116 protein-coding genes, 1 pseudogene and 1 other annotated feature (2 of these 118 only partly in view) are annotated in these 115,343 nt (G+C 39.4%); of the genes and pseudogenes, 77 read left to right on the top strand and 40 right to left on the bottom strand.

The features are described 5' to 3' along the window. Positions 1–270 carry the 5' portion of an ammonia-dependent NAD(+) synthetase gene (gene nadE / locus E2H97_RS07630; RefSeq protein WP_133406601.1) on the bottom strand. 579 nt of this gene lie to the left of the window's left edge, so only the first 270 of its 849 coding nucleotides appear in the window; it begins with the start codon at positions 268–270; its stop codon lies off the left edge, out of view. Between the two features lie 198 nt (positions 271–468). Here nadE and E2H97_RS07625 point away from each other — a divergent pair, with 198 nt between their 5' ends. Continuing rightward, complete coding sequence (locus E2H97_RS07625; protein ID WP_133406600.1) at positions 469–1,143, top strand: response regulator; 675 nt, start codon at positions 469–471, stop codon at positions 1,141–1,143. Beyond that, complete coding sequence (locus E2H97_RS07620; protein WP_133406599.1) at positions 1,134–2,474, top strand: ATP-binding protein; 1,341 nt, start codon at positions 1,134–1,136, stop codon at positions 2,472–2,474. Before E2H97_RS07625 ends, E2H97_RS07620 begins: the two co-directional genes overlap by 10 nt. 10 nt (positions 2,475–2,484) lie before the next feature. Here E2H97_RS07620 and E2H97_RS07615 read toward each other — a convergent pair whose 3' ends face one another. The 10 genes from E2H97_RS07615 to sdhC all read right to left on the bottom strand — a co-directional run bounded on the left by E2H97_RS07615 (position 2,485) and on the right by sdhC (position 14,275). Then, the gene (locus E2H97_RS07615; RefSeq protein WP_133406598.1) at positions 2,485–3,180 is read right to left on the bottom strand and encodes a 2OG-Fe(II) oxygenase; all 696 of its coding nucleotides are present in this window, start codon (positions 3,178–3,180) and stop codon (positions 2,485–2,487) included. A 328-nt stretch (positions 3,181–3,508) separates the two neighbouring features. Next, positions 3,509–4,456, bottom strand: coding sequence for a magnesium/cobalt transporter CorA (gene corA, locus E2H97_RS07610; RefSeq protein ID WP_133406597.1), 948 nt, complete (start codon positions 4,454–4,456; stop codon positions 3,509–3,511). 249 nt (positions 4,457–4,705) lie between these two features. Beyond that, positions 4,706–5,578, bottom strand: coding sequence for a succinate--CoA ligase subunit alpha (gene sucD / locus E2H97_RS07605; RefSeq protein ID WP_121838966.1), 873 nt, complete (start codon positions 5,576–5,578; stop codon positions 4,706–4,708). Then, a complete protein-coding gene (gene sucC, locus E2H97_RS07600; RefSeq protein ID WP_133406596.1) occupies positions 5,578–6,744 on the bottom strand; it encodes an ADP-forming succinate--CoA ligase subunit beta in 1,167 nt (388 codons plus the stop codon). Before sucC ends, sucD begins: the two co-directional genes overlap by 1 nt. Positions 6,745–6,839: 95 nt before the next feature. Continuing rightward, positions 6,840–8,024, bottom strand: coding sequence for a 2-oxoglutarate dehydrogenase complex dihydrolipoyllysine-residue succinyltransferase (odhB, locus tag E2H97_RS07595; RefSeq protein WP_133406595.1), 1,185 nt, complete (start codon positions 8,022–8,024; stop codon positions 6,840–6,842). 27 nt (positions 8,025–8,051) lie between these two features. Further along, positions 8,052–10,871, bottom strand: a complete 2,820-nt coding sequence (gene sucA, locus E2H97_RS07590) for a 2-oxoglutarate dehydrogenase E1 component (RefSeq protein ID WP_133406594.1) — start codon at positions 10,869–10,871, stop codon at positions 8,052–8,054. Positions 10,872–11,051: 180 nt separating this feature from the next. Continuing rightward, positions 11,052–11,759 (bottom strand): succinate dehydrogenase iron-sulfur subunit, encoded by a 708-nt coding sequence (locus E2H97_RS07585; RefSeq protein ID WP_133406593.1) that lies wholly within the window; start codon positions 11,757–11,759, stop codon positions 11,052–11,054. A gap of 12 nt (positions 11,760–11,771) precedes the next feature. Next, positions 11,772–13,538 (bottom strand): succinate dehydrogenase flavoprotein subunit, encoded by a 1,767-nt coding sequence (gene sdhA, locus E2H97_RS07580; RefSeq protein WP_133406592.1) that lies wholly within the window; start codon positions 13,536–13,538, stop codon positions 11,772–11,774. Next, positions 13,539–13,886, bottom strand: a complete 348-nt coding sequence (gene sdhD / locus E2H97_RS07575; RefSeq protein WP_133406591.1) for a succinate dehydrogenase, hydrophobic membrane anchor protein — start codon at positions 13,884–13,886, stop codon at positions 13,539–13,541. It lies immediately after the preceding gene. After that, entirely contained in the window at positions 13,880–14,275 is a 396-nt protein-coding gene (gene sdhC / locus E2H97_RS07570) for a succinate dehydrogenase, cytochrome b556 subunit (protein ID WP_133406590.1), read from the bottom strand. The genes sdhD and sdhC overlap by 7 nt, the downstream gene beginning before the upstream one ends. 447 nt (positions 14,276–14,722) lie before the next feature. On the opposite strand from sdhC, the gene E2H97_RS07565 reads away from it, so the two are divergent. Continuing rightward, a complete protein-coding gene (locus E2H97_RS07565) occupies positions 14,723–16,009 on the top strand; it encodes a citrate synthase (RefSeq protein ID WP_133406589.1) in 1,287 nt (428 codons plus the stop codon). A 429-nt stretch (positions 16,010–16,438) separates the two neighbouring features. Further along, on the top strand, positions 16,439–19,159 hold the full coding sequence (locus E2H97_RS07560; RefSeq protein ID WP_133406588.1) for a M16 family metallopeptidase: 2,721 nt from the start codon (positions 16,439–16,441) through the stop codon (positions 19,157–19,159). A gap of 39 nt (positions 19,160–19,198) precedes the next feature. Here the strand turns inward: E2H97_RS07560 and E2H97_RS07555 are convergent, their stop codons facing one another. Then, positions 19,199–21,658 (bottom strand): hypothetical protein, encoded by a 2,460-nt coding sequence (locus tag E2H97_RS07555; protein WP_133406587.1) that lies wholly within the window; start codon positions 21,656–21,658, stop codon positions 19,199–19,201. A 618-nt stretch (positions 21,659–22,276) separates the two neighbouring features. Here E2H97_RS07555 and E2H97_RS07550 point away from each other — a divergent pair. After that, positions 22,277–22,873, top strand: a complete 597-nt coding sequence (locus E2H97_RS07550) for a hypothetical protein (protein ID WP_133406586.1) — start codon at positions 22,277–22,279, stop codon at positions 22,871–22,873. A gap of 2 nt (positions 22,874–22,875) precedes the next feature. Here the strand turns inward: E2H97_RS07550 and E2H97_RS07545 are convergent, their stop codons facing one another. The 5 genes from E2H97_RS07545 to E2H97_RS07525 all read right to left on the bottom strand — a co-directional run bounded on the left by E2H97_RS07545 (position 22,876) and on the right by E2H97_RS07525 (position 29,666). Continuing rightward, positions 22,876–24,066 (bottom strand): hypothetical protein, encoded by a 1,191-nt coding sequence (locus tag E2H97_RS07545; RefSeq protein ID WP_133406585.1) that lies wholly within the window; start codon positions 24,064–24,066, stop codon positions 22,876–22,878. Positions 24,067–24,290: 224 nt separating this feature from the next. Then, complete coding sequence (locus E2H97_RS07540; RefSeq protein WP_133406584.1) at positions 24,291–24,464, bottom strand: Trm112 family protein; 174 nt, start codon at positions 24,462–24,464, stop codon at positions 24,291–24,293. A gap of 1 nt (position 24,465) precedes the next feature. Then, positions 24,466–25,452 carry a tetraacyldisaccharide 4'-kinase gene (lpxK, locus tag E2H97_RS07535; protein WP_133406583.1) on the bottom strand — a complete coding sequence of 329 codons (987 nt, stop codon included), beginning with the start codon at positions 25,450–25,452 and terminating at the stop codon, positions 24,466–24,468. 13 nt (positions 25,453–25,465) lie between these two features. Beyond that, positions 25,466–27,274, bottom strand: coding sequence for a lipid A export permease/ATP-binding protein MsbA (gene msbA, locus E2H97_RS07530; protein ID WP_133406582.1), 1,809 nt, complete (start codon positions 27,272–27,274; stop codon positions 25,466–25,468). Between the two features lie 115 nt (positions 27,275–27,389). Continuing rightward, on the bottom strand, positions 27,390–29,666 hold the full coding sequence (locus E2H97_RS07525; protein WP_133406581.1) for a DNA internalization-related competence protein ComEC/Rec2: 2,277 nt from the start codon (positions 29,664–29,666) through the stop codon (positions 27,390–27,392). Between the two features lie 28 nt (positions 29,667–29,694). Here E2H97_RS07525 and E2H97_RS07520 point away from each other — a divergent pair, with 28 nt between their 5' ends. Next, a complete protein-coding gene (locus tag E2H97_RS07520) occupies positions 29,695–30,201 on the top strand; it encodes a DUF2062 domain-containing protein (protein WP_133406580.1) in 507 nt (168 codons plus the stop codon). A gap of 78 nt (positions 30,202–30,279) precedes the next feature. On the opposite strand, the gene E2H97_RS07515 is transcribed toward E2H97_RS07520, so the two are convergent. The 7 genes from E2H97_RS07515 to E2H97_RS07485 all read right to left on the bottom strand — a co-directional run bounded on the left by E2H97_RS07515 (position 30,280) and on the right by E2H97_RS07485 (position 37,247). Further along, complete coding sequence (locus tag E2H97_RS07515; RefSeq protein ID WP_133406579.1) at positions 30,280–31,041, bottom strand: hypothetical protein; 762 nt, start codon at positions 31,039–31,041, stop codon at positions 30,280–30,282. Between the two features lie 62 nt (positions 31,042–31,103). Then, positions 31,104–32,570, bottom strand: coding sequence for a coiled-coil domain-containing protein (locus E2H97_RS07510; RefSeq protein ID WP_133406578.1), 1,467 nt, complete (start codon positions 32,568–32,570; stop codon positions 31,104–31,106). Between the two features lie 454 nt (positions 32,571–33,024). Then, positions 33,025–33,507: a GNAT family N-acetyltransferase gene (locus E2H97_RS07505; RefSeq protein ID WP_133406577.1), complete on the bottom strand. Its 483-nt coding sequence runs from the start codon at positions 33,505–33,507 to the stop codon at positions 33,025–33,027. Positions 33,508–33,534: 27 nt separating this feature from the next. Then, the gene (locus E2H97_RS07500) at positions 33,535–34,014 is read right to left on the bottom strand and encodes a hypothetical protein (RefSeq protein ID WP_133406576.1); all 480 of its coding nucleotides are present in this window, start codon (positions 34,012–34,014) and stop codon (positions 33,535–33,537) included. A 51-nt stretch (positions 34,015–34,065) separates the two neighbouring features. Next, positions 34,066–35,310 (bottom strand): lipoprotein-releasing ABC transporter permease subunit LolE, encoded by a 1,245-nt coding sequence (gene lolE / locus E2H97_RS07495; RefSeq protein ID WP_133406575.1) that lies wholly within the window; start codon positions 35,308–35,310, stop codon positions 34,066–34,068. Next, positions 35,307–36,005, bottom strand: coding sequence for a lipoprotein-releasing ABC transporter ATP-binding protein LolD (lolD, locus tag E2H97_RS07490; RefSeq protein WP_133406574.1), 699 nt, complete (start codon positions 36,003–36,005; stop codon positions 35,307–35,309). The genes lolE and lolD overlap by 4 nt, the downstream gene beginning before the upstream one ends. A gap of 15 nt (positions 36,006–36,020) precedes the next feature. Beyond that, the gene (locus tag E2H97_RS07485) at positions 36,021–37,247 is read right to left on the bottom strand and encodes a lipoprotein-releasing ABC transporter permease subunit (RefSeq protein ID WP_133406573.1); all 1,227 of its coding nucleotides are present in this window, start codon (positions 37,245–37,247) and stop codon (positions 36,021–36,023) included. An 81-nt stretch (positions 37,248–37,328) separates the two neighbouring features. Between E2H97_RS07485 and E2H97_RS07480 the strand changes: the two genes are divergently transcribed. Beyond that, positions 37,329–37,901, top strand: a complete 573-nt coding sequence (locus E2H97_RS07480) for a hypothetical protein (RefSeq protein ID WP_133406572.1) — start codon at positions 37,329–37,331, stop codon at positions 37,899–37,901. Positions 37,902–37,909: 8 nt separating this feature from the next. On the opposite strand, the gene E2H97_RS07475 is transcribed toward E2H97_RS07480, so the two are convergent. Then, positions 37,910–38,353, bottom strand: a complete 444-nt coding sequence (locus tag E2H97_RS07475; RefSeq protein WP_133406571.1) for a hypothetical protein — start codon at positions 38,351–38,353, stop codon at positions 37,910–37,912. 120 nt (positions 38,354–38,473) lie between these two features. Here E2H97_RS07475 and mfd point away from each other — a divergent pair, with 120 nt between their 5' ends. The 3 genes from mfd to E2H97_RS07460 all read left to right on the top strand — a co-directional run bounded on the left by mfd (position 38,474) and on the right by E2H97_RS07460 (position 43,536). Then, on the top strand, positions 38,474–41,950 hold the full coding sequence (gene mfd, locus E2H97_RS07470) for a transcription-repair coupling factor (protein ID WP_133406570.1): 3,477 nt from the start codon (positions 38,474–38,476) through the stop codon (positions 41,948–41,950). 3 nt (positions 41,951–41,953) lie between these two features. Next, positions 41,954–43,042 (top strand): peptidoglycan binding protein CsiV, encoded by a 1,089-nt coding sequence (locus E2H97_RS07465; RefSeq protein ID WP_133406569.1) that lies wholly within the window; start codon positions 41,954–41,956, stop codon positions 43,040–43,042. 308 nt (positions 43,043–43,350) lie between these two features. Then, entirely contained in the window at positions 43,351–43,536 is a 186-nt protein-coding gene (locus E2H97_RS07460; RefSeq protein ID WP_133406568.1) for a hypothetical protein, read from the top strand. A 6-nt stretch (positions 43,537–43,542) separates the two neighbouring features. Here the strand turns inward: E2H97_RS07460 and ycfP are convergent, their stop codons facing one another. Beyond that, the gene (gene ycfP, locus E2H97_RS07455; protein ID WP_133406567.1) at positions 43,543–44,082 is read right to left on the bottom strand and encodes an alpha/beta hydrolase YcfP; all 540 of its coding nucleotides are present in this window, start codon (positions 44,080–44,082) and stop codon (positions 43,543–43,545) included. Between the two features lie 127 nt (positions 44,083–44,209). On the opposite strand from ycfP, the gene E2H97_RS07450 reads away from it, so the two are divergent. Genes E2H97_RS07450 through E2H97_RS07440 form a run of 3 tightly spaced genes read left to right on the top strand, consistent with a single transcriptional unit; the run spans position 44,210 to position 46,472 of the window. After that, complete coding sequence (locus E2H97_RS07450; protein WP_133406566.1) at positions 44,210–44,716, top strand: 6-pyruvoyl trahydropterin synthase family protein; 507 nt, start codon at positions 44,210–44,212, stop codon at positions 44,714–44,716. Continuing rightward, a complete protein-coding gene (locus E2H97_RS07445) occupies positions 44,716–45,420 on the top strand; it encodes an SDR family oxidoreductase (RefSeq protein WP_133406565.1) in 705 nt (234 codons plus the stop codon). The genes E2H97_RS07450 and E2H97_RS07445 overlap by 1 nt, the downstream gene beginning before the upstream one ends. Next, entirely contained in the window at positions 45,420–46,472 is a 1,053-nt protein-coding gene (locus E2H97_RS07440) for a glycosyltransferase family 4 protein (protein WP_133406564.1), read from the top strand. The genes E2H97_RS07445 and E2H97_RS07440 overlap by 1 nt, the downstream gene beginning before the upstream one ends. Here E2H97_RS07440 and nagZ read toward each other — a convergent pair. Then, a complete protein-coding gene (gene nagZ / locus E2H97_RS07435) occupies positions 46,459–47,472 on the bottom strand; it encodes a beta-N-acetylhexosaminidase (protein WP_133406563.1) in 1,014 nt (337 codons plus the stop codon). The genes E2H97_RS07440 and nagZ overlap by 14 nt on opposite strands. 209 nt (positions 47,473–47,681) lie before the next feature. Here nagZ and E2H97_RS07430 point away from each other — a divergent pair, with 209 nt between their 5' ends. Next, on the top strand, positions 47,682–49,058 hold the full coding sequence (locus E2H97_RS07430; protein WP_133406562.1) for an L-serine ammonia-lyase: 1,377 nt from the start codon (positions 47,682–47,684) through the stop codon (positions 49,056–49,058). Between the two features lie 57 nt (positions 49,059–49,115). Here E2H97_RS07430 and cysB read toward each other — a convergent pair whose 3' ends face one another. Continuing rightward, positions 49,116–50,090 (bottom strand): HTH-type transcriptional regulator CysB, encoded by a 975-nt coding sequence (cysB, locus tag E2H97_RS07425; RefSeq protein WP_133406561.1) that lies wholly within the window; start codon positions 50,088–50,090, stop codon positions 49,116–49,118. Positions 50,091–50,415: 325 nt separating this feature from the next. Here cysB and E2H97_RS07420 point away from each other — a divergent pair, with 325 nt between their 5' ends. Then, positions 50,416–51,204, top strand: a complete 789-nt coding sequence (locus E2H97_RS07420) for a hypothetical protein (RefSeq protein WP_133406560.1) — start codon at positions 50,416–50,418, stop codon at positions 51,202–51,204. An 86-nt stretch (positions 51,205–51,290) separates the two neighbouring features. On the opposite strand, the gene ompW is transcribed toward E2H97_RS07420, so the two are convergent. The 5 genes from ompW to tesB form a co-directional block, all read right to left on the bottom strand. Then, positions 51,291–51,965: an outer membrane protein OmpW gene (ompW, locus tag E2H97_RS07415; protein WP_170308261.1), complete on the bottom strand. Its 675-nt coding sequence runs from the start codon at positions 51,963–51,965 to the stop codon at positions 51,291–51,293. 219 nt (positions 51,966–52,184) lie between these two features. Further along, positions 52,185–52,745, bottom strand: coding sequence for a nucleotidyltransferase family protein (locus E2H97_RS07410; protein WP_133406559.1), 561 nt, complete (start codon positions 52,743–52,745; stop codon positions 52,185–52,187). Next, positions 52,738–56,172, bottom strand: coding sequence for an EAL domain-containing protein (locus tag E2H97_RS07405; RefSeq protein ID WP_170308260.1), 3,435 nt, complete (start codon positions 56,170–56,172; stop codon positions 52,738–52,740). The genes E2H97_RS07410 and E2H97_RS07405 overlap by 8 nt, the downstream gene beginning before the upstream one ends. Positions 56,173–56,586: 414 nt before the next feature. Then, entirely contained in the window at positions 56,587–56,967 is a 381-nt protein-coding gene (locus E2H97_RS07400) for a YbaY family lipoprotein (RefSeq protein WP_133406557.1), read from the bottom strand. Next, a complete protein-coding gene (gene tesB, locus E2H97_RS07395) occupies positions 56,964–57,833 on the bottom strand; it encodes an acyl-CoA thioesterase II (protein WP_133406556.1) in 870 nt (289 codons plus the stop codon). The genes E2H97_RS07400 and tesB overlap by 4 nt, the downstream gene beginning before the upstream one ends. Before the next feature lie 160 nt (positions 57,834–57,993). On the opposite strand from tesB, the gene menA reads away from it, so the two are divergent. Further along, positions 57,994–58,881 carry a 1,4-dihydroxy-2-naphthoate octaprenyltransferase gene (gene menA, locus E2H97_RS07390; RefSeq protein ID WP_133406555.1) on the top strand — a complete coding sequence of 296 codons (888 nt, stop codon included), beginning with the start codon at positions 57,994–57,996 and terminating at the stop codon, positions 58,879–58,881. Between the two features lie 39 nt (positions 58,882–58,920). Here the strand turns inward: menA and gndA are convergent, their stop codons facing one another. Beyond that, positions 58,921–60,453: an NADP-dependent phosphogluconate dehydrogenase gene (gene gndA / locus E2H97_RS07385; RefSeq protein ID WP_133406554.1), complete on the bottom strand. Its 1,533-nt coding sequence runs from the start codon at positions 60,451–60,453 to the stop codon at positions 58,921–58,923. A 273-nt stretch (positions 60,454–60,726) separates the two neighbouring features. Between gndA and E2H97_RS07380 the strand changes: the two genes are divergently transcribed. The 8 genes from E2H97_RS07380 (at position 60,727) to E2H97_RS07345 (ending at position 69,201) form a co-directional block, all read left to right on the top strand. Next, a complete protein-coding gene (locus E2H97_RS07380) occupies positions 60,727–61,128 on the top strand; it encodes a MerR family transcriptional regulator (RefSeq protein WP_133406553.1) in 402 nt (133 codons plus the stop codon). A gap of 50 nt (positions 61,129–61,178) precedes the next feature. Further along, the gene (locus E2H97_RS07375; RefSeq protein ID WP_133406552.1) at positions 61,179–62,348 is read left to right on the top strand and encodes an isovaleryl-CoA dehydrogenase; all 1,170 of its coding nucleotides are present in this window, start codon (positions 61,179–61,181) and stop codon (positions 62,346–62,348) included. A gap of 75 nt (positions 62,349–62,423) precedes the next feature. Further along, entirely contained in the window at positions 62,424–64,031 is a 1,608-nt protein-coding gene (locus tag E2H97_RS07370; RefSeq protein WP_133408586.1) for a carboxyl transferase domain-containing protein, read from the top strand. 16 nt (positions 64,032–64,047) lie between these two features. Next, positions 64,048–64,863 (top strand): enoyl-CoA hydratase-related protein, encoded by an 816-nt coding sequence (locus E2H97_RS07365; protein ID WP_133406551.1) that lies wholly within the window; start codon positions 64,048–64,050, stop codon positions 64,861–64,863. Beyond that, entirely contained in the window at positions 64,856–66,850 is a 1,995-nt protein-coding gene (locus E2H97_RS07360; protein WP_133406550.1) for an acetyl-CoA carboxylase biotin carboxylase subunit, read from the top strand. The genes E2H97_RS07365 and E2H97_RS07360 overlap by 8 nt, the downstream gene beginning before the upstream one ends. Continuing rightward, complete coding sequence (locus E2H97_RS07355) at positions 66,851–67,735, top strand: hydroxymethylglutaryl-CoA lyase (protein WP_133406549.1); 885 nt, start codon at positions 66,851–66,853, stop codon at positions 67,733–67,735. Positions 67,736–67,833: 98 nt separating this feature from the next. After that, on the top strand, positions 67,834–68,532 hold the full coding sequence (locus E2H97_RS07350; RefSeq protein WP_133406548.1) for a CoA transferase subunit A: 699 nt from the start codon (positions 67,834–67,836) through the stop codon (positions 68,530–68,532). A 12-nt stretch (positions 68,533–68,544) separates the two neighbouring features. Beyond that, the gene (locus E2H97_RS07345; protein WP_133406547.1) at positions 68,545–69,201 is read left to right on the top strand and encodes a CoA transferase subunit B; all 657 of its coding nucleotides are present in this window, start codon (positions 68,545–68,547) and stop codon (positions 69,199–69,201) included. Positions 69,202–69,269: 68 nt separating this feature from the next. Here E2H97_RS07345 and E2H97_RS07340 read toward each other — a convergent pair whose 3' ends face one another. Beyond that, on the bottom strand, positions 69,270–70,235 hold the full coding sequence (locus E2H97_RS07340) for an integron integrase (protein WP_133406546.1): 966 nt from the start codon (positions 70,233–70,235) through the stop codon (positions 69,270–69,272). Between the two features lie 982 nt (positions 70,236–71,217). Here E2H97_RS07340 and E2H97_RS07335 point away from each other — a divergent pair. From E2H97_RS07335 to E2H97_RS07100, 49 genes and pseudogenes are all read left to right on the top strand, one after another. After that, entirely contained in the window at positions 71,218–71,586 is a 369-nt protein-coding gene (locus E2H97_RS07335; RefSeq protein WP_133406545.1) for a hypothetical protein, read from the top strand. Between the two features lie 115 nt (positions 71,587–71,701). Further along, a complete protein-coding gene (locus E2H97_RS07330) occupies positions 71,702–72,343 on the top strand; it encodes a DUF3885 domain-containing protein (RefSeq protein ID WP_133406544.1) in 642 nt (213 codons plus the stop codon). Positions 72,344–72,418: 75 nt separating this feature from the next. Further along, positions 72,419–72,736: a hypothetical protein gene (locus E2H97_RS07325; protein WP_133406543.1), complete on the top strand. Its 318-nt coding sequence runs from the start codon at positions 72,419–72,421 to the stop codon at positions 72,734–72,736. Between the two features lie 113 nt (positions 72,737–72,849). Next, on the top strand, positions 72,850–73,179 hold the full coding sequence (locus tag E2H97_RS07320) for a hypothetical protein (protein ID WP_133406542.1): 330 nt from the start codon (positions 72,850–72,852) through the stop codon (positions 73,177–73,179). A 161-nt stretch (positions 73,180–73,340) separates the two neighbouring features. Further along, positions 73,341–73,874, top strand: coding sequence for a hypothetical protein (locus E2H97_RS07315; RefSeq protein ID WP_133406541.1), 534 nt, complete (start codon positions 73,341–73,343; stop codon positions 73,872–73,874). Between the two features lie 477 nt (positions 73,875–74,351). Next, the gene (locus E2H97_RS07310) at positions 74,352–74,816 is read left to right on the top strand and encodes a hypothetical protein (RefSeq protein ID WP_133406540.1); all 465 of its coding nucleotides are present in this window, start codon (positions 74,352–74,354) and stop codon (positions 74,814–74,816) included. A 109-nt stretch (positions 74,817–74,925) separates the two neighbouring features. Beyond that, on the top strand, positions 74,926–75,135 hold the full coding sequence (locus E2H97_RS07305; protein ID WP_133406539.1) for a hypothetical protein: 210 nt from the start codon (positions 74,926–74,928) through the stop codon (positions 75,133–75,135). A 132-nt stretch (positions 75,136–75,267) separates the two neighbouring features. After that, positions 75,268–75,543 (top strand): hypothetical protein, encoded by a 276-nt coding sequence (locus tag E2H97_RS07300; protein WP_133406538.1) that lies wholly within the window; start codon positions 75,268–75,270, stop codon positions 75,541–75,543. Between the two features lie 451 nt (positions 75,544–75,994). Next, on the top strand, positions 75,995–76,231 hold the full coding sequence (locus E2H97_RS07295) for a hypothetical protein (RefSeq protein WP_133406537.1): 237 nt from the start codon (positions 75,995–75,997) through the stop codon (positions 76,229–76,231). Positions 76,232–76,350: 119 nt separating this feature from the next. After that, on the top strand, positions 76,351–76,947 hold the full coding sequence (locus E2H97_RS07290; protein ID WP_133406536.1) for a TrmH family RNA methyltransferase: 597 nt from the start codon (positions 76,351–76,353) through the stop codon (positions 76,945–76,947). A 507-nt stretch (positions 76,948–77,454) separates the two neighbouring features. Beyond that, entirely contained in the window at positions 77,455–77,619 is a 165-nt protein-coding gene (locus E2H97_RS18785; RefSeq protein WP_170308259.1) for a hypothetical protein, read from the top strand. 135 nt (positions 77,620–77,754) lie between these two features. Beyond that, a complete protein-coding gene (locus E2H97_RS07285) occupies positions 77,755–78,024 on the top strand; it encodes a hypothetical protein (protein WP_133406535.1) in 270 nt (89 codons plus the stop codon). A 105-nt stretch (positions 78,025–78,129) separates the two neighbouring features. Continuing rightward, a complete protein-coding gene (locus E2H97_RS07280; RefSeq protein ID WP_133406534.1) occupies positions 78,130–78,426 on the top strand; it encodes a hypothetical protein in 297 nt (98 codons plus the stop codon). Between the two features lie 134 nt (positions 78,427–78,560). Then, entirely contained in the window at positions 78,561–79,208 is a 648-nt protein-coding gene (locus E2H97_RS07275) for a glutathione S-transferase family protein (RefSeq protein WP_133406533.1), read from the top strand. Positions 79,209–79,600: 392 nt separating this feature from the next. Further along, positions 79,601–79,927 (top strand): Imm32 family immunity protein, encoded by a 327-nt coding sequence (locus tag E2H97_RS07270; RefSeq protein WP_148669339.1) that lies wholly within the window; start codon positions 79,601–79,603, stop codon positions 79,925–79,927. Between the two features lie 118 nt (positions 79,928–80,045). Further along, complete coding sequence (locus tag E2H97_RS07265; protein ID WP_148669338.1) at positions 80,046–80,426, top strand: hypothetical protein; 381 nt, start codon at positions 80,046–80,048, stop codon at positions 80,424–80,426. Positions 80,427–80,548: 122 nt separating this feature from the next. Then, positions 80,549–81,172, top strand: coding sequence for a hypothetical protein (locus tag E2H97_RS07260; RefSeq protein ID WP_133406530.1), 624 nt, complete (start codon positions 80,549–80,551; stop codon positions 81,170–81,172). A 119-nt stretch (positions 81,173–81,291) separates the two neighbouring features. Beyond that, positions 81,292–81,537, top strand: a complete 246-nt coding sequence (locus E2H97_RS07255) for a hypothetical protein (RefSeq protein ID WP_133406529.1) — start codon at positions 81,292–81,294, stop codon at positions 81,535–81,537. A 529-nt stretch (positions 81,538–82,066) separates the two neighbouring features. Next, complete coding sequence (locus tag E2H97_RS07250) at positions 82,067–82,453, top strand: DUF2306 domain-containing protein (RefSeq protein WP_133406528.1); 387 nt, start codon at positions 82,067–82,069, stop codon at positions 82,451–82,453. Between the two features lie 135 nt (positions 82,454–82,588). After that, a complete protein-coding gene (locus E2H97_RS07245; RefSeq protein ID WP_133406527.1) occupies positions 82,589–83,113 on the top strand; it encodes a hypothetical protein in 525 nt (174 codons plus the stop codon). A 111-nt stretch (positions 83,114–83,224) separates the two neighbouring features. Beyond that, entirely contained in the window at positions 83,225–83,944 is a 720-nt protein-coding gene (locus tag E2H97_RS07240) for a hypothetical protein (RefSeq protein WP_133406526.1), read from the top strand. Positions 83,945–84,013: 69 nt separating this feature from the next. Beyond that, positions 84,014–84,697 (top strand): DUF4145 domain-containing protein, encoded by a 684-nt coding sequence (locus tag E2H97_RS07235; protein ID WP_133406525.1) that lies wholly within the window; start codon positions 84,014–84,016, stop codon positions 84,695–84,697. A 71-nt stretch (positions 84,698–84,768) separates the two neighbouring features. Then, complete coding sequence (locus E2H97_RS07230) at positions 84,769–85,161, top strand: hypothetical protein (protein WP_133406524.1); 393 nt, start codon at positions 84,769–84,771, stop codon at positions 85,159–85,161. 90 nt (positions 85,162–85,251) lie between these two features. Then, positions 85,252–85,665: a hypothetical protein gene (locus E2H97_RS07225; protein ID WP_133406523.1), complete on the top strand. Its 414-nt coding sequence runs from the start codon at positions 85,252–85,254 to the stop codon at positions 85,663–85,665. Positions 85,666–85,779: 114 nt separating this feature from the next. After that, a complete protein-coding gene (locus E2H97_RS07220; RefSeq protein WP_133406522.1) occupies positions 85,780–86,157 on the top strand; it encodes a hypothetical protein in 378 nt (125 codons plus the stop codon). Between the two features lie 442 nt (positions 86,158–86,599). After that, positions 86,600–86,947, top strand: a complete 348-nt coding sequence (locus E2H97_RS07215; protein WP_133406521.1) for a hypothetical protein — start codon at positions 86,600–86,602, stop codon at positions 86,945–86,947. An 88-nt stretch (positions 86,948–87,035) separates the two neighbouring features. Next, positions 87,036–87,506, top strand: coding sequence for a hypothetical protein (locus E2H97_RS07210; RefSeq protein ID WP_133406520.1), 471 nt, complete (start codon positions 87,036–87,038; stop codon positions 87,504–87,506). An 81-nt stretch (positions 87,507–87,587) separates the two neighbouring features. After that, positions 87,588–88,004, top strand: coding sequence for a hypothetical protein (locus E2H97_RS07205; RefSeq protein WP_133406519.1), 417 nt, complete (start codon positions 87,588–87,590; stop codon positions 88,002–88,004). 109 nt (positions 88,005–88,113) lie between these two features. Then, the gene (locus E2H97_RS07200; RefSeq protein WP_133406518.1) at positions 88,114–88,578 is read left to right on the top strand and encodes a nuclear transport factor 2 family protein; all 465 of its coding nucleotides are present in this window, start codon (positions 88,114–88,116) and stop codon (positions 88,576–88,578) included. Positions 88,579–88,699: 121 nt separating this feature from the next. Beyond that, positions 88,700–88,951 (top strand): hypothetical protein, encoded by a 252-nt coding sequence (locus tag E2H97_RS07195; RefSeq protein ID WP_133406517.1) that lies wholly within the window; start codon positions 88,700–88,702, stop codon positions 88,949–88,951. Positions 88,952–89,074: 123 nt separating this feature from the next. After that, positions 89,075–89,407, top strand: a complete 333-nt coding sequence (locus E2H97_RS07190) for a hypothetical protein (protein ID WP_133406516.1) — start codon at positions 89,075–89,077, stop codon at positions 89,405–89,407. A 145-nt stretch (positions 89,408–89,552) separates the two neighbouring features. After that, positions 89,553–90,683: an ISAs1 family transposase gene (locus tag E2H97_RS07185; protein ID WP_133408585.1), complete on the top strand. Its 1,131-nt coding sequence runs from the start codon at positions 89,553–89,555 to the stop codon at positions 90,681–90,683. A gap of 6 nt (positions 90,684–90,689) precedes the next feature. Then, positions 90,690–91,085, top strand: a pseudogene (locus E2H97_RS07180) (transposase); the annotation flags it as partial. Between the two features lie 125 nt (positions 91,086–91,210). Further along, a complete protein-coding gene (locus E2H97_RS07175; RefSeq protein ID WP_133406515.1) occupies positions 91,211–91,639 on the top strand; it encodes a hypothetical protein in 429 nt (142 codons plus the stop codon). A 179-nt stretch (positions 91,640–91,818) separates the two neighbouring features. Continuing rightward, entirely contained in the window at positions 91,819–92,022 is a 204-nt protein-coding gene (locus tag E2H97_RS07170; protein WP_133406514.1) for a transporter suffix domain-containing protein, read from the top strand. A gap of 76 nt (positions 92,023–92,098) precedes the next feature. After that, entirely contained in the window at positions 92,099–92,563 is a 465-nt protein-coding gene (locus E2H97_RS07165; RefSeq protein WP_133406513.1) for a pyrimidine dimer DNA glycosylase/endonuclease V, read from the top strand. A 71-nt stretch (positions 92,564–92,634) separates the two neighbouring features. Next, complete coding sequence (locus E2H97_RS07160) at positions 92,635–92,874, top strand: hypothetical protein (RefSeq protein ID WP_133406512.1); 240 nt, start codon at positions 92,635–92,637, stop codon at positions 92,872–92,874. Between the two features lie 159 nt (positions 92,875–93,033). Continuing rightward, a complete protein-coding gene (locus E2H97_RS07155; protein WP_133406511.1) occupies positions 93,034–93,885 on the top strand; it encodes an RluA family pseudouridine synthase in 852 nt (283 codons plus the stop codon). Between the two features lie 282 nt (positions 93,886–94,167). Further along, positions 94,168–94,365 (top strand): YHS domain-containing protein, encoded by a 198-nt coding sequence (locus tag E2H97_RS07150; protein WP_133406510.1) that lies wholly within the window; start codon positions 94,168–94,170, stop codon positions 94,363–94,365. 195 nt (positions 94,366–94,560) lie between these two features. Then, positions 94,561–94,673: a sequence feature (Trp leader region), on the top strand. A 28-nt stretch (positions 94,674–94,701) separates the two neighbouring features. After that, the gene (locus tag E2H97_RS07145; protein WP_133406509.1) at positions 94,702–96,243 is read left to right on the top strand and encodes an anthranilate synthase component 1; all 1,542 of its coding nucleotides are present in this window, start codon (positions 94,702–94,704) and stop codon (positions 96,241–96,243) included. Further along, positions 96,240–96,827 carry an aminodeoxychorismate/anthranilate synthase component II gene (locus tag E2H97_RS07140; protein ID WP_133406508.1) on the top strand — a complete coding sequence of 196 codons (588 nt, stop codon included), beginning with the start codon at positions 96,240–96,242 and terminating at the stop codon, positions 96,825–96,827. The genes E2H97_RS07145 and E2H97_RS07140 overlap by 4 nt, the downstream gene beginning before the upstream one ends. 1 nt (position 96,828) lies before the next feature. Next, complete coding sequence (trpD, locus tag E2H97_RS07135; RefSeq protein ID WP_133406507.1) at positions 96,829–97,848, top strand: anthranilate phosphoribosyltransferase; 1,020 nt, start codon at positions 96,829–96,831, stop codon at positions 97,846–97,848. Positions 97,849–97,850: 2 nt separating this feature from the next. Further along, the gene (trpCF, locus tag E2H97_RS07130) at positions 97,851–99,239 is read left to right on the top strand and encodes a bifunctional indole-3-glycerol-phosphate synthase TrpC/phosphoribosylanthranilate isomerase TrpF (protein ID WP_133406506.1); all 1,389 of its coding nucleotides are present in this window, start codon (positions 97,851–97,853) and stop codon (positions 99,237–99,239) included. Between the two features lie 13 nt (positions 99,240–99,252). Beyond that, entirely contained in the window at positions 99,253–100,455 is a 1,203-nt protein-coding gene (trpB, locus tag E2H97_RS07125) for a tryptophan synthase subunit beta (RefSeq protein ID WP_133406505.1), read from the top strand. A 3-nt stretch (positions 100,456–100,458) separates the two neighbouring features. Continuing rightward, a complete protein-coding gene (trpA, locus tag E2H97_RS07120; protein WP_133406504.1) occupies positions 100,459–101,277 on the top strand; it encodes a tryptophan synthase subunit alpha in 819 nt (272 codons plus the stop codon). A 68-nt stretch (positions 101,278–101,345) separates the two neighbouring features. After that, the gene (locus tag E2H97_RS07115) at positions 101,346–102,110 is read left to right on the top strand and encodes a carboxypeptidase-like regulatory domain-containing protein (protein ID WP_133406503.1); all 765 of its coding nucleotides are present in this window, start codon (positions 101,346–101,348) and stop codon (positions 102,108–102,110) included. A gap of 58 nt (positions 102,111–102,168) precedes the next feature. Then, a complete protein-coding gene (locus E2H97_RS07110; RefSeq protein ID WP_133406502.1) occupies positions 102,169–103,182 on the top strand; it encodes a DUF3549 family protein in 1,014 nt (337 codons plus the stop codon). A gap of 10 nt (positions 103,183–103,192) precedes the next feature. Beyond that, on the top strand, positions 103,193–103,555 hold the full coding sequence (locus E2H97_RS07105; protein ID WP_133406501.1) for a DUF3301 domain-containing protein: 363 nt from the start codon (positions 103,193–103,195) through the stop codon (positions 103,553–103,555). A 275-nt stretch (positions 103,556–103,830) separates the two neighbouring features. After that, entirely contained in the window at positions 103,831–105,552 is a 1,722-nt protein-coding gene (locus tag E2H97_RS07100) for a S41 family peptidase (RefSeq protein ID WP_170308258.1), read from the top strand. 781 nt (positions 105,553–106,333) lie between these two features. Here the strand turns inward: E2H97_RS07100 and E2H97_RS07095 are convergent. Further along, complete coding sequence (locus tag E2H97_RS07095; protein ID WP_133406499.1) at positions 106,334–106,963, bottom strand: GNAT family N-acetyltransferase; 630 nt, start codon at positions 106,961–106,963, stop codon at positions 106,334–106,336. A 162-nt stretch (positions 106,964–107,125) separates the two neighbouring features. Between E2H97_RS07095 and E2H97_RS07090 the strand changes: the two genes are divergently transcribed. Next, positions 107,126–110,263: a hypothetical protein gene (locus tag E2H97_RS07090; protein ID WP_133406498.1), complete on the top strand. Its 3,138-nt coding sequence runs from the start codon at positions 107,126–107,128 to the stop codon at positions 110,261–110,263. A 57-nt stretch (positions 110,264–110,320) separates the two neighbouring features. Here E2H97_RS07090 and E2H97_RS07085 read toward each other — a convergent pair whose 3' ends face one another. Next, positions 110,321–110,704 (bottom strand): DUF3192 domain-containing protein, encoded by a 384-nt coding sequence (locus E2H97_RS07085; protein ID WP_133406497.1) that lies wholly within the window; start codon positions 110,702–110,704, stop codon positions 110,321–110,323. Between the two features lie 158 nt (positions 110,705–110,862). Between E2H97_RS07085 and E2H97_RS07080 the strand changes: the two genes are divergently transcribed. Further along, complete coding sequence (locus tag E2H97_RS07080; RefSeq protein ID WP_133406496.1) at positions 110,863–111,183, top strand: hypothetical protein; 321 nt, start codon at positions 110,863–110,865, stop codon at positions 111,181–111,183. Between the two features lie 2 nt (positions 111,184–111,185). Continuing rightward, the gene (locus E2H97_RS07075; protein WP_133406495.1) at positions 111,186–111,959 is read left to right on the top strand and encodes a Zn-ribbon-containing protein; all 774 of its coding nucleotides are present in this window, start codon (positions 111,186–111,188) and stop codon (positions 111,957–111,959) included. A gap of 62 nt (positions 111,960–112,021) precedes the next feature. On the opposite strand, the gene syd is transcribed toward E2H97_RS07075, so the two are convergent. Continuing rightward, a complete protein-coding gene (gene syd / locus E2H97_RS07070) occupies positions 112,022–112,669 on the bottom strand; it encodes a SecY-interacting protein (RefSeq protein WP_133406494.1) in 648 nt (215 codons plus the stop codon). 59 nt (positions 112,670–112,728) lie between these two features. Here syd and queF point away from each other — a divergent pair, with 59 nt between their 5' ends. After that, positions 112,729–113,586 (top strand): NADPH-dependent 7-cyano-7-deazaguanine reductase QueF, encoded by an 858-nt coding sequence (gene queF, locus E2H97_RS07065; RefSeq protein WP_133406493.1) that lies wholly within the window; start codon positions 112,729–112,731, stop codon positions 113,584–113,586. Positions 113,587–113,646: 60 nt separating this feature from the next. On the opposite strand, the gene E2H97_RS07060 is transcribed toward queF, so the two are convergent. Both E2H97_RS07060 and E2H97_RS07055 read right to left on the bottom strand, forming a co-directional pair. Further along, positions 113,647–114,168, bottom strand: coding sequence for a DUF2165 family protein (locus E2H97_RS07060; protein WP_133406492.1), 522 nt, complete (start codon positions 114,166–114,168; stop codon positions 113,647–113,649). Positions 114,169–114,195: 27 nt separating this feature from the next. Further along, positions 114,196–115,343, bottom strand: the 3' portion of a protein-coding gene (locus tag E2H97_RS07055; protein WP_133406491.1) for a hypothetical protein. It continues 247 nt past the right edge of the window; only the last 1,148 of its 1,395 coding nucleotides appear in the window; the start codon falls outside the window, past its right edge — the gene reads right to left on this strand; it ends in the stop codon at positions 114,196–114,198.

Here is a 115,343-nt window from a genome sequence, read left to right as displayed (position 1 = left end):
TTCATCCTCATCTTTTTGAATTTTGTAAGGTAAACGGACTGCGAAAAACTGATATTGATTAAATTTTTGTTCATCATTCAGTTGCTCAACAGCTAACTGACAAAGACGTCCTGCTAGAGATGAATCGACACCGCCACTGATCCCAAGAACGACACTTTTACAGCCAGAATTAAGCAACATTGTCTTAATAAACCCTACTCTACGCTGAACTTCTTGTTCTGAATCGATTTGAGGTTGAACCTTCATTTCCTCAATGATCTGTGCCTTCACACTTGCTCCAAAAATTACGAAACTAAAAAAGAGACCTGAAATCTAACATTTATTTAAGATTAAAAGTAGTCAATTTTTACTTCCAACCGAACCCTATTTTGTATATAAAACATTCTGACGTACAAAAATACATCACTTTTCTTTTGCTTAGGTAAATATCAATTGAATTGATATTTGATTTACTATTGGAAGATAACAATGCGGATATTGGTTGTAGAAGATGATCCACTTTTATCACATCATCTTAAAGTTCAGCTCTCAGAGCTAGGAAATCAGGTTCAAGTTGCCTTAAATGCAAAAGAAGGCCACTACCAAGCGATAAATTACCCGATAGATATCGCAATTATTGATATAGGTTTACCCGATTTCGATGGTATTAATCTCATTAAAAAGCTCAGAGATGATGATTTAAAAGCCCCGATTCTCATCTTAACAGCTCGGATGCATTGGAAAGATAAAGTCGAAGGTCTCAATGCAGGTGCTGATGACTATCTCGTCAAACCATTTCAAAAAGAAGAATTGGTGGCAAGATTAGATGCTTTGGTTCGAAGAAGTGCTGGTTTTGTTAAGCCTTTGATCACCAGTGGAGATTTGGAAATAGATCTCGCTGCAAAACAAGTAAGTTTGAGTGGATCAACCATTGACGTAACCGCTTTTGAATACCTTATTTTAGAGTACTTAATGCGTCATAATCATGAAGTGGTAACCAAACGCCGACTGTTAGATGTTATTTATGCCGATCGTGAAGGTGACCCAAATACCATTGAAGTGATGGTCAGCCGATTAAGAAAAAAACTGGCTTTACATGGATTAGAAAACCCCATCAGTACCATTAGAGGTCAAGGTTATAAGTTTAACCAACCATGCAATTAAAAACCCGAAATAGCCCTAGCTTATTAACCCAATTATTGGTTGGGGCTTTCATTATTATTTCTTTGCTTAGCATCTCTTTGGCTTGGCTCATAAACCAATTACACGTCCAGCAAAGTTTTAATCAACAAACTGAAGCACTAATGGCTGACATTCCGACGGCCATAGAAGCTGTTAAAAAACACATTGATAATCCAAGCCAAGGTGTTTTAGATACGCCTGAAAACCCCATAGATTTCTTGATGGTAAGCTGTGATAAAAACCATAAGCAAATTTGGTCATCTCATTTAGCTAATCGCAGAAATTTAGTTAATACCTGTAATGAATACCGTAAAGTCAAACACAAACAACCACCCTACTACGTAAAGCTAACCGATGGGAAAACCTACCTAATTTACCCACTGGAATTAGAGACACAAAAACAACATGTAACCCTTTTAGTGCTAAAGGATGCAGGCGGCTTTAGTCTTGAATATCAACAATTCAGTCAACAAACTTATATTCAGTTAGGTGTGATTTTGTTACTCACCAGTTTATTTTTAGCGGCAATGGCTTATTGGGGGATTAGACCGTTTCGGCGAATGATCAATGAATTAAACCAGATAAAAAAAGGCAATACCACACATTTAAATCAACACTATCCTAGAGAGTTTAAAGGAACAGTGAACGCCTTAAACCAACTCCTTCTTCAATCTGCTGCTCAGCAAGAGCGCTATAAAAATACTATTAATGATCTTGCCCATAGCTTAAAAACAAGGTTGTCATCAATTCGTGCCTTAATTGAAGATACCGACAATGAAAATAAACAAAACAATATATTAGAGCAAGTGTATCAAATGGACGACATGGTTAAATATCACTTAAAGCGTGCTTTGCTTGGGCGTAAATCGCTAATTGACGAGTCCACTAAAATTTCAGAAGTTATCGACCAGCTCGTTCCTATTTTACATAAGCTTTACCAAGAAAGAGATATTAGCTTCACTTCATATATTGATAAAAAAGTAACCTTTCCTTGCAATAAAGACGATTTAACTGAGCTATGTGGAAACCTATTGGAAAATGCGTTTCGACTCTGTATTAGCAAAGTCCATTTCGAAGCCAAACGAAATAAAAAATCATTCTATTTCAGTGTTGAAGACGATGGCCCGGGCATTCCAGATGAACTCAAAACTAAAATATTACAACGTGGGTTCAGGGCTGACACCCAACACGCAGGAACAGGACTTGGATTAGCAATTTGCAAAGAAATTGTCGATACCTATGGCGGAGAACTGAATATTACTACCTCCAAGTTTGATGGCGCCAAAATTGAAATCAAAATTCCTGTGACTTAATTTAGAATCATCAGGCAATCGGCGCATAAAGCTGTTCGGCTCTCTGGAACATTATCCAAGAAGTAGCGATATATTTATCACCACTCACAGGGATATGTCCTTTATGTGTATGAGTAAATCCAGCAGGGGCGATAACCATAGTGCCCTTTTGGGGTTTAATCTTACGCTGCTGATAGTAAAACTCGGTTTCCCCGCCTTCTTCTACATCATTCAGGTAAAACATATACAAAACCACTCTGTGTAGTGCCTCATTATGATTTAGCTGCGGGAATTGCTCAGAATGCCAATGGTGATAACCACCTTGATTTTGCAGGTAGCGTTGCACATTAATCGTGCCACTTCGATACAGGTATTTTACTAGAGGTTCAGCTCTTGGCTTGCCTAGGCTATCGAAATTTTCAGGGTTAAGGAAAGTAGACTGATTGTTTTCATCCATAACTGAAACAGAAACCGCGCCCATTAACGCCATTGAATACTTGGTAAAATAATCCGTTGCGCCTTTTAGGGTATAGCCTAACAGCTCATTTTTTATGACAGTTAAATCAGGGAAATTATCTAAGGTAAGATCTTGACTAAGCTTTTTGTCTTTATCGATACCATTTCCTGTTTCTCCAGCTCTAACACCAGAATGCTCAGAAAAGGTTTTAATTAAGCGATCACAAAATTCGTCAGATAAGGCGTTAGGATATACTTCTATAAAGTCCATTTGTTTAACTCAAACAGCAATACGGCATTTGCCCCACTATACTGCCTGAGCCAAAACAAATCTAACATTTTAGAAACATAAAGATTTTTGATAAAACCTAAAAACATCGGTTGGCTATGTTCTCTAGCGTAGAAAAAATGACGGTTAGCAAGGCGTAGCTTGCAGCAAGTAGTGAGCCTATTTGCAAAAGTTACAACACAGCTAACTGGTATTTTAGCAAGCTTGTGGACAATAGAGCTTTCACACGTTGGGTAACAGGTGAGGTGAGCTAAACATTTTAAATCTTATAAAGTTGATCATTTTGTAGCGTTCAACTGATATTTTTAGGTTATAGCCAACGCTTTCTTTTAAAGAAGAAATAAGTACCTACAGCACTGGCAAGCATCATGGCTATCGCCATTGGGTAACCAAACTTCCAAGAAAGTTCAGGCATATCATGGAAGTTCATTCCGTAACTGCTTGCAATTAACGTCGGTGGAAGGAATACAACTGCTGCAACCGAGAATATTTTAATAATACGGTTTTGTTGTAACCCCGTAAAACCCATTGCTGCATCCATCAAGAAGTTTAATTTGTCGAAAATAAACTGACTGTGAGGCATCAGAGATTCAATATCCGCTAACATTTCACGAATATCTTTCATCTCTTCATCAGACATTTTTCCACGATAATAGCGCTGCATGTAGCGTAAAGAACGCTGGGTATCGAGCAAACTCAAGCGGATTTTTCCATTTGAATCTTCTTGTAAAGTGATTAACTTAAAGACATCATCAAGCTCTTCACTTTCGAACACTTCCTCAGCCATATTTTCCAATACGGTGTAAACGTCTTCAATTAAATCGGATAAGTAGTCTACTTTCAGCGTGAAAAACTCAAGAAATAATTCTTGAGGAGTAGCAACTTTCAGACGACCTAAACGTAAATAGTTACGTAATAGACGGACTAAGCCTACATCTTCTTCTCTGATGGTTAGTAAGAAGTGTTTACGCAGATTAAAGGAAATGTTGACACCACGAACATCCTGACCAACACGCTGTGGGAATAGCGAGTTGATGTGTAAGCCGTCTTTGTTTTGGTAAAAACGTGCCGAAGCCTCAATTTCATTGATGTCTTCTTCTTCAGGTACTTCTTCTACCGAAAACTTACTTAACCAATCACGTTCATCATCTTCAGGTTTATAAAGATCAAGCCAAAGGGTGCCTTCTGGAATATCGTCCTTAGTACTCAATTCTTGGATAGTTAAGCGACGATTTTCATAGAGATATGCAGTGATCATAAAAGTCCCCCTGTACTTAATCCATTTCATTTCCATGAGATGGCTTGGGTGTAATTTTGCGCTAGTTTACCTGATAAAAGAAGAAGATAAAGGGTTAAGCAAATATTAAGGTCAAATTGAAACCAATTTGCTTGCATAATATCCGGTATAAGCCCAGCCCGTTTATTATTGTAGAAGATTTATGAGCAAGCAGATACAAAAAAGGCTCAAAGTAAAACTTTGAGCCTTTTGTTTTTGAAAACGACTATATTACCAGCCAGTTTTCTCACGAAGTGCTTTACCAATGTCTGCTAAAGAGCGAACAGTAGTTACACCAGCCGCTTCTAGTGCAGCAAACTTCTCGTCAGCTGTACCTTTACCACCAGCGATGATTGCACCAGCGTGACCCATACGTTTACCAGCTGGAGCAGTAACACCAGCAATGTAAGAAACAACAGGCTTAGTTACGTGGTTTTTGATGTATTCAGCAGCTTCTTCTTCTGCCGTACCACCAATCTCACCGATCATAACAATCGCTTCAGTACCTTCATCGTTTTGGAACATTTCTAAAACGTCGATGAAGTTAGTACCAGGGATTGGGTCACCACCGATACCAACACAAGTAGATTGACCGAAACCTTCGTCAGTAGTTTGCTTAACCGCTTCGTAAGTCAAAGTACCAGAACGTGAAACGATGCCTACTTTACCAGGTTTGTGGATGTGACCTGGCATGATACCAATCTTACATTCACCTGGAGTGATAACACCTGGGCAGTTAGGACCGATCATACGAACGCCAGTTTCTTCAAGCTTAACTTTAACTTCAAGCATATCCAAAGTTGGAATACCTTCAGTAATACATACGATAAGCTCGATACCTGCGTCGATAGCTTCTAGGATTGCATCTTTACAGAAAGGTGCAGGAACATAGATAACAGTCGCAGTTGCGCCAGTTTCAGCTACAGCGTCTTTAACAGTGTTAAAAACTGGTAGACCTAGGTGTACTTGACCACCTTTACCTGGAGATACACCACCAACCATCTGAGTACCGTAAGCGATAGCTTGCTCAGAGTGGAAAGTACCTTGACCACCAGTAAAACCTTGGCAGATAACTTTAGTATCTTTATTAATTAAAACAGACATTATTTGCCCTCCGAAGCAGCAACTACTTTAACTGCAGCATCAGTTAGTGACTCAGCAGCGATAATGTCAAGACCAGAGTTAGCTAGAACTTCACGGCCTTTTTCAGCGTTAGTACCTTCTAGACGAACAACTACAGGTACTTCTACGCCCACTTCTTTAACTGCACCGATGATACCTTCTGCGATCATGTCACAACGTACGATACCACCGAAGATGTTAACAAGAACCGCTTTAACATTGTCATCAGAAAGAATGATCTTGAATGCTTCTGCTACACGCTCTTTAGTAGCGCCGCCACCTACGTCTAGGAAGTTGGCTGGCTTGCCACCGTGTAGGTTTACGATGTCCATAGTACCCATTGCTAGGCCTGCACCGTTAACCATACAACCTACGTTACCGTCTAGAGCAACATAGTTAAGCTCGAACTTAGCCGCGTGCGCTTCACGAGCATCTTCTTGTGAAGGATCGTGCATTTCACGGATCTTAGGCTGACGGAACAATGCGTTGCCATCAACACCAATCTTACCGTCTAGGCAGTGGATGTTACCTTCTTCAGTAATAACAAGCGGGTTGATTTCTAGAAGCGCGAAATCATGATCAGTAAACATAGTCGCTAGACCCATGAATACTTTAGTGAACTGCTTCATTTGAGTTGGGTTTAGACCCAATTTGAAGCCAAGATCACGTGCTTGGTACGCTTGAGGACCAACTAGTGGATCGATGATTGCTTTGTGAATCAACTCTGGAGTTTCTTCAGCAACAGTTTCGATTTCAACACCGCCTTCAGTAGAAGCCATAAATACAACTTTACGAGTTGCACGGTCAACTACAGCACCTAGGTACAACTCGTTAGCGATATCTGTGCAGCTTTCTACAAGGATTTTAGCAACGGGTTGACCATTCTCGTCAGTTTGGTAAGTAACCAAGTTTTTGCCTAGCCATTGCTCAGCAAATGCTCTGATTTCTTCTTTGTCGCCAGTTACTTTAACGCCACCAGCTTTACCGCGGCCGCCAGCATGTACTTGACACTTAACGACCCACATGTCACCACCAATACGTCCAGCAGCTTCAACAGCTTCTTGAGCTGTATCACAAGCATAACCTTCAGATACTGGTAAACCATATTCAGCAAAAAGTTCTTTTGCCTGATACTCATGCAAATTCATGATGATCTATCCGTTTACTACAAAATTGAATTAAATAACCGCCCTTTTAACTTCAAGGGCGGTCGCTAGGGTATTGTCTTATTCTCGACTGTAGATTACAGATCTAGTAATAGACGAGTTGGATCTTCTAAGAAGTCTTTAATAGCTACTAGGAAGCCAACTGATTCACGACCATCGATGATACGGTGGTCATAAGATAGTGCTAAGTACATCATAGGTAGAATTTCTACCTGTCCATTCACTGCCATTGGACGATCTTTAATGGCGTGCATGCCTAAAATTGCACTTTGTGGCATGTTAAGAATTGGAGTAGACATTAGCGAGCCGAATACACCACCGTTAGTAACAGTGAAGTTACCGCCAGTCATGTCTTCAACGGTCAGTTTACCGTCACGACCTTTGATCGCTAATTCACGAACTTTCTTTTCGATATCAGCAAGGCTCATCTTGTCAGTATCGCGTAGTACTGGCGTTACCAGACCACGTGGCGTAGATACCGCGATGCTTACGTCAAAGTAGTTGTGATAAACAATGTCATCGCCATCAATTGAAGCGTTAACTTCAGGGAAGCGCTTCAGTGCTTCAGTTACCGCTTTGATGTAGAAAGACATAAAGCCTAAACGTACACCGTGACGCTCTTCAAAGATGTCTTTGTATTGCTTACGGATATCCATGATTGGCTTCATGTTGATTTCGTTAAAGGTCGTCAACATTGCCGTAGAATTCTTAGCTTCTAGAAGACGGTTTGCAATGGTCTTACGAAGACGAGTCATAGGAACACGCTTCTCGCTGCGCTCTGCTGCTACTTGAACTGGAGCCGCTGCAGCAGAAGAACCTTGAGACTTAACGAACTTCTCAACGTCTTCTTTAGTGATACGACCGCCAACACCAGTACCCTTCACTTTGCTTGCATCAACATTGTGCTCTGCAATTAGGCGACGAACTGATGGGCTTAGCGCATCGTTGTTTTCTTCTTGCGCTGGCGCAGCTTCTGCAGCAGGTGCCGCATCTGCTTTTGGCGCTTCAGCTTTCGCTTCAACAGCACCAGGAATTAGAGTAGCAATTACTTGCTCGCCTAAAACGGTTTCTCCTTCGCCAAATTGGATTTCACTAATTTGACCATCAGCTTCAGCAACAACTTCTAAAACGACTTTATCAGTTTCAATATCAACCAAGTTTTGGTCGCGAGTTACTGACTCACCAGGCTGAACGTGCCAAGTCGCAATTGTTGCATCAGCAACAGACTCTGGCAATACGGGTACCTTAATTTCGATACTCATAAAAAACTATCCTTTCTATAAACGATACTAAAGTTTTAACGCGTCTTTGATTAATGCTTCTTGTTGACGCATATGTAAGTCAGCATAACCGCATGCAGGAGCAGCGGACGCTTCACGACCGGCATAAGTCAAATCAGCACCTGCTGGGATAGCAGTTCTGAAATGATGTTGGCTACAGTACCAAGCACCTTGGTTTTGAGGCTCTTCCTGACACCAAACAAAATCGGTAACGTGCTGATAATCCGCAAGCGCTTTCGCCATTTCCTCATGTGGGAATGGGTATAGCTGCTCAATACGAACAATTGCCACGTTCTCAATGTTTTCTTTACGACGCTTATCGACTAAGTCGTAGTAAACCTTACCGCTACACAGTACAACGCGGTCTACTTTCTTAACGTCTAACTCGTCGATCTCACCAATTACATTTTGGAAAGTACCATTTGCTAGCTCATCCATTGATGAAACTGCAAGTGGATGACGAAGCAGAGACTTAGGAGACATAACCACAAGTGGACGACGCATTGGACGAACAACTTGACGGCGTAGCATGTGGTAAACCTGTGCAGGTGTTGATGGAACACACACTTGCATGTTGTGGTTAGCACAAAGCTGTAGGAAACGCTCTAGACGTGCACTTGAGTGCTCTGGTCCTTGCCCTTCATAACCATGTGGAAGAAGCATAGTTAGACCACACAAACGTCCCCACTTCTGCTCACCTGAAGATAAGAATTGGTCAATCACAACCTGAGCACAGTTTGCGAAGTCACCAAATTGGGCTTCCCAAATGGTTAGGCCGCTAGGCTCAGCAGTTGCGTAGCCGTATTCAAAGGCTAGAACTGATGCTTCAGACAATACTGAGTCAGTAATATCAATGGGTCCTTGCTCACCTTCTAAATTGCGAAGAGGCATGAAAGTACTTGCCGTCTTTTGCTCGTGTAAAACAGCGTGACGGTGGAAGAAAGTACCACGACCTGAATCTTGACCAGTAATACGAACACGTTTTTTGTCATCAAGAATGGTTGCATACGCCAAGTTTTCAGCCATACCCCAATCAAGAAGCTTTTCACCGTTCGCCATTGCAACACGATCTTTATAGATCTTAGCAACACGAGACTGAACAACGTGACCTTCTGGAATAAGCGCAACACGATCAGCAAGTTCTTTTAACTTGTCAGCATCAATGGTAGAAGCGTAATCTTCTTCCCACATACGGTTCAGGTATGGGCTCCAATCAACGGCATACTTTTCCATTTGACGCCATTCTTTAACCACACACTCACCAGCATCTAGACCATCACGGTAATTGTTTACCATGGCAACCGCTTCATCTGAAGCAATCACTTGATCAGCGATAAGCTTGTCTGCGTAGATCTTACGTGGCGTTGGATGCTTTTTGATTTTCGCATACATCAACGGCTGAGTTGCACTAGGCTCATCAGCTTCATTGTGACCATGACGACGGTAACAAACCAAATCAATCACAACATCACGTTTAAACTCATTACGGTAATCAACAGCAAGCTGTGCAACAAATGCAACCGCTTCAGGGTCATCAGCATTAACGTGGAAGATTGGCGCCTGTACCATCTTAGCGATGTCAGTACAGTACTCAGTAGAACGCGTATCTTCTTGTTTAGAAGTCGTGAAACCAACTTGGTTATTTACGACAACACGAATACTACCACCAACCTTGAATCCATGTGTTTGAGACATGTTAAAGGTTTCTTGAACAACACCCTGCCCTGCAATTGCAGAGTCACCATGGATAGTGATTGGTAGGACTTGACTACCATCTGCACATCCACGACGATCTTGACGAGCACGTACAGAGCCCATAACTACAGGGTTTACGATTTCAAGGTGCGATGGGTTAAACGCAAGTGCTAGGTGAACTAAGCCCGCTGGCGTTTCAAAATCAGAAGAGAAACCTTGGTGATATTTAACGTCACCAGAGCCACCATTTGCAGCGTGCTTACCCGCAAACTCATCAAATAGTTCACCTGGGCGTTTACCTAAAACGTTAACCAAAACGTTCAAACGACCACGGTGCGCCATGCCGATAACCACTTCTTTAGTCGAAGATTCACCCGCACGATAAATAATTTCACGCAGCATAGGAACTAACGAATCACCACCTTCTAGTGAGAAACGTTTTGCACCTGGGAATTTCGCACCAAGGTATTTTTCCATACCTTCAGCTGCGTTTAGACCTTCAAGAATACGAGTCTGAACGTCTTTTCCATAGTTGCCGTTCCCTAATGATGGCTCAATACGTTGTTGGATCCAACGCTTTTCGTCAGTATCGGTGATGTGCATGTACTCAGCACCGATAGAGCCACAATAGGTTGTTTTAAGCGCGCTAACTAATTCAGAAAGCTTCATGGTTTCGCCACCGAAGGCAAATGAACCAGTGTTAAACTCACTGTTCATATCTTCAGCCGTTAACCCATGAAATGCAGGGTTTAATTCAGCTACTGCTTCACGCTTCCATAATTCCAGTGGATCTAAGTTAGCATTTTGGTGTCCACGGAAACGGTGAGCATTGATAAGTTGGAGAACTTTAACTTGTTTTGCATCAAGCTCAGGATCAGCGGCTCTTGCTGCAGTGCCGCCACGACTTTCAAGTGCCAAACTACGGAAGTAGTCTCGAACTTTAGAGTGTGCAACTTCTGGGGTACCGAATGCTTCACCATTTACGGAAGGAAGGTTATCAAAGACAGTTTTCCAATCTTCGGAAACTGACTGCGGATCTTCTTGATAGGCCTCGTACATCTCCTCAATGTAAGTGGCGTTAGAGCCATACAAGTGAGAGGATTCGAGCCAGGCTTTCATAGTGCCTTGGTGCATTTCCATTCCTTTCAAACTTTATATCAATTAGTGGCAGATACTGTAGGTGGGAAAGCGCGTTTTCTTAATGTACAGTTTTGCTTTTCTAAAAGTACTTTTTACAGATAGAAAAAGCCACCTCTATAGATAGAGGCAGCTTTCTATTTTTTACACCGTTATAAACAACTGGCAATGGTCCATCTATACAGCTCGCTTCAATAGCATTGACTTAATATGACCAATCGCTTTGGTTGGGTTCAATCCTTTAGGACAAACATCAACACAGTTCATGATACCGTGACAACGGAATACGCTGTAAGCATCATCAAGTTCTGCAAGACGCTCTTCCGTTGCTGTATCACGACTATCAATAAGGAAGCGATAAGCATGCAGAAGACCACTTGGACCTACGAACTTGTCTGGGTTCCACCAGAATGATGGACACGCTGTAGAACAACATGCACACATAATACATTCATAGAGACCATCTAAATGAGCACGATCTTCAATTGACTGTAAGTGCTCACGAGCAGGCGTTCTTTCGTCGTTGATCAAATAAGGCTTGATCTTTTCGTACTGCTTGTAGAATTGAGTTAAATCTACAATCAAGTCACGAACCACTGGCATACCTGGCAATGGACGGATTTCAATCTTCTTACCTTTGAAGGTAGAAACAGGCGTGATACACGCTAGACCGTTTTTACCATTCATGTTGATACCGTCAGAACCACATACACCTTCACGACATGAACGACGGAATGCAAGTGTTGAGTCTTGTTCTTTAAGAAGGATAAGTGCGTCCAATACCATCATATCGGAGCCTTCTTTCACTTCTAGCGTGTAATCCTTCATGTAAGGCTTAGTGTCTACATCAGGATTATAACGATAAACTGAAAAATTCAATTTCATCTTGGCAACTCCTTAGTAGGTACGCTTCTTAGGCGGGAATGCTTCACGGAACTTAGGCTCCATGTTTACATCACGCTTGTTCATGGCTTCTGTATTCGGATCGAAGATCGAGTGACATAACCAGTTTTCATCATCACGCTCAAGGAAATCTTCACGTGAGTGCGCACCACGGCTTTCGGTACGGAAGTTAGCTGCATATGCAGTAGCCAGTGCCGTTGCCATTAAGTTATCTAATTCTAAGCACTCAATACGCTGAGTGTTAAACTCTTTTGAGTTATCAGATAGTTTAGCGTTTTCTAGACGCTTACGAATCGCTTTAAGCTCTTCTAGACCTTCAGCCATTGAGTCACCGCTACGGAATACCGAGAAGTTTAACTGCATACATTGCTGTAGATCTTTCTTAATTTGTACTGGGTCTTCACCGTCTTTGTTGTTTTCCCAACGGTTTAGACGCGCAAGACTTGCATCGATTTGCGCTTCAGTCGCCTCTTTAGGATTTGGCGTTTCATCTAACGCTTTACCTAAGTGCTGACCTGCTGCACGACCAAATACTACAAGGTCAAGTAGTGAGTTACCACCTAAGCGGTTGGCACCGTGTACTGATACACAAGCAATTTCACCTACTGCAAATAGACCAGGAATGTCTTGCTCTGTGCCATCTTCGTTCTGGTGAATAACTTGACCAGAAACCTTAGCTGGCAAACCACCCATCATGTAGTGACAAGTTGGAATTACTGGGATTGGACCGTCAGCTGGATCAATGTGTGCGAACGTACGAGACAATTCACATACACCCGGTAGACGCTCTTCAAGCGTTTCTTTACCTAAGTGATCAAGCTTCAAGTAGATGTGGGGGCCGTATGGGCTATCTACACCACGACCTTCACGGATTTCGGTCATCATAGAACGTGCTACAACGTCACGAGACGCAAGGTCTTTTGCATTTGGTGCATAACGCTCCATGAAGCGCTCGCCGTCTTTATTTAGAAGGTAACCACCTTCACCACGACAACCCTCAGTCACAAGTACACCTGCGCCAGCAATACCCGTTGGGTGGAACTGCCACATTTCCATGTCTTGTAGTTGAACACCAGCACGAGCTGCCATACCAACACCATCACCAGTATTGATATGAGCGTTAGTCGTAGATGCGAAGATACGACCTGCACCACCAGTGGCTAAAACGGTAGCTTTAGACTTAAAGTAAACCACTTCACCGGTTTCAATGTCTAGTGCAGTACAACCTACGATTGCACCGTCTTCGTTTTTAACAAGGTCTAGTGCATACCACTCAGAGAAAACTTCAGTCTTGTTTTTAACGTTTTGTTGATACAAGCAGTGAAGCAATGCGTGACCAGTACGGTCAGCTGCCGCCGCAGTTCGAGCTGCTTGCTCGCCACCAAAGTTTTTAGACTGACCACCGAATGGGCGCTGGTAAATTTTTCCGTTCTCAAAACGTGAGAAAGGTAGACCCATGTGCTCAAGCTCAATGATCGCTTCTGGGCCAGTTTGACACATGTATTCGATTGCATCTTGGTCACCGATAAAGTCTGAACCTTTAACGGTGTCATACATGTGGTATTCCCAGTTATCTTCGTGCGCATTACCTAGCGCAACTGTAATACCGCCTTGTGCAGATACAGTATGTGAACGAGTTGGGAATACTTTAGATAAAAGCGCACAGCTCTTACCTTCTTTAGAAATTTGCAATGCGGCGCGCATACCTGCACCGCCAGCACCGATTACTACGGCATCAAATTCGCGAACTGGAATACTCACTTACACACCCCACACTGTAATTGTGCCAACCGCTAGATAAGCAAAAGCGGTGATAACAAAAATAAACTGCAATAAGCCACGAAGTTTTGTGCACTTAATATAGTCAGTCAGAACCTGCCAAGTACCAATCCAAGCGTGGATCAGTAATGCAATCAAGGCAATCAAAGTAAATACTTTCATTCCTATGGTGCTGTATAAACCAGACCACGCCTCATAAGTCATCGGCGCATTGCAGGCAAAAAAGCCAACTAAAAAGAGTGTGTAACAAGCTAGGATGATTCCGCTTGCACGAATAAAAATGAAGTCATGAACACCGCTGCGTCCAAAACTTGCTGCATTGGTTACCATACCCAAATCCCCGCTACGATAGAAACAACAATCGTTAACGCAAAAGAGACTTTTGCCGATGTTGCACCTGAGTTCAATTCTTCCCAACGTCCTGTATCCATGATCAAGTGACGTACGCCACCAATCAAGTGATAAGCCAAGGCGGTCAAGATGCCCCAAACAACGAACTTAGCTAAAGGGTTGGCAAATAAATTTTGCAATTCGGCGAAACTTTCTGCTGATGCTAATGACGAATGTAACATCCACAGCAAGATGCCTGTGGCAAAAATCATAATCACACCGGAGATACGGTGAAGAATGGACGCAATCGCTGTTGCAGGAAAGCGGATTTGTTGTAGATCTAAATGGACAGGTCTTTGCTTTTTCACGTTCTGCTCACTCAGCCTCATTGAGTTTTATTTAATTATACGATGCTTGCCAAAATTCCGATCTTTTTTCTAACAACCGATACTCTGGCAAAAATCGTTATTGAAAGTATATTCTCTCTGAAGCCACTAATTTTACAAATAGAGATCAATCTTATTATTTTCACTTTTGAAACTCTTTCAAAAGCCGAAAAGAGTATACTCGCGGGAAAAGTCAAATACAAACATCACATAACGTAAAATATCAATTTTCCTAAAATTAGCGTTCACCTGTATAAGTAACGAGCATTGTGACCCAGATCACTGTTAAAAAAATTAACAATTTTGAATAAAACACCCATTTGAATTGCAACCGTCCCCTAAATGCGGTTAAAGTATTGCACCTTTTATATATTCACTGTTGCATCTTTATGCACAAACATGAATATACATACCACTCTCATATGAAGATTGAAGTAAGGAGAACGCGGTATGGCTGAATTAAAAGCCACTTTAAACTTACCGGAAAACGATTCTATCGATTTACCAATCAAACAAGGAACTGAAGGTTTCGATGTAATCGACATCAGCAAGTTGGGCAGTAAAGGCTACTTTACGTTTGACCCAGGCTTTCTTGCAACAGCGTCGTGTGAATCAGCAATAACATACATCGACGGTGCGCAAGGCATTTTGCTTCATCGCGGCTACCCAATCGAGCAATTGGCTGTAGATTCAAACTACTTAGATGTTTGTTACTTACTGCTAAATGGTGAATTACCAAATAAAGCACAGCACGATAACTTTGTTGAAACCGTAACTAAACACACTATGGTTAACGAACAATTGGCAACCTTCTTTAAAGGGTTCCGTCGTGATGCACACCCAATGGCAATGCTTTGCGGTGTTACAGGTGCGCTTGCTGCTTTCTATCAAGACTCTCTTGATGTAAACAATGAAAGACACCGTGAAATTGCAGCGTATCGCTTAGTTTCCAAAATGCCTACTCTAGCGGCAATGTGTTACAAGTATTCAATGGGTCAACCTTTCGTTTATCCAAAGAATGACCTGAGCTATGCGGGTAATTTCCTAAGCATGATGTTTGCTGTACCTTGTGAAGAGTACAAAGTTAACCCAGTAATCGAGCGTGCAATGGATCGTATCTTCATCCTTCATGCTGATCACGAGCAAAACGCTTCTACTTCTACAGTACGTCTTGCTGGTTCTTCAGGCGCTAACCCATTTGCATGTATTGCAGCGGGTATCGCTTCACTTTGGGGTCCTGCTCACGGTGGTGCTAACGAAGCATGCTTGAAGATGCTAGAAGAAATCGGTTCTGTTGACCGTATTCCTGAGTTCATTGCTAAGGCAAAAGACAAGAATGATCCATTCCGTCTGATGGGCTTCGGTCACCGTGTTTATAAGAACTTCGACCCTCGCGCTAAAGTAATGCGTGAAACTTGTCATGAAGTTCTTAAAGAGCTAAACATTCAAGATCCACTACTAGACGTTGCAATGGAACTTGAGCGCATCGCTCTTGAAGATGAATACTTCGTATCTAAGAAGCTTTACCCGAACGTAGACTTCTACTCAGGTATCATCATGAAGGCTATTGGTATTCCAACAAGCATGTTCACCGTAATGTTCGCCCTAGCGCGTACAGTTGGTTGGATTGCTCACTGGAAAGAAATGCTAGACATGCCGGGTCACAAGATCAGCCGTCCTCGTCAGCTATACACTGGTGAAAAAGCACGTGACTTTGTAAAGTTAAACGATAGATAATTTATTATTTTATCTGATTTAAAAACCCGCTTTCGCGGGTTTTTTTATGCTTTGTTACAAATTATTTTACATTTTTTCAACAAGTGTTTATTGCTTCTGTTCTATCTCTAATTCTTTCCTGATACCCTCATTAATACCAATCCGCACTCAAGTGTGACCGCTCAGCAAGAGCTAAAGGCTTTCAGTACAAGGCGCAAATTCGCAGTACTATCAGGATAATTTAAGAAGTTGCAACACAGTAATGGAAGCCTTTAGTCTTGCCCTTCGGGAGCTTATCAGCGGTCAAACTACTTCGCCTAATTGGCTCGACGTAGAATAACTATGCCTTCACCAATTACACTTGTATTTTGACCGCTGATAGAGTTCTGAGTAGCTCACACTTGAATGGGGATTGGTATAACTTAACAAAAGGGTAAAGGAACTATTCCAATGATAAAAACAAAAATATCATTACTAGCTGCTGTACTGTCAACCAGTATGCTGGCTCTTCCTGCTTGGTCAGCCACTAAAGTGACTGAAGTGGAAGGCATTCAAGAATATAAACTAGATAATGGGTTGCAGGTTTTACTGTTTCCAGATCCAACCAAAGAAACCGTGACCGTAAACGTAACTTACCACGTGGGTTCTAAACACGAGAATTACGGCGAAACGGGTATGGCTCACTTGCTTGAGCACCTTGTTTTTAAAGGTACACCTAAGCATAAAGATATTCCTGCTGAATTAAGTAGTCACGGTGCACGTCCAAACGGTACTACATGGACTGACCGTACCAACTATTTTGAAACCTTTACGGCGACTGAAGAGAACGTAAACTGGGCTTTAAGCATGGAATCTGACCGAATGGTTAATTCTTTTATTGCTAAAAAAGACTTAGACAGCGAAATGACCGTTGTACGCAATGAGTTCGAACGTGGTGAAAACAGCCCATTCCGCATTACACTTCAACAGATGATGGCTGGTGCATTTACTTGGCACAACTACGGTAAATCTACTATTGGTGCTCGTTCTGACTTAGAAAATGTCTCTATCGACCGTTTAAAAAACTTTTATAAGAAATATTACCAACCTGACAATGCCACTCTAATTGTGGCAGGTAAGTTTGATCCTAAAAGCATGATCGACAAAGTTGAAGATTACTTTGGTCCTATTCCTAAACCAACTCGTCAACTTGAAGAACTTTACACTCAAGATCCAGCACAAGATGGAGAACGTTTAATTACCGTTCGTCGTGTAGGTGATGTTCAGTTGCTAGGCACTATGTACCATGTTCCTGCTGGTTCACATAAAGATTTTGCAGCATTAAATGTATTAAGTGAAGTGTTAGGCTCTACACCTGATGGTCGTCTTTATAAAGAACTCGTAAAAAGTAAAAAAGCCTCACAAGCCTTTGGTTTTAACTTCCAGTGGGAAGAACCAGGTGTCGCGATTTTCATGGCGGAGCTCGATAAGTCTGCTGATTTAGACAAAGCTCAGAAGACGATGCTATCAACATTAGAATCCATCCAATCACACCCCATTTCTGACAAAGAAGTACAAGCAGCCAAACGTTCTATCTTGAAAGATATCAAACTTGCCTTTAACTCATCGGAAGACATTGCGCTTGATTTGAGTGAATGGATTGGCATGGGCGACTGGCGTTTACTTTTCTTAAACCGTGACCGTATGGAAAAAGTTACGACTGCAGACGTTCAGCGAGTGGCTGAAAAGTATTTAACCCGTAATAATCGTACCTTGGGCCGATTTATTCCTTCCGAAAAACCTGAACGTGTAGACATTCCACAAGTCGCTAATGTAAAAGACATGCTTAAAGGCTACAAAGGGCGTGCTGTAGTTTCTCAAGGTGAAGCCTTTGATCCATCACAGGACAATATTGATAAGCGTACTGAAGTTGTTACTTTAAGTTCTGGCGTTAAAGTTGCCTTACTTCATAAGAAAACTCGTGGTGAGTCTGTTGTTCTGCGTATCAATGGTCAAATGGGTAAATTAGGTAAACTACAGGGTAAGAACACCATTGGTGATGCAACGGGTGACATGCTAATGCGTGGAACCACTAAGCTATCTCGTGAGCAACTGAAACAAGCATTCGATAAGCTTGAAGCTTCCGTTCGAATTGGCGGTTCTAGTGAAGGAACGTTCGCAAGAGTAGAAACAACCAAAACGAATTTAGCTCCGACACTAAAATTAGTGGCAGAGGTATATCAGCAGCCAGCTTTTTCTCAAAAAGAGTTTGACCTATATAAAGGTCAACAAAAAGTTGGAATTGAGCAGCAGCTACAAGATCCACAAGCGCTAGCCTTCAATGCATATCGACGCCATCAAAGTCCTTATACAAAAGGTCACCCTGCATATGTGTCAACATTTGAAGAAGCACTCACTGAGCTAAATAACCTTTCTTTGAAAGACGTTAAGAATTTCTATAACACTTTCTATGGTGCCGACAACATGCAAATTGCAGTAATTGGTGACTTTGAAAAAAAGAAAGTGATAAAGCAATTAGAAAGCCTCACTAAAGACTGGCATAGCTCTGTAGCTTATGAACGTGTCGAACGTCCATACAAGCAACTGAAAGTTGATACATTAACCTTCAACACTCCTGATAAAGAAAATGCGACTTTTGTTGCATCACTAGGTCTTGCTGTTGGAATGGAAAATGCCGATGCACCAGCTTTGACTGTAGGCAACTACATTCTTGGTGGAGGCTTCTTGAACTCTCGTTTAGCCACTCGTTTACGTCAAAAAGATGGTTTGAGTTATGGTGCAGGTTCATTCCTAAACCTTAGCCAACTTGATAAGCGTGGTTCTCTAGGTGCTTATGCCATCTGTGCCCCACAAAATCTTGCTAAAGTTGAAATTGGCTTTAAAGAAGAAGTGGCTAAAGTACTTAAATCTGGCTTTACGCAAGAAGAATTAGATGCCGCTAAATCGGGTTTATTACAAAGCTATAGAGTAAGTCGCTCACAAGACAATGAGCTTGTGGGAGAACTTGCGTTCAACGTTCGCTTAGGACGTGATATGAGCTTTGATAAAGATTTTGAGAAAGCGATTAAATCTCTGACTTTAAAAGAGCTTAACTCTACCTTCAAAAAGCACATCAAACTTGAAAACTTTACCTTAATTCAAGCGGGTGATATGTCTAAAGCTAAGCTTTAATTTCTTAGATGGTATAACCTTACTCAACTTTGAGTTGGGTTATACCATTGTTCCTTTATCACTTTTACCAGATGGATTTTGTGTTGGTGCTTCATTTTTAGCGCACTCGTAGCAGCAATCTTCATTCGTTTCATCACAGTGATACCATGGTTTATTAGAGATTCTATCAGGCCATCTAAATGGATCGTCTAAATCATAATTTAACCTAAACCTTCCAGTATCTTTATTTTTGCAAATATCACATGTCCCCTGAGCGGTTTTTTCAAAGTTGTCCCATCCCTTTGTCTTTGCAACGCTCTCTGCATGCCTGTAGTATCTTGGGCCTAACATTCCTATACCTATGGCTCTAAACCGAGAATCTTTACCCCCTCTAGATATCGTAAATTCCCATTGATCTTCTGGATTTTCAGTTTGATTCGGCTTGATGTGTAGAGTATCAATTAATGCTCTTTGGTATACACTCGTGCAATCATCCGACTTTGATTTATGGACTAATTCAAAATCTAACCACATCGCACCTACAGTCGTATCACCTTTAAGCTTTCTCTTTTGTGGCAAGCCTTCTTCTGCACTATCGAGATATTCTCTTAATAATCTAGGTTCTATATCCAACTCTTGTAATTTTTTAATATGCTTAGAATGCTCTGCAAGAGTCTTGCTAAGATCATATTTTGGAAATTCTGGCTCATCTTTCAATGTTTGCACTCTAAGCTGCTTTGCTTCCTGGAATGCCTCTTTATTTAGTAAAAGTAACCTACACGAAAACAATTCAGAGGTATTATACGCAATGGGTAACTGACCTATTGTATCGGCATCCATTTGTATCAATTCCAAAAAAGCCACAATATCAAACAAATAAAAATATTTAGCATCCGGTGCAAGCGCTAGCAGAAGCTTCAGTTCCGGAACATCCATTATTGCTTTTTCTAATAAACATCTATCTATTTTGGTTTTTCCCCATGCTACAGGGTATTTAACCTGCAATTCTGCTTGTTTTGCTTGTTGTTCCTTTATTGTTTCATTAGCTAAATCTGTACGTAATGCACTCAAAAGATCAGATACTGCAAAAGGAAAACCCAAATAATTCCCTAAGTCTTCAACTAAAGGTGCACAACCAAGTTTGAGGTAAGGTGTTTGCTTATTTACATCATCTGTAACATTTCTTGTTAAAGTAGTTTTCCAGGCCGTTTTAAATTTATCGGCATTTATACCACCTGTATGGTATGCGTTATATATGCGTAACGCCATTTGATATAACTGATTCTGCTTTAATAAGGCTTCATCTGGATGGTTAGCACTAAAATAACAGAGCAAGCAACAAACTTCAGAAATCGCATCAAATGCATTTTCATATCGCTCAGGGCTATTAAGAGTAGTGACTTGTATCGCTGTGGATGGCTCAATACAAGCAAAAAAATAACTGCCATGGGCTCGTGTTATAGAGCCGTTTTCATCTCTGATTAATGGGCTTTGCGCAAGAAGTAGTTGATAATGACCTTGGTATTTAGAGTTATTAAGATCTCTTAATATTCTTGTTAGTGCATCTCTACTACTTGCGAGTAGTAACTTAGCTGGCATGACTTTAATTTGAGCACTAACGCTGGCTGTCAAGTTTTTCATTTGAAAACGCTCCGGTTCTCGAGGCATAACTCCTAGAAACGTTAGTGTGTGGTTAAAATTCACTATTACAACTGTTTTTCTCTGCTCCAGACAACAAGCATGCGCATAATCAAATGGCGTATCTGAATTTGTCCCCCCAATGACAAAATTAACACAGTTAGTTTGTTCGGTATTCAATCGTGCTTGAGGGTATTTTAGCCAAGTATCAATAACTTTTTTCTCTCGCATCAATCTAGTATGTCCTTCACCAACAACTTGGACTGATGCAACAACGCCGCTGATGCTTCCCGGCTGTTGAACGTACACGGGCTGGATTACAACCGGGACTTGAACAACCAATGGCGAAGATGGGTACTGATGACCTTGATACAGCATATCGGATCGCGGTGATTGCTGAAAATAAGTTGAATTCGGATGCTGAGGAGGTCTAGCATAGCATGCAGGGTCTTGTGGATGATAATAATTATAAGGTGGATGATTACCCGGGTTATTTCCGTTTGCTGGTTTTCTATCTGCAATTGAAGTCTCTCTTAATTGCGTCGTTACACTTGAAGCACTTGTTCCAGTACCTGTATTAGTACTTAATAAACTTGAAGCCGTATACTGACTTGTGACTGAATTATGTGGTGTTGCTGCTGGTACAAAAGGTTGTTGATGAAAACTTGGCTGTAAATGATCTTGTCCTTCAGGCTGATTCACATCCCATTCTTGCCCCCCTGCCCCTAGTGGCTGTGATGGTTGAGGATATGGTCCACGGGATTGCACCGAATCTTGCGAATGTGGATTTACTGCGTCAGTCCTCATTCCTTGGTGAACCGAATAAGAATGCTGACTTCTAGAATGTAAGTTCCCGTCATATGAAACGTTTTCACCAGACATAAATCCCCCTTACCCATGAACGTTCTCATTATCATTGAGAACAGACTTTCAGTGGAAATTATCACCTTGGCAGTTATATCAAAGATTTATGGTGACAAGTTAAGTATGAAAAAAAATTAACTTATCCTAATTGTGGGATTTGATTACTCTGATTAAAAACCATCACTTATACACTCAATGTACTATGGCAATACAATCAGACAATATATTCCATATTCTAAAATCTATTGGGCATCCCTGTTCTTATGTACATGAAGTCATAGATAACAGTGACACCTTCAAATGTAAATATTGCCGTAAAGAATATGTATTTTCCGTTAAAGATAGACTGAACACTGTGGATTCAACAGATGAAAAGTGCCCGAGGTTAGATGAAATAACCGGAGCCTTTCTACATGAACAAAACAAGTCTTCAGGCCCAGCTCATATCACTGTCAAACCAAACACTTGGAGCTGTAGCAATGGTGATAGGCTATTTGTTCTTTTAGCAATTTGTAAAGTGTGTGAATAATAGACTACGAAAAATACTGACTCCCTCGCGATTAACAAACATTAACTTACTTATTTTCTTATATTTTAATAAGCTCACCGTAACACAAAACTTTATTTTGATTAGCTATGACAACTCAAGCTCAAGCCGTTCCAGCACAACCAGCCCCACATAGATGCCTTTTCACCCTTGAAGAGCGTGAAGGTAAAGACATCTACGCTTGTACAATATGTAACATTGGGCATGTATACTTAGTTAGTCATCGAACTCCTAGTGTTGAAACCGTTGATGAAAAGTGTAAAGAGTTAGATCAAGTGATATCAGAGTTTTTGGCTAAACACCCAAAAAATACAGATGTGATTTTTTCTAAAACAAGGTCTGGTAGTTTTGGCAATAACAGTTGTGATGCCTTTATGGATGTAACCAGTAAAGTCGATCCTGCTTTTGCAACGTTAACAACAACTCAAGCGACAACCTTAATGCAACAAATGCTGAAACATGGAGTTCTGACCTCAAGTATATCCACAGCGCTTACTCGTCGTGATACAAATAATCAAATTCCACTGTTTGACCAATCGATTTCCCAGCAGTTTATGCTAGCCTTTCAAACAAGAATAACAAATGACCCTGGTCTCATGCACAAGCTATTAACTGCATTTCTAAACGTACCAAATAGACAAGTCAAAGAACTCGCTAAGACCATGATTGCTAAGTTAGAATCATAAAGTTAATACCAGTATTTTTCTCTTATTTTTTGTAAGTGGCCTTTTATAAGCGATAGTTCTGGTGAATGGAGAAAATCTTGGTGAAGGATATAGACCACCATAAGAAGCATACTATCAATTGCACTAATCTCATGTGACACTTTTATATCAGCAGATAGGGATGTATTTTCATTAGTTTTAGTATGTTTTTTCCAATCTGAAGATGACTTTTTCATGTATTTAAGTACTTCAGCTTGTAACTTAGTACAACTTAATTCCAATTGGGTCCATTGAGTTCTTGCCATATGTTTTTCTACTGTCTTCGAAAATTTCCCAGAGAGAATAAAAACTAACTGCGCTAAAACCACAACTGCATTCTGTTTCGATTTTATTGGTTCCAAATGTTTCCTAACCATTTGGCTATTTATCGGTGACAGTTTTCGCCATGCTAAAAGACATGACTTTTTACTTTGAGTATCATAGCCAAAGTCAGACGGAAGTAATTGGTTTAATTCATAACCTTTTGCACAAAACATTTCTAAGCCTGCGCAAACCTGTTTTAAAAACTCAACTAGCCAAGTATTATTGAGCGGATACTCAGGACTATTAAGCATCACACTAGAAACAGTGTGTCTAGATTTAAATAAGCCTAGAAAGTCGAGCCTTTGCTCTTCTTCAGGCCCTAAAGTAACAAATTGGGTATGGCATTGATAATTTCGATCAAAGCTCAAGCTTAACCTTGGCTTAGGTAACAGCGGAAACTCTGGAAGCTCATTCAGCAGCTGATAGGAATCTTTTAAATGCAATAGACCTACAGAAGTGGTAGAAAAATCTAGAGATAAAACCCGTTCAACCCGACTGGCGTCATGGTTAAGAAAACGTATTACCGCTGTATCGAAATACGCTTGACAACGAATTTCAACCTTAAAAATTGAGTTTTTGGGTTCAATATCAGAGCTTGAAAAATCAATTTTACATTCAAAGGCATTGAGTTGAGGAGTTAAAGGTAAACTGCCATTATTCGCATAAAAACTATACCAAGCTCTACAACAAGCAATTTCATCTAGAGAAAAATCAGGATGAGCCTCAACATGATAGTAACCAATGAAACCATTTCTAAGTTCTAGCTTTAGTAAAGAGGTGGTGCTTTCATCATTACTGGTTTGAACATTTGAATGTTGATGCTCAGAAACTGCTATACAAGTTGTACTCACTACAATAAAACCTCTTAAAACTAACGATAAATCAATATCATGATGAGATTTAAGTTTCAATTTTTACTTAATAGTTTTAGGGTTTTATTCAGGTTTGTTTGTACTCTTGGTATTTCAAGTGAAAGCTGAGCAGTATATAAAACAATAGGCTTGTAATGAATAAGCTGCCCAGTCTAGGACGTTACATCCTTAGATAGCAAGTTTAGGAAAAGTCCGCAATCGAGTTACTCTTGCCAATGCTCAGCACGATCGGCAAGTAAAACAGGAATACCTTCAGTAATCGGATATGCCAATTTATCCGCTTTACAAATCAGCTTTTGGTTTTCTTTATCGTAATCCAACTTACCTTTACATACTGGGCAAGCCACGATTTCCAATAGTTTAATATCGAGTGACATATCAGTGTCCTTTTGAGGTAGCAAGCTGGATTTTTTCCAGCAATTTTTTATTAAATGCGTTATCTAGTTGAGCCGTCACAGGTAAATACCACCAATTATCTTGAGAAAAAGAGCGGCATTTTATCGCATCTTTTTCAGTCATCATTAGTGGCAATTCTGTACTGAGCTTTGTTAATTCTTGGTCAGAGAATACTTGGTGATCAGCAAATTCAACTTGCTTATCGATCTTATAATTTAATTTTTTAAGTGTATTGAAAAAGCGTTGTGGATTACCAATACCCGCCATAGCGATAACAGGCTGGTCTCTTTCAAACGATTGCTCTTTACCATTAACCAAAACGGGTAGGCTTGGTTTAAGCAGCATTTCAAACTCACTATTTTTCTGCTTAATACCATTTACGACAGTAAAATCAACAGATTTTAAACGGCTGCTTAATTCTCTCAGTGGCCCAGCAGGGATCATCAAGCCATTCCCTAAACGTCTTTCACCATCAATAATCGCAATTTCAATATCTCGATTTAACGCATAATGCTGTAGACCATCATCACTGATAATGATATCAACATCATGCTCATCGAGTAATTGCTTAGCTGCCTGGACGCGTTTAGAGCCGACCACCATAGGTACTTGCGTTCGAGCTTTGATCATTGCTGGCTCATCACCCACCTGTTCTGGTGTATGCTTGAGACTAACAGTTCGAACTCCATCGACATTAGCACCATATCCACGACTGATAACTCCTGGTTGATACCCGTGATTCTTTAGCAACTCTATGAGATGAATTACCATCGGAGTTTTACCGCTACCACCAGCAGTAATATTCCCCACTACTATGACAGGCACAGGGAGCTTATGTTGTTTTTTTAATCCAATCGTAAACAGAGTTTTACGAATATTGGATAGCAGCCAAAACAAACAACTCAATGGAAACAATATCCATTTAAGCCAGTGGTTTTGATACCAAATTTTATTGATGGTTGAATGCACAAGTTCGCCCTAACTAGCCACTAAACTGCATTGAATAAAGCTTTGCATAATGTCCATCAGCTTCTAATAATGAATGATGGTTTCCGCGCTCTATAACTTCACCGCGTTCGACAACTAATATTTCATCAGCATTTTCAATCGTCGATAATCGATGAGCAATAACGATAGAAGTACGATTATGACGTAAATTATCTAATCCTTTTTGGATCGCTTTTTCTGATTCAGTATCCAGTGCAGATGTTGCCTCGTCCAAAATTAGTACAGGTGCATCACGAAGCATGGCTCTAGCAATGGCGATTCTCTGACGCTGCCCGCCAGACAACAACACGCCGTTATCACCAACAACGGTATCTAATCCTTCAGGTAGTTTTCCAATAAACTCCATGGCAAAAGCCAGTTCCGCAGCCTTGATAATTTGTTCTCTGGTTACATCACCGGGATAGGCATAAGCGATATTGTTGGCAATGGTATCGTTGAACAAAGTTACTTGCTGAGAAACTAAGGCAATTTGATTTCGCAATGATTTAAGTGTGTAATCTTCAACATTTACACCATCTAATGAAATTTCACCTTGCTCTAGCCCACCATAAAAACGAGTCATCAGGCTTGCTATGGTTGACTTTCCAGAACCAGAGCGACCAACCAAAGCTAACGTCTTACCTGAAGGCACAGTAAAATTCACATCTGATAAGGCTAAACTTTGCTGTTCAGGGTAACGAAAGTTAACATGGTCAAATTTTATATCCCCTATTGCTCTTTCTGTTTCGTGTGTACCTTCATCTTTTTCTGGTGCCGTGTCCAATAAATCGAACACAGTACTACAAGCAGCAATGCCTCGTTGAAATTCAGCGTTAACACGAGATAGATTTTTTATGGGCTGCAACATAGACAGCATGGCACCGATAACAGCAGTAAAGGTTCCCGCAGTTAAATCGGTTTTAAGGACATCAAAACTCGCAGCAAACAATACGAATGCCAGAGCAAAAGAGCCAATAATCATAATGACCGGTTGACTGATAGCTTGAGCAACAGATAACTTCATATTTTGCTGTCTGTTGGCATTATTTATCTTTTGAAAACGAGCCTTCTCAGTTTCTTGCCCACCAAACGCAAGAACATTCTTATGCCCTTTTAGCATTTGCTCCGTTGCAGCAGTCACTCCACCCATTGCGGCCTGAATTTGCTTTGATACTTTACGGAATCGCTTACTTACAATGGAAACCACGACCCCAATTAGAGGCCCAATGATAAGAATACAAAGGGATAGCTGCCAAGAATAATAAAACATCAATCCGAGCATCCCTAAAATCGTCACGCTATCACGTACTATGGTAATTAATGCACTACCTGAAGCTCGCGCAATTTGCTCAGTATCGAACGTTACTCTCGAAATCAGGTTACCTGTACTCTCGCGATCAATATAGCTAACTGGAAGGTTTAAATAATGGTCAAAAACCTGCTGGCGCATCTTCATGATTAACTGAGCACTCATATAAGATACGCTGTAAGTCGAGACGAAATTGGCAATACCACGAAGGGTAAACATACCGATAACAAATAATGGCGCTACCATCAGCATATCATTATCGCTATGAAAGCCTTTTGAAGAAGGAAGAATATCTCCAGCTACGCCAGAAACCATGGACGACTGCGTAAAGCCTTCGTCAATAAATGGTTTGATGAAGTAGATAAAGCTAACATCAACAATACCATAGGTAATTAGGCCTAAAACAGCCATTGCAAACATAGCTTTCATTGGCGCTAGATAGGTAAGCAAACGTTTAAAAACGGCTCCAACTGAATATTCAGAAGATGTTGTCATTAAATAATCCTAATCGCGATAAACGCAGACATGACATAGTTGCGTCAAAGTATACTAAAAAGCGGCTGGTTAGCCTCAACTTAAACGTCAACACATACCATAAAAGCCTGTTATTTTACCTAAACTCACCAAAGTTAAACAGCTGGTTATACCAATACGGTGCAATTGTTTGCCGATATGTGCGTGTTTTTATATCGTTTGCTGAAAAAACAACAGTAATTTGCCCTTCGATGCCAGTTTGCAGCATGTCTGCACCAACATGCTCGTAACGCTTCACGACCTCTTGCTTTGGAAAACCATAGCGATTTCGAAAGCCAGCAGCAAAAATGGCTAACTGTGGATGAACCTGATGAATAAACTCATGAGTTGAAGAAGTACGACTTCCATGATGTGGAACCACCAAAACTTCAGATTTGGTCAGCACTTTCATATTCACTAATGAATATTCAGCTGCCTTTTCAATATCTCCAGCAAGCAAAAGATTACTATTGCTATCACTGATCCGCACAACACAAGAGCCATTGTTACCCTTTTCAGGTTTTAAAGGCCATAAAACCTCGATAGAAAGCTGCTGCCAAGTTATGTCTTTAATATTACAGGGGCTATCAGTTCCCTCCACATTGCCCATTAATTTCGCAGCAGGATAATTTTTTTGAACCACATTTAAGCCACCCGCATGATCATTATCACCATGACTCACAATAATATAATCAATTTGTGTTAATCCCTTTGCGTCTAAAAATGGCAATATAACGGTCTTCGCATAACTAAAGTTTTGGCCATACTTTGCACCAGTATCATATATAAGTGCTCTTCCCTGTTTTTCTATAACGATAGCAAGACCTTGTCCAACATCGAGCACATGCATTTTCCATTCAGCATGATTTTTCCAACTCATACTGAATATCTGTAACACAAAAGGCAAAGATAAAATGACTGACCAAAAATATTTTCTTCTTGGTGCAACTAGGTAAAAAAGAGCAATAGCAAAAACAAGATAAACACTGGTTCTCACCAATGTGGGAGAGATGTTTACCCAACTTAACGGTAAATAAACAACCTGATCAGCCATTACGGAAAATGGCTGTAAAAACCAATTAGTGAGCTGTAAACCAAACCCAAAATCGTATCCTAACGACTCACCTATCCACCAAACAATGAAAGATAAAAAAGCACAGGGAATGACGACAATACTAAACCAAGGGACGGCGATTAAATTTACCCAAATACTGTGAATGCTGAATCCGCCAAAAAATAGACTCCCGATCATTCCAAGACCTAGTGATAACCCAAGTTGTATTACCACGAACATTCTTAATTTAGAGATAACACCTTTTAAATCATGCAGTTCATCGACCATTTTGAAGCGACTAATGCATAATAAAATAATCGACAAAGCACCAAATGAAAGCCACAAACCTGCACCTAAAATAGCGAGAGGGTCAATCACTAATACTACAAATAAGGCAATTAATAACCGCTCCCATGGAGACGAAACTTTATGCCAACTCGTCAACGCCATCACAACCAGCAGCATAAGCAAAGCCCTTTGTGTCGCTATTGCAAATCCAGCTAAATACGCATAAAACGAAGCACAAACGCAAGTGACCACAATGGCTACTCTCAAATTGCGTAACCCTTGCGAAGGAGTCAGCCAACTTAATACAATCATACACAGCAGGAAACACCAGACGCTAATCACTGACAAATGTAAACCTGAAATAGCCACTAAATGCCCTGTTCCACTCGATCTTAATGCCTGCCAACGTTGCTCTGAGAAATCTTTTCGTTCACCCACTAATAAAGCCAGTAACAAATCTCGATTTGATAATGATTCAGTTTGTTTTGTTAACCGACTGAGCAAGCTAGCTCTTAGGCTGTTAGTATTTTTTAGTAGCTTGGCTTCAACCACATTGGCTTTGCCAATAATATGCTTACTGAGCAAATTCTTCTGCTGATTAAACCCTCCTTCATTTGCAACACTCGTGACACTTTTCGGTTTTAAATTAAATATGTACTGTTCGCCTACTTCAATTTTTTGATCTGTACGCCAATAAACTCGAAGATATTGTTGTGGATATGAAATTAAACTTGGTTTAATAAGCCTTATATCCGCAGAAAGAAAGTCGCTGTTTTGGGAAACTAATGATATGATTTCCGCCCTTGTGCTAATGCGCTTACTTTTAGGATCATATTGATAATTAAGTAATAGCTCAGTAAAACATGACAACCAAAGAGCAGCACAAATAGCACCGAGCAATATGTAATTGCGGAGATACAATGTAATTAAAGCAATTACCACTCCTGGGATCAGGAACTCATACGGCAGTAGTGATGGCCAGAAAATCGCTGATAATGACGTGGCACAATAGCCAGACATAAACCGATTCATAGCTATAAGTTAACCAGTATTTCAGTCTATGCCAAAGAAATTAATTAAAAAATATATGCCAGATCCAGATACGATTAGAGAGCATAAGCATCTAAAGATATTTGGAAACCTTTTAAATAAGCCTAATTTATGGTTATTAAATAGAAAATCCGCGCCAGGTGCTTTTGCAGTGGGTCTGTTTTGCGCTTGGGTGCCCATTCCCTTTCAGATGGTCTTAGCCGCAGGCTTAGCAATCCTTTTTAATGTCAATATTCCTATTTCAGTGGCGTTAGTTTGGATTACCAACCCAATAACCATGCCCGTTTTCTTTTATGCTGCGTACTGGTTAGGCACAAAATTATTAAATACGCCAACCCATGATTTTAAATTTGAACTCACTTGGCATTGGTTAGAAAGTTCGCTTGCGACAATTGGCCCTCCATTCTTACTTGGTTGCTTTGTTATTGGTGTAACTTTCTCAATTGTGGGTTATTTCACCATTAGACAATTGTGGTTCAGCTCAATCAAAAAGCGTTGGAAGAAACGAAGAGCCTAAAACTCATATTGTAATCTATAATGCGGGTCAAGTATGGGGGTTGTTTCCCCCTTTATTGAGGTAAACAGCAGATTATATCTAAACGAAATCACCTTGAGCTTTCGTTAAAGCAAGCTCTCTTCTTTCCAACTCTGCCTGCTTATCTTTTAACTCACGCTCAAATGCTTTTAATTTACCGAAGCCAGCTTTTAGTTTTTCTTGTTCTAGCATTTGATATTGACTGAATCTTTGTTTCTCAGCCTGTAATTCATTAGCCGCTAAATATGTTTGCTCCCCTGTTGAAAGGGATGATTGACCTGAAAGTATCTCTGTAGATGCTGTCGCTGGTCGCCGCCTGAAACTTTGGCGAAGTGTTACCTGAGGAGTTAGCATTATTCCTGTACTCCTCTCTTGTTGAAGATCTAACTTTCCTCCTTGCTTCACCTTCAACCTTTCAGTTGCTACCCTTATCGAGTCTTGACGTTGCAAAGATGGAGTGCTCGGTGAAAGTGCCCTTGGTTTTCTGTGTAAACTTGTTGCATTATCATAAAAGAACTTAGCAAGTATTGAACAATTCACGGTAGCATTAAAAACACTAATTATACTCGAGTCCGTTACTTCACATTCCGTTCTTTTAAATCCTACAAACTCTTTTGATGCTGTAATAACGCGATGGAAAGTAGTTAACCTTATAATGCCCTGCTTATTGAATGTACAGGCATATAATTTTCCTTGGTAACAATATGATGCAATTAATACGGAATCTCCTGTCGGTCTTCCAGATTGATTTAACGGTGCTTTTTGTTCAATGCAATCAAAAAAAATTGGCTCAGAACCAGAACCAGAACCTGAAGAATACAATTGCAACATGCCTTGCCCCAAGATTAAAAATTAACTATTTACTCTTCACACACCATGTAGATTTATATTGTTGAACTATCCAATGCGGTTTTTAATTTCTCCAATGCCTGCCTTAATTCGTTAGGAGTAGTGTCACTAGCTAAATGGGATTGCAATGACTGTGTTGCTAACTCCACAAGTTGCTGTGCTCTATCTAAAATATCTCGATGCTGTTCTTCGTTTGCTAAACACTGTCGTTCATACTCTGAACGTATTTGTGCAAATTCAGATTGCTGCTGTTCGAATCCAGAACGTTCCTCATCAAGCTCTGATTTTCGCTGTTCATACTCTGAACGCATTTGCGCAAATTCAGATTGCTGCTGTTCGAACATAGAACATTTCTTTTCAAATTCAGAACGCTTCTCCGCCAATAATTCTTTTGATTTGGTTAGTTCTCTGATATTCGATTCTAAACTTTCTTGGTCTTTAACTAACTCTTCAGTTTTACTAGCTATTTCTTTCTCCTTTTGTTGTTGATTAGCCTGTACTTGAGTAAGTTGCTCTATTTGTTGTTGTAACTCCTCTGACCTTTTATCTAATTCCGCTTCCTGCTTGGTTTGTGAACTCTCTCTTTCTTGAAGCTTACGCTTTAACTTCCCTTGCTTTTCTTTAAGCTGACTAACCTCAGTATCTCTTTGTGATAGGCCTCCCTCCCTTTCCGCACAAGCCTCTTCGCGCCTAACAATTTTTAATTCTCTTTGCCTAATTGAGCTTTCAGTTTCTTTAAGTCCTGCAACTCGCTCGTCATATAATTGCTGTGCTTTTTTCTCAACTTCTTGTTGAATGCTCTCTCGTTCTTGTTCCAATTGTTTTTTGCTTTGCTCTAGTTCCTTTTCTTGCTTTGAGAAGAAAGCTCTATTTTGCTCTACATGTTGATTAAACTTTTTGATTTGAGCTTCTAGTTGCTGTTCTTTTTGGATAACTCCAATAGCTGCGGCACCTGCTTCTCCTCCAGCCCAGCTTCCCCTCTTATTCTCTTGTCCTCTATACTCTCTATGTCGTCGGCGGGTTGTTGCTGAGGGGTAATGTGAAGGCCTATCAGCTGCTACCTGTTTCAGTTGTCCAGTAGTTGAACTAGGCTTGCTATCCCCTGTGCGTTTATTATTTTTTTTATGCGTATCAGATGACTTCAGGTTTTCCAACTCGACAGTCTCTGCTGTAATGCATTTTATCCTTTTAAGTAAACCTGATTTCAAATGTACCCATATTTTTTCGCGATCTTGATCTTCGCAAGGGCTCTTAGCTTCGGGTTCAGCCAATGTAAATCCCTTTTTATCAGAATCGAGCATAAATTTAGTAAATTTAATATTTACAAGCGAATCCATTGTAAAATAAACGCAGTAACTACGTTCACCATCAACAGTATAAACAGCAGAAATAACGGGCTTTTTTTCAACAGCCCCACTTTGTTCAACCTCTCGATACTGAAATTGACATTCACGCTTTACAGTGTGAGATAGCAGGGACGCTGACTCTAATCTTGATGCCATAGGTGAACAGTTTTATTACGGTAGAGGTCAACTGATAACAGGGTGTAATTTAATCGGCAAGAGATAATTAATGAGTTAGAAAATGGTTCAGGATTGGTTCAGTTTAAGTATTTCATTCGATGCTAGATCATCAAATAACGTCAAATGAATTAACTTATTCATCTCATTCCACATTTTAAAGATAACTAGGGCGTGATGATCTTTCGTGATTATTTTTGCAGCGATAAATTGGTTATCTTATGCAAGGCAGAGTTTGTGCGGCGTGGTGAACCACATAAGCAAGTGATAACGCAGCAGAAGTGACAAATTTACGCTGTCTTCGATGCTTTTGAGCCCTTCCTGTGCTGTGTTATGACCAGCTTACTTAGGTGACTAAGCTTCACTGCTCACGCCTTAAACAGAAAGGTGCTCAAACAGCACAAATTTTAATCCTGAAAAAGCCACACGCCCTAGATTATAAGTGCTTTATCATCCACACATCACAACTATTATGAATCGAATCATTATGGGGCTGCTCCAATTGAATAAAGCCCATTTTTTTATATAAAGATATAGCTGAGTTCATATTTGATAAGGTATCTAAATAACACTCGTTGAATCCACAATCTTTGGCAAATTTAAGGCAGGCTTCTGTCAATGCTTTACCAACACCTAACCCTCTTACATCAGGTAAAATAAATAGTTTTTTGAGCTCACAGGTGTTGCCACTTTGATTGAAGGGTGAAATACCGCTACCACCGATGACCTTTCCATCGAGTTCCGCAATGAAATATTGGCTGTTGTTAACCACTTTATAATGACGACTCATGGCCTTAACTTCATCGTCAGAAGGACCAAAACCATCTCCGATGGCACCAAATTCGGCACCGACTTTCTTAATGATTGATTGAATGCAAGGATCATCTTTAGCTGCGATTGGTCTAATTGTATAGCGCATTTTTATTGTTATATTCCATATTAGGGACTATTTATCAAGATCTTTTACCCAAACGTCCCAGTCTTCACTGCTGTCTTTTTTAAGTAAAAGACGTTTTTTTAATAACTTACCATGTTTTAGTTTTAATGCATAAATACTTGAAAACTCTACTGGATGTCCGGTTAAAGCAGACAACAGCTTTTGTGGGTTATCAAAGCTGTAACCAAGCTCTCGAACTATCACAAAGTTGTTATTTTCTAGCATTCGATTGAACAAAATGACATGGGCAGGGGCCACTTTCCATTCTCCATGATAGAGAAAGCCATCCCTAATTTCCAAAGGGGCATTCATTTGATCATCAAGAAGATTGCCTGTTTTGACTCTACGTTTCTCAGTGGCAAAATTATGAAAATCGATGACAAAGTAGTATGGCCTGTTCGAGTCATCTTCTTGTAATTTGATAGAAAGGGTTGTCGCCCAAAGTGATGGGCAGAACAATAAAGCTATTGATAAAATCAACGATTTCATATGCCCTCCTTGGCAACTGCATAAAATCTCTATTTCTGTTTTATAACAAAGCTACCCCATACTTAACGCTCTTGCTGGGTGGACTTTACTTGCCATCCAAGCTGGGTAGATTGTCGACACCAGACTTAACAGTATAGCTAAAAATACGGATAAGTAGACGTCGTGTAAATTTAGTTCTGAAGGTAGGAAATCAATAAAGTACACACCATTAGCTAAAATCTTAAATCCAAATAAATGTTCTAAGCCAGATGCTATCTCCGAAAGATTTAGTGCCACTAGCACACCAATAACAACACCTATCAAGCAACCAATTACACCATTTAAGATCCCTTGTACCATGAATACTTGCATTATTTGAGGCTTCTTTAAGCCCATTGTAAGCAAAATAGCAATTTCTGATTGCTTATCACGAACAGACATAACTAAAGTCGAGACAACGTTAAAACAAGCTACGGCTATCACCAAAGTTAAGGCTAAGTACATGACCATTCTTACCAACTGAATATCGTTATAAACATGCCCTTGAGTACGTGTCCAGTCGGTCATATAAACAGGCTGCTGTTGCATGAAGCCCAATTCGCGAGAAATTTGATTGGCTCTGAAAATATCAGCCACTTTTAATCGAATACCCGAAATATCTGAATGGTAATTAAGTGCTTGTTGTAAATAACCCATCTGAACATAAGCGGTGACTTCTTCGATGTCACCGCCAAGTTTGTATGAGCCAGATATCGTAAATCGTATACTTTTCGCCGAAGACAGTTGCGTTTTATCTGCGGTATTATCCATAACAAACAAAGCGATAGTATCACCCACTTTTAAGTTCAGCTTATTAAGCAAGCTTTGACCAACGACGATGTTGTTTGTCCCATTGTTTGCCAAGGACGCCCAACTTTCGGCAGACATAAACTTGGGAATAGCTGAAACTTTTGGCTCTTGAAGGGTATCAATTCCAACAACTTCCAACCCTTGAAAACCATCTTTTTGTTGTACTAAACCATGAACCTTTACGAAAGGAGCCGCTGCCGTCACGCCATTAAGTTGCTTCGCTTGTTCTAATATTGGTTGCCATTGATGAAGAGGTTGATTGATACCGCCTATTTCAGCTTGAGGGATCACACTCAGTAATCGATTTTCAAGTTCCCTTTCAAATCCGTTCATGGCAGAGAGTAAAATAATTAATACCGCCACACCAAGCGCTATCCCTGCTGTAGATGCAAAAGAGATAAAGCTAATAAAACGATTAGACTGCCTGGCGCGATAAAAGCGCCAACCGATTTTTAACGCTAGGCTCATGCTGCACTTCCATCAACGTCACTTAAGCAACCATTAACCATAGTAACTTGTCTATCCATTCGGTTCGCCAAATTTTTATCATGAGTTACCACAACAAAAGCCGTTCCGAGTTGTTTTGCCAATTCTTGGATCAACTGATAAACCACTTCGCCACTGTTTGAGTCTAAGTTACCTGTAGGCTCATCAGCCAATACTAATTTAGGTTCATTAATTAGGGATCTCGCTATAGCAACTCTTTGCCTTTCTCCACCAGATAACTCAGCTGGTGTATGTGATAAGCGATGCGCTAGCCCAACTCTTTCTAGCAGTTTTTTTGCTCGCTCAATGGCTTGCTTTTTGTTTGTCCCTTGAATAAGTGCAGGCATAGCGACATTTTCCAACGCAGAAAATTCAGGTAACAAATGATGGAATTGATAAATAAAACCAATATCTTGGTTTCTTAAGCGACTTTGTTGCCGACCAGACATTTGATAAATATCTTCTCCATCAATGGTCACCTTGCCGCTGCTTGGTTGATCTAAAGTCCCTAATATATGCAGCAAAGTACTTTTACCTGAACCGGAGCTACCAACAATAGCTAACTGCTCACCTGAAAACACTTGTAAGTTGACTTGATGCAATACCTGAGTTTCTACTTCACCGTCATTAAAGACTTTACTTAGATTTTCAACATTTAATAATAATTTTTGTTTCATGGTGTTTGTATCTCATTACTCATATCGCAGCGCATTTGCAGGTTCAATTTTTGCGGCTTGTAAAGACGGATAAAGGGTCGCGGCAAAGCTAAGAAGAAGTGTTCCAATGGCAATCACTAGAACACGCGACCATTCAAGCTCAACCGGTAGTGCCATTCCAGGACCTAAAATAGATAAGCCTAAGGTTGTTAGTATGGTATTGAGATTCAAGCTCAAAACCACACCGACAAGTAAGCCGCCGAACAAACCAATAATCGCATTAAATGTGCCTTGCACCATAAAAACGGCCATCACATTTGCCATTGATAAACCTTGGGTTTTCAGCACGGCAACGTCAGTCGTTTTGTCCGTTACCATCATCACTAATGCCGAAATGATATTAAAAGCCGCAACTAAAATGATCAGGCTTAACATTAATGACATCATGTTATTTTCCATCCTAACAGCACCAAAAAAGCTGCCGTAAGTCTGTCGCCAATCATTCACTTGAACAGTCTGATTTGGAAAAATATTTTTCAGTGCGCCTTCTATATTTGGGGCATTAAATGGATCATCCATAAACAATCTTAATTCACTGACTTTTGATGGCGCTAATCGCATCATTCTTCGCGCATCTTTATAATGAATGTAAGCGACATTAGCATCTACTTGAGATCCCGTTTCAAATACACCTGCCACTGTAAATTTACGCTGACTTGGCATTGGTCCCATAGGGGAATAAATCACCCCTTTACTGCTTACTAGGCGAATACGCTGCCCTATTCTTACTTTTAGTTTTCTGGCTAATTCTTGTCCTAAGATAATTTGGTATTTACCTGAAATTAAGTCCGAAAAAGAACCGGGATAAATATTGTTGTCGACAGTTGGAATATACTTGCCATCTTCTGGATATATCCCATAGATTTGAACGGCTTTTAAGTCTGCGTTGGATTGAAGCATTCCCTTTATAGAAGCACTGGGAATAACGGCTTCAACACCTTCAAGTTGATTGATTGCCTGACGCTTTTGCTGCCAATTCTCCATTGGTTTTTCTGTATTCACAGTAACATTAGGAATGGTACCCAATAGTTTATTCTTTAAATTGCTCTCTAAACCATTCATCACGGAGCTAATAAGAATTAAAGCCGTCACTCCTAAAAAAATACCTGAAGCGGCAAAAAAAGTAATAAACGAAGCAAAACCATTCGATTTTTTAACTCGCCAATACCGATAGCCTATAAAAAAGGCAATATCTAAATTCATAAATGAGATCTTAAGTGCTTGCTAAATCATAAAGATAGGCACGATAATAGGCGGTTCAGAACTATAAATAAAGGGGCAACAATGCTAGAAGATTCAAATTCATACTTTATGGTGCCTCACTCATTTAAAGCCTATCTCGAAGAATGGCCTAAAGATCAAGCTATCCCATCTGAACATGAACTTGAAGGTTTGCAGTCAATTGGCCTTAAGCTACTTAGCGAAGTTAAAGGCGTAGAATCATCTTGCCTGCTGCAACTTCGTAAACTCGAAGGTGATAGTAAAGCAGTCGTTGACTACCTTAAACTGCAATCAAAAAAAATCGACCTTATATTGCAATATGTTCTTGAGAATGAGCATCAAGCAGGTAAACAAGTTGCAGGTTTTAAGTTTGGTGGTGACGGTATAGAAGTCATCGCTGGATTTTCAGCTGAAATCGGTGAACAATTTAAAACTACGCTTTTTATTAGAGATGAGCTTATTGCCATTTTAGCAATATGCGAAATTATGGCTTGCCAAAAGCATCCTAAACACCCTAATCGTTACATACTTAAACTGAATTTCAGCCAGATATTAGAAACTGATGTGGAGCTATTGATCCAAGCAAGCTTAAGTGTGCAGCAAAAACTTCTGAAAGCGAGAAACAACAGGCAATAGCAACTTAGTTATCTAGCAAGTTCATAAACATCACCTTCTAATATGTACTCGTTTAAAATGTGGGTTAGCTTGTTGGCTATTTGCTTCTTACTATGTGATTCTGTTCTCGCTGTTGTGATGACACACAAATAAGTGGTTACCACTTCGAATGTAAGTTGCTCATCTGTATCTGAGCTTGAGTCTGATGGAACTACGACTTCAAATTTCGCACTAACCTCTCCGTCTTCGCTACTTTCATAAACATCAAGTCGTGTCATAAATGATTCAGTTGTACTCGAAATGCTTCTGCCACTTTTATCAACTAGCGAACAATTCACTCTAAAAAATTTACCTTCTATCCAAAAAGGTATTGAACGGTCTGGGGCAATTTGGGATGGTACAAAGCCTTCAATTGAGCTATTTGCCCCAGAATGCAAGCATAAATTAATAGAATTAATTTGAGGTGCAGCCATAAAAATCTCCTATGAATCGTAAACCAAATGAGCTAATTGCACTTTTTAATCGTTTATGTTCAGTAAGCATAGGTATACAATGACGTAATTTTTGCGTTTTATCAGTTGAATTAGTAACTAATGTCCGTTTTTTCAGTTTTTACGCCTCCCGTCAATCATAAACCGTCTTTCGTTCAGTATCTGTCTACTTTCGGTGGTGTTTCGCAAGCTTTGACTTTGCAGTATGTCGCTAACCAGCATCGAAGCACGACTTTATTGGTGACTTCTGACACACCTACGGCACTGACATTAGAAGCAGAACTCAAATATTTATTGGCACAATCCGATATTGATGTTTGCTTGTTTCCTGATAGAGAAACACTACCGTACGATAATTTCTCGCCACATCAAGATTTGATCTCACAACGCCTTACGGCCCTTTCTCAGCTTGCTGAAGCTAAACAGCGAGTAGTGATTGTTCCGGTAAATACCTTAATGGTTAAGCTACCGCCCAAATCATTTATTACTAATCATGTATTCGAGCTAGAAAAGGGCGCTAACTATCATTTAGATTCGGTCAAAAAGCAGTTAATCGACTCTGGCTATCACATGGTAGAACAAGTTTATGAACATGGTGAGTTTGCTGTTCGTGGCTCTATCATCGATATCTTCCCAACAGGGACTAAGCAGCCATTGCGAATTGAGTTATTTGACAATGAAGTTGAGTCAATTCGTTATTTTGATGCTGAAACGCAACGCTCAGATAGCCCAATAGATAACATTAGCTTGTTACCCGCTAAAGAGTTTCCAACTGACGATGCCGCGATAGAAGTTTTCCGTCAAAATTATCGCCAAGCTTTCGAGAAAGTTTCGAATGCTGCAGAGTCGGTTTATCAACAAGTCAGCAAAAAGCTGTTTCCTTCTGGTATCGAAAACTATTTACCTTTGTTTTTTAACGAAACTGCGACCTTATTCGATTACTTACCTGATGATACTCAACTGATCACTGTCGGCGATATTGAAGCATCTGCAAGTAAATATTTAGCGGAAATTGAGCAAAGGTTTGAAAATCATAATATCGATCCACAACGACCTTTACTGCCACCAAAAGACCTATATCTATTACAAGATCAGTTGTTTTCTGCTTTTAAATCTCAACCAAGATATCAATTATCTACCAGTGAAAAACAAAACAAGTTTGTTCAAGTTGATGCCAAGCCATTGCCGGACATCAGTGCTAACCACAAGCTTAAGCAACCACTATCTTCGTTGGCGAAATTCATTGAAGCGAATACCAAACAATGCTTCTTGTTTATCGTAGAATCAGAAGGAAGACGAGAAGCTTTAATCGACCTTCTCAGCCGAATTGACATCAAACCAAGTAAGATCGAACACCTATCTGAATTTATAGAGCAGCCCAATAACTTTGCGGTTTGTGTCAGCCCCTTAACTCAAGGCATGAGTTTTGAGCACAATGGCAAGACACTGAACATCATCTGTGAAACAGAACTGTTTGGTCAACGCATTAGTCAACAACGTCGCCAAGACAAACAACGTCAGATCAGCAGCGATGCACTAATCAAAAACCTTGCCGAACTCAAAGTCGGTCAGCCAGTTGTCCACCTTGATCATGGTGTAGGTCTATATCAAGGTCTTGAAGTCTTAAATACAGGCGGTATGGACAGTGAATATCTAAAACTGGAATACGCCTCTGGCGATAAACTGTATGTTCCTGTGAGCTCATTACATTTGATCAGTCGCTACTCAGGCTCTGGTGAAGCAACGCCACCACTTAATAAACTAGGCAATGAAACGTGGGCTAAGGCTAAGAAAAAAGCCATTGAACGTATTCGCGATGTCGCCGCTGAGTTACTTGATGTTTATGCTAGACGCCAAGCTCGAACTGGCGAAGCTTGTGAGCTCGACCAACAAGAATACGCACAATTCTCTCAGGGCTTTCCATTTGAAGAAACCTTAGATCAACAAAACGCCATTGATGCGGTTGTTACGGATATGACTGCCAAAATATCGATGGATCGACTAGTTTGCGGTGATGTTGGCTTTGGTAAAACCGAAGTTGCGATGCGAGCAGTATTTGTAGCTGTAAATGCAGGAAAGCAAGTTGTAGTACTTGTCCCAACTACCCTACTCGCACAGCAGCATTATGAGAACTTTAAAGACCGTTTTGCTGACTGGCCATTTCGTATTGAAGTACTTTCTCGATTCAAAACAGCAAAACAACAGCAACAAATTTTAGATGACTTAGAAGCAGGTAAAGTCGATGTGGTGATCGGGACTCACAAACTCCTCAATGCTGAAGCTAAATTTGAACAGTTAGGACTTTTGGTGATTGATGAAGAACACCGTTTTGGTGTTCGTCAAAAAGAAAAAATCAAAGCACTTCGAGCCAATGTCGATATCCTCACCTTAACGGCAACACCGATTCCTCGTACCTTGAATATGGCAATGTCCGGTATGCGAGACTTATCGATTATCGCTACTCCACCAGCCAAGCGTTTAGCCGTGAAAACCTTTGTGCGTGAATACGACAAAGCAACCATTAAAGAAGCCATACTGCGTGAAATTTTACGTGGTGGTCAGGTGTACTTTTTACACAATGACGTCGCCACTATCGAAACGTGTGCCGAAATGATCCGTGAGTTAGTGCCAGAATCTCGAGTTGTAATTGCTCATGGTCAAATGCGTGAACGAGAACTTGAGCGTGTCATGTTCGACTTCTATCACCAAAAGTTCAACGTCTTAGTGTGTACTACCATCATTGAAACCGGTATTGATGTCCCGAGTGCTAACACCATTATCATGGAACGTGCCGATCACTTTGGTTTGGCTCAATTACACCAATTACGTGGACGTGTTGGTCGCTCTCACCATCAAGCTTATGCCTACTTGATGACACCTCACCCTAAGCGTATGACTAAAGATGCCAAAAAACGGTTAGAAGCCATTGACGCATTGGAAGATCTTGGCGCAGGTTTTATGCTCGCGACTCAAGATCTAGAAATTCGCGGTGCTGGTGAATTACTCGGTGAAGAACAAAGCGGTCACATTTCTAAAGTTGGCTTTACCTTATACACCGAGTTATTGGAATCTGCGGTTGAGTCATTAAAGCAAGGCAAAGAGCCGTCATTAGAACAACTCAACAAAGAGCACAGTGAAATTGAACTTCGAATTCCTGCTCTGCTGCCAGAAGATTACGTACCTGATGTAAACATGCGTTTATCACTGTACAAGCGTATAGCCAGTTGCAAGACAGAAGCTAAGCTCGACGAAATGAAAGTAGAACTTATCGATCGTTTTGGCTTATTGCCAGATGCGACAAGAAACTTAATGGATTTGACGTTATTAAAGCATCAAGCCGCCAGAATTGGTGCCAGTAAAATCGATATTCACGCGAAAGGTGGCAGTATTGAATTCGCAGAGCATCACAGTGTTGATCCCGGATTTATCATCAGCCTATTACAAACTCAGCCACAAGTTTATCGAATGGAAGGACCAAATAAATTAAAGTTTGTCTTGCCAGCAGCTGAGAGTAAAGACAGAATAAAACTAGCAAAACTGATGTTAGACCAATTTTCTCAACACCGTCAGGGAGAGTAATCTGTGTTACGCACCGCTAAACTTGCACTGTTATCATTAATCATTTCAACCAGTGCTTATGCTGCACCTGAGCGTTGGTTTGAGGTCGAAGTGTATATTTTTAAGCGTGATTCCGCGACAACTGAGCATTGGTCAGAAACAGTTCCTCCCGTTAAGTTGAGAGGCAACGTCGATTTAATAACACCCATTGTTCACACAGAACACGTGATCAAACCAGCTGTGGACTGCGAACCTGCTTTTCCAGTCATCGGTGAGGACTTTACTCGTTCTTTAATGGATGACTGTGTACCACAAGATGCCATTACTGAAGTTACTTTTCCTGAAGTTACACCTGTAAACATCAGTGCCGATGAGACACCCCAAGTTTACCAAGGTGACCCTGCGACATTATTGTCATACGAGCAAAATCAATTTACAGATATCATCAATAAAATTCGTCGCCAACGTGGAGTAACGAGCCTATTGCACCTCACATGGCAACAAGCTATGTTGCCTAAACGTAGATCGAAAGCGTTACATTTATACGGCGGAAAAGACTTTAGTAAAGAGTTCCAAGCGGATGGTTTTGCGATAAAACCTTCTGAGCCTGAACTATTAGGAAGTAGTGATGATGTAAGTCCATTAAGCTCTGACACTATTAACAATCTTCTTCAGCAAAACACGCCTACAATTGATTCAACGGCAGAGCTAGCTTCTACTCCGACAGAACAAGCCACGACTAAGCCAGCAACTCCAATTTGGGAGCTAGACGGTAAACTCAATATCTATTTACAGCATTACCTGTATATAGAAACGGATTTAAGGCTACGCGATCCAGAAATGTTGCTTGCTAAACCCAAACCTGAGTCTGATGAAATTGCGTCTAACCTTCTTGCTGATAGTTCTGAAGCAGACATAGAGCCTCAACAGCCTCAAGAGTTTTTATTTTCTATCCCGATGATCCAAAACCGCAGAGTAAGAAGCACTGAAATCCATTATTTTGATCACCCTAAAATGGGGATGATAATTCAAATCAGAAAGATGCCAGCACCTGAAGAAAAGCCTCTAGAAATCCTTAACGAGGATAATGCAGAGCAACAATTGAACCAATAACCTCTCAATCAGTGTTTCATTTTATGGAACACTGCTTTCCCCTTTACCTTGTCGCAACCTTTAGTTAACTTTCGATATAATCACTACAGCACAGCTACTTATGCGTATTTCTGCGTTAGAACAGCCCAAAATAGGCTCGCTATTGTGGACTGTTCTGCCTTGAACTACACAAAATTAGCAGCACTGTAGATTGAATTTAATTTTTATTTATAAAAACAGAACTTTATTGATTTCTTTATACAGAGCTCAGGTTAAGTAGATTTACAACGAGTAAATCGCCTACTTACAACTGAATCTTCGAGAAAGCTATGGATAATAATGGTCATTTTTCTCACAGTTTAACCGTCATTGTAATCATTCTGGTAATTGCAGCGATTGCTATTACTTTTCCAAACGTGGTGAATATTTTGGGGTCGATAATGGTAGGTATTGCCATGGCTGTTTACATCGCAATGGCAACATCTTTTAAGATTTTTTTTGAAGAATATCTTTAGGAAGAATCAAGACAATTTAAAAGCTTTAATCGCATTTAAGTGAGCACTAAGTGAAGGAAATTTGTGCCCCTGCTCTTCATCCCAAATGATGTTGTAATAGTCTGAAAGAACTGAATGAGTCGCGCCACTATTCAATATCTCATCGTTTTTAGACAAAATACAAAGTGACTGTTGAGCATTCTTTCTTCTAAATTCTGAAACGCATTTATTGGCTATATCCGCATACTCTTCTGGGCGATCAATTCGACCTAGCATGGTGATTTCTGGACTTAAGTTTGGATTAATCATTATCGATTTTATCCCAGCCAAGAATCCAATACGCTCAACCCAATAACCTCCAAGACCAACTCCAATAAGTAAAGGAGAAGGATCATCAGTCATAGAATTTTGCTTTGCCACTTCATTTAATAAGTGTTGCATGTCATGTTTTGGATGTTCAGTGCTATAACTAATTAAGCGAACATCTTTATCAATAAATTGTAATTGACGAATCTTTTCATGATTGCCCGGGCTGGTGGAATCAAATCCATGAAAATATAAAATCATTAGTCAGTTACCACTTTGAATTGTCAATAATTACTGTCAAGATAGCAAAAAACCGTTCCTCGCAGTTTGAGGTGAGTCAAAATACAGCAAACTGGATAAAGTGGGCTTGCCCACTAAAAAGGTAACGATGACACAGAGCAATCAACGATTAACACATTTGGTGCTGGCAAAAGAATATATGAAATTCTCAGCCGCACATTTCACGATATTTTCCGCCACTGAACGTGAACGCCTTCATGGTCATAATTTCCAAATGTCACTGGAGTTAATCTTACCTGTTGGCGATGATGGCTTATCCCATAGCTATCGGCTTTTCAAAGATAAAGCCAAAGCGCTTTGTGAGACGTTAGATGAATACTGCTTATTACCCCACTTGTCCCCTTTTCTGCACATTGAGCAGCTTGAAAATGAGTATCATGTAAAATTCCATGATGAAATTTTACATTTCCCTATCTCAGATACGTTACTACTCCCCATTAGAAATACCAGTGTTGAGGAATTTTCCTTTTATCTGCTTGAACAGATCATGAAAGCCCTTCCACCTACTGAGTACGGTATAGAACATATCACTGTTTCAGTTTCTTCTGGTGCAGGTCAATCGGGTTCAAGTTCTTGGAAACAAGAGGGTCAATAATGAAAAAAGTTATGATTATTACCGGCGGTAGCCGTGGTATTGGTTATGCCATCAGCCAACATTTTAAACAAGCCAACTTTAAGGTTGTTAATTTATCTCGCTCACCTAATAACATCGAAGATACTCTAAATCTAGAAACAGATTTGGCATCGCCAACAAGCCTTAAAGAACATCAAACATGTTTGATTCAAGAATTGGAAGGCGCAACGCAAGCCGTTATTGTTCACTGTGCAGCCGGACATTCTAGCGATACTGTTCTGACAGCTAATACAGAGACCTTAAACAAAGATTTAGCCATCAATATTGTAAGCCCCACTCTGCTAAATCAAATGTTGCTACCACACATGCCTCAAAGTTCATCGGTCGTATTTATTGGTTCGACCTTAAGTGAAAAAGCCGTTCCCGGCTGTTATTCCTATGTTACCAGCAAACACGCCGTTATTGGCATGATGCGCTCAGTCTGCCAAGATCTTACAGGTAAAGGCATTCACACGGCTTGCATTTGCCCAGGCTTTACAGATACCGAAATGCTTAGGGAACATATTGGTTACGAGCCCGAAGCGGAAAAGTCCATTTCAGAAATGGTTACTTTCGGTCGCTTAATCACACCTGAAGAAATAGCTCAAACTGTGTTCTTTGCTGCTAATACTCCAGCAATAAACGGTTCTGTGATTCATGCTAACTTGGGGCAAATTGAGCGTTAATGAAAATCTTAATTATTTCAACACCAGTTCAAGCGATTGGACAAGGTGAAGGCGGCGGAATAGATATTACTTTACTTAATATCATTAATGCGCTATCACCGTTAGGTCACCAATTTACGGTATTAGCGCCGACAGGTTCAAAGCTATCTGCCGATGCAACCTTGATTGAAATTTCAGGTCGGCTCCAAACCAGTGTTCAAACAGAGTCAGCATCAACACCTGCCACTATGAGTCACGACAGTACCATTGTCTCAATGTGTAGATACGCTCAAACTCATCAGGACCAGTTTGATGTCATTCTCAATATGGCTTATGACTGGTTGCCAATTTGGTTAACAACGTTTTTTACAACTCCCATACATCATCTGGTTTCAATGAGTAATGAGAACCAAACAGTTGCTGACGCAATAGAAGAACTGAATAGAATGATGCCGCAACGGATAGCTTTTCATTCCCATGCATCGGCTAACACATTTCAACTTGAGAACCCTGTAACTATTATTGCTAATGGCTTTGAATTTACCAATTTTCCTTTTTGTAAAAGCCCAAAACAACAACTGGCTTGGGTTGGTCGTATATCGCCAGAGAAAGGCTTAGAAAATGCACTAGAAGTTGCCAATAAAGTTAATCTCCCTCTTCATATTTGGGGGAAAGTACAGTCAGAATCATATCAGCAACAACTCGTAGAAAAATTTCCAGAAGTTGATATTCACTGGCGAGGCTTTGTACCACAACAACAGTTACTTAAAGAAATGAGCCAATCGGCATTGATGTTAATGACGCCTTCATGGATAGAAGCCTTTGGTAACAATGTAGTGGAAGCCAATGCCTGCGGTGTTCCAGTAATAGCTTACAATAAAGGTGGACCTACAGAAACAGTAATTTCAGGCGTTACAGGTTATTTGGTTGAAAACAATGAAGATATGGCAAATAGAGTTGCTGACGCTTTAAAGCTATCTAGGTATCACTGCCGAGATTCAGCTCAGCAGCGATTTTCGATTGAACAATATGCTTTGAAGTTACAAAGCTGGCTTAGTCTTAATATCGATTGATTTGATTAGCTATCTCTTTAGCCTTTTGCCATCGAGCTTCGTTTTCTAAAGATTGCATCACATTGGCAAAATCTGGTTTTAATAGCCTTGCTGGATACTTAGGAGCAACATCTGGCCATTGAAAATCAATGAGTAGTGTATTAACTGCATCAGGGTTATTACATACCAGAATCATGTCACAACCAGCGGCAACCGCAGCTGTTGCTCTTTCTTTAAATCCACCAGCGACACTAGCGCCTTCCATACCTAGATCATCCGAAAAAATAACGCCTTTAAACCCCAATTCGCCCCTTAGAACTGTTTGTAGCCAATAATTTGAAAAACCAGCCGGATGTTCATCGACATTCGAATAAATGACATGGGCGGGCATGATCCCTTGAACTTGCTCGTCACTTATTAGCTGCTTAAACGGAAGCAAATCATGAGCAAATATTTCTGCTTTTGAGCGTACATCAACGGGTAAAGCAATATGTGAGTCTGCTTGTACACTACCATGTCCGGGAAAATGCTTTCCAACAGCCGCCATCCCAGCTTGTTTCATACCAGAGCTGAATGCATTTGCTAGGATAACAATGTGTTCTGGCTCTTCACTAAAACTGCGTTCGCCTATCACTTCACTGATCCCATCAACATCTAAGACTGGAGCAAAGCTTAAATCAATATCGCAAGCCAATAATTCAATTGCCATTAAAAAACCGAGTTCTCTAGCCCAAGTTTTAGCCTGTGAAAGATCACCTTCAGCTGCTGACAATATTTTCCCCATCGCAGGAATATCTGTAAATTCACCACGAAAACGCTGAACTCGACCTCCTTCATGGTCAACAGCAATGAGAATATTTGGATTAGAAGCGCGAATTTCCCTTACCAGAGCCATCAGTTGAGTTTTATTTTGATAATTACGGGTAAATAAAATTAATCCACCAACCATTGGATGAGCCAACAATTTCTTCTCATGCTCGGTAACTTCTGTTCCCGCCAAATCCATCATTAAATAACTCACTGAAAGCCCTTTTTATAGATATAAAAACTGTTCCAATTAAGTCATAAACCATAGGTAAATTCAATCAGAGTAAGGAATGTTATCGGTAAGCTGATTTTATTCGAAGCCAATACATTAGAAATTCTAATGTATGGAAACGATAATTATGTGTGATACTTACGCTCATATTAAAAAGAAGGAATCATTCCTCATAACAAGGCTCTTGTAAAATGATCAGTGTGTTTGACATGTTTAAAATAGGTATCGGGCCATCCAGTTCCCATACCGTTGGTCCGATGAAAGCGGGCAAAATTTTTATTGACCAAGTTTCAGCTAAAGAGCTTCTTGAAGAAGTTGATGAGCTGCGTGCCGATTTATTTGGTTCTCTTGCGCAAACAGGTCAAGGACATGGCACAGGCAAGGCCGTAATTTTAGGGTTAATGGGAGAAGATCCTGAAACCGTTGATACTGATGCAATTGACGGCATTTTAAAGCACGTATCTGATTCTGAAACCTTAAAACTCGCCAATGGTAAAGTCGTCGACTTTACCCGTGAACACGGGATTGTTTATAACCGTCTTATCAACCTAGAAGCTCACGCAAATGCAATGACACTGTATGCCTACACCAAAGGCAAATGTGTTTATAAGCGAACCTATTATTCAGTAGGCGGTGGTTTTATTCTTGATGAAGATGAAATCGCTCAACAAGATGCTTCTCTTGCCTCTCCCATCGTTTCTGCGCCTTATGATTTCCATAGTGCAAATGAGTTATTGGAACTGTGCCGCAAAAACGGTTTATCTGTATCTTCATTAATGATGGAGAATGAAAAGTGCTTAGCAAATGAAAAGCAGATCAAAGACGGCTTATGGCAAATCTGGCAAACCATGAAAACCTGTATTGAGCGAGGTTATCAAAAAGAAGGATTATTGCCGGGTGGTTTAAAATTACGTCGTCGCGCTCCTGCACTTTACCGTCAATTAAAGGCAGAAAGTAAAACCTGTAATGATCCATTAAAAGCAGTGGATTGGGTCGACTTGTTCGCGCTGTCAGTCAATGAGCAAAATGCTGCTGGTGACAGAGTTGTAACCGCTCCAACCAATGGTGCCGCAGGTATCATTCCAGCCGTATTGTGTTACTACGATACATATGTTGAAACGGTTGATGTTGAGGTTGCCTCTCGATTTTTACTCACTGCTGCCGCTATCGGTATTTTATATAAAAAGAATGCTTCTATTTCTGGTGCAGAAGTTGGCTGCCAAGGTGAAGTGGGCGTTGCCTGCTCTATGGCGGCAGGCGCATTAACCGAAATAATGGGCGGTACCATTGAGCATGTAGAAAATGCCGCTGAAATAGGCATGGAACACAACCTCGGGCTAACTTGTGATCCTGTAGGCGGTCTAGTTCAAGTTCCATGTATTGAACGGAACGCAATGGGTGCAATGAAAGCCATCAATGCTTCTCGTATGGCACTTCGTGGTGACGGTAACCATAAAGTATCGTTAGATAAAGTGATTAAAACCATGATGGACACTGGCATGGATATGAGAAGTAAATACAAAGAAACCGCACAAGGCGGTTTAGCGGTAAATATTGTTGAGTGTTAAAACTCACGCTTGATGAGCGCTTATGCGCTCATCAAATCTAAGTCGCCTTCTAGCTCCTTACTTCATCGGTAATTCCATATTATCAAACATATGATCTATCAACTCTTGATCTCGTAATGCAATGGCCTTTTCCACTACATCTTTCGTCAAATGTGGTGCGAAATATTCGATAAAGTCATACATATAAGTTCGTAAGAAACTACCCTTTCTAAAGCCAATTTTAGTGGTACTGTGCTCAAACAAATCACTGACATCAATCGCGACTAAATCTCCATCAATAGCTGGGTCAACCGCCATTGATGCAATTACCCCAACACCTAAACCGAGTCGGACATAAGTTTTTAGCACTTCTGCACTGGTTGCAGTAAATACTACTCTTGGATCTAAGTTCGCCAATTTGAACGCTTTTTCAATCGCTGATGATTTATCAAAACCAAATACGTAAGTCACCAACGGGAATTGAGAGAGCTCTTGAATTGATATTTTACTTCGTGAAGCTAGCGGGTGGTCTTTCTTAACGACAACCGAGCGATTCCAGTGATAACAAGGTAACATGACCAAATCGCTATAAAGGTGCATCGCTTCTGTCGCAATGGCAAAATCGGCATCACCTCGTGCAGCAAGTTCACTGATTTGATTGGGCGTACCTTGGTGCATATTCAAATTCACTCTAGGATACCGGTCAATAAACCCTTTAATAATTGGTGGTAATGCGTATCTAGCTTGAGTATCCGTTGTGGCAATATTTAATTCACCCATATCAGGCTGAGTATACTCTTCTGCTACCTTTTTGATGCCCTCAACCTTACTTAAGATATCATTAGCGATATTAATCACCTGCTCACCTGCAGGAGTCACATGTGTAAGGTGCTTTCCACTTCTTCCAAAAATTTGAATCCCTAACTCATCCTCAAGCATTCTTACCTGCTTACTGATCCCTGGCTGTGAGGTATATAAATTTTCAGCCGTGGCTGAAACATTCAAGTTATGGTTGACAACTTCGGCAATAAAACGGAGTTGTTGCAGCTTCATATTGGGCCTCTTTATATGGCTTTAAGAGTAAGTTATTGGTAATGAAGCACTTCATTACTGTGATTTTTTGTCTAGATTTTACGGTTATAATATATCCTGTTCTTTATTGCAAAAAAATATATACAGAACACAAAACCTTAAAAAAAGTTATGAATATGTTTACTTGTTAACCACCCCTGTTCTAGATACTGTTTTTTAGCTCTCTCAAATGTTAATTTTTTCTTTTATCGGCCGAAAAAGAAGTAGAAAGCTTAACAGTAGCTACTGACATAGCGTAAAATCTGAATACTGGCCTGCTATTAATGCTCTTAAATAAAGGAACACAATGATTTTTACAATTTCACTTATCGTGATCAGTGCGTTATTGCTACTTATCATTGGGATAAACCTTTTTCAGCAACATAAAGAAAAGCAAGAAGCTGATCGACGTATTGTACATCAGCAACAGCGCTCTAAAATCGATGAAACGGCTCGAGTGCTTGAACATATCGGATTATTTCCTTGTTCGAACCAAATTATGCTAGTGCTTTATAAGCGACTGGTTGATGAAATGACATCAGCGGCTAGTGTTGCACCTAAGTCTCATCAAAAAGATTATGAAAAACAATTACTTGACTTTAGAGCTCAAGTGAACCAGCTTGAATCATCTCCTTCATCATCGCCTTCTTTAGATTCAATCCAGATCCCAAATGATGACAAACAGCTTGTGCTTATGGTGCAAACACTAAAGAAGCTTAAAGCTATTTTACGAACCGAGCACAATAAAGGAAAAATCGACCCTAATGTATTCACTGAGGAAGATAATCGCATTAACAGTATGCAGCTGAGGATCAATGTAGATGCAATGCTTTCTCGTGCCCAAAATGCTAAAGATATCAAGCAATATGGCTCTGCAAAACAAATGCTCAACAAGGCAATTGCAACCTTGAATGCGATTAAATTAAACAACCCTGATGATAATTTCGTTCAATCTAAACTGAATGTTGCCAAGTCTATTAGCGATAGCATTGATAACTCGCAGCAACAAAAAGCCAAGGAAATAACTCCAACAGCCAAGGCCGCTAACGGTGAAGATGATATTGATATGTTATTCCAACCTAAAAAGAAGTGGTGATAACAAAACTATTCTTTCAAACAAATATAATTTCCATAAAAAATGCCGCTAATCAATAGCGGCATTTTTGTTGGATTTCAGTTTAATTAGAACTTATAACCTACTGAAACCATGTAAACCATTGGGTTAATGTCAGTCTTAATTTTAACTGCATTGCCGTCTAACTTGAATTTAACGTCAGTAGAAATATCTGCGTACCAAACTGAAGCGTTAACTAACCAATTTTTATTAACTTGATAATCCAGACCAACTTGAGCAGCGAAACCAAGAGAGTTGCTCATGCTAAGGTCAGATAAGCGACCACCTGCAGTATTGGTGAACTTATTATCAAAGAAGTTAGTAAAATTAATACCAGCACCAACATATGGGCGAACTTTAGATTGCGCGTCACCGAAGTAATATTGTGCAACTAAGGTTGGTGGAAGGTGCTTAGTTTCAGCAATTTTTCCTAGTGGGCCTAAAGAAACATCATGACTAAATGGAGTAGCAGCTAGCAGCTCAACACCAAAATTATCAGTTACCATGTAACCAAAGTTCAACCCCAATTGAGTGTTGTTATCCACACCAAACTCACCTAGCTTCAACATCTCAGCGTTGCCTGGTGTTTTGGGAATAGAAATGCTTGGGCTTGACTCATTTGGAGCAACTGTTACAGCACCAACACGTACAATAATATCACCCGCTTGGTGTGCTTGAGCGCCAAAACCAGCAGCAATTAAACCAGCAGCAACTAGACCTTTTACAAAACGCTTATTCATCATCTATCTCCATTTAAGATGTAGTATTACCAATCGCTTTGAATTATTAACTTTCAATGTCGACTGGTAGTTTTATGTGTTGCATCACATTTAGGTGCTAATTTGCCAGATGAAGCGGAGATAAATATTGATCTATATCAAGCGAGAATTGTCACAATTAGAACATCGTTTCAATACATGATCTCGATCATAAAATAGCGTCAAAATAACAACATAGGATTGTTATTTTGAAGTGATTTGCTTGAGTTTAGGATAGAGGCTTAGCCAGTTCTTGTCTTTTACTCTTTGATAAAAAATGTCTAAGCTTCTTTTCGGGTTATGGGTGACTTCGAGCGCAAACAGTGAGTCTAGGCCAAATGCTGATTGAACAACAATCTCATTCTTTTCAAGCCTTACACCTATAGCCGTTTCCTTTTCAGGCCAATATGACATTGCATCATTAACTGACTGATAAGGCCTGTCTCCATTGCGCACATGCATCCTTGCTTGATTCTTAACTGACCAAGGTAGTGACAACTCGTTTTTTAATAATGTTTCTAGGTTTTGATCTCTCAGTTCTGATGGCTCATGTGTATCATAAAAAATGACATCAATATCAAATAAAGGTGATAGTTGCTCAAAATCATGGAGCCGATCCCAAACCAAATTTCTAACAAAACCCGCGGCTAATAAATATTCCTTAATACCTTCTTGATTAAAAACAAATTCAACTATTTTTAAAGCCTGTATTCGAACAGGATCATTTTGTATCCATTCAACAATTTTATGATGATGCTCAACCATCAATAACCTCCTCCCCTTGCGTAGAAGCTTGAGAAAGAATGGCAGAATTTTGCTTTTCACAGAATGAAAGCACTTTATCAACGTGTAATGGCCGCGAGATATAAAAACCTTGTATGGCAGAGCATCCCATTTGTTGTAAGAAGTCCAGTTGTTCCTTAGTTTCTACACCCTCTGCAACAATTTTCATTCCCAAACTATTCGCCATCGATAAAATGGCATCTACTAATTGAATAGCATCTTGCTCATGTGGAACATCTTTAATAAATGATCGATCAATCTTCAAAGTATCAAAAGAGAATCGACGTAAATAGCTAAGAGAAGAGTAACCTATCCCAAAATCGTCTACGGCTAAATGGACACCAAGCTTATGAAGCTGATTAAAGATCCTTTGATTTTCTTCTGAGTTTTCAATCAAGGCTGATTCAGTCAATTCTAGCTCTAAAGCAGACGCTGGTATATCATGCAATGCCAAGGCTAACTGGACATCATCAATGATCACATTATTTCGAAGCTGTCTGCTAGAAACATTCACAGATACGTAGCGAGGGCCATGTTCGTACTGCCGCCATTGCTTAATTTGCGCACACGATTGCTCTAACACCCATTCGCCAATTGTACTGATCAAACCTAGTGATTCCGCTAAAGGGATAAACTCACTTGGTGGAACTTGCCCTAATTTAGCATTATTCCATCTTAGAAGCGCCTCCACACCAATAGCCGCTCCGTTCTCGCCAGAAATAATTGGCTGATACTCAACGTACAATTCTTCTCGTCTTAAAGCTTGCCTTAATTCGTTTTCCATCTCTAGGCGAGATTGAACGGCTTTACTCATAGCATTTGAGTAAAACTTCAAGGCATTACGGCCAGCCATCTTACTTTCATACATGGCAGCATCAGCATTCTTGGTTAAGGTTTCATAATCACTACCGTCTTGTGGGTAAGTAGCAATACCGATACTACAGCCAACAACGACTTCATGATGTTGGATCAATACCGGCTGTGAACAGGATTTATTGACTTCTTCAGCAATAAATTGAGCATTTACCACTGATTCAGGATCCGACAATATAATCACAAACTCATCCCCACCAAGGCGGCCTAGCGTATCATTGTGATTAATAATTTCACCGATACGTTTAGAGATTTGCATTAATAATGCATCACCAGCGTTATGACCAAAGCTATCATTGACCTTTTTAAAATCATCCAAATCTAACAACATCAACACTACTGAGGTGTTATTTAATTTGGCTACGTTGATAGCACTGGTGAGTCGTTCAAAGGTCATTCCTCGATTAGGTAAACCGGTTAACTCATCAAAATTGGCTTTGCGATACAGTTGGTCTTGATAAGTTCGCTGTTGAGTCAAATCGGTAATTGACGTGATTACCGCTTCTCCATCCGTATACTCAACTACTTTGGATGACAAAGAAGCCCAGAGCAAACTGCCTGAATCAGATTTGATCTGAATCTCAAAACCATCGACACGGTTTTGAATATTCAGATACTCGACAAATAGCTCCCTGTCTTTAGGGTTAGCATAAAATTCAATAGCATTTCTACCTGACAATGAGTTATTACTGCTGGTCAGTAATTCCTTTGCTCTTAAATTCGCGTATAGAATTTTCCCTGTTTTCGGCTCGGTTATCAGAACCGCAATAGGGGCTGAATGAGCAATCGAATGGAAATGATTTTGTGATTCAGCCAGTGAGCGCCCTTTTTTCCACACCAACTTATTTTGTTTAAATTGCAACCAAAGGCTAAAACCCACTCCAGCGATAAATAGTGACAATAAAACCACGAATATTTGCATGCCTTCGTTTATGCTTGAAGGCTTGCTTGCAACATTCAACCAAAGCAAATTGTGAAGTTTCGGTATAGGTGCATTATGGGCTATACGATATGAACTAAAGTCAGAACCATTTCGATACAAAAGGTGATGTCTATTGTCCATTGCGGTAATTTGGTAATTTTCTGAAAAATGTTCAGTAAATAAATTATCAACAAGTTTAGGTATTGAATATACGGCCCCAAGGTTACCGATAAACTTGTTTTCTAAAAATACTGGAACAAAAACAGCAAACGCTGGTTTTCCTTGCTCGAGCATAAATGGCTTCGTGTGTACAACGGTGCCATACTGTTTTGAGAGTTGAGCCGCTTTTTTCAGCTCTGACAATGCCAACTTTAGAGCAACGCTACTGTCTGATTGTATTGAAGATATACGCTTTACAATATTGAAATTACTGTCACTTAGCGTCAAATAAAGCAAACTAGAGTGAGGCAATATGTAGTCACGCAAACACTTCTCAATTTCTTTATCTTCAATACCGACCTTTGAAACTTCGGCAGCAATGAGAGACAAAAAGTTTTCATCCAGTGATAATTGCGATTCTATTTCGCTGATCGAATATGAGAGCTTAGCGTTTAACTGCTGGCTGTCCGCATCTCTATCTTGTTCTTTTATGAAATAATACAATGCTGCCAGTGAGAGGATAATCGTTGCGGTTGCGATAAATGGCATCACACAATTCATCTTTCGTTTTCTTAAAAAATAATTCGAAGACTCAGTTCCAGAATAGAATAGCGACTCCGACTTCTTTTTATTTGAACGAAATTCAGTGAAAACAAGAAAAACTTGATGATAAAAAATATACATTGTTCCAAGTAAAAGGAACATAAAAGTTCCTAGGAACAGACGAAATAAGCCAGCTTTGCTTTTGACTTCAGAATTATCAATAATCGGAGAGGCCGCAATTTCCCAATTTCCTGAAGGTAACTTTACTGTATAGTTAAAAAAACTTTGCTTGAATAACTCTGGATCACCCAAAAAAACCTGCCCAGAATCAGTGCGGAATGCCATATGCAACTCTGGATTGCTATCAATCAACCTTGATGCTAATACTGTTGATGTTAAATCAACAATAATTGAGGCACTGCCCCAGTAGATTCCATCTCTATAGACCGATTTTGTTAACGCAATTCCCTTTCCCCCTAGCTGAAAGTCAAAAGGGGAGGAAACGCTTAATTTATTGTCTGCCGCAATAGACTCATTCGATAGAGGAAACGTATTTTCTTTAGATGGGACGGTAAGAACATCGCCATGACGGCTTGAAATCTGCAGCGATTTTATTCCAGAATTAAGCTCAAGCATGGCTTGCATAACATTCTGAACATGAGTGCGGTTAGCCGTTTTGAGTTCAATATCCTCATGCACCTCACTTTCCACGATTGAAACTAAACTGGAAACAAGCAAACCATGACGGCTTATAATCGCCTCAAGTTTATCGACTTTTTCTCCGAACTGTTTTGAAATGGAAGAATGATAATTATCATATAAATAATTTTCATACCAGTCTGTGGCTTGCCACCAAATAGTGACACTAGCAATCAAGATAAAGACAACTGCTATAGATTTCTTTGTAAACATAAGCTTAGCTGGAGTAGCTTTCAATTGAACTCAATTGGTATGCCACCCTCTTATTTTATTAAAAACTACCGAATCTATTATCGGTCAACGACTGAAAACCTTTATAGCAAAACTAGGGCGTGTTGCTCTTTCAGGATTAAATTTTGTGCTATTTGAGCACTGTTCTGTTCAAGGCGTGGGCAGTGAAGCTTAGTCATCTAAGTGAGCTGGTCACAACACAGAACAGAAAGTGCTCAAAAGCATCGCAGACAGCGTAAATTGGTCACTTCTGCTGCGTTATCGTTTGTTTATGTGGAAACGAAGTAACGACAGTTTTTTATGTCGGTAATAACCACACTGCACAAACTCTGCCTTGCATAAGATAACCAATTTATCGCTGCAAAAACAATCACGAAAGATCAATACGCCCTAAGCTTACTTTGCGGGTTGCATAATCACTTCAACAGTAGTTTTACCGTTGTTGATAATTGGATAGCGATTATAAGTCTGGAAAATAACTCGGTCTTGGTTTTTGATCAAAGCAACGACGCCATAGTTCACTTTTTTATCAATGGCTTCAGCTGGGATAGTGAATTTGAAACCAATTGGTTGAGTTGCTACATTAAACGTCTTTTGAGCCAAGATTACCCCCGGCGTATCCAAATCTATAATGGCGACAGTAAACATGCTATCCATAGGTAACAAGATTTTTTGTAAATAGCCTGCTGCGCCATTGATTATAATTGGTTTAGGCTTTTGAACCGTTACGCAAGCTGACAAACTCATTATCATTAATAGAATTAGTAATTTTCTCATTTTTGTTTCTCACTCATTCTCATTAACCCCTCTTGGGTAGCCGATGCTACTAACTTGCCTTGCTTATTATAAAAGTGACCTTTTACAAATCCGCGACCACCACTGGAACTCGGACTTTCGATACTGAACAACAGCCATTCATTCATATTCACCTCATGATGGAACCACATTGAATGATCAATCGTGGCCATTTTCATACCCGGTGTCATAAAAGACAATCCATGTGGCTGTGCTGCCGTTAATAGGAAATTGAAATCAGAAGCATAAGCCAATAAATATTTATGAATCCTTTGATCGCTTGGAACTTTACCATTAGCCCGCATCCAAACGTGCTTTACGGGCTCAGATTTTTTGGGCGCTAGAGGGTTCTGTGGATTTATCATCCGCATCTCAATAGGCGTTGGCCTAGTGAACATCGATAATATATTTTCAGGAATTGAAGATGCTAACGCTTTTGCTAATTCTTGGTGGTTTAATATCCCTTCCGGCCCAGGCACCGCTGGCATAGTTATCTGATGTTCTAACCCTTGCTCTTTAGCCTGAAATGAGCATGTCATCATAAAAATTGGCCGACCACTTTGTATCGCGTGAACGCTTCGAGCACTAAAACTTCCGCCATCTCGCAAATTGTCCACTTGATATATTATCGGCTTGTTAGGATCGCCTGCCCTTAAAAAATAAGAGTGTAGAGAATGGCTTGTCCGATCGACTGAGACGGTTTGTTTCGCTGCGTTCAATGCTTGTCCCATAACATGACCACCGAACAAATGCCCAAAGCCGATATCCTGAGGTTGACCACGAAATATATTGTCATCAATCTGTTCAAGAGATAATAAAGATAAAAGCGAATCTAAGACGTTACTCATAATGCCCTTCATTTTTTTATAACTTAGCTAGGTTATCTTAAAAACATCAAAGAAACTATAAACTAATTTGTGGATAACGAATCATTATCACGAAAATATCCTTTTAAATAGATAATCTGAGACGCTAGAATATCGCGGTCTTACTCTGATCAACTAAATCATGAATGCTTGGATAATCGCGATTCGACCTAAAACACTGTTTGCAGCAATAAGCCCTATCATCTTAGGTAACGCCATCGCGGCCTCTTCACCTTTTTTTGACTGCTCTATAGCGATAACTTGTCTGCTTTGCGCTGTATTTTTACAAATTACAGTAAACCTTGTTAATGATTATTTCGATACCAAATCAGGCATAGATAATAACCAGCGTCTAGGTCCACTTAGGGCATGCCAAGCAGGAATTATTAGCCACAAGCAAATCAAAATTGGAATAGCTCTTACGACTCTGCTTTCAATTTTATCAGGGCTTTATTTAGTGCTTCATGGAGGTGTTGCTTTTCTTTATCTTGGCGTAGCTTCGATCGTTTGTGCTTTTGCGTATAGTTTAGGCTCAAAATCACTCGCCAATTTAGCCCTTGGAGAACTTACCGTCTTTATCTTTTTTGGGATCATTGCCGTTTGTGGAAGCTATTATCTACAAACCCACACTTTACATATTGACGCCATAATAATGGCAACCTGTGTTGGACTGCTCAATGCAGCAATCATGTTTGTAAACAACACCCGAGATAGAGTAACTGATGAGCAAGCCGGAAAACGTACACTTGCTGTCCGCGTGAGTGAGCCTATGTGTTCACCTGTTTATCGAGCATTTATTTACTTAGCTTTTGCCATTATGGTGATTGCCTACTTTATGGGACAGTTGCATGGTTTGCCGGTTTTATTAACAGGCTTAAGTTTTATATTCGCGAGAAAACTAACCGAGAAATTTGAAGTAGCAAAAGGAACTGAGTACAACACAGTGCTTAACAAAACAGCCTTACTTACCTTTATTTTTAGTGGACTATTCAGTGTTGGAACTCTCTATCAACAGTTTCTACTTAAATAAAAATGGGAGCCATTGGCTCCCATCTCACACCTTAAAACCCTATAGTTCAAGCTGTTCTCTACTTTGGCTACTCCATTCTAAATGAAACTTCTTACCCGCCTCTTTATCGATCCGCTCATAAGTATGAGCGCCAAAGTAATCACGCTGACCTTGAAGTAAGTTTGCAGGTAAAGTTTCACTTCTAAAGCTATCGTAATAAGCCAAAGCTGAACTAATGCATGGTGTAGGGATGCCATTTAACACAGCAAAACTGGTCGCCTGTCGCCAATCTGTTTGTAATTCAGATAACTGTTTAGCAAAGCTATCCGCTAAAAATAAGTGTGCTAAGTCACCTTGTTGCTGATAAGCCTCTGTAATGGATTGTAAGAATGAGGCACGAATGATACAGCCTGCACGCCAGATTTTAGCAATTTCAGCAAATTCTAAACGCCAGCCTTGCTCTTTCGCAGCCATTGCCATTAATTGGAAACCTTGAGCGTAGCTCGCGATTTTTGCACAATAAAGCGCGCTTTCAAGTTGGTTGATAATTTGCTGTTTCGATTCCAAAGAAAGTTCAGTAGTGTCTTGACCTGCTAACTTAGTACTCAAACTCACTCTAAGTGATTTTTGGGTACTAATGGCCCGAGCAGAAACCGCTTCCGCAATCGTTGGCGCCGGACAGCCCAATTGCAAACTACTGACCGCTGTCCACAATCCAGTTCCTTTCTGCCCAGCTTTATCTAAAATCATCTCAACCAGAGGTCGCTGCGTTTCAGGATCAGCTTGTTTAAGCACGTCGGCACTAATTTCTACCAAATAACTGTTTAATCGCCCCTGATTCCACTTTTCAAAAACTTTACCTATTTCAGTGGCACTCATACCACAACCTTTAGATAAAATATGATAAGCCTCGCAAATCAACTGCATATCTGCGTATTCAATGCCATTGTGCACCATTTTCACATAGTGGCCTGCTCCAGCACCGCCAATGTATGTAGTGCAAGAATCACCAGTTTCAACAATTTCACCCGCAGACGTTCTTTCTAAAGGTAATCCCGTTTCTGAATCAACTTTAGCCGATATTGCCTGCCAAATTGGTGCAACCCGCTGCCAAGCTTTTTCATCACCACTTGGCATTAAACATGGACCAAACCTTGCCCCAGTTTCGCCACCAGAAACAGCCGAGCTAAAAAACGTGAATTGACCTTTATATCGCTTTTCACGTTCAACTGTGTCAGTCCATAAGCTATTGCCTGTATCAACAATAATATCTTCTGACTCAATTCCAGCTTCGATCAAAGCGTGGCAAACACCATCAACGGGCGCTCCAGCGGGTACAGAAAGCACAATAAGTTTTGGACTTGATAATTGTTCTATAAGATGATTTAAACTCTCACAGCCCAATGCTCTGACTGAGTGTTTTCGCGAATCAGCTTCGGTATCAAATTGACTTAAAAATTGTCTGACTTTAAGAGCATCAAGATCATACGCTGCAACATTAAAACCATTATCGACCATATTAAGAGCGAGGTTTTTCCCCATTACTCCAAGGCCAATGACTCCAATATCCATCTGCTGCGTTTTTTCTGGCATGAGATTATTTTCCAACTAACTAGATAAAAAATTCGCGCGATTATATCCATTAAGAGTATGCAAAACTATATAGTAAAATCGGGAAAGTTGATTCCTATATTCGAACAATATAAAACTTATTCTAAGATGTTGTTTAACTAGAATTTTTAAATAATTCAGCATAAAACAAGTTTTACCTATCAATAAAACCCCATAAATTATCCCTGCCTTAAAACTTTACCTTTACGTCAACTTCCTGTACCTTTTTCGTAAATAGATTTAGCAGGTATAAAAATGACCATTAAAAGCAACTCCCCAACCAGTTACTCGATCAGTGATCTATCCAAAGAGTTTGATATCACTACCCGCAGTATTCGTTTTTATGAAGATCAAGGCTTGCTAAAACCGTCTCGTCGTGGCCAAACAAGAATATATAGCCTTAAAGATAAAGTAAGATTAAAGCTGATTTTACGAGGAAAAAGATTGGGATTCTCTCTAGCAGAAACCAGACGTCTGTTTGAACTTTACGATGCCGATAAAACCAGCACTAGCCAACTCGATACCATGCTAACTCTTATCGCAGATAAAAAAGCTGCTCTCCAACAGCAAATGGATGATATCCAAGTGGTATTGATGGAGCTAAGTTCAGCTGAACAACAATGCCGAGACGCCCTAAAACATAATATTAATAATTAAGAGTGCAATAAAAAACTTGCACACAAAAACATCATGCAAAGGACCCTACAATGAGCGCAATATACTCAAGCTTAAATTTTGGATTAGGTGAAGATGTGGATATGCTGCGTGATGCAGTACAGCAATTCGCTGCTAACGAAATCGCACCTATCGCAGAAAAAACCGACCAAGAAAATGCTTTCCCTAATGAACTTTGGCCAGTACTAGGTGATATGGGATTACTTGGTGTAACCGTCGATGAGGAATTCGGTGGTGCCAACATGGGCTACCTTGCTCATGTGGTAGCAATGGAAGAAATCTCACGTGCTTCGGCTTCTATCGGCTTAAGCTATGGTGCTCATTCTAACCTATGTGTTAACCAGATTAACCGTAACGGTAATGCCGAGCAAAAAGCTAAATATCTACCAAAATTAATCACTGGCGAACACATTGGTGCTCTAGCCATGAGTGAACCAAATGCTGGTTCTGATGTGGTTTCTATGAAGCTTCATGCTCGTAAAGAAGGTGATAAATACATACTTAACGGCAACAAAATGTGGATCACCAATGGTCCAGATGCCCACACCTATGTAATTTACGCAAAAACAGACGTAGAAAAAGGCCCTCATGGTATTACGGCTTTCATCGTTGAGCGTGGATTTAAAGGCTTCTCTACCGCGCAAAAGCTCGATAAATTAGGTATGCGTGGTTCAAATACCTGTGAGCTTGTATTTGAAGACTGTGAAGTACCAGAGGAAAACATCTTAGGTAACCTAAACGAAGGCGTAAAAGTCCTAATGAGTGGCCTAGATTATGAGCGTGTTGTTCTTGCTGGTGGCCCGCTAGGTATCATGCAGGCTTGTATGGATATAGTTGTTCCTTACATTCACGACCGTCAACAGTTTGGTAAATCAATCGGTGAATTCCAACTGGTGCAAGGCAAGCTTGCAGATATGTACACTCAAATGAATGCCGCTCGTTCATACGTATATGCAGTAGCAAAAGCTTGTGATCGTGGTGAAACCACTCGTAAAGATGCCGCTGGCGCCATTTTATATAGCGCAGAGCTAGCCACCAAAATGGCATTAGATGCCATTCAGTTATTAGGCGGTAATGGTTACATCAACGAATACGCGACAGGTCGTCTACTTCGTGACGCTAAGCTTTATGAAATCGGCGCAGGTACTTCTGAAATTCGTCGTATGTTGATTGGACGCGAGTTGTTCAACGAAACTAAGTAAGAATCAAACATTATGCCTGCCTTTGCAGGCATTTTCGTTTCTAATCCTGCTGCAACGATTTTTGAGGAATCAACCGTGACGCAATTAACCAGTCGTATCAATACTCGTAGTGACGAGTTCAAAACAAAACATAACGATATGTCAGAGCTTGTTGCCGATCTGCAACAAAAGCTGGAACAAATTCAACAAGGTGGTGGTGAAGTTGCCATGCAGCGCCATCTTTCACGTGGTAAACTAGCACCAAGAGATCGCATCGAAAAACTGCTCGACCCTAGCTCTCCATTTATTGAACTTTCACAGTTTGCTGGCTATGAAGTCTATGATGATGTTGTGCCTGCAGCAGGTATCATTACAGGTATCGGTCGTGTCAGTGGCGTCGAGTGCATGATCGTGGCGAACGATGCTACTGTAAAAGGCGGTACTTATTACCCTCTTACCGTAAAAAAACACGTTCGCGCTCAAGAAATTGCTGAACGCTGTAACCTTCCTTGTATCTATCTTGTTGACTCAGGCGGTGCTTACCTGCCTTTGCAAGATGAAGTATTCCCAGATCGTGACCACTTTGGTCGCATCTTCTTTAATCAAGCGAAAATGTCAGCAAAAGGTATTCCTCAAGTCGCAGTAGTCATGGGGTTATGTACCGCAGGCGGTGCTTATGTTCCAGCAATGGCCGATGAGTCAATCATTGTTAAAGAACAAGGTACGATCTTCCTTGCTGGTCCACCTTTAGTAAAAGCAGCTACGGGTGAAGAAGTCTCAGCAGAAGAATTAGGTGGCGCAGAAGTTCATACAAAAATCTCAGGTGTTGCCGATCATCTCGCACAAAATGATGAACACGCTTTAGAAATCGCACGTAATTCAATTGCACGTTTAAACCACAACAAGCAAATTGAAAGCACATTAGCGAGTGTAAAACCGCCAAAATACGACATCGAAGAGCTGTACGGCATCGTAGGTACAGACTTAAAAAAACCATTCGATGTGAAAGAAGTCATCGCTCGCATTGTTGACGATTCTGACTTTGACGAGTTCAAAGCTAACTACGGCCCAACTCTAGTGTGTGGTTTTGCACGAATTCACGGTTATCCAGTAGGCATTGTTGCCAACAACGGGATCTTATTCTCTGAATCAGCGCAAAAAGGTGCTCACTTTATCGAGCTATGTTGTCAGCGCAAAATTCCTCTACTGTTTTTACAAAATATCACTGGCTTTATGGTGGGTAAAAAGTACGAACACGAAGGCATCGCCAAACATGGTGCCAAGATGGTTACCGCCGTATCTTGTGCCACTGTACCAAAATTTACGGTATTGATTGGTGGTAGTTATGGCGCTGGTAACTACGGCATGTGCGGTCGTGCATTTGATCCAACCATGATGTGGATGTGGCCAAACTCTCGTATTTCGGTAATGGGTGGCGAACAAGCTGCTGGCGTACTTTCTACTGTTAAAAAAGATGGTATGGCTCGCAAAGGTCAAAGCTGGACTGAGCAAGAAGAGGACGATTTTAAAGCACCGATTGTAGAGCAATACGATAAAGCGGGTCACCCTTATCATGCCAGTGCTCGTTTGTGGGATGACGGTATTATCGATCCAGCACAAACCCGTGACGTTGTCGGCCTTGCGCTTTCAGCGGCCTTTAATGCACCTGTAGAAGACACCAAGTTTGGTGTGTTCCGCATGTAATTTGGAGGCTAAAAATATGACTACCGTCTTTAAAAATCAACAATTCCAACACATTCTATGTGAGCTTGAAAACGGCATTGGTAAACTGATCTTAAATCGTGTCGAAAAGCACAATGCCTTTGATGAAGTGATGATTGCTGAAATCATTAAAGCCTTAGCACTATTTGCAGAAGAATCACAATGCCAAATGCTGATATTAAAAGCTAATGGCAAACATTTCAGTGCTGGTGCTGACTTGAACTGGATGCGTAAACAAGCACAAATGGACTTTGAGCAAAACCTTGCTGATGCTAATGAACTCGCAAAACTCATGCATGACTTAGATAAATTCCCTAAGCCAACGTTAGTACAAGTTCAAGGTGCGGCTTTTGGTGGCGCATTAGGTTTAATTTGTTGCTGCGACATCGCTATCGCAACACCAAAATCCAGTTTCTGTTTAAGTGAAGTAAAACTTGGTTTGATCCCAGCCGTTATCAGCCCTTACGTCGTTCGCGCTATGGGTAACAGAGCATCACGTCGCTACATGCTTACCGCTGAACGATTCACTGCTGACAAAGCCCTTGAGCTCAATGTGCTTCATGAAGTAATTGACGATTTAGATGCTGCTAGCCAACCAATCATCGAGTCATTGTTGGCTAATAGTCCACAAGGAATGGATTGGTGTAAAAAGCTAATAACTCGTATGGAAAGCGGTGAAATCAATCAAGATACGATTGACTACACAACCGACAAAATTTCAAAAATTCGAGTTTCTGAAGAAGGCCAAGAAGGTCTCAACGCCTTTTTTGAAAAACGTCAGCCAAACTGGCATAAGGATAACAACAATGATTAATAAATTACTTATTGCCAACCGTGGTGAAATTGCCTGCCGTATTATTGAAACGGCTAGAAACATGGGCGTAAAGACGGTAGCGATTTATTCAGACGCCGACGCTAACGCTCGTCACGTAGCTATGGCTGATGAAGCCTTTTACCTAGGAGGAAGTGCTCCGGCAGAATCATATCTTCGCGGAGATGCCATTATCGAAGTGGCTAAGCGTGCTGGCGCTCAAGCGATTCATCCCGGTTATGGCTTTTTATCGGAAAATGCTCAATTTGCTAAAGCCTGTGAACAAGCAAGTATTGAGTTTGTTGGCCCTGGATCGGCGGCAATTGATGCTATGGGCAGTAAAAGTGCGGCCAAAGCCATTATGACCAAAGCCAACGTACCTTTGGTACCGGGTTATCATGGTGACGACCAATCAGATGCTTTATTAAATTCAGAAGCAGACAAAATTGGTTTCCCATTGCTTATCAAAGCGGCTTATGGCGGTGGTGGTAAAGGCATGCGTATCGTTGAAAGTAAAGACGAACTACAAGATGCCATCGACTCAGCTCGCCGTGAAGCGGCATCTTCATTCGGCAACGACAAGCTGCTAATGGAGCGTTATTTACGCCAACCTCGTCATATTGAAGTTCAGGTCTTTGCTGACAAACATGGCAACTGTGTTTATCTTTCTGATCGTGATTGCTCAGTGCAGCGTCGTCATCAAAAAGTAGTTGAGGAAGCCCCTGCTCCGGGTTTATCTGACGAACTTCGCAAACAAATGGGTGAAGCCGCTGTAGCAGCAGCCAAAGCCATTGATTACGTTGGTGCAGGAACTGTCGAATTTTTATTCGATACAGATAACAGCTTCTACTTCATGGAAATGAATACTCGACTTCAAGTAGAGCACCCTGTTACTGAATATGTCACCAACCAAGACTTGGTAGAATGGCAACTTAAAGTAGCTGATGGACAAAGACTACCGCTTCATCAAGACGAAATTGAAGTTAAAGGCCACTCTTTTGAAGTTCGGATTTATGCAGAAGATCCACAAAACGAATTCTTACCCGCCAGTGGAAAGTTAGACTACCTTCAAGAGCCAGATGCCAGCGATTATGTTCGTATCGATTCAGGTATTCGCCAAGGTGATGTGATCAGTAACTTCTACGACCCAATGATCGCTAAACTGATTGTTTGGGATGAAGACAGAAACTTAGCCTTACAGCGTATGGCTAATGCTTTACAAGATTACAAAATCTCAGGTCTAAAGCATAACATCCGATTTTTGCATGCCATCATCAAGCACCCTGCTTTTACTGATGAAGATTTCAGCACTGACTTTATCGACCGTTATGGTGATGAACTACTCAAGCTAGAATCGAAAGACACAAGTAATATTCAAGCCTTAGCTGCGTTCTATCAAGTTCTATATCGCAAACAACAATCAGAAAAGCAATCAGCTACGCACTCAGACTTCACTTCACCTTGGTCTACTCTTTCTGGCTTCAGAATTAATAGTTCAAAGCAACATGCAGTTAGATTACTAGATAACGAACATCAACAGCTTGATCTGCTACTAAAAGAAACTGCAAATGGCTATCAAATTAGTATTGAAGATCAAGTTATTAGTTTAAACGGTCAATTAGAAGACAACATCCTAAAAGCTCAGCTGAACGACCATAAGTTTACGCTGCAAGTTGCTCAAGTTGGTGATGACTTCACCTTATTCAGCAACACAGAACAATTCCACTTCAAAGCCGTTCAAGCTCAAGAGCTGGATCAACAAGATAATGCAGCCGATAAACTAAAAGCACCAATGAACGGCACCATTGTAACTCATTTAGTTTCAAAGGGCGATCAAGTTACAGCTGGTCAAGGTCTCCTTGTCATGGAAGCCATGAAGATGGAATACACCATTGAAGCACCTTACGATGGAACGGTTTCCGAGTTTTACTTTTATCCGGGTGACTTGGTCAGCGACGGCTCACTGCTTCTTGATGTTGAGGAAGGATAAATGGATAAAGTTAGCATTTTTGAAGTCGGTGCTCGTGATGGACTACAAAACGAAAAAGCGGTAAGCACTCAAGATAAAGTCAGCTTGATACACGAGTTGGCTGATTCAGGAGTACGCAGAATTGAAGCCGCTAGTTTTGTGTCACCCAAATGGGTACCACAAATGGCCGACTCTGCCGTTGTGATGGATCAGATTGAGCGTAAACCCAATGTACAATACAGCGCCCTCACTCCCAACCTCAAAGGATTAGAAGCAGCGATCGCTGCAAATGTCGATGAGGTAGCCATTTTCGGCTCAGCTTCAGAAGCATTCAGCCAAAAAAACATTAATTGCTCAATCGAAGAATCCATCGCCCGCTTCAAACCGGTAATGGAAAAAGCTAAGCAACATGGCCTACCTGTTCGTGGTTATGTGTCTTGTGTTTTAGGCTGTCCTTATGAAGGTGAAGTCGCAATAAGTGAAGTGGTAAGAGTTGCCGAGCTGCTTCATGACATGGGTTGCTATGAAATTTCATTAGGTGATACCATCGGTGTGGGTACTCCATTCAAAGCGAAAGCCATGCTTGAAGCTGTGACCCAAAGTGTGTCTGTAAACAAGCTCGCTCTCCACTTCCACGATACCTATGGCCAAGCATTGGCTAATATCGCTATGTGTTTAGAGACTGGGATTACAACCTTTGACTCATCAGTAGCGGGTTTAGGTGGCTGTCCTTATGCTAAAGGCGCATCTGGTAACCTTGCTACAGAAGATTTGGTATACATGCTCCATGGCATGGGCTTACAAACAGGTATAGATATACAAAGTCTTGCTCAAGCTGGTGATAAAATCTGTAAAGCTCTTGGACGAACCAATGGCTCAAAAGTGGCGCTCACACTACTCAATTAAAGAGTAGTAATGAGCTACACAACCCTACAATACAAGTTACCATTTGTTACCCCTGAACAAATGAAGATAGCAACAAGAAAAAATAAAAAGGAACTAACATGGCAGGATTGAATAAGTTAGTCAGTAGCTATGAAGAAGCGCTGGCAGGCCTAAAAAGCGATATGACCATCATGGTCGGAGGCTTTGGTCTTTGTGGTATACCTGAAGGTCTGATCCACCAAATGGCTAACATGGATATTAAAGGCCTAACTGCAATTTCGAACAACGCTGGCGTTGACGACTTTGGTTTAGGATTACTACTTCAAAACCACCAAATTTCTACCATGATTGCCTCTTACGTTGGTGAAAACGCCACCTTCGAAAAACAAATGCTATCTGGTGAGCTTGAGGTTATTTTAACTCCACAAGGAACATTAGCCGAAAAAATCCGTGCGGGCGGAGCTGGTATTCCAGCGTTTTTTACCGCTACAGGCTATGGCACTCCAGTTGCCGAAGGGAAAGAAACACGTGAAATAAACGGTCGTCACTATGTTTTAGAAGACTCTCTTACCTCTGACTTTGCACTTGTAAGAGCATGGAAAGCTGACACTATGGGTAACCTTGTCTTCCGGAAAACTGCTGCCAACTTTAACCCAATGATGGCAACAGCAGGCAAAATCACTGTTGTTGAAGCCGAAATCATTGTTGAGCCTGGTGAACTGGACCCAGACCACATCCATACGCCTGGGATTTATGTCGACCGCCTTATTCAAGGTGAATTCGAAAAGCGCATTGAGCAACGCACGGTTAAAGTATAAGGGAGAACCAGCATGTCACTAACAAGAGAACAAATGGCTCAACGCGTCGCCAAAGAACTTCAAGACGGCTTTTACGTAAACCTCGGTATTGGTATCCCTACCCTTGTGGCAAACTATATTCCTCAAGGTATGCAAGTAATGTTGCAATCAGAGAATGGTTTATTAGGTATGGGTGAGTTTCCGACTGAAGAAACTATCGATCCTGATTTGATTAACGCTGGTAAACAAACGGTTACCGCTGTTGATGGCGCTTCTTTTTTCTCATCAGCTGAAAGCTTTGCCATGATCCGTGGTGGTCATGTTGATTTAACCGTACTTGGTGCTTTTGAAGTGGATGTAAATGGCTCTATCGCTTCATGGATGATCCCAGGTAAACTCATCAAAGGCATGGGCGGAGCAATGGACTTAGTTGCTGGTGCAGAAAACATCATTGTGACCATGATGCACGCTGATAAGTATGGAAATTCAAAACTCCTTCCTCAGTGTGAACTGCCACTCACTGGTTATGGCTGCATAAAACGTGTCGTTACCAACCTTGCCTACCTAGAAATCAAAGACGGTGCTTTCCACCTAATTGAACGCGCTCCAGGCGTTTCAGTTGAAGAAATCAAAAACATGACGGCTGGAGAATTAGTCATCCCTGAGCATGTACCTGAAATGGACTTGTAAAACATAGGCTTAGTTGTCGCTCCTGCGAAAGCAGGAGCTTAGCGACTTTCCTACTTATCAAAAAATCACTACAAATCACTTAGCGGACTACGTACTCCACTCGCTCCAGCTTGAATAACATGAGTATAAATTTGTGTTGTCCTAACATCTTGATGGCCCAATTGCTCTTGCACTGTTCGAATATCCGCCCCTCGCTGTAAAAGATGAGTTGCAAACGAATGTCTCAGAGTATGACAGTTTACATCTTTCTCGATTTTTGCTTTTTTAGCCGCGGCCTTAACCGCTTTTCGCACTGAGGTTTCATCAATATGATGCCTACGTATTCTTCCAGAGTGAGGATCAACACTTGTTCTACTAGAAGGAAATAAATAGTGCCATTTAAAGCTAGCCGCAGCATTTGGATATTTTTGCGCTAATGCATAAGGAAGCCAAACACCCTGATAGTTTTCAAGTTCTATATCAATATCATAAAAGCTTTTAGCCAATTCTATTTGTTGCTTCAGTGGTTTTACTAATTCAGGTGCTAATGTGACTCTCCTATGTCTTCCTCCTTTCCCATTCCAAATAAGCAAGGAGTGATAGTCAAAATCAATATCTTTAATTCGCAATCTAACCGCTTCCATCAGCCTCAAACCACTGCCATACATCAATTTCGCGACAAGACTTCTGTTTACTTGAACGTGTTTTAATAAACTGGTTATTTCCTCTTTTGTTAAAACAACGGGTAATTTAGCCTCTCGTTTAGAGCGATTAAACTCTAAATCCATTGATAATGGCTGAGATAAAAAGTCGTTATACAAAAAATTTAATGCATTCAAAGCTTGTTTTTGTGTCGCTGGCGCCACATTTTTTTGATTAGCAAGATAACTCAAAAACCTTTCGACTTCTTTTTCACCTAATTTAGAGGGGTGCTGTTTATTGTGAAAAAGAATAAATGTCTTAATCCACTGAAGGTAAGCTTCAACTGTTCGTTTTGCGAAATGGCGAGTAACCATAAACTCAGAAACATGAGTTAAAAATGGAGAACGAGGCATGAAATCATCCTTGATTGCACTGTATTTAAACCCAGTATACAACTTTTCCTTCTTTCGACAATAAATAAGGAACTTTTCCTCCTTTCACTCAAAAGTTATTAAAGATAACCTGCTTAAACAACTTGATTTTGTGGAAAAACATCGATAGTTTAACCGAATGTTAAAAACAATTAACAGGCGGTAGCGTGCCTGTAGAAAGAAGGACTTTTTCCTTCTAATAAGCTGTTATGCGTGGCTGCCACTCATTCGTGTTTGGTTATTTGGGAAATTTGAGCAATTCAGTTTAAATCAGCGTTTACAAAAGCTCATTTGTGTTTTCGCCTAAATAGCATCGTTACGCTAATAGGCGTCAACCTGTAAAGTAAGATCTGGCTATCAATTGCGCCATTAGCTTGTTTGCTTACAAAAAATGGCTCAAATAGTCACTGCCATTTGGTCGTGGCAGTAAAAATATTTAAGGGTATTGCGTGCCCTAACCTATTGGGTTTAAATTAACTTCGCATAACAAGGCATTCAACAGGACGCAAAATCGTTGGCTTTTGCTCCTGCGTCGCAAATTATAAGCCAACGTTTTGCGCCTGTTAATGCGGCGTTATGCGTGGCTGCCACTCATTCGTGTTTGGGTATTTTGGAAGTTTAAGCGGTTCAGTTTAAATCAACGTTTGCCAAAGCTTATTTGTGTTTTCGCCTTAATAGCATCGTTACGCTAATAGGCGTCAAACAGCAAAGTAAGATCTTGCTATCAATTGCGCCATTAGCTTGTTTGCTTACAAAAAATGGCTCAAATAGTCACTGGAATTTGGTCGTGGCAGTAAAAAAAATCAAGGGTATTGCGTGCCCTAACCTATTGGGTTTAAAGTAACTTCGCATAACAAGGCATTCAACAGGACGCAAAATCGTTGGCTTTTGCTCCTGCGTCGCAAATTGTAGCCAACAATTTTCCGCCCGTTAATGCGGCGTTATGCGCTCAAGGAGTGAGTTGATGACAATTGAAGATAAAGTTAATTTCATTCTGCTTCTAGTTTTAATTTTAACAATTATTTTCACGTTAAATGCTTTAGTTAATATGAAAGTACATTTGTTTAAAAGTGTCATAGATAGGAAAATTAACAGATTAGACAAACTAGATACTTTGGGGAAGTATAATATTCTCCTAGAAAATGTTGAGCATTACATTGAACTCTATCCAGATGAAATTAATTTTCACTGGAGAAAAGCTCGTGCTTTATATAAAACGGAACAATTTGAACTTGCAAGAGAGCATTTTTTATTTATTGCAGATTCAGAGCCCACATTAAAGAGCGATGCAGACCAATATATAGAACGAATTAATGCGAAGTTAGGCGCATAACAAGCAGTTCAACAGGACAAATACTGTTTGGCTTTTGTCACTGCGTTCCAAAATTATAGCCAAACACTATTTGCCCGTTAACTGGGCGTTATATTCACTACATCAACATTGAGTTATGAGCACGTATTTTTCAGAAAGATTCCCTGAGCTAAGAATACAAAAACCACTCTTTTACAACTGGGAAACAAGCATTCGATTTGAGATTGGCCCATCTGAAATTCCTCTATGGGAAGATAGAGAAAAAGAAATGCTAAATGAGGAATATTTCACGCAGGCTTTTCATAGAGCCACTAAAATTTTCGATGAAGTATTCTCAGCAGATGATGAAATTGAGATTATTGTTCAAAGGTTCTCTGATGGAAGGCAGAAGATAAAAAAGAGTAATTTCATTTCAAGGCATATTCTTTCTAGAGTTTCATACACAACTGAAAGTGAGAGAATACACGACATCTATGAAATGGAGTATAAGAAGCATCATTGGCATAGAGTTACTTACTCGAGCCTGAAAGTTCAAGATGTTGATTATAAATCTATAATACAAGCTTCCATAAACGTGGATTTCTCATGCCGTGGAGAAACGTACATAGGTGAATGTTACTTCATCAACAAGTCTAGAGACATTATCCTCGACATATATGATGATAGAGGTATGGATGTTTTAGCTTTTAAAAAATCGAGTATTCAACCACTCTACGAGAAGTTCAATCAATGGATTCTCGATCACAATCGAAATGAAATAGATACCGTATTTACGTGAATATAACAAGTAAATCCAGGTGACGCCTACGGCGCACCTGATTTAGGCGTTATGTTTCTTACTGACTGTAATCATATGAATAGCAAAATCTCACGCAATCTGAAATTCGTTTTTATAGGAACAGGTTTTGTAGCACTAATTGTATTTGGTTTTTTTTCGAACGAAGCTAGAAAAGAAATTAAGTATTTGTGTGGTAATTTTGATAAGGGTGACTCGCTTTCAAATGTTACTAGGCAATTAAATACAATAAATTTATCACAGTATAGGGTTGCTAATTTGGGGGCTGGTAAGCAAATAACCCATAGCAGTTGGCTTCATTTGAATTTACTTAGCTGCGAAATTGAATTCAACCCTCAAAATGTGGTTGTTTCTGCATCTTATGGTCAAACATAACAAGCAGTTCAACAGGACAAATACTGTTTGGCTTTTGTCACTGCGTTCCAAATTTTAGCCAAACACCATTTGCCCGTTAACTGGGCGTTAGGCACCAAGGAAATGGAGAAACAATGGAAGAACTTAAAAACTCAGGGATTGGAATTGCATCATTCATCATAAGTATCGCATCAGGAATTTTTATTTTTCTTCTGATCGCAATCGCTGGATATCTGGAAGCATCCACACCAGGAGGTGTGAATGAGGAGTCCTCAGAAGCCATTATAGTTGGCCTTTTTCTATTTGCTTTCTTGGGGACAGCGCTAGTAGCGCTCGGTTTAGGAATTGCGGGACTCTTTCAGAAGGAACGTAAAAAAATATTTGCTATCTTGGGCACTGTATTCTCAACAGTAACACTTGCGATCACTTTCCTCATCATGATGATTGGTCTTGCAGAAGGGTGAAGCCAGAAACCCCAAATGCCTAACAAGGCATTCAACAGGACGCAAAATCGTTGGCTTTGCTCCTCCGTCGCAAATTATAGCCAACAATTTTCCGCCCGTTAATGCGGCGTTAGGCTTATTGTAAATCCGAGAGTATTATATTAATTATGGATATATCTTATATGGAGCTAAAAACCTTCTTATTAGAATCAATTCAAGGGATTATAATTTTAGGTGCTATAGGCAGTATTCTAGGCGGTTTTCTCGTATATCTATCAAAGAAATCTTTCACATATTTGCTAATTAAGATCAATGAGTTGGCATTTGCCGAACGAATGAAGCATCCATTAGTTAGAACAGTTAAGGCTGCGGCTAAACTTCGTGAAGCTCATGCAGAACAACACGCATCATTTGATTATCAGCTATATGTTTCAAGAAAAATGATGTTTGCAACAATAGACTTCATTATATTGATTTGTACTTTAACTTTAACACTTGGAACGTTAATCGCCTTTGGCATTGAAAGACCATTAGTTCTATCTGCGCTGCTATCAGTATTAATTCTTGCCTTTGTATCAGCATTAAAAACGTCTTTACATATTGTGGTGTTAACTAGTGAAAAAGCTGAAGCAATAGATAATCAAATCCATGCTGAGATCCCAAAAAGCTACAAAGAATATAAACAGCTTCAGGTAACTACTGAGGATAAAGCCTAACAAGCAGTTCAACAGGGACAAATACTGTTTGGCTTTTATCACTGCGTTCCAAATTTTAGCCAAACACTATTTGCCCGTTAACTGGGCGTTATGCGTGGCTGCCACTCATTTCGGGTTTAGTTATTTGGGAAATTTAAGCATTTCAGTTTATGTCAGCGTTAACCAAAGCTCATTTGTGTTTTCGCCTTAATAGCATCGTTACGCTAATAGGCGTCAACTTGTAAAGTAAGATCTTGCTATCAATTGCGCCATTAGCTTGTTTGCTTACAAAAAATGGCTCAAATAGTCACTGCCATTTGGTCATGGCAGTAAAAATGTTCAAGGGTATTGCGTGCCCTAACCTATTGGGTTTAAAGTAACTTCGCATAACAAGGCATTCAACAGGACGCAAAATCGTTGGCTTTTGCTCCTGCGTCGCAAAGTATAAGCCAACGTTTTGCGCCCGTTAATGCGGCGTTAAATGTCTAAAGAGAGTTCATGGGTAGACGTAGAGAATTAAAAAGCATTGCTTCTGGATTAATAGGCTCATTTAAAAGCAGAAATAATGATGTAGCAGGATATTGGGGTATTGGAAAATTATCTAAATTTGCTGAAACAAACGGCACTGATGAAGTCGCAATTGATCTATTAGCTGGCTTTATTCAACCTACAACATGTAAATTTGATGGCGTAATTAGTCATTACAAAGCAATGTTCATGAACAATATTGCCTCATTAAATATTCCCAATCAATGGGTTAGTAAAGTCATAATTACTGTACTATTTAATCAAGAGTATGTAGAAAAATATCATTTTTTTGGGGCTGCATTAGGCAGTCCTTGTATTTGTAAATGTGAAATAACAGATGACAATGGGCAAAAATACACAGTAACTACTGGCACTAACTGTAAGCCTCACAACCCAAAAAATGAATCCAAAAGTAATCGTGCAAACGACATTTAACAAGGCATTCAACAGGACGCAAAATCGTTGGCTTTGCTCCTGCGTCGCAAATTATAGCCAACAATTTTCCGCCCGTTAATGCGGCGTTATATTTTTCTGGGATAATAATATGGATATTACCAATACAATTACGTTCATTTCTGCATTAGCAGCTCTCAGCATCCCTCTTTTGCTGTTAATTTTAGGAATAATATTTGTATCCTCTCACAAAAGAATGGCCGCAGCGCAAGAAGAAGCTGCAAAAGCTCAGGTTGAATTGGCGAAACAACTCGCAAGTATATCTATAGAGTTAAGACACTTAACCACTCATAAATCTTGAGCAACAAATATAACAAGCAGTTCAACAGGGACAAATACTGTTTGGCTTTTGTCACTGCGTTCCAAAATTTTAGCCAAACACCATTTGCCCGTTAACTGGGCGTTATGTATTAAATTGAAATCGAGAAGTGATATGACGAAAGAAGAAATGGAAGCTTGGGAATCTACTCGTGATAAAGGAATGCTTAAATATGTGCTAATAAATGGCTTGCTTGCATGGGGTTTACCAATGTTTATAGCAATGGCATTTATGACTAGACCTTTTGCCGAAGGTTTCACATCAAAAGCTGCAATTGTTCATTATGTTGTGTGGCCATTAGCAGGCTTACTATTTGGCCTTGTTACTTGGTACATTGCTCAATTTCGCTATAAAAAAGCAGCTAAATCGATAAATCAAGCAAATACATAACAAGCAGTTCAACAGGGACAAATACTGTTTGGCTTTTGTCACTACGTTCCAAAATTATAGCCAAACACCATTTGCCCGTTAACTGGGCGTTATGCGTTTTAAAAACTTCACTGGTTTTAATGTTGTACCATGCAAGGTTCAACTGCGGTAGCAATGGAAATTAGCTTAAATTCTGCTGCTGTAGATCAACCACAAAACTGCCCTATTCAATATTATTTCGGGCTGTGTTAATGGTTTCAGAAATATGTAAAATCACTGGTAGTTTTGTAAAAACAAAATTGGGCACACTCCAAAACGTCAGTACTATTAAAACGTAATTGGTGCGCCTAACAAGCAGTTCAACAGGGACAAATACTGTTTGGCTTTTGTCGCTGCGCTCCAAATTTTAGCCAAACACCATTTGCCCGTTAACTGGGCGTTAGGTGCCTAAATTGAAAAGGGAAATTTCATCATGGGATTCAAGTTTTGGCTTGTTCGAGCAACTACCGTATTTACAGTAGCCTTTTTGTTATTAGCCGTAATTTATTATTTCAAAGGTTATGAAACCAACCAAGCTATTTTATCAGCAGCAATTTGGTCATTTATAGCAACAAGTGTTTTTATCTGCACAAGACTCTACCATTCTAAAAAAGGTCGTAACTGTGCAATTTGTAACGACACACCAGATAAATCAAACCCCGGCTCCTAACAAGCAATTCAACAGGGACAAATACTGTTTGGCTTTTGTCGCTGCGCTCCAAATTTTAGCCAAACACCATTTGCCCGTTAATTGGGCGTTAGGCCTTATAAAGAAGCATTGAGGGATATATGGAAGAAGTAAAATCTCCAATTAGACAAAGAGCTGACGAAATAAAGCCATATCGGTGTAAGAATTTAATAGCCGTTTTAGAGAATCCAATGGATATAAAAAACATTGGAACTGTTATTAGAAACGTCAATGCGTTAGGTGTTGAGAAAACCTATATCGTTGATAGCCGAAAATCGTTACCTGATGACTGGGAAGATATGAGAGAAAGGAAGTCACTCTCTAAAACCTCAGTTTCAGCTATAAAGTGGAGCTTCGTAAAACGATTTGATAGCACAGAAGAGTGTTTACAACACCTAGAGAAAAATAGATTTACTTCAATAGTTACTTCACCTCACATAAAAGGTAAAGTAAACCATATTCTTCATGAGGCTGATTATACTCACCCAAAACTTGCAGTATGGTTTGGTAACGAATCTCGTGGTGTTAGTGATTTGGCTGTAGAAAAAAGTGAATTTTGTGTTTCAATTCCAATGTTTGGAATGATTGAAAGTTTGAATCTAGGCACAACAACTGGAATCGTTTTATATGAAATTACAAAGCAAAGGCGCGAATATCAAGAAAAATATAAACGTGCCAACCGCAGGCCTAACAAGTAGTTCAACAGGACAAATACTGTTTGGCTTTTGTCACTGCGTTCCAAAATTATAGCCAAACACCATTTGCCTGTTAACTAGGCGTTATGTTTCACAAGGATGAAGTAGATGTTATGTCCTTTTTGTAAAAATAAAATTAGTCGTTTTTCATCTGTAGTCACAAAACATTTAAAGAAAAGGAAGTGTCCCAGTTGTAGTAAAGAAATTAGGCTTTCTTATAAATACAAAGCTTGGCTAATTGGTTTTCCAGCAATCTTCTTACTAAATATTTTTGTTGCGAAACCATATTTTGATTCACATGAGCATATTGCTTTAAGTTTTTTCTTTTATAGCATTGTGATCTCTATATTCGTGTTACATACAATGGTTGTTAAACCAGCCAAAACATAACAAGGCATTCAACAGGACGCAAAATCGTTGGCTTTGCTCCTGCGTCGCAAACTATAGCCAACAATTTTCCGCCCGTTAATGCGGCGTTAGTAGTTTGTTGTAAACGAAAAGGAATTTAATTTGAAGTTCTTACATAAAATTGTATTGTCATTAGCCTTAATCTTTACCGCCAGTGCTTGTTTTGTTTATGGTAACGCAACGGGAACAATTACATTTTTTGTTTTAGCAGCGGCATTTGAAATTCTGTATTGGCTTAACCTATTCCCAAGTAAAAAAACAGGGTAAGTTAAGTAAATAATTCCACTACTAACAAGGCATTCAACAGGACGCAAAATCGTTGCCTTTGCTCCTGCGTCGCAAACTATAGCCAACAATTTTCCGCCCGTTAATGCGGCGTTATGTTTCAGAACGAGGTACTAGATGAAATTATGGACTTTAGAAGTACTTAACCCCAATTCAGCAGACTGGGAAGCAAGCACACATAAAGGTGCAATCATTGTTCGTGCCGAAACTGAAAAAGCTGCTAGATATCAAGCCTCATTAAAATATTTTATAGCAACTGAACGTGTTACTGGTGAACAGGTAAAAGCCAATCCATGGAATCAGTCAAACTTAGTTTCTTGTAATGAGTATTCTGGCAATAGATATGAAATAGAAGGTTCGGCAGGCGTACTAGCCACTGAAACATAACAAGGCATTCAACAGGACGCAAAATCGTTGGCTTTGCTCCTGCGTCGCAAATTATAGCCAACAATTTTCCGCCCGTTAATGCGGCGTTATGTGCCACGGGGAGTTATGGATATCATTTTTGCAATTCCTGCATTCTTAGCTGGTCTATACATTTTAAGCTCTGTTTTTTATAAACAAAACAGAATGAACTGGGCAATGACTGATATTGAAACTGGCTCCCTGACCAATTTGGGACTTGGTTTGTTCTTTATGTATGGCTCTGGAACAATCATTTTTGTCGATTTGCCATTTCAAAGTTTCACCACAGCTATTTTCGTTGGTGTAGCCCCTGCAGCTTTCTTCTTTTTTCTAATTTATAAAGGATATAAAGCAGATTATAGAAAACATAAAACTGGCAAATAGTTGCACATAACAAGGCATTCAACAGGACGCAAAATCGTTGGCTTTGCGCCTGCGTCGCAAATTATAGCCAACAATTTTCCGCCCGTTAATGCGGCGTTATGAGTATCCGCAATTTTAGAGACAAGGAGTCAATTTTGTTCAAGCTTTATTACTATCCAAACAATGCGAGTCTAGCTCCTCATTTTTTGCTTCATCATTTAAAAGCAGACTATGAGCTATTGTTAGTTGATAAAAAATCAAACTCTCAAAAATCAGCGGATTATCTTAGGCTCAACCCTGCAGGGCGGATACCGACCTTAGTTGTTAATGAACAGCCAATTTTCGAAAGTCCAGCTATCTGTATGCACATCTGCGAATTGCACCCTGAATCCGATTTAATGCCATCGTTAGGTGAGCCGACTCGTCCTTTGTTTTATCAATGGCTCGCGTTTCTCAATAATACGCTGCAAGCTGAACTTATGGTTCGCTATTACCCTCATCGCCACACCAACGATGAAGCGACCATTCCAAATGTAATAGCGGCGCAGGACGAAAGAATTGCTGATGCACTGTCAATCATCAACGACCAGTTAGAGCATCATGAATACTTGTTGGGTGACACCTTAACCGCGTGTGATTACTTCTTGTTTATGCTTGCAGAATGGTCGTTACCAATTGAAAAGTCACCGCTTGATTTTAAACACCTAGCAGCGTATTTAAAGCGTCTTTGTTTGAACCCAACGATTAAAGCGGTTTGCGACACCGAGGGTATAGACCTCACACCATTTGAGTCATACTCATAACAAAGCATTTAAGAGTGATTCGCAACGCTTGGCGTTTTCGCTTCGCTCAAGTATAGCCAAGCGTCGCTCACACCTTAATGCGGCGTTATGCGTGGCTGCCACTCATTCGGGTTTGGTTGTTTGGGAAATTTAAGTATCTCAGCTTAAATCAGCGTTTATCAAAACTCATTTGTGTTTTCGCCTTAATAGCATCGTTACGCTAATAGGCGTCAACCTATAAAGTAAGATCTTACTATCAATTGCGCCATTAGCTTGTTTACTTACAAAAAATGGCTCAAATAGTCACTGGCATTTGGTCGTGGCAGTAAAAATGTTCAAGGGTATTGCGTGCCCTAACCTATTGGGTTTAAAGTAACTTCGCATAACAAGGCATTCAACAGGACGCAAAATCGTTGGCTTTTGCTCCTGCGTCGCAAAGTATAAGCCAACGTTTTGCGCCCGTTAATGCGGCGTTATATGCCAAAAGGTTTCAGATGCTTACTGTAGAGAAAGATGAAAACGCAGAACAAGTATTCATTCATGGCTCGCCAGAAGAGCTTCGTTGGTTAGCTTCTAGATTAGAAGCAATAGCATCCCAAGCTGAAAAGTCAGGTAATTCACATGACCATTTCATGACTGAGAACTGGGGGGGACATGAATTAACTACTGAATTAATCGGCAACCCAGAGTCACATAAAATAATTAACCACCTTGTCATTTACGGGCATAAAGTAGCTTAAATTGGCATATAACAAGGCATTCAACAGGACGCAAAATCGTTGGCTTTGCTCCTGCGTCACAAATTATAGCCAACAATTTTCCGCCCGTTAATGCGGCGTTAGGTGCTAATTGGATGTTATGACCCCAGATTATGTAAAGTATTCAAAGTCAGAGTTGCAGCAAGCAATTTCTACTATTGATAAACAGAGCTACCCTGAGCGTTTCGAGTTACTGACAATTGAATTAGAAAAAAGAAATGAACAAGGCGAAAGTAACCCAACAAAAGTTAGATATTCATTAAAGGAAGCGTTAGTTGCAATTGGCAATCTAATTTTTGTAATTCCTTTAATGCTGTATGCTGGGGTAAACGCTCTAAAAAAAGGTGAATTCGCTGTTAAAGGTACTGTATTTACTGCAGCAGACCATTTCGTATTGTTTTTGTTATGTGTAATCTTTTGTTTTGTTATTTCAGGAATATTGGCATATAGCATATTTTTAACAATAAACAAACGCACCTAACAAGCAGTTAAACAGGGACAAATACTGTTTGGCTTTTGTCACTGCGTTCCAAAATTATAGCCAAACACTATTTGCCCGTTAACTGGGCGTTATATTACACAGTCAACATTGAGCTAATTCTAATGAATCGTCTTAAAAACTCGATAGCAGCTGCCATTTCGATATATGTAGTAATCAGCGCGATTGATGCTTTTATGGGATCATTTGAAATTAATCACTTCTATTTTAGCTTTCTTCTCGTTGCTTCTTTGCTAATTCCTTGTTCGTACCTACTAGTTAAGAAAAATTCTGAGATTAATGAAATTTTCTTAGAAAGAGAGAAATTCAAAATAAAAAATACGAATTCCTATCCAAGTACAATGTGCATTAACGATATTTCTCACGGGAAATATGAGGGTAAATGGTCTTTTTGGCGTGAATATTTATCAAATTATTTTATCATTTTACTTTTGTTAGGTACTGTTGGAGTTGTACTCTTGTACGGTTTATCTTTTATTATTCATAAATATATAGTTCCATTTGCAGACTATAAAAGAGTAAAAGTAGAAGCAATTAGTGTTCAGTGTCCACATCGTACCGCTACTATTCAGGTATGTAACTTGGTAGCAAAAACTGAAAATGGAGAACACCACGCCTTAAAAGCCCCGACGTATACAGCACATAGCTTCATAAATGGTAATAAGTATATAATAGAATATAAGCATTCTTTTATTGGGCAATCAATAACTAGGTATAAAGAGCTGTAATATAACAAGTAGTTCAACAGGACAAATAGTGTTTGGCTTTTGTCACTACGTTCCAAAATTTTAGCCAAACACTATTTGCCCGTTAACTGGGCGTTAGTTTTCAATACAAGGAGAGTTATATGAAAAATTTTAGCACTTTTCTAATGTCAATATTTACAATTATCGGCTGTTCTAATACTTATGAATCTCAAAGGAATAATCAAATCAATGAGCTTGTAACAACAAAGAGCACCAAATGGTGTCAAGAAAATTATTACTCTGCTTCAATTTCATCTCAGCAACGAACGGTTAATTCTAAATATTGTGATGAGAAAAAAAGACAGCAAGCAATCAATCAAATCACATCCGTTGCAGAAAAAAACTAACAAGCGCATCAACAAGGACAAATACTGGTTGGCTCCTACGCTGCGCTTCGGATTTTAGCCAACCAGTATTTGCCTGTTATGCGGGCGTTATATTACTAAGAGTTACCAATGAGTGAATTGAAGCGTAAAGTCAGAATAATCAACCTACAGTCTTTTATATTTGTTTTAATTATTTTCTTTTCCTCTGCTATTTTTACCCCTGACTATATGATTTTTATCTTGTTTCCTAGTGTAATTTTTTCGTGGATATATTTACTTACCAAAACTGGTAATATCAAATGTCCAAATTGCTATAAGCCATATGGTATAACTGTTTCGCTAGGTGGAAATACTGAAATCCCACCCAAATGTATGTTTTGTCGAACTGAAGCGACGTAATATAACAAGCAGTTCAACAGGACAAATACTGTTTGGCTTTTGTCACTGCGTTCCAAAATTTTAGCCAAACACCATTTGCCCGTTAACTGGGCGTTATGTGACTAATCATACATTTGCAGTAACTCATAAGAATAATAAGGAGTATTAATTTGTGAGCTATCTTGAATTTGCATATATTCATCTGGTAACAGTTGTTCCAGCGTTTTTAATTGGCACTTATCTTCTCTTTACAAAAAAAGGTACACCAATCCACAAAAGGTTTGGGAGAATCTATATGATTCTTATGCTTGTAACAGCATGTATCTCTCTTTTCATGCAAGCTCAAGTGGGGCCATTATTTTTAGGTCATTTCGGATACATTCATTTATTAAGTTTTCTAACAATTTATGCTGTTCCTGTAGCTTATTTTTCAGCGAAAAATGGCAATATCAAAAGGCATAAAGCTAGTATGGTTGCTTTATACGTTGGCGGTATGCTTGTTGCTGGTACATTCGCTTTTATGCCGGGTCGTTTATTACATGATTGGCTTTTCGTTTAAGTACAAATTAAACCGTCACATAACAATCAGTTCAACAGGGACAAATACTGTTTGGCTTTTGTCGCTGCGCTCCAAAATTTTAGCCAAACACCATTTGCCCGTTAACAGGGCGTTAGGCACTTAAATAGAGAAATCATGATCGACGTATTGAAAAATGTAGTAATTGTTTCAAGTGCAATTGTAGCCTTTATCGGAGGATACTTTGCTATACGAAAATTTTATCGTTCATTTTTTCCTTTGAAAATTACTTCTACTCTGGAACTTCATTTAATTGAAGAAAACAAAGATTCATTTTCAGCAAAGTTAACCAATTGCTCCACTGAAACTATATATATTACGGAATGTTATGTAAAAGAAACAAAGCCAATTAAACAAGCTTTAAGCACTCACCTTCGAAAACCATTCATAAAACCAATGTATTATCATAATGTTTGGTGGGGTGTTATGACGCTAGACCTAATGGATGCTCCACAAATAAAACTTGAAGCTGGCGAATCTGTAGACTTAAAGTATCAATTGGATTTTACTCATCCTGTCAGTTGTTTTCTTGATGATAATCTCAGAGTAGTTATAGAATTATCTTCAGGTAGAGTTGTTAACAGCAAGCGCATTCCCACCCCAAAACGTTGGCATATTTCATATCGTTTAGCAGGTGCCTAACAAGCAGTTCAACAGGGACAAATACTGTTTGGCTTTTGTCACTGCGTTCCAAAATTATAGCCAAACACCATTTGCCCGTTAACTGGGCGTTAGGCGCTAAAAGGTAACATCGTGCATAACATAGAATTCTGGGACAGAATATTTGTAAGAAATTACATCCCTCAATATGAAATTCTTGAAACCACTTTAAAGGCAAGGCTGCTCCCAACTTTTGCAGATATAGAAAGAGAAGCAGAAGAAAAGTCTGAGTCAGAATGGGAAAGACTCGGAAACGAGATATATCCTGATTACATAGACAGCTCACATATTGCCGAATGGGCAGAAGAAACTGGAATTAACCATTTCATGAACATGAGCAGTATGCGTCAAGCTCTCATAAATATGTTTGCTATGACTCTTTATCATGTTTTTGAACAGCATTTGATGGAGTTTCATAGAAAAGAAATACTTCATATTAAAAAAGCAAACGATAAAAAGTATTTCAAACAGAAATTGTTAAAAAAATCACTCAAAGAGGCAGGCGTTGATATTGAAAGTTTCAACTCATGGGCTGCAATTGAGGAACTCAGACTATTAGCGAATTCCATTAAACATGCCGAAGGTGACTCTTCGGATGATCTGCAAAATATCAATAAACGTCTGTTCTATCCTGACAGCACTACTGCATCTATGCTTAGCTCTTTTTCAAATTCAAAGTCACAGGTTTTCAATCCTCTTTCAGGTGAGGATATATATGTCCAAGAGTCTGATATAGAAAAATACTCACTTGCCCTCAAAGCATTTTGGGGCGAGTTAACACAAGAAATGCGAGAATGTGCAAATCGCGCCTAACAAGTAAATCCAGGTGACGCCTACGGCGCACCTGATTTAGGCGTTATGTTTCTAAACTAAGAGTTCAACATGCATCAAGAAGTAACAATACTCAATAGACCAGTACGAGTTAATGGTTCTCCTAATTCTTGTCCTATTTGCAACACACGAATAGAGCCAATAAATGTTGATACCGCAAATTGGGTTCAAGATGATTTTGGAATGAACCTTGGTAAATTTGAAGTTGTTTTCAAGTGTCCTGTTAGTGAATGCGGCAGACTTTTCATTAGTAGGTTTGAGCAAACCTCAGAAAAGCCAGGAACAAAACGCACAGATTATATCTTTCAAGGTTCATTTCCATACGAAAGAATAAGCAATAATTTTAATGAAACAGTTAAAGAGTTGTCGCCAAGCTACTGTGATATTTTCAGTCAGGCACAACATGCTGAAAAGATAGGTTTAGATCAAATATGTGGAGTTGGGTACAGAAAAGCTTTAGAGCATCTAGTCAAAGATTTTTGCATTTCAACACATGAAGATAAAGAAGAATCTATTAAGAAAAAGTTGTTAGGCCAGTGCATTAATGAGTTCATCACTGATGAAAACATAAAGGAATGTGCAAAACGCGCTGCATGGATAGGAAATGATGAAACTCATTATGTTAGGAAATGGGAAGATAAAGATATTCATGATCTCAAGGCACTAATTGCATTGGTAGAACACTGGATTACAAGTCATTTACTAACTAAGCAATATCTCAACGAGATGAGTTAGCAACCGAAACATAACAAGTAAATCCAGGTGACGCCTACGGCGCACCTGATTTAAGCGTTAGGTACTAATAGTTGAATCGACCATCATTCCTAAAAATATTGCTTCTCATACTTGTCATACCTGCAAGCTTACCTTGGTTTTGGCTATGCTTTCTAGGCTTGATGATTTTTGGTCATGCAATATTTCGTGGTTTAGGTAGCTTTTTTATGGGTGGCTTAGCAATTTCAGGTTTTATTTCATTAATTGTCGCAATTATTTCTATTTTTATGTTTCCTAGAGTTACAAAATTAACAGTTTATCCAAGCATTTTCGGCAGTATTGGTTTAATCATTGGCATGGTAATTGGGTTAGCGCATGAGCCAATATACCAGTATTCTGCAATTAGCTTAATCCTAGCCAGTTTAATTGTAATATTTGAGTACATCGTACCTAACAAGGCATTCAACAGGACGCAAAATCGTTAGCTTTTGCTCCTGCGTCGCAAATTATAGCCAACAATTTTCCGCCCGTTAATGCGGCGTTAGGCTTTATTTAATGAATAAGGACGATTCAAATTGGAAGTTACTAAACTCTATTCACCAAATCAGATTGCTCTGGGTTCTTTTTGGGGTGGTCCCATTGCAGCCATTTATTTTTTATGGAAAAACTATTCAAGTATCGGGAAGAGTGAGTTAGCACAGAAAGCTCTCATATTTGGCGTATTATTTTTGGTATGCATGCTTGCCTTACTCCCTTTTTTACCTGAAAAATTTCCAAATATTATTATTCCGCTTTTATATTGCTTAACGGCAAAACAGATTGCTATAAAAACACAACTTGATAAACCTGAAATAGCTAGCAATGAAAGCTATTCATTTCAATCAAGCTGGAAAGTCTTTGGTATTGCGACACTTTATTTAATTTTATTTGCGGTTATCGGCTTTATTGCTTTTTTCACTATGGATATGTTCGGTGTAATCAGCTTATAGCCTAACAAGGCATTCAACAGGACGCAAAAACGTTTGGCTTTGCTCCTGCGTCGCAAATTTTAGCCAAACGTTTTGCGCCCGTTAATGCGGCGTTAGTTGTCCTTTGGAGGTCAATTGAATAACTCAATACAACTTGGAATACTTTCTGTTTTACTAGCGCTAATGATGGTTTTTGCTGTTTTAAGCTTCAATAAAAAAGACAAAGGTATTGAGTTATTGACTCGTAATAATTGTGATGCAGTTTGCTGCTTGCAACGTTGTGATAATCACGTTGCAAAACTCGATATAAATAAAAATGTTATCTTTGATTCAAAGGTAATATCAAAAGTCGATTTGGTTCAACATTTAAAAACCAAACACGGTGAATGTAATGAGCTAAATGTATCAATTGTTGCAGACCCAAAGCTTGAACATCAATTTGTAGTTGATATAAGTAACTTTATAAAGTCTGAAACATCAAACGCAGTTGTAGCCTGGAGTATGGACAACTAACAAGCAGTTCAACAGGGACAAATACTGTTTGGCTTTTGTCGCTGCGCTCCAAATTTTAGCCAAACACCATTTGCCCGTTAACTGGGCGTTATACGTTTAGTTGGATTAATTAGGTCTTTATGAAGAATCCATTTTTAAATAGTTGGTGGAAGTTTTCTTTACTATTTTTAGTTACCTTACTTTTTCTCATTACGCTAAAAGTAGTTTTAAGTGGGCTTTTATCAGAAGTTACTTTTTGGAGTCTATTGAAATCATTAGGGCTGCTTTCATTTTGTTCAATTTCATTTGGTTTATTGGCGGCTTTATGGGAAAAGTACACCGAAACAAACGTATAACAAGCAGTTCAACAGGACAAATACTGTTTGGCTTTTGTCACTACGTTCCAAATTTTAGCCAAACACCATTTGCCCGTTAACTGAGCGTTAGGTGTAAAGAGAGAGTAATGAAACGTTCAATATCAGTATTTTACTGTTTAGTTGTATTGTTCAGTTTGTTATTAATAGGCTCAGGTATTGTTGGGTTAAAACTAAATGAGCTAAAAGTTAGCAATGTTAAAAATAATGAAATTTTGCTTGAACTAGCAAGTAAATTGAAATCTGGCGAATTACAAATAGACAATAAGCTTGGTTTAGTGCTTATTGATAGCATTAATGAGGCGCACGTTGATGCAGCAGCCTATGTTGGAGCAATTTATAAAATCTATATTGGTATAGGCGGGTTACTCTTTGTCACCGCAATGATATTTGGTTTAATCTGGTACCGTACAATTAAACGTCAATCAAGCACCTAACAAGGCATTCAACAGGACGCAAAATCGTTGGCTTTGCTCCTGCGTCGCAAATTATAGCCAACAATTTTCCGCCCGTTAATGCGGCGTTATGCGTTCCGAACAACAATTGACCATTATGAACAAATCATTAGAAGCAATAGGTCTCATAGTAATACATGCATCCCACTTAGAACGAGAGATCGAGAGTTTATGTACTTTTTTTATTGATAGATTTCCTCGAAGTGAATGTCCCAATACGGCAGGAACACGAAAGAAAATTCAGTGGATGCAGAAATGCATAAAACAGTTAAATACAAATCAACTTATTGATCTTTCAAAAAAATTAGATAAAGCCAATAATTTATTATCGAAAAGAAATGATATTGTACATGGACAGATATTTATTTCAGATCTACCTGATCAACTTATATGCATTAACGAGAGGGCAAGTAGCAAGCAAAAAAGGCTTATGTCATCGGAGCTTTTTAAATTAGCTGAAGATATAAATATAAGTCATACAAACTTGAGCTTTGGAACAGTAAGTAAGTTGGTATGTGCAATATATGAGGAACACGCATAACAAGTGGTTCCAGGTGACGCCTACGGCGCACCTGAACCAAGCGTTATACGCTAATCTATCTTTAAACATTCATGGTATCTGATGAAAACACTTTTAAGAGTAATTGCAATATTTTCCTTAGCTGGAACATCCGCTGCAGTGTATGGTAATGAAAAGCTAAAAACCTACACTGAACATACCTCATGGTGTTACGTTTTAGATGAGTATTACGCTATAAACGGCTTGAAGGATTTGGGTAGTGAAAGGCAAATGAATTTGTTCTCTAACTTTATTTGGGCGTTTAGCGAACAGAACAAACACAGTAAGCGATTAAATGAAGATCCATTATTATTCTCGATGGCTTTCAACCGCTTCACCTCGTTACGCAGAATTGAATTGAGAAAAATCTTAAACTCACCCGAGATTCACCTTGATGACATCAAAGTAGTAAACAAACTGTATAATAATTTTAAGTGTAAAAACTATGAGTCATTAAAGCTCAACACAGAAGGCGTATAACAAGGCATTCAACAGGACGCAAAATCGTTGGCTTTGCGCCTGCGTCGCAAATTATAGCCAACAATTTTACGCCCGTTAATGCGGCGTTATACGCACAGCGGAGGGAATCGTGCAAAAATTTATCTTCTTATGTATATTAACTGCTCTTTCATTTTTTAGTTTCGCTCAAGAGCCTTTTTCAAGAGAGCAATTATTAGATAAGGCAAAAGATTTTATTGCTGCTAAAAATGCCCGCCAACAACCAAACTCGTCAACTAAGGATATTGATCATTTCATATCTTTGCTCGCAAACGAGTTTGTTGACGAGCATATAAAGCACAATTTCACATATACAAACAAATCCAGCCTTAGAAAAGATATGGTTGCAAAGTTAAAGGATGAGATTGCTTGCAGTAATATCAAAATTAATACAATTATGGTTGGCGCTAATGTTGTATTTATTAACTATACCGAATCAGCAAAAGTTAAGCCTTTTCATTTAGATAGATTCATTAACTACAGCAGTACCAATATCGTTTCATTGGAGTTTGATAAATCAGGGCTAATAAAACGTATACGCAGGCATGCTGGGTAATGTGCGTATAACAAGGCATTCAACAGGACGCAAAATCGTTGGCTTTGCTCCTGCGTCGCAAATTATAGCCAACAATTTTCCGCCCGTTAATGCGGCGTTATACGCAAAGGAGTTGTATCGTATGTCCATTGCTTTTTTCAAAAAAGTTTCAATGTTATCACTTTTGTTTTTGTCTATTGGTTGCACAAGCCTACAAGTTGAAAAATCTCTTGACGCACTTGGTAGCGGTATCAGTGACAGCGTTGAATCAAGAAATGAAAACAAACCAGCTCATGCTCAGAACCATTCTCCTGAAGATGAAGATTTAATAAATGGTATTTTAAATATGCTAATACAAGGTTTTGGTAGCTTATTTAGCTCTGACAATGATTAAAGGTTGCGTATAACAAGCAGTTCAACAGGACAAATACTGTTTGGCTTTTGTCGCTGCGCTCCAAAATTGTAGCCAAACACCATTTGCCCGTTAACTGGGCGTTATGTTACCAAATGGAATTGCATGAAGTTTCTGAAATTATTAATTATCAAGCCACTTGAAGGCTACTTACACTTAACAGCATGGCTAATATTTGCATGGCTGTATTTCCAAATCGTATTTGCGGCAACCGCTCTATTTTGTATGTTCAGTTTGGTTAGTTTTTACTTTCTTGATTTCGATACCGCACTAAATGTTGTGTATGGCGTTTCAGCAATTGGTTTTATTGCAGGTATTTTTTGGGCGGAAAGTATTCGTAAAAAACACGGTATTATCACTTTTCATGCATACTTGCTTTCAACCCCCGAAATTGAAGGTTGGCGTGACAAAGATGGCAACGTAATCAAAAGACGGTAACATAACAAGCAATTCAACAGGGACAAATATAGGGAAAGATCATGAAACACCCCGTCACAGCTAGTTTTCCGCAGATTTAGAAATTTAGCTTTTCTTTTATATCTCACTGTGATCTTATACTTCTTTTTAGAGTATGAGATTTCTTATGAACGGCCATGATTTGATTCAACAACTTTCTACAATCAGAGACCCACGACAGGACTGGAAGATTGATCACAAGCTAACAGATATTTTGCTACTCACCATTTGTGGTGTTATTGCTGGTGCTGAAGGTTGGGAAGAAGTTGAAGACTTCGGTCATGAACGACTTGACTGGCTTCAGAATTATGGAGATTTTGATAATGGAATTCCCGCTCACGATACCATTGCCAGAGTGATTAGCAGCATTAGTGCAAAGCAGTTCCAACAATGTTTTATTGATTGGATGCAAGCTTGTCATGAAGTGACTAAAGGCGATGTTGTCGCCATTGACGGTAAGACCGTTCGTCGTTCATATAACAAAGCAAAGCGGCTTGGCCCTATTCATATGGTGAGTGCTTTTTCTACAGCGAATAATGTCGTGCTTGGACAAATAAAAACGGCTGAAAAGTCTAACGAAATTACAGCAATCCCAGAGTTACTAAAACTATTAGACATTAGAGGTTGCATTGTAACCATTGATGCAATGGGCTGTCAGAAGCAAATAGCTCAAACAATCTTAGATAAAAATGCCGACTACTTGCTTGCAGTAAAAGGTAATCATAAGCGCTTAGAAGAAACCTTTATCAAACATTTCTCTATGGATAAACTTCAGAAATGGAATGGTGAATATTTTACAACAAACGAAAAGGCACACGGGCGTGAAGAAACTCGAATGCACATAACCTGTGAAACTTTTGGAGAGTTTGTTGATTTAGGCTTTGAATGGCCAGGGCTACAAACATTGGGAATCAGTATTTCCTTTAGAAATAACGAAGGTGAAGTTCCCACAGACGCTACAATTCGATACTTCATTAGCTCAGCTAAATTAACGCCGAAGAAGTTTGCTGAAGCTGTAAGGTCGCATTGGCATATAGAAAATAAGCTTCACTGGAAATTGGATGTTGCGATGCGAGAGGATGATTGTCGTATACGACGAGGTGAAGCACCAGAAGTGTTTTCAAACATACGTCATGTAGCGCTGAATTTACTCAATAAAGAAACAACCTTTAAAGCCGGTTTAAAGAGAAAGCAAAAGAAAGCAGCAATGAGTACAAGTTACCTAGCTCAAGTCCTTGCAGGGCAAGAGCTTTCGTAATCTTTCCGTGGTATCATAGGCTGGGCTTTTGGGAAAAATAAAACTACTGAGCTGACACTTAAAGCATTAAAGACTGCACTTAAAAACAGGAAGACTGATAAAACCATTTTGTTTCATACCGATAGAGGGGCTGAGTATCGAGCCAAAGTGGTTCAAGCATTTCTGAAAAAACACCAGATTGAGCCGAGTATGAATCGACCTGGTCACTGTACAGACAATGCGGAAGTTGAGTCATTTTTTCATTCTATGAAAGGTGACATCATTAGAGGGAATAAGTTTAGAACCTTCAATGAGTTACTGAAGCCTTTAAAGAGTTACTTAAACTATTTCTATAATAGACAACGCTTACATTCAAGCTTAGGATATAGAACGCCTGTCGAATTTGAACAGGCAGTAATTTAAAGTGGAATGTGTCCACTTTTTCGGGGCAAGATCACAAATACTGTTTGGCTTTTGTCACTGCGTTCCAAAATTATAGCCAAACACCATTTGCCCATTAAATGGGCGTCATATTCCAAGGACGTGCAATGTTTAACCCACTCAAATTTATTAAGTGGTACAAGCTAAATGAAGCAAAGGTTATCATTGGAATTTTCTTGATTGGAATATCCTACTTAGCTATCTGGAGTTTTTTTCCTGAAATTCAAGACAATGAAAAAAATGAAGAGTATTCAAATTATTTTGAACATAATTATCTCCAATTGCAATATGCTGGAAAATCAGATAATGCATTTCATTTCTTGTTTAGTTCCAATACAAAAAAAAGAAATGGGAATAGCCAAAATTCAAAAGGTGATTTTGAAGACTTTTTAGTGGACAAAGTGTGTAATAACGAGAAACTTTTGCAGTATTTAAAAAAAGGCGGCTATGTTTCTATTGATGTCAAAGAAAAGACAGATAGCTACAAAAAACCACAGTTTAATTTACAAATTAGAAGTGATCGTTGTGGTATATAACAAGAACAAATACTGCTTGGCTCCTTCGCTGCACTCCTAATTTTGCCAGACACCGCTTGCCCGTTAATCGGACGCAGAGAGGATCACTTATAGCCCATACACCTAACTCGGGAAATAAGTTCGTATTGCCTGTCTTGTGATAAAATATAGGGTTTCTGTTTATCGTCCTTTTATTGACTATGAAAAAAGTACTCGGTTACTCCTTACTGATTTTATCTATTTTAGCTTGGTGTGCGATACCAATATTGCCGTTTATAGATATAAGCAAAGCACAAATAGCAGCTTTTACGACAGGCCTTATTGTTGCTGGGGAAGTATTTTTTTATAGTTTTGCTTCTTGGGAAAGAAATAATCGAAAAGTTCAAAAGCTTATTCAAGCGTAATAAAACTCAAGAATGAGTCGAAAAATAGCAGACATCAATTAAACTAGAAGTAATCAAAGTCTATTTTGACTGAAGAATGAATATATTTATTCTTGATACTAACATAAAAAAGTGTGCACAATATCACTGTGATCAACATGCTATAAAAATGATCCTTGAAAGTGTTCAACTGCTTTGTACAGCCCTTAATAAGAAAGGCTTTGTTACACCTTATAAATCGACTCATATGAATCACCCTTGTGTATTATGGGTCGAAGAGTCTTACGACAATTTTGAGTGGCTTCGAACTCTAGCTGTAGAGCTTAACAACGAATATAGATACCGCTTTGATAAAGCAAACGATCATAAATCAATTTCTGTATTGCCTGAACTTGAAGAGTTCAAATATGAAAGAAAAGGATTGACCCCTTTTCCACAGGCAATGCCAGAAAAGTACAAAAATATAAATGACGCTGTATTAGCTTACAGACAATTTTACATCGGTGAAAAGATGCAATTTGCTAAATGGACCAAAAGAAAAATTCCTTTTTGGATCCATTAAAACCGAATAGCTACTTCACCAGCAAGCGAGAAAACTAGATTAACTTATTCAATAATCAAGGAGATTAGATTATGAGTTTAAAATTTTGGTTTTTACGAGCAACTAAGGTATTTACAGTTGTCTTTTTGTTGTTATGGGCAGTTTATTATTTTAAAGACTATGAAACCTACCACGCTATTTTAGCTGCTGCCATTTGGTCATTTATTGCTACAAGTGTCTTTATTTGTACAAGACTATATCACTCTAAAAATGGTAATAGTTGTTCGATTTGTAACGACACACCCGAGAAATCAAGTACTGACACCAAATAATTAGGCTTAACAGAAAGGCAAAAGTAATCATTCGATCTGCCATGCTACAAGGCAATTATTCCTACATGTAAATCAACTCATAGATTTCAACTAAACACTCCTTACTACTCAGTAATAAATGTATATAATGCACAACTCGCTTCTCGAACTGCGGTAATCATGGATACTTTAGAATTAACCATATCAATTGATGAGAGTAATTGTCATCGAAAGGCGAGTCTGTTACTTGCTTCGTCATCACAACTCTCACAAGCTCAAATAAAGGACGCAATGCAAAAAGGAGCAGTATGGTTATGTAGAGGTAAAAGTAAACAACGTTTGAGACGCGCAAGTAAACCTTTATTATCAGGTGATAAGCTAGAGCTGAATTACAACGCCGAGCTACTACAGCAATCACCATCCGTGCCAAAACTAATTTTTGATGGTGATGTATTCAGCGTCTGGTTTAAACCTTATGGACTCAATTGCCAAGGTAGTCGTTGGGTAGATCACTTGAGTATTAATCGTTGGGTTGAGACTAATTTTCACAAAATATCTGGTAAAAATGAACGGCCAGTTTTTTTAGTCCACCGGCTTGATCGAGCGACTTCTGGCCTCATTTTACTTTGCCATACAAAAAAGGCTGCTCGCCTATTTTCTGAAATGTTTAGTTCAAGACAAATTGATAAACGATATCAGGCTATTGTTCATGGTGATTTTTCAACTATTCCTCAAAATTATTTAGTAGAACATCCCATTGATGATAAACCTTCTTCGAGTATTTTCTCATTTGTAAATAAAAACGAAAAATACTCATTGGTTGATGTGAAATTACTCACTGGACGAAAACATCAGATCCGAAAACATTTGAGCTATATTGGCTTTCCAATTGTAGGAGATAGGCTGCACGGCTTGGCTGGTGATGAATCAAGGGATCTTCAATTGCAATCTGTTTTACTGGCATTCGTATGCCCTATCACTAAGCAAAGATACAACTTTGTTCTTGATGATACGTTAAGATTGTGCCTGTGAGTTATTGATTCCTTCTCTGACAGAAAATCTTCCCTCTGTCATACATTGACAAAATATCAAATTGCATAGATATTAGACTATCTAGCGTTAATGTTAGAAAAGTTCTGAGTATTTGTACTTCTTTCTGAATACTTATGCTCTCAACAGTCAAAGCAAGATTCGTATCACCAATCTTTAGTGTATTGATTCGCACTGTAAGTAGCCCAAATACCTTGTAAAGCAGCTATTTTCCGCAAATAAGTATAGTTTGCATGTGCATAACCCTTATAGGATTCACTAACTATGGCATCAAAAACAATTAATAATTTTTGTCCGCGTTCAGGCAAAGCGGTTAAAGAAGACTCGTTGACTGAATATCGAGGCTATATTGTTGGCTTTTGTAACCCAAATTGTCGTGATGACTTTGAAGAAAACTTTGAAGATAGACCCAATGACACACAGTATTTTGACGGTATCTTAAGAAAAAAGTATGATAAATAAACGAATAAAAATATGTCTTTTAGAGTCTAAAAACTGTTATTAATCATGGGGTAATACTTAATTGGTATCAATATTAAAAGCGGTTTAACGTAAAAAGTGTTGACACTTAGCGCAAGCTGGTGTTTCCTATAAATACATTTTGACTTTATTTTATATATTACTAAACACATGAATTTTAATGCAGCTCTTCAAATCATCAACTGGTGGTGGCACTTCCTCAATCGCGGGTAGTGTGATGCTGTGCATGCAAAATAAATAAAGCAAACAGAATAAGACACATAAAACCCGCAAAATGCGGGTTTTTTTATGCTTCAATTTTAATAATAGGTGCTAGAAATGAAAAGTAAGCTTCAATTTTCGGCGGTAAATAATAAGATCAGCTATCAAGCCGATCCATTGAGTTTATATCAATTGGTTACCCAAAATTGTAGCCATTCTATGCTGTTAGAATCTGCAGAGATAGACAGTAAAGCTCATCTTAAAAGTCTTATAATGACAGATGCAGCAATGATGATTCGTTGCGACGATCAAATCTTAACTTTTGTAGCTTTGACTAAAAATAGCCAATACTTACTCCCACAAATAGCACTTAAATTTGAAAACCTTGAGCAGCAATTAACTGGCAAGAGCTTAATTATCACACTTGAACCAAACCACGATGTTTTAGATGAAGACCAAAAGTTATTAGCTCAATCTCCATTAGATGGGCTTCGTGCCATTCTTAACCTTGACGAAAAAACGTCTGAACACCAACCAATATTTCTTGGCGGTGTATTTGCTTTCGATTTTATCGCTTGCATAGAATCTTTACCTAAAGTGAAACAAGGAGATAATCAAACACCTGATTATGTTTTCTATCTAGCAGAACAACTTATTACTTTAGACCACACCCAAAAGAAAGCCTGTTTAACGACCTATTCATTTAATTTTGATGAATCCAATACCGCGAAATTAGCCGATCGTTCGCAGCAAATTATGCACCTAACACAAATGCCACCAGCAGCTTTATCAGCAACGTGTGTTGATGCTGAACCCAGCGTAAATATGTGCGACGAAACATTTAAAAATCACGTTTCTGAACTTAAGCAACACATCATTGAAGGCGATATTTTTCAAATTGTTCCTTCTCGTAGTTTTAGTTTGCCCTGCCCTAATACACTGGGAGCATATAGTAAGCTTAAACAGACAAACCCAAGCCCATATATGTTCTATTTCCGTGGTGAAGACTTCACTTTGTTTGGTGCATCTCCTGAGAGTGCCCTGAAATATGAAGCAGACTCAAATCAAGTGGAAATCTACCCTATTGCCGGAACAAGAAAGCGTGGCAAAGACGAGCATGGCAACATTGATGCCGATTTAGACTGCCGTATAGAGCTTGAGTTAAGGTTAGACAAAAAAGAATTGGCAGAACATTTGATGCTAGTCGATTTAGGACGAAATGATATCGCTCGAATCAGCCAAGCAGGGACTCGCAAAGTTCCAGAGTTACTTAAAGTTGATCGCTATTCACATGTCATGCATTTGGTCAGTCGAATTACAGGTCAACTTCAACCACAACTAGACGCCCTTCATGCATACCAAGCTTGCATGAATATGGGTACATTAACCGGAGCACCAAAAATTAAGGCCAGCCAATTGATCAGGCAAGTTGAAGGTCAGCGTAGAGGTAGCTACGGAGGCGCAGTGGGTTATATCAATTCTCATGGAGACATGGACACTTGTATCGTGATCCGCTCCGCCTATGTAAAAGATGACATTGCCCATATCCAAGCAGGAGCTGGAGTGGTGTTTGACTCAGACCCACAAGCCGAAGCCGATGAAACCCGTCAAAAAGCCCAAGCCGTTATTTCAGCTATCCAACTTGGAGGTGGACTATGAACATTTACCTATTAGATAACTTTGATTCCTTCACCTACAACTTAGTTGATCAATTTCGTAGCTTGGGTCATCAGGTATACATTTATCGCAATGATTTAAATGCTGAATATCTCGCTGAAAAAATTCTAGCCGATAATGATGCTGTTCTGGTTTTATCTCCCGGCCCAGGTGCACCAAAAAATGCAGGCTGTATGATGAAGCTTATCGAATTGGTTTCTGGTCAATTACCTATTCTTGGGATCTGCTTAGGTCATCAAGCCTTAGTAGAACACTACGGTGGTAAGGTAGATAAAGCACCTCAAACCGTTCATGGTAAAGCCAGCCCTATTAATCACACAATGCATAAAGTGTTTGGTGAATTGCCTTCACCTTTACCGGTTGCTCGATACCACAGTTTAGTGGCAACCCAAGTTCCAAGTAGTCTTGAGGTGATTGCCTACACCGAAAGTTTGCCTATGGCTATTGCCCATAAACAGCATCCAGTTCTCGGATTTCAGTTTCACCCCGAATCAATTTTAACGACTCGTGGTAGTGAGCTATTAATTCAATCATTAACTTATTTAAGCACTTTTTCAGGAGAGTAAAATGAACAACAGCCAAGCATTATTTCAGAAAGTGTTTAATGGACAGTCTTTAAATCGCGAGCAAATGAAATGTGTTTTTGATGACATCATTACCAATCAAGTTAATGACATACAACTAGCAGGTTTACTCACGGCGATGAAAGTACGCGGAGAAACCGTTGACGAAATATGTGGTGCGGCCGAAGCTTCGCTTGCTCATGCAAAAGCGTTTAATCGCAATAATGTCTCAAATATTGTAGATATTGTCGGAACTGGTGGAGATGGCTTTAATACCATCAACATATCCACCACAGCTGCATTTGTGGCTGCTGCGGCTGGAGCAAATATTGCAAAACACGGTAATAAAGGGGTATCAAGTAAATCAGGCTCATCTGATGTTTTATCCCAATTAGGCGTGGATGTAAGCATATCCCCAGAAGTTGCCAGCCAGTTATTAGCGAAAACAGGGATCAGTTTCTTGTTTGCTCCTACTTATCATAGTGGCTTTAAATATGCCGCCACTGTTCGCAAGGAACTAAAAACACGCACCATTTTTAATTTACTCGGCCCATTAGTTAATCCTGCCAGACCTGATGCTATTTTGCTTGGCGTTTATGATGAATTATTAGTCGAACCTATTGCAAAGGTACTACTAAATCTTGGTGTAAAGCGTGCGATGGTGGTTCATGGTTGTGGCTTGGACGAGGTTGCGGTGCATGGAGAAACCTTTGTTTGTGAACTCAAAGATGGACAACTAACAACTTCTTTGCTCACGCCTAACTCTTTAGGCCTAGACAAGTACCAAGTAAAAGAATTACAAGGCGGAACGCCTGCTGAAAACGCTCAAATCAGTCGCCAAATATTATCTGGGCAAGGAAAGCCTGCTCATATTGCAGCCGTTGCCGCTAATGCTGGCGGTGCGATCTACCTTAGTGGACTCGCCAATTCACCAAAAGAAGGCGTACAACGCGCATTACAAATTTTGAATACAGATGCAGGCTATAAAAAGTTAGCTCTGCTTATTGCAGGTTTGGAGAAGTAAGAATGTCTACGATTTTACAAACAATTGTTGCGACTAAGGTTGAACATATTGAACAGCTGAAAGTTCGATACCCTGAAGAACAATTACAACCAAAAATTTCACTTAAAAGCTTATATGACACCCTAAAAGAAGAACCAACCGGTTTTATTTTTGAGTGTAAAAAAGCAAGTCCTTCTAAAGGTTTGATCCGTGAAGATTTTCACCTTGGAGAAATCTGTAGCATTTACCGTCGTTACGCCAGCGCAATTTCTGTACTTACCGATGAGCAGTTTTTTCAAGGCAGCTTTGAAAACTTAGCCATAGTGAGAAAGCTGGTTAACCAACCTATTTTATGCAAAGACTTTATTGTTGACGGTTATCAAATTAAATTGGCCGCTCATCATGGCGCAGATGCAATTTTATTAATGCTATCGGTTTTAGGTGATGAGCAATACCAAGCTCTAGCTACCATTGCCAAACAATATCAACTGGATATTTTAACGGAAGTCTCTAATGAAGAGGAGCTTCAACGCGCAATTAACTTAGATGCTGCAATCATTGGTATCAATAACCGCAACCTTCGTGATCTTTCTACTGATTTAGATACAACGCGTAAACTTGCTCCTCTAATCGGTAAAGACAAAATCATTGTCAGTGAGTCAGGCATTTACACCAATCAGCAAGTGAAACAACTCGCTCCTTTAGTTAATGGATTTTTAGTTGGAAGTTCATTGATGGCTGAAGGTGATTTAGACCTTGCTTGTCGTCAACTCGTTTATGGCAATAACAAAGTCTGTGGGATAACTCGCATCGAAGACAGTTCAGCTGCAGCCAACGCTGGTGCGACTCACATCGGATTCATATTTACCCCAAAATCTCCTCGTTACGTTTCACCAGAGACTGCGGCGAGTATTACAGAACATCATCGCCATGCTCAGAGAGGGCTCAATTTTGTAGGTGTGTTTGTTGACCAAAGCATTGATGATATCGTCTCTCTAAGCCACAGGCTTGGTTTACACTCTGTTCAGCTTCACGGCAAGGAATCAACTGATTTTATTCAGCAGCTTAAAGCTCGTTTTACCATTTCAGGATTATCGACAAAAGTCACCAAAGCCGTTGCAGTTGATGAAAATAATCAAGTCCATTTTGTAGTGAACAATTCGGATAGACTGTTGTTAGACACCAAAAGCCAAGATCAATTTGGCGGTACAGGCGATGCGTTTGATTGGACCATGCCAATTGATAGTAAATCCAGTACTTGGTTGGCGGGGGGACTTTCGCCTAAAAACGCCACCGAAGCAATGAATCAAGGATTTTACGGATTAGATTTTAACTCTGGTTTAGAAGCATCCGCAGGGATCAAAGATGCAGAAAAGATCCAACAAGTGTTTACCCTATTAAGAAACTATTAAGGCATAAATCACCATGACGACATTTAAATTAAATCCTTATTTCAGTGAGTTTGGTGGTGCATTCGTTCCCCAAACCCTAATGCCTGCCCTGCAGAAATTAGAGCAAGCGTTTATTGATGCCCAGTCTGACCCAGAGTTTCAACAAGAGTTTCTTTCATTACTCAAGGATTACGCTGGACGACCAACAGCACTAACCTTAACCCGTAACTTTAGCCCCAACCCTAAAGTCAAAATTTATCTAAAACGAGAAGACTTACTTCATGGTGGCGCTCACAAAACTAATCAGGTATTAGGTCAAGCATTACTGGCTAAGCGCATGGGTAAAAAAGAAATCATTGCCGAAACAGGAGCTGGGCAACATGGCGTTGCAACAGCTTTGGCTTGCGCTTTATTAGGCTTAAAATGCAAAGTATATATGGGTGCCAAAGATGTTGAGCGTCAATCGCCTAACGTATTTCGTATGAAATTAATGGGAGCTGAAGTTATCCCTGTAACCGCTGGTGCTGCAACCTTAAAAGATGCCTGTAACGAAGCCATGCGCGACTGGACGGGTAACTATGATAAGGCTCACTATTTACTTGGTACAGCGGCTGGCCCTCATCCTTATCCAACTATCGTTCGTGAATTTCAAAAGATGATTGGAGAGGAAGCCAAACAACAAATATTAGAAAAAGAAGGCAAATTACCTGATGCTGTCATTGCATGTGTTGGTGGTGGTTCTAATGCTATTGGGCTCTTTGCTGATTTTATCGAAGAACAAAGCGTAGCATTAATTGGCGTTGAACCAGCTGGCAAAGGCATTGATACGCCAATGCATGGTGCGCCTTTGGTTCATGGAAGAACGGGAATATTCTTTGGTATGAAATCTCCGCTAATGCAAAATGAACATGGTCAAGTTGAAGAATCTTATTCGGTTTCCGCAGGGCTAGACTTTCCATCAGTGGGGCCTCAACATGCTGAGCTACATGCATCTGGTCGTGGCACTTATGTGTCGGCTACCGATGACGAAGCTTTAAAAGCATTCCAATTATTAGCAAAATCAGAAGGTATTATTCCCGCGCTAGAATCATCACATGCTTTAGCTTATGCCTATAAAATGGCACAGCAAGCGACAGAGGATACCTTACTGGTTGTGAACTTATCAGGCCGAGGAGATAAAGATATCTTTTCTGTATCAAAACTTCTTGAAAATCAAACATCAATCCTTGAGGAATAACACATGAGCCAAACTCGATACCAAAAAGTCTTTGAGGATTTAAAAGCGAAACAACAAGGTGCCTTCGTTCCTTTTGTCACCATAGGCGATCCGAATTTAGAACAGTCATATAAGATCATTCAAACTCTAATTGAATCTGGTGCTGATGCGCTTGAGCTTGGGCTACCCTTTTCTGATCCACTCGCTGATGGGCCAGTCATTCAAGCCGCGAACATTCGCGCTTTAAACTCTGATGTCACCCCCACAGCTTGTTTTGAGCTGCTTGCAAAAGTAAGGAAAAATTACCCAGACACTCCTGTCGGCTTATTAACCTATGCAAATTTGGTCTATAGCAATGGTATTGAGAACTTTTATACCAACTGCCAACAAGCTGGAGTTGATTCAGTGTTAATCGCCGATGTACCCGTTGAAGAATCTGCAGAGTTTAGAGAGATTGCCAAAGCTCATGATATTGCACCAATTTTTATAGCACCGCCAAATGCTAATGATGATTTACTCAAACAAGTCAGTGAAATAGGTGACGGTTATACTTATTTATTATCTCGTGCTGGTGTAACAGGCACCGAAACTAAAGCTGGAATGCCAGTTGAACATATTCTAGCGAGCTTAAAACAGTATAATGCTCCACCAGCTATTTTAGGTTTTGGTATTTCAACACCAGAGCAAGTAGCCCAAGCAATTCGCTCTGGTGCAGCGGGGGCAATTTCAGGATCGGCTGTGGTCAAAATCATTGAGGCTAATTTAGCCGATAACGAAAGTATGCTAAAAGAGCTGAGTCAGTTCATCAGCTCAATGAAAGCGGCAACTATTAATCTTGATTAATAAATGATTTAATTTTAGAAACAACAAGCTAAGCTGATTCCTCTTCACAATTTGATGGAGGGATTGGCTTGAAATCTATCTTAGTTCCCATATTTCTAGCAATTTACTGCCCATTAGTTGCTGCGCAAAACGCTCAAGTGGACACTTTTGCCGAACCCATGATGAGTTACAATCCACTTAAAGATATTAGTGTTTATGATATCAATCAGCATACCAACCTAAACCCTAGCTTTGATGGCCGCATGTATCATTTTAACTATCCAGTGGGACAGCAACTAGATTTACTTTTTACACATAAAGGCTATAAAACCACTCAATCAGGAACCTTTACTGTTCCCTCTAAGGGATTTACAGGCGAACATAACAATATTTCATGGCAAGCCATCCCTTCTTTCCTCTGGTTTTTAGTCAAAAACATCGTTGAATTAGATACCTCAACCCAAATGAACAATAGTGATTGCCAAGTCATTGCAACAGTAACCGCATACGATCGTACACTTGATGATGATCCGCAAGGAGAACCTAACGCTACAGTAAATCTGCAAAATGTGAAAACCGGAGAAACTGGAGTTGGCTTCGATAAGACTTATTACTTCGGTATCCTTGGTGGAAAAACACTGCCTATTCCTGGGCTTAAGGAAACCACGGCAGACGGAGGCGTCATTTTTATGAATGTTCAACCCGGACAGTATAAAATTATCGCAGAAAAAGCAGGTGTTCAATTCAGTCAACCTGAATTTAATTGCGACCCAACAATATGGAAAGCAGAAGGTAAAAATGAACTTGACGTCATTAACCTCAGTCCCCCTCAAGGACCTATTGTTCTGAAGTGATTTATCTAACAGCAAATGATAGACTTTGCGCCATTTGCTGTTTATTGCTTTTTAATCCATGACTGAAATCACTACTTTAAGCCAATTTTTAACTACCGCTAAAACTCAATTTCAAATCTATGACTTAGGTCGACGTGTCCAACATATCGACATGATGGCGTTTCATCAAATTGAGTCTCTTAAAACACCTTATCCATACCCAATTCAAGGTCATGCGCAATTTGCGGTAGTCTTTTGGAATGAAGATAAACAGCCTTATATTTGGTTTATCAAGCTAGCATTAGACGAGCGAGGACTATTTGTTCCTGCTGCACGTTCTCAATTTATTCAAATGATTTTAGAAGCACTTGGACGCGATCCAACTCAGCCGTTAACAGAGCAACAGCAACAAGCTTTGGCTAATAACCCATTCAGCTTTAAGCCAAGTCAAGAAAAGCTAGCCGTTTTCAATGCACTTGTAAGAAAACAGCTAGGTTTACCCGCTTCATCTCAATATGAATCAGCAATTCAATATTTATCTGGACAAATGCTGAAAGAAAACTGGCAATACATAGGTCTACAAGGAATAGCCGATGTGTGTGTTAGAGCGAAACAACTGGATCATGAGCAACATATCCTAAATGGATTACAAAACAGTGCCATTGAAGTACAAGGGGCTCTTTGCCAAAGCCTGGAACATATGGAAATATCAGATGATATTGCAAAGCCAATTTATGAAGCCTTTGTAAATTCATTTGAAGATTTAACACTGCCCCAATTAAGGGCTTTAGCAGGTAATAAAGCTTACTCACAAAAAGCGGTTATGCACTTGATAAAACAAAGAAAGCTTAGCCTTGATACCATTCTTATTACTATCGCAGCTCGTAATTGGAATGTGTTAACAGACGATAAAATCCGTTTAGCCTACTTAGAAGCGTTGGCATTACAATCACAAGCCTTTTTCAATCAGGTTTTTGCCGATTTAGTTGCCATTCCTGTATTACGAAATGCTATGCTGGGCGAATTAAGAAACCCCAAACGTAGCCCAACCCTGTCAAAAGCTGTTGGTGGTTTATTTGCTGCAACACATTAAGGACTAAATAATAATGACTGATTTACTGCTGATTTTAGCCATTTTCTTAATTGCCGCTTTTTTTTGGCAACTGCGGCAAATGGCAGAGAACAGCCGTTTATTTGCAGAGCGTGAAGCCGCTAAACAAAACGTTCAATTAATCGCTGTAGCCATGTCATCAGCCCGTCCATCATTAGGTGGGAATACAGGATTTTGCTGGAAAGCAAACTTTATTCTCGAATTCAGCACCGATGGCATAGATCAGCATAGAGCCAATTTCACCATGCTACATAACCGAGTTTTATCTGTAGATTGGCCTGTTTTTCCGGAACCCGAATGGGAACAAGCCCCAACAAACCGCGGAAAAATTGGTAGTTGTAGTTTGAGAAGATAACCTAATACCATTCACATCAATTATCGACATACAAAACTGTCGTTACTATGTTTAACTGTGTTTTGAGGGAAGCGTTAGCAAAGGAAATACAAAGCGCAATGACGAATCATAGCAGTAACTATGGTGAGGAATTGCAACGATGTAGTTACAAAGCTAAGGCCTAATCCAAGACGTAGCTAATTGGTACGAACGGTATCATATAACGCACTTTCTTTTTGTTGACGACATTGGTAACGTATTGTTTGCCAATAACAAAATAAAAGGAAATGTGCGTTATGCGGTACTTTCTTATCAGCCTTTTTTTAATCAGTTTGTCAGTGGTTGCTGATACAACCAAATCTACACCACCTAAGTCTAAATATTCTAATGGTTCAGGAGTTGAAATTTCACAACTATCCCCACTGCAACATCAAAAGCTAGAACTTCTCGGTCAAGTTTGGGGCTTTTTAAAGTATTACCACCCTAAATCTGCAAGCGGAGAATTAAATTGGGATCACCAATTATTTGAAGTGTTACCTGATTATTTAAAAGCTTCAAATCAAATCCAAGCAGAACAAGTTTTATCAAACTGGGTAACAAAATTAGGTAAAGTCGATTTATGTACTAGCTGTCAGCCAACTAAAAGTGACTCAAAACTTAAACCCGACCATTTCTGGTTAAACAATATCAAATCAAAAAAATTAGTTCAGCAACTTGAATACATCTACAAAAATCGCTACCAAGGCAAGCATCATTATGTGGCTTATGAAAACTCTCCAGCGCCAACGTTTACTAATGAAAAGGCATATAAAGATATGGCGTATCCAGATATTGGTCATCGACTATTAAGCCTTTATCGATACTGGAATATCGTGCATTACTTCTTCCCATATAAATATTTGACCGATACCAACTGGCAAGAAGTTCTGAGTAAGCACTTACCAAACTTTATTCTTGCAGAAAATGAATTGGCATATGAGTTAGCTGTAACTAAGTTACTTGAAGAAGCTGATGATAGTCATGTCGTACTTTGGGGAAAGAATGCAATCTTTTCTCAAAACAAATATCAAGCTCCCTACATAGCTAGATGGGTCGAAAACCAACTTATTGTTAGCAGTCTGATTCCTTTACTAAAAAAGCCTAATTATCACTATCAACTAGAAGTTGGTGATGTTATCACCGAGTTCAATGGAGTTCCTATAAACGAAGTGATAAGACAAAAAACAAGCTTGATTGCTGCTTCTAACTTTAAAGGAAAAATGCTTCGGCTGGGTTATCAGCTTTTCGTTGATTCAAAAAAATTAACCTCCATAACCGTTATCAGAAAAAGCAATAGCTTATCATTTCAGCTAAACAATCTTCCCCCGAAGAATATCGATTTCAATAAAGTTGACGTACCTAAAATTGCTGGTTCACATTCTAAGTTGCAAGGTAATGTTGGTTATATCAGCATTGGTCAACTGGCAATAAATGATGTCGATTCTGCTATGAGCGAGTTATTCGACACAAATGGGATCATTATCGATTTAAGACAATACCCTAAAGAGCCTACATTGCATGCATTAGGTAAGTACTTTGTTAATAAACCCATTGAATTTGTCTCAGCGACCGGAGCTAAATTAGACAATCCAGGCGAAATTGAAACTAAGGATAAACTCAAAGTTAATCCAGGCAATAGCTTATACCAAAAACCTTTAGTCGTTTTAATTAATGAACAAAGCCAGAGCCAACCTGAATTTATCGCCATGGCGTTACAAAAAGGTGTAAACACTACACTCGTTGGTAGTAACTCAGCTGGAGCTGATGGCGATATGACATTCTTTTATCTACCCGGAGGTTTAAAAACAAGCTTTTCAGGTGTCGGTATTTACTACCCTAACGGCGAAGAAACTCAACGTATCGGTATTATTCCAGATGTTAGAGTTGAACCAACGATTGAAGGCATCAAACAAGGGAAAGATGAATTATTGGATGCGGCGATCGCTTTGATTAAAGAAAAGAATCATTCCAGTCTATAAAAAACAACAAAAAGAAAGGGCGTAATCTAGGATTACGCCCTTTTGTTCTCCGTTAAGCCTTCCAGCTATTGTTGTGCTCCCTGCACCATCCATGCGTCTAAGTTGCGTCCTTGCGATACCACATCCTTGACCCATCCATGAATCCTTGTACTTGCGTACTATCCTTTTCCTTGGTTATCCCTTGACCAAGCATGCTCCATCCTGAGCGTGTCCAGATTCATCCTTGAGTAAAGTCAATCCGTGACTTACATTCAATACTTCACTGTAATCAACTGTCCTTGTAATTGAAATTCCTTGTTGTTCATCCTTGCGGTTAACATTTCCTTGTTAACTGCTTCCATGCCAACATTCCATTACATTCTTGATTGACAGCTTCCGTACTGAAGCAACTTCAATTAAACTATAGAACATAAATTTAATTCTGCTCCTTAGAATTAAAATTTTTCTATATAAAAGCTACTCTAATTCCTATTTCAGCTCCTTTGACGCAACATGGAAATCCATTTCTTTATCTTTTCTGGAATCAATTCTAAGGAATTTAACCATTCGAAACAGGCTAAAAACTCAGCATTAACATTGTAATAATTATGTTTTTATTTTGATTCCAACTACAAATTAACATAAGCAATTGAAACTATTCACTTTTAATTTGTAGTGAAATCTGAGGGGTATTTGGAGAGGTAAGTAAATCTCTAGCGAATCCTACAACCATGTAAGATATATCTCACATGGCGTGCAGACTTTTCCAATCAAGGCGTTTGAAGCCTTGATCAAATTCCGATCAGGTTGGTCTGTGAAACAGTAAATCACCTTCAACATTGCTGATTTTAATTGAAGCCAATTGATCAAAGCCATTGTTAATAAAAAGCTCATAATGCGCTTCTTGAGTCACAAATACACCTACGCCATCGACATCAGGTTGCTCATCACACCAACTAATGACTGCTTGAACTAAAGTACGTCCAAAGCCTTTATTTTGCTCATTGGGAGCTACAGCAATAAACTGTAAGATACCGCAGTGTTTATTAGGAAGATGTTGTATTAAATGCGACTCTTTATTCATGATTGCTTGAGTTGAGCCCCATCCTGCGCCCAAAAGCATCTTGAGCTTCCAATCCCAAACCCTATCCTCACCTAATGGAACATTTTGGGTCATCACACACGCGACGCCAATCATACGCTTTCCTTCAAAGAAACCTATCAAAGCTTGCTCTTGCTTCCATAAGGTATGCAATTCTTCACGAATGGCTGCTCTAAGTCTTTCTTGGTAGGTTACTTCGTTACCTGTACCTAAGGCCTCAAGAAAAAAAGGATCATCATAATAGGCGTTATATAAAATAGAGGCGGCAATGCGGAGATCTTCGGCTGTTAGGTAAACAGCACGGCACTTTTCTATCACTTGAGTATCCATTCTACGAGTCTCGATAAAGTGTATGGTGATATCAATGTATCAAGTTAATAGAAAAGTGCAAATTTCATGCAAACAAAGAAAAGGCTTATTAATAAAATTTAACTGGTTATCAAAAAGATGAACTGTTACAAGTTGTTACATTCAGTTACCTAATTTAAAGCCATGTCAGCGACCCATTTAATTCCAATTGAAGCACGAAATGCGCTTAGAAAATTTAACCTAGAGTTTTCTGAATTTGACAGAGCAAAGCCACTATACGTAGAGCCTACATTTATTACGAATGGAAACAGGTACCGCGTAGATATTTGCTGTTCTGAAGATACATTGAGTGTGCATCACCAAGTTTCCGCATTTCATGGCCGAAGAAGTCGAGCAGCTTTAAAAGAGTCAGATACGGATTGTGAATTATCAACGCCTTTTAATCCCGAGAATATGTCATGCCGAATTTTAACTTATGTTGTCTCTTCCCCACTGCCGATACAAGCTGCAACGAATTATATAATCAGTATGCCAAAAGAGTCTGTGAGAGAAGTATTAAAACATATGCCCTTATCACGGCAGAAAGAGTTTTTTAAAAAAATTCTGATAATTTTTGCTGACTCTAGACAATGCTACGGAACAGCTTTTACTTTCAAAGAGCTTATGTGCCTTACTAATGAAGTCCACAATAGTTCAGTGGCACTAGCTCATGCTTGTTGTCAACTTTCTGAAGATGAAATGCATTGTATTACGCAATTACATAATTCAGAAATAAAGAGATTACACAGTAAAGTACCTTTACAATCACTCATTAAACTTGCCAAATCAGATTGCACACAAGAATTAAGAGATCGCTACTTACATTCGATTGCAGATAAATTACTGACACAATTTAGAGTTGATAGCGGTGTATATCTTGATGTTTCTGTAAGAACTTACAGAGAGCTTCAAGAAAATTTAACTCACGATGAATTAATGAGCTTTTTGTATATCTGTCATTCTAGGCCCCCACTTAGTATCGATCACATTTTAAAAACCAGCGATCTAGTAGAGGCTTTTGATAGAGATAGAACAGGCTCAACGCGAAGTGATGTATTTTTAGCACTTTGTGAAAGCGCAACACCGCAGGTTTTGTCTGAGTTTTATTTAAGCCTGCCTCACCATAATCAATTATCAGTATTTTCAGCTATTAATCAAAGTTGCAAGCTATATATTTTAGAAGTTTTAATTACTCGATTTTCAGAAAATAGAATAGATTCTGAACAGGTATTAGATACTCTTAAGCTCATAGAGCCTGATAAATTTCATGCCGTATTTAGACTTTTGAGCAAACCTGCAGTTGAAACACTTATAACAGAACCTGCTTTCAATAATTTTGTCGAGGATAATCTACAGAATCACCTCTCAAAGTTAATCATTACAGATCTAGAGTTCGGCAACAACGGCATATTTAAATATGTTCAATCCTTATTCCTACAATTACCCGTTGAAGAGCAAAAACAGTGTGTTCATGCAAGTTTAGCAACAATAGGCTTAGTAGAATATGAACGTTTGAATATTATTAAGTTTCTATTCAAAAGCTTAGATAAGCCTTATCTAGCATTTAACGATTTAGCGGCCTTGGCAAGACTTCATAATTTATTTAATGAAGCAGAAAAAAGACAAATACTATCTCAATTCTCATTTACTGAGATTTTAGAGTATTGCGATGCACTTGTTAATTGTTTTGGTTGTCAGGCAAATAGCCAACTTATCGAAATCTATGCACTCTTACCGAACGAAGTTCAAGCTCGAGTCCACAAACATTGCCTACAACTTTGTCAAGACAGAACAAATCATTGGTACTATCAAGCAAAACTATATAAATTAAACCTTCCCTATTTAATTAATCAAATAAAGACAAACCAATTACCTTACCAGTCAATTCCAACTGAATGTTCAAGTTATGTTTGTGAACAATTAGAGGAACAAAACGACATAGCTACATTAACAATTTTTCTAATTAATATGGCTGAACAAGATATTTCGAATCTAAAGAAAGTAAGCAAAAAAACAACAACTCAAGTTCTAACTCGCTGCCCGAAACACCTAAATACAAGACTCATTAAGCTCATTGAACGATATTTAGTTCATGCTCATTGGTTCGATGATCATTTATTAATTCCACTTCGCGAAATTTCTCAAAAGAGATTTAATGCCATTATTTTACAGTTTTCTATAGGTTCCTTAGTAAAATTAGCGGAATTAGATAAAAGGCTAGGATGCAAACTACTAGCGTTTTTCATTCAACAGGATTTGCAAGTATTTTCAAAGGTTTGTAGTCAACTAAGTGATTCTAATTTTACATCTGTTTTAGAAAAATCCTCAAATGAAGTTAAATTTTCAATGTGTCTTCATTCATCACCAAGCCGTGTAGCTGAATATGTTTGTTCTTATACTTTTAACCATGAGCAATATCATCAATGGTTTTATAAGTTACCTAACAAGCATTTGCAGCGAACAATACGATGTATACCGAGTTGGAAAATTAGCTCTTATTTAATGATAATTGGACCTACTTATTTATTACAAGAAAGTTGCAACACCATAAGCCACCTGACTTTTGAGCAAAAATGTGCAGCAATTGAAACATCCCAAGTTTCAAACTCCGTAAAATTAGCCATCTTCTACACCTTAACAAAACAGCAAAAACTACAGGCGGTTCTTAACTCTCAGCATCGTTATTTATTTGATGAACAGGATAATGTTTTCATTGATGATGACTTAGAATCCGAAGTAGACCCAATGGATGAAAGCGAGTCTATATCTGAAGGATCAGAACAAAGTGGAATGACTAACTCTACGGATGAAGATGATTCATTATCACTCCCTTCTGTAAGCACTGAAGTTCAAAGTACCTGTAGCGATGACTCTGAAATGGATAACCCCCTAAGTGCACACGCTACAATTCCTCAATTAAACACTAAGTGGCAGTCAGGTTGTGAAACCCTTATTGAAATGATGCTTCATTTACCTGTATCAGACCAATCCGAATTATTAAGTCAGTGGTTTAAACAGTCCATATATGATCAAAATGATGCAGCAAGAATTGCCATCTCATTCTTATTTAGCCGTTTAAATACCCCACACAAAATAAAGCTACTCTCCCAATGTGATCATGAAAGCATGATGCGCTTTTTTAGACTGCCACCAGAAAAAACCAGAGTAGTAACGAATGCACTAGATACCTCTTTAGAAAAATTAGAAAGATCACGGTCAATGTTAGCCATTAGAGACAATATTGGAGGTTTCATCTCTCGACTTAAACAACTTTGTCGATAAAGCTAGAATGGAAACCCGCACAATAAAGCATGCGCGGGTATAGATTTGATTCAAAATCTAGAATTTCGCAAGTTGATACGCCTTGTCACCCCAGCCCACTACTTGGCCATTTTTGATCACAATCGGTGTACATTCATCTTTAGTAGTAATCGAATCTGAACTCACATGTTGAGTACGGTAGAATAAAACCTGAATCTCATGCTTTGTGCCATTTTCTTTTTCGAGGTACGCCTCGTTTATATCTGGGCTTCCCATTAAGTCAATCACTTGCTGATAGTTCATACCCATTTTTAACTGAGCAATATGCATTCGGTTTTCTTTTTGTCTTTTTTGCCAACTCGATATGTAACTGCTGTGCTCACCATCTCCCCCAATGCTTACAACACAACCAGACAACATAGATACGCTTAAAACAGCTGCAACTAACATTTTTATTTTCATCTTTAACTTCCTTTGTGTTAAGTTCATTATCTTTCACACAAGCTTTAAAGCACAAAGCAAGCCAAATTTATTACACCTTGATTTAAATAGATTTTTACAGTTGCCTCTTATTTTATATCAAAGATTACAATCCAGTTATTAGTAAAAAGCACTAACTTATGAGCGAAATTAACCAAGTTCTTCAATTTGCCAAACGCCTACACACATCAGGGAAAAAACCTACCACCGCGCTACTAAAAGCAAAGTTAGGAAAAACAATCCCAATGCCTTTGATCTTAAAAGGGCTACAGCAGTTTAATTCTCTCTCTGAGCAAGAAATTAGAGAATTGGTTAATGATGAAAGCACTGTTGTAAAGGCAAAAACAGAGTTGAGCCTATCCCTTGAGGAGCAAGTAAAAGTACTCCAGCAACAAGTTGGTCAATTACAATCTCAGCAATCCTTGTTATTAAACCGTATCGAACAGTTAGAAAAGCAGTAGTAATGTACGTTATTGAATTAAGATTTGAGTGTTTTGACAACACCACCATAAGTATTGCCGAAAAGGCAATTAACAACTACCTAGAAGCCCTTCGAGCCAATGGACAAGTACTGGGCAGGGAATTTGCTGTAGCCTTCAACGAAGGTGAATTTAGGTGTCGTTTATTGGTGCCTGAAAAATCCAGCCTTAGCCAAAGACACAATAGCCCATGGGTAAAAGATGCCTTAGAAGGACTTACTGAAGCCAAGATTCTCGCACCTAGAGAAAAATTTATCGGTCAAGATATTAATTCTGAAACCTCAACCACAGAAATACCAAGCTGGCAGCTTCTGTATACCAGCTATGTTCATATGTGTTCACCATTAAGAAGCGGTGATACATTGCAACCGATTCCTCTATATCAAATTCCATCCACCTTTAATGGCGATCACAAACAAGTGATCCGCTGGCAAACTGAATGGCAGGCTTGCGATGAAATCCAAATGGCAGCGGCAACTAAAGCCGAATTTGCTTCAGCCTATGAAATCGGTGATGTTGACAGTGATTTATGTCGTAGAGGTTGGGGAATAAGAGGACGAATTGAATACTTAACTAAAATACCCACTTACTACTATTTGTATCGAGTTGGCGGCACTAGTTTGAAAGAAGAGAAGAATCGCCCTTGCCCACGATGTGGTAGCCATGACTGGAAACTTGATGAACCATTACTTGATATGTTTCATTTCCGTTGTGAAAAATGTCGAATCGTTTCGAATATTTCTTGGGATTTTTTATAACTCTATATAATGGTTCTATGGAGATAAAAGGTACTTATTACCATAGAACCACAGAAAGCTCTTTATGCTTTTCCTCTCAGATTATTCCACATACGCTTGAAGCTGGAAAATATGCCTGGATGCTCAACATATTCCTCTTCACTTTGTGGCTTTTCAGGTGGCGTCACTCTGGGACTAATATTTTCCAGTAACTCACTAATTGAATCAGCCAGCTTTTGTGTAGGCACTTCACCAGGAACCTCTAGCCAAACACTACCATCATCGTTATTCACAGTGATCATTTGGTCGCCTTCTTCAATTACCCCAATAAACCAAGTTAGTGGCTGCTTGAGCTTTTGCTTCATCATTAAATGACCAATGGTATTTTGCTGTAGAAGCTCAAAATCACTTTGATTCCAAGGCTGTATTAACTCTCCATGTCCCCACTTTGAATCAAAAAATAAATGACCAGAAAACCAACCGCCATAGAACTTATTAATATCACGATGTAATGATATCGATAATGCAGATTCGACATTCGAGAAGTCAGCACCTTGCTCACGTTTAAATGGCTTCCACTGAACTACTGTTTCCAGTTCACCATTATAATCGCCGATAATACAATCGGATTTTTCCCCCATTGGATAAAAGCGCGGTGACTCTGATAACTTTTGCTGATAACAAGTGAGATATTGATTATAAAATTCTTCTAAAGCAGTGAGGCAAGACACTTAAGTACAATCCAAAATTCAGTATAATGTCGCTCTATTTTGACACGGAAATTGTATTGATGACACAAAATCACGATCCCTACAGCGAAGCAAAAGAATTAAAAGGGTTAACGTTAGGCAAATCAGCCCAATATGAAGCTATATATAACCCTGAAGTTCTTCAAGCCGTACCGCGTAAACTAAATAGGGATGCTATCGAACTATCTAACGAATTACCTTTCCATGGTGTGGATGTTTGGACTGGCTACGAGCTTTCTTGGCTCAATGCCAAAGGTAAGCCTATGGTTGCGATTGCGGAATTTTATGTTGACTATCAATCTGAAAACTTAATCGAATCTAAATCATTTAAGTTGTATTTAAACACATTTAATTTAACTCGTTTCGATTCTGTTGATGATGTTGCAAATGCACTAACTCAAGATTTATCAGAGTGTGCGCAAGGTAAAGTAGAAGTAAAGATTATTGAGCCGAAACAATTTGGGCATCAACGCATCACCGAGCTTCCTGGTACTTGTATTGACGATTTAGATATTGAAGTAGACGACTATCAATTTAATCCTGAATATCTGATTGATAGTACTGATGAAAATCAATTAGTTGCAGAAACCTTAAATTCTAACCTTTTAAAATCAAATTGCTTAATCACTACTCAGCCTGACTGGGGCAGTTTGATGATCCGTTATCAAGGTCCGAAGATTAATCGTGAAAAGCTACTGCGTTACTTGATTTCTTTTAGAGAGCACAACGAATTTCACGAACAATGTGTCGAACGTATTTTTATGGATTTAAAACGTTATTGTAATTGTACCAAACTTACTGTATTTGCACGCTATACTCGTCGTGGTGGACTGGATATCAATCCTTACCGCAGCGATTTTGAAAACTTAAATGATAATGTACGTTTAGCTCGTCAGTAGTATATAAACCACTAAATTACTTAGCGGCATTATAGACCGTATTTATTTTAATGCCGCTATCTAAACATCATGCCATTCCTTAGGGGAAGGAATTATCACGTAAATCATCACCATTAAAATAAAAGCAGAAAATGTATAAGCTTTCATTTGTGCATTTTCAGTACTCGCCCACATCTGAAACCATTCACTACCAATGACAGCAAAACAAAAATACCAAATAAAGATTGCTAAAGTAGCACCTAGAAGGAATACTCCCTGCCCTTTTATAAAAGTAACTTTATTTTCTTTAGCTCCTTTGAACATAAAAAATACGCCTAAAGAGATAACTAAACCTGCAAGGATTTCAGATAAAATAATGAACCAATAAGCGGCTATTATTAAACCGTGATCACTAATGGCTCTATCGAACAATTGCGTTCCAGAAAACCAAGGTTCCATAGAATCCATCGATAAAACATGAACAATAAATTGATAATTGGTATTGAAATCAACAACATTGTTATAACCAACGATTAAACAAAACACTCCGACAAATCCAGAGGTTAAAGCTTTTGAAAATCGATGAACCGATGTAATACCCATTAAGCAATTCCTATTTAAATATCAATCTTAATGCATTAGGTCACTGTACAAATGCACACCTCGCTGCACTCTATCCATTACTTCAGCAGCAAAAGTGCTCGCTACATTTCTCTCAAATATCTCAAGTACATAATAGGAATGAACAAAATCTACTAATAGTTCGTAATTGACACGATCAGAAAGTGTTACTCCACGCCCCTCTAAATACCTTTGCAAAATACGTGCATCGATTGCCGGTTTTGAGCTCTCACTACTACCCTGTATATCGGTTAAACAATACGGCTCTCTTATTAACCAAGAGGCTAATGCTTTGGTTTTTGGGTTGGCGTTTTCCATGAAAAAAAGGGCTTCATTTCTGGCCCGGGTTAGGTCGTTGTAGGGTAATTTATCTCCCCGTGCTATCGTAGCGTATAGAGTATTATCTCTGTCATCTGGTGTATCAACTCCGAAGCGACCAAACAAAATTTTAGCATCTGCTTTTCTATTTCTTGCTTCTGTAAGTTGGTCTTGCCTTTGTTTCTCAGCAAGAGCCTCTTTTTGTCGAAGTCGTTCTTGAGCTTCTTTCTCTTTTCTCAGCGTCTCTTTTTTTCTTTCACCTTCAGCTCGTTGTAACTCTCTTTGTTTGAGTCTTTCCACTCTTTCCTCTTCTTTTTTTCTGGCCTTTTCCTTTTGCTCCATCTTTAATCTCTCAGCTTTCTCCTCTTTAGCCACTCCATCTTCAAAGCGCTTTCTGTTTCTCTCTTGTTGTCCATGAAATACCTCTCCCAACTTAGTGTTATCAAAGTCTTCGGCTGTACCTAATTTTTCAAAGACCGTTTCATCAAGTACTTCAAAGCCATCTTCTTCAACACCTTCTACATCAACATCCAAAGAAAGAGGGCTTTGAGAGACAGCATCTTGCTTCAATTTCGGTTCATCAATAGAAACTGTAGTTGTTGTAACTTGTGTATCGTGGCCTGTATTAACAGGGTTCGATTGCGGCTCTTCAGCTGGACTAGTAACTGATTCAGCACGACTAACCTCCTCGGGATCAGTTAAAAGTGAAGAACCACCATGAAATGCTTGTAATGGATTCGAGAATGGAGAATTGGCTGGATAAGTTGCTACCCTATAATCATCTAAGCATTTTAAAAAGTCATCTGTACCCAGATCATCGCATGCACTTTTAGGCTCAC

The sequence above is a fragment of the Parashewanella tropica genome, assembly GCF_004358445.1.
Classification (GTDB): Bacteria; Pseudomonadota; Gammaproteobacteria; order Enterobacterales; family Shewanellaceae; genus Parashewanella; species Parashewanella tropica.
The sequence above is the reverse complement of the archived record's forward strand: the minus strand, read 5'-3'. Positions and strand labels throughout refer to the sequence as shown.

Bases quoted from the DNA above. Each gene is read 5' to 3' on its own strand.
- E2H97_RS07625 (WP_133406600.1), top strand. From the start codon at position 469: ATGCGGATATTGGTTGTAGAAGATGATCCACTTTTATCACATCATCTT.
- E2H97_RS07620 (WP_133406599.1), top strand. From the start codon at position 1,134: ATGCAATTAAAAACCCGAAATAGCCCTAGCTTATTAACCCAATTATTG.
- E2H97_RS07615 (WP_133406598.1), bottom strand. From the start codon at position 3,180: ATGGACTTTATAGAAGTATATCCTAACGCCTTATCTGACGAATTTTGT.
- corA (WP_133406597.1), bottom strand. From the start codon at position 4,456: ATGATCACTGCATATCTCTATGAAAATCGTCGCTTAACTATCCAAGAA.
- sucD (WP_121838966.1), bottom strand. From the start codon at position 5,578: ATGTCTGTTTTAATTAATAAAGATACTAAAGTTATCTGCCAAGGTTTT.
- sucC (WP_133406596.1), bottom strand. From the start codon at position 6,744: ATGAATTTGCATGAGTATCAGGCAAAAGAACTTTTTGCTGAATATGGT.
- odhB (WP_133406595.1), bottom strand. From the start codon at position 8,024: ATGAGTATCGAAATTAAGGTACCCGTATTGCCAGAGTCTGTTGCTGAT.
- sucA (WP_133406594.1), bottom strand. From the start codon at position 10,871: ATGCACCAAGGCACTATGAAAGCCTGGCTCGAATCCTCTCACTTGTAT.
- E2H97_RS07585 (WP_133406593.1), bottom strand. From the start codon at position 11,759: ATGAAATTGAATTTTTCAGTTTATCGTTATAATCCTGATGTAGACACT.
- sdhD (WP_133406591.1), bottom strand. From the start codon at position 13,886: ATGGTAACCAATGCAGCAAGTTTTGGACGCAGCGGTGTTCATGACTTC.
- sdhC (WP_133406590.1), bottom strand. From the start codon at position 14,275: ATGAGGCTGAGTGAGCAGAACGTGAAAAAGCAAAGACCTGTCCATTTA.
- E2H97_RS07565 (WP_133406589.1), top strand. From the start codon at position 14,723: ATGGCTGAATTAAAAGCCACTTTAAACTTACCGGAAAACGATTCTATC.
- E2H97_RS07560 (WP_133406588.1), top strand. From the start codon at position 16,439: ATGATAAAAACAAAAATATCATTACTAGCTGCTGTACTGTCAACCAGT.
- E2H97_RS07555 (WP_133406587.1), bottom strand. From the start codon at position 21,658: ATGTCTGGTGAAAACGTTTCATATGACGGGAACTTACATTCTAGAAGT.
- E2H97_RS07550 (WP_133406586.1), top strand. From the start codon at position 22,277: ATGACAACTCAAGCTCAAGCCGTTCCAGCACAACCAGCCCCACATAGA.
- E2H97_RS07540 (WP_133406584.1), bottom strand. From the start codon at position 24,464: ATGTCACTCGATATTAAACTATTGGAAATCGTGGCTTGCCCAGTATGT.
- msbA (WP_133406582.1), bottom strand. From the start codon at position 27,274: ATGACAACATCTTCTGAATATTCAGTTGGAGCCGTTTTTAAACGTTTG.
- E2H97_RS07525 (WP_133406581.1), bottom strand. From the start codon at position 29,666: ATGAATCGGTTTATGTCTGGCTATTGTGCCACGTCATTATCAGCGATT.
- E2H97_RS07520 (WP_133406580.1), top strand. From the start codon at position 29,695: ATGCCAAAGAAATTAATTAAAAAATATATGCCAGATCCAGATACGATT.
- E2H97_RS07510 (WP_133406578.1), bottom strand. From the start codon at position 32,570: ATGGCATCAAGATTAGAGTCAGCGTCCCTGCTATCTCACACTGTAAAG.
- E2H97_RS07505 (WP_133406577.1), bottom strand. From the start codon at position 33,507: ATGCGCTATACAATTAGACCAATCGCAGCTAAAGATGATCCTTGCATT.
- E2H97_RS07500 (WP_133406576.1), bottom strand. From the start codon at position 34,014: ATGAAATCGTTGATTTTATCAATAGCTTTATTGTTCTGCCCATCACTT.
- lolE (WP_133406575.1), bottom strand. From the start codon at position 35,310: ATGAGCCTAGCGTTAAAAATCGGTTGGCGCTTTTATCGCGCCAGGCAG.
- lolD (WP_133406574.1), bottom strand. From the start codon at position 36,005: ATGAAACAAAAATTATTATTAAATGTTGAAAATCTAAGTAAAGTCTTT.
- E2H97_RS07485 (WP_133406573.1), bottom strand. From the start codon at position 37,247: ATGAATTTAGATATTGCCTTTTTTATAGGCTATCGGTATTGGCGAGTT.
- E2H97_RS07480 (WP_133406572.1), top strand. From the start codon at position 37,329: ATGCTAGAAGATTCAAATTCATACTTTATGGTGCCTCACTCATTTAAA.
- E2H97_RS07475 (WP_133406571.1), bottom strand. From the start codon at position 38,353: ATGGCTGCACCTCAAATTAATTCTATTAATTTATGCTTGCATTCTGGG.
- mfd (WP_133406570.1), top strand. From the start codon at position 38,474: ATGTCCGTTTTTTCAGTTTTTACGCCTCCCGTCAATCATAAACCGTCT.
- E2H97_RS07460 (WP_133406568.1), top strand. From the start codon at position 43,351: ATGGATAATAATGGTCATTTTTCTCACAGTTTAACCGTCATTGTAATC.
- ycfP (WP_133406567.1), bottom strand. From the start codon at position 44,082: ATGATTTTATATTTTCATGGATTTGATTCCACCAGCCCGGGCAATCAT.
- E2H97_RS07450 (WP_133406566.1), top strand. From the start codon at position 44,210: ATGACACAGAGCAATCAACGATTAACACATTTGGTGCTGGCAAAAGAA.
- E2H97_RS07445 (WP_133406565.1), top strand. From the start codon at position 44,716: ATGAAAAAAGTTATGATTATTACCGGCGGTAGCCGTGGTATTGGTTAT.
- E2H97_RS07440 (WP_133406564.1), top strand. From the start codon at position 45,420: ATGAAAATCTTAATTATTTCAACACCAGTTCAAGCGATTGGACAAGGT.
- E2H97_RS07430 (WP_133406562.1), top strand. From the start codon at position 47,682: ATGATCAGTGTGTTTGACATGTTTAAAATAGGTATCGGGCCATCCAGT.
- cysB (WP_133406561.1), bottom strand. From the start codon at position 50,090: ATGAAGCTGCAACAACTCCGTTTTATTGCCGAAGTTGTCAACCATAAC.
- E2H97_RS07420 (WP_133406560.1), top strand. From the start codon at position 50,416: ATGATTTTTACAATTTCACTTATCGTGATCAGTGCGTTATTGCTACTT.
- ompW (WP_170308261.1), bottom strand. From the start codon at position 51,965: ATGATGAATAAGCGTTTTGTAAAAGGTCTAGTTGCTGCTGGTTTAATT.
- E2H97_RS07410 (WP_133406559.1), bottom strand. From the start codon at position 52,745: ATGGTTGAGCATCATCATAAAATTGTTGAATGGATACAAAATGATCCT.
- E2H97_RS07405 (WP_170308260.1), bottom strand. From the start codon at position 56,172: ATGTTTACAAAGAAATCTATAGCAGTTGTCTTTATCTTGATTGCTAGT.
- E2H97_RS07400 (WP_133406557.1), bottom strand. From the start codon at position 56,967: ATGAGAAAATTACTAATTCTATTAATGATAATGAGTTTGTCAGCTTGC.
- tesB (WP_133406556.1), bottom strand. From the start codon at position 57,833: ATGAGTAACGTCTTAGATTCGCTTTTATCTTTATTATCTCTTGAACAG.
- menA (WP_133406555.1), top strand. From the start codon at position 57,994: ATGAATGCTTGGATAATCGCGATTCGACCTAAAACACTGTTTGCAGCA.
- gndA (WP_133406554.1), bottom strand. From the start codon at position 60,453: ATGCCAGAAAAAACGCAGCAGATGGATATTGGAGTCATTGGCCTTGGA.
- E2H97_RS07380 (WP_133406553.1), top strand. From the start codon at position 60,727: ATGACCATTAAAAGCAACTCCCCAACCAGTTACTCGATCAGTGATCTA.
- E2H97_RS07375 (WP_133406552.1), top strand. From the start codon at position 61,179: ATGAGCGCAATATACTCAAGCTTAAATTTTGGATTAGGTGAAGATGTG.
- E2H97_RS07365 (WP_133406551.1), top strand. From the start codon at position 64,048: ATGACTACCGTCTTTAAAAATCAACAATTCCAACACATTCTATGTGAG.
- E2H97_RS07360 (WP_133406550.1), top strand. From the start codon at position 64,856: ATGATTAATAAATTACTTATTGCCAACCGTGGTGAAATTGCCTGCCGT.
- E2H97_RS07355 (WP_133406549.1), top strand. From the start codon at position 66,851: ATGGATAAAGTTAGCATTTTTGAAGTCGGTGCTCGTGATGGACTACAA.
- E2H97_RS07350 (WP_133406548.1), top strand. From the start codon at position 67,834: ATGGCAGGATTGAATAAGTTAGTCAGTAGCTATGAAGAAGCGCTGGCA.
- E2H97_RS07345 (WP_133406547.1), top strand. From the start codon at position 68,545: ATGTCACTAACAAGAGAACAAATGGCTCAACGCGTCGCCAAAGAACTT.
- E2H97_RS07340 (WP_133406546.1), bottom strand. From the start codon at position 70,235: ATGCCTCGTTCTCCATTTTTAACTCATGTTTCTGAGTTTATGGTTACT.
- E2H97_RS07335 (WP_133406545.1), top strand. From the start codon at position 71,218: ATGACAATTGAAGATAAAGTTAATTTCATTCTGCTTCTAGTTTTAATT.
- E2H97_RS07330 (WP_133406544.1), top strand. From the start codon at position 71,702: ATGAGCACGTATTTTTCAGAAAGATTCCCTGAGCTAAGAATACAAAAA.
- E2H97_RS07325 (WP_133406543.1), top strand. From the start codon at position 72,419: ATGAATAGCAAAATCTCACGCAATCTGAAATTCGTTTTTATAGGAACA.
- E2H97_RS07320 (WP_133406542.1), top strand. From the start codon at position 72,850: ATGGAAGAACTTAAAAACTCAGGGATTGGAATTGCATCATTCATCATA.
- E2H97_RS07315 (WP_133406541.1), top strand. From the start codon at position 73,341: ATGGAGCTAAAAACCTTCTTATTAGAATCAATTCAAGGGATTATAATT.
- E2H97_RS07310 (WP_133406540.1), top strand. From the start codon at position 74,352: ATGGGTAGACGTAGAGAATTAAAAAGCATTGCTTCTGGATTAATAGGC.
- E2H97_RS07305 (WP_133406539.1), top strand. From the start codon at position 74,926: ATGGATATTACCAATACAATTACGTTCATTTCTGCATTAGCAGCTCTC.
- E2H97_RS07300 (WP_133406538.1), top strand. From the start codon at position 75,268: ATGACGAAAGAAGAAATGGAAGCTTGGGAATCTACTCGTGATAAAGGA.
- E2H97_RS07295 (WP_133406537.1), top strand. From the start codon at position 75,995: ATGGGATTCAAGTTTTGGCTTGTTCGAGCAACTACCGTATTTACAGTA.
- E2H97_RS07290 (WP_133406536.1), top strand. From the start codon at position 76,351: ATGGAAGAAGTAAAATCTCCAATTAGACAAAGAGCTGACGAAATAAAG.
- E2H97_RS07285 (WP_133406535.1), top strand. From the start codon at position 77,755: ATGAAATTATGGACTTTAGAAGTACTTAACCCCAATTCAGCAGACTGG.
- E2H97_RS07280 (WP_133406534.1), top strand. From the start codon at position 78,130: ATGGATATCATTTTTGCAATTCCTGCATTCTTAGCTGGTCTATACATT.
- E2H97_RS07265 (WP_148669338.1), top strand. From the start codon at position 80,046: ATGACCCCAGATTATGTAAAGTATTCAAAGTCAGAGTTGCAGCAAGCA.
- E2H97_RS07260 (WP_133406530.1), top strand. From the start codon at position 80,549: ATGAATCGTCTTAAAAACTCGATAGCAGCTGCCATTTCGATATATGTA.
- E2H97_RS07255 (WP_133406529.1), top strand. From the start codon at position 81,292: ATGAAAAATTTTAGCACTTTTCTAATGTCAATATTTACAATTATCGGC.
- E2H97_RS07245 (WP_133406527.1), top strand. From the start codon at position 82,589: ATGATCGACGTATTGAAAAATGTAGTAATTGTTTCAAGTGCAATTGTA.
- E2H97_RS07235 (WP_133406525.1), top strand. From the start codon at position 84,014: ATGCATCAAGAAGTAACAATACTCAATAGACCAGTACGAGTTAATGGT.
- E2H97_RS07215 (WP_133406521.1), top strand. From the start codon at position 86,600: ATGAAACGTTCAATATCAGTATTTTACTGTTTAGTTGTATTGTTCAGT.
- E2H97_RS07210 (WP_133406520.1), top strand. From the start codon at position 87,036: ATGCGTTCCGAACAACAATTGACCATTATGAACAAATCATTAGAAGCA.
- E2H97_RS07205 (WP_133406519.1), top strand. From the start codon at position 87,588: ATGAAAACACTTTTAAGAGTAATTGCAATATTTTCCTTAGCTGGAACA.
- E2H97_RS07195 (WP_133406517.1), top strand. From the start codon at position 88,700: ATGTCCATTGCTTTTTTCAAAAAAGTTTCAATGTTATCACTTTTGTTT.
- E2H97_RS07190 (WP_133406516.1), top strand. From the start codon at position 89,075: ATGAAGTTTCTGAAATTATTAATTATCAAGCCACTTGAAGGCTACTTA.
- E2H97_RS07185 (WP_133408585.1), top strand. From the start codon at position 89,553: ATGAACGGCCATGATTTGATTCAACAACTTTCTACAATCAGAGACCCA.
- E2H97_RS07175 (WP_133406515.1), top strand. From the start codon at position 91,211: ATGTTTAACCCACTCAAATTTATTAAGTGGTACAAGCTAAATGAAGCA.
- E2H97_RS07170 (WP_133406514.1), top strand. From the start codon at position 91,819: ATGAAAAAAGTACTCGGTTACTCCTTACTGATTTTATCTATTTTAGCT.
- E2H97_RS07165 (WP_133406513.1), top strand. From the start codon at position 92,099: ATGAATATATTTATTCTTGATACTAACATAAAAAAGTGTGCACAATAT.
- E2H97_RS07160 (WP_133406512.1), top strand. From the start codon at position 92,635: ATGAGTTTAAAATTTTGGTTTTTACGAGCAACTAAGGTATTTACAGTT.
- E2H97_RS07155 (WP_133406511.1), top strand. From the start codon at position 93,034: ATGGATACTTTAGAATTAACCATATCAATTGATGAGAGTAATTGTCAT.
- E2H97_RS07150 (WP_133406510.1), top strand. From the start codon at position 94,168: ATGGCATCAAAAACAATTAATAATTTTTGTCCGCGTTCAGGCAAAGCG.
- E2H97_RS07145 (WP_133406509.1), top strand. From the start codon at position 94,702: ATGAAAAGTAAGCTTCAATTTTCGGCGGTAAATAATAAGATCAGCTAT.
- E2H97_RS07140 (WP_133406508.1), top strand. From the start codon at position 96,240: ATGAACATTTACCTATTAGATAACTTTGATTCCTTCACCTACAACTTA.
- trpD (WP_133406507.1), top strand. From the start codon at position 96,829: ATGAACAACAGCCAAGCATTATTTCAGAAAGTGTTTAATGGACAGTCT.
- trpCF (WP_133406506.1), top strand. From the start codon at position 97,851: ATGTCTACGATTTTACAAACAATTGTTGCGACTAAGGTTGAACATATT.
- trpB (WP_133406505.1), top strand. From the start codon at position 99,253: ATGACGACATTTAAATTAAATCCTTATTTCAGTGAGTTTGGTGGTGCA.
- trpA (WP_133406504.1), top strand. From the start codon at position 100,459: ATGAGCCAAACTCGATACCAAAAAGTCTTTGAGGATTTAAAAGCGAAA.
- E2H97_RS07110 (WP_133406502.1), top strand. From the start codon at position 102,169: ATGACTGAAATCACTACTTTAAGCCAATTTTTAACTACCGCTAAAACT.
- E2H97_RS07100 (WP_170308258.1), top strand. From the start codon at position 103,831: ATGCGGTACTTTCTTATCAGCCTTTTTTTAATCAGTTTGTCAGTGGTT.
- E2H97_RS07095 (WP_133406499.1), bottom strand. From the start codon at position 106,963: ATGGATACTCAAGTGATAGAAAAGTGCCGTGCTGTTTACCTAACAGCC.
- E2H97_RS07090 (WP_133406498.1), top strand. From the start codon at position 107,126: ATGTCAGCGACCCATTTAATTCCAATTGAAGCACGAAATGCGCTTAGA.
- E2H97_RS07085 (WP_133406497.1), bottom strand. From the start codon at position 110,704: ATGAAAATAAAAATGTTAGTTGCAGCTGTTTTAAGCGTATCTATGTTG.
- E2H97_RS07080 (WP_133406496.1), top strand. From the start codon at position 110,863: ATGAGCGAAATTAACCAAGTTCTTCAATTTGCCAAACGCCTACACACA.
- E2H97_RS07075 (WP_133406495.1), top strand. From the start codon at position 111,186: ATGTACGTTATTGAATTAAGATTTGAGTGTTTTGACAACACCACCATA.
- queF (WP_133406493.1), top strand. From the start codon at position 112,729: ATGACACAAAATCACGATCCCTACAGCGAAGCAAAAGAATTAAAAGGG.
- E2H97_RS07060 (WP_133406492.1), bottom strand. From the start codon at position 114,168: ATGGGTATTACATCGGTTCATCGATTTTCAAAAGCTTTAACCTCTGGA.